At 61.7% G+C, this 101,321-nt stretch carries 101 protein-coding genes and 1 pseudogene; 50 read left to right on the top strand and 52 right to left on the bottom strand.

What is annotated here, in order from left to right; genetic code table 11:
- Window positions 1-812: 812 nt before the first annotated feature.
- The 3 genes from HBR93_RS19390 (at window position 813) to HBR93_RS19380 (ending at window position 4,592) form a co-directional block, all read left to right on the top strand.
- Window positions 813-1,253, top strand: a complete 441-nt coding sequence (locus tag HBR93_RS19390) for a cytochrome c (RefSeq protein ID WP_057439734.1) — start codon at window positions 813-815, stop codon at window positions 1,251-1,253.
- 3 nt (window positions 1,254-1,256) lie between these two features.
- Window positions 1,257-2,678, top strand: coding sequence for a cbb3-type cytochrome c oxidase subunit I (locus HBR93_RS19385; protein ID WP_057959561.1), 1,422 nt, complete (start codon window positions 1,257-1,259; stop codon window positions 2,676-2,678).
- A 72-nt stretch (window positions 2,679-2,750) separates the two neighbouring features.
- On the top strand, window positions 2,751-4,592 hold the full coding sequence (locus HBR93_RS19380; RefSeq protein ID WP_115128082.1) for a VWA domain-containing protein: 1,842 nt from the start codon (window positions 2,751-2,753) through the stop codon (window positions 4,590-4,592).
- Here HBR93_RS19380 and HBR93_RS19375 read toward each other — a convergent pair.
- Entirely contained in the window at window positions 4,586-4,786 is a 201-nt protein-coding gene (locus HBR93_RS19375; RefSeq protein WP_169960874.1) for a protein DnrP, read from the bottom strand. The genes HBR93_RS19380 and HBR93_RS19375 overlap by 7 nt on opposite strands.
- Window positions 4,783-5,502 (bottom strand): Crp/Fnr family transcriptional regulator, encoded by a 720-nt coding sequence (locus tag HBR93_RS19370; protein WP_057444811.1) that lies wholly within the window; start codon window positions 5,500-5,502, stop codon window positions 4,783-4,785. The genes HBR93_RS19375 and HBR93_RS19370 overlap by 4 nt, the downstream gene beginning before the upstream one ends.
- A 514-nt stretch (window positions 5,503-6,016) precedes the next feature.
- Between HBR93_RS19370 and HBR93_RS19365 the strand changes: the two genes are divergently transcribed.
- Entirely contained in the window at window positions 6,017-7,204 is a 1,188-nt protein-coding gene (locus HBR93_RS19365; RefSeq protein ID WP_169960873.1) for an NnrS family protein, read from the top strand.
- A gap of 10 nt (window positions 7,205-7,214) precedes the next feature.
- Window positions 7,215-7,646, top strand: coding sequence for a hypothetical protein (locus HBR93_RS19360; protein WP_169960872.1), 432 nt, complete (start codon window positions 7,215-7,217; stop codon window positions 7,644-7,646).
- Between the two features lie 40 nt (window positions 7,647-7,686).
- Here HBR93_RS19360 and HBR93_RS19355 read toward each other — a convergent pair.
- Window positions 7,687-8,124: pseudogene (locus HBR93_RS19355) on the bottom strand (hemerythrin domain-containing protein); the annotation flags it as partial.
- Between the two features lie 190 nt (window positions 8,125-8,314).
- Between HBR93_RS19355 and norR the strand changes: the two are divergent.
- The 7 genes from norR (at window position 8,315) to HBR93_RS19320 (ending at window position 14,880) form a co-directional block, all read left to right on the top strand.
- Window positions 8,315-9,832 (top strand): nitric oxide reductase transcriptional regulator NorR, encoded by a 1,518-nt coding sequence (gene norR, locus HBR93_RS19350; RefSeq protein ID WP_169960871.1) that lies wholly within the window; start codon window positions 8,315-8,317, stop codon window positions 9,830-9,832.
- A 99-nt stretch (window positions 9,833-9,931) separates the two neighbouring features.
- Window positions 9,932-10,579 carry a pyridoxamine 5'-phosphate oxidase gene (gene pdxH / locus HBR93_RS19345; RefSeq protein WP_057439727.1) on the top strand — a complete coding sequence of 216 codons (648 nt, stop codon included), beginning with the start codon at window positions 9,932-9,934 and terminating at the stop codon, window positions 10,577-10,579.
- A 92-nt stretch (window positions 10,580-10,671) separates the two neighbouring features.
- Window positions 10,672-11,226 (top strand): molybdenum cofactor biosynthesis protein B, encoded by a 555-nt coding sequence (gene moaB / locus HBR93_RS19340; protein WP_169960870.1) that lies wholly within the window; start codon window positions 10,672-10,674, stop codon window positions 11,224-11,226.
- A complete protein-coding gene (gene glp, locus HBR93_RS19335; RefSeq protein ID WP_115128087.1) occupies window positions 11,223-12,458 on the top strand; it encodes a gephyrin-like molybdotransferase Glp in 1,236 nt (411 codons plus the stop codon). Before moaB ends, glp begins: the two co-directional genes overlap by 4 nt.
- Window positions 12,459-12,522: 64 nt before the next feature.
- Entirely contained in the window at window positions 12,523-13,518 is a 996-nt protein-coding gene (locus HBR93_RS19330) for a peptidase U32 family protein (RefSeq protein ID WP_057959567.1), read from the top strand.
- A gap of 10 nt (window positions 13,519-13,528) precedes the next feature.
- Entirely contained in the window at window positions 13,529-14,419 is an 891-nt protein-coding gene (locus HBR93_RS19325) for a U32 family peptidase (protein ID WP_169960869.1), read from the top strand.
- A complete protein-coding gene (locus HBR93_RS19320) occupies window positions 14,413-14,880 on the top strand; it encodes an SCP2 sterol-binding domain-containing protein (protein WP_057439724.1) in 468 nt (155 codons plus the stop codon). The genes HBR93_RS19325 and HBR93_RS19320 overlap by 7 nt, the downstream gene beginning before the upstream one ends.
- Window positions 14,881-15,092: 212 nt before the next feature.
- On the opposite strand, the gene ampC is transcribed toward HBR93_RS19320, so the two are convergent.
- Window positions 15,093-16,235: a class C beta-lactamase gene (gene ampC / locus HBR93_RS19315; RefSeq protein ID WP_169960868.1), complete on the bottom strand. Its 1,143-nt coding sequence runs from the start codon at window positions 16,233-16,235 to the stop codon at window positions 15,093-15,095.
- Between the two features lie 132 nt (window positions 16,236-16,367).
- Here ampC and HBR93_RS19310 point away from each other — a divergent pair, with 132 nt between their 5' ends.
- Window positions 16,368-17,246, top strand: coding sequence for a LysR family transcriptional regulator (locus HBR93_RS19310; protein WP_057439722.1), 879 nt, complete (start codon window positions 16,368-16,370; stop codon window positions 17,244-17,246).
- A gap of 425 nt (window positions 17,247-17,671) precedes the next feature.
- Here HBR93_RS19310 and yghX read toward each other — a convergent pair whose 3' ends face one another.
- Genes yghX through HBR93_RS19295 form a run of 3 tightly spaced genes read right to left on the bottom strand, consistent with a single transcriptional unit; the run spans window position 17,672 to window position 20,042 of the window.
- The gene (gene yghX, locus HBR93_RS19305) at window positions 17,672-18,559 is read right to left on the bottom strand and encodes a YghX family hydrolase (protein WP_057439721.1); all 888 of its coding nucleotides are present in this window, start codon (window positions 18,557-18,559) and stop codon (window positions 17,672-17,674) included.
- Between the two features lie 46 nt (window positions 18,560-18,605).
- Window positions 18,606-19,100 carry a PaaI family thioesterase gene (locus tag HBR93_RS19300; protein ID WP_057439720.1) on the bottom strand — a complete coding sequence of 165 codons (495 nt, stop codon included), beginning with the start codon at window positions 19,098-19,100 and terminating at the stop codon, window positions 18,606-18,608.
- Window positions 19,101-19,151: 51 nt separating this feature from the next.
- Window positions 19,152-20,042 (bottom strand): DMT family transporter, encoded by an 891-nt coding sequence (locus tag HBR93_RS19295; protein ID WP_169960867.1) that lies wholly within the window; start codon window positions 20,040-20,042, stop codon window positions 19,152-19,154.
- Window positions 20,043-20,134: 92 nt separating this feature from the next.
- Between HBR93_RS19295 and HBR93_RS19290 the strand changes: the two genes are divergently transcribed.
- Window positions 20,135-21,457 carry a PLP-dependent aminotransferase family protein gene (locus HBR93_RS19290; protein WP_169960866.1) on the top strand — a complete coding sequence of 441 codons (1,323 nt, stop codon included), beginning with the start codon at window positions 20,135-20,137 and terminating at the stop codon, window positions 21,455-21,457.
- A 19-nt stretch (window positions 21,458-21,476) separates the two neighbouring features.
- On the opposite strand, the gene HBR93_RS19285 is transcribed toward HBR93_RS19290, so the two are convergent.
- Complete coding sequence (locus HBR93_RS19285; RefSeq protein WP_169960865.1) at window positions 21,477-26,453, bottom strand: glycosyltransferase; 4,977 nt, start codon at window positions 26,451-26,453, stop codon at window positions 21,477-21,479.
- Window positions 26,454-27,264: 811 nt separating this feature from the next.
- Between HBR93_RS19285 and HBR93_RS19280 the strand changes: the two genes are divergently transcribed.
- From HBR93_RS19280 to HBR93_RS19270, 3 genes are read left to right on the top strand one after another with little or no spacing between them, the layout of a single operon-like run.
- On the top strand, window positions 27,265-28,674 hold the full coding sequence (locus HBR93_RS19280) for an NAD(P)/FAD-dependent oxidoreductase (RefSeq protein WP_115128092.1): 1,410 nt from the start codon (window positions 27,265-27,267) through the stop codon (window positions 28,672-28,674).
- Window positions 28,661-29,899 (top strand): NAD(P)/FAD-dependent oxidoreductase, encoded by a 1,239-nt coding sequence (locus HBR93_RS19275; RefSeq protein WP_115128093.1) that lies wholly within the window; start codon window positions 28,661-28,663, stop codon window positions 29,897-29,899. Before HBR93_RS19280 ends, HBR93_RS19275 begins: the two co-directional genes overlap by 14 nt.
- A gap of 25 nt (window positions 29,900-29,924) precedes the next feature.
- Window positions 29,925-31,340, top strand: a complete 1,416-nt coding sequence (locus tag HBR93_RS19270; RefSeq protein WP_057440014.1) for a glycerol kinase — start codon at window positions 29,925-29,927, stop codon at window positions 31,338-31,340.
- Window positions 31,341-31,344: 4 nt separating this feature from the next.
- Here HBR93_RS19270 and HBR93_RS19265 read toward each other — a convergent pair whose 3' ends face one another.
- The gene (locus tag HBR93_RS19265; RefSeq protein WP_057959577.1) at window positions 31,345-32,124 is read right to left on the bottom strand and encodes a DeoR/GlpR family DNA-binding transcription regulator; all 780 of its coding nucleotides are present in this window, start codon (window positions 32,122-32,124) and stop codon (window positions 31,345-31,347) included.
- 386 nt (window positions 32,125-32,510) lie between these two features.
- Here HBR93_RS19265 and eutH point away from each other — a divergent pair, with 386 nt between their 5' ends.
- From eutH to HBR93_RS19235, 6 genes are all read left to right on the top strand, one after another.
- Window positions 32,511-33,755, top strand: a complete 1,245-nt coding sequence (eutH, locus tag HBR93_RS19260) for an ethanolamine utilization protein EutH (protein WP_057440016.1) — start codon at window positions 32,511-32,513, stop codon at window positions 33,753-33,755.
- A 56-nt stretch (window positions 33,756-33,811) separates the two neighbouring features.
- Window positions 33,812-34,168, top strand: coding sequence for a DUF1937 family protein (locus HBR93_RS19255; protein ID WP_115128094.1), 357 nt, complete (start codon window positions 33,812-33,814; stop codon window positions 34,166-34,168).
- 192 nt (window positions 34,169-34,360) lie between these two features.
- Window positions 34,361-35,206: a DUF1989 domain-containing protein gene (locus tag HBR93_RS19250; protein WP_169960864.1), complete on the top strand. Its 846-nt coding sequence runs from the start codon at window positions 34,361-34,363 to the stop codon at window positions 35,204-35,206.
- A gap of 286 nt (window positions 35,207-35,492) precedes the next feature.
- Window positions 35,493-35,999, top strand: coding sequence for a sigma-70 family RNA polymerase sigma factor (locus tag HBR93_RS19245; protein WP_057440019.1), 507 nt, complete (start codon window positions 35,493-35,495; stop codon window positions 35,997-35,999).
- Window positions 35,996-36,961 carry a FecR domain-containing protein gene (locus HBR93_RS19240; protein WP_169960863.1) on the top strand — a complete coding sequence of 322 codons (966 nt, stop codon included), beginning with the start codon at window positions 35,996-35,998 and terminating at the stop codon, window positions 36,959-36,961. Before HBR93_RS19245 ends, HBR93_RS19240 begins: the two co-directional genes overlap by 4 nt.
- A 97-nt stretch (window positions 36,962-37,058) precedes the next feature.
- The gene (locus HBR93_RS19235) at window positions 37,059-39,896 is read left to right on the top strand and encodes a TonB-dependent receptor (protein WP_169960862.1); all 2,838 of its coding nucleotides are present in this window, start codon (window positions 37,059-37,061) and stop codon (window positions 39,894-39,896) included.
- 10 nt (window positions 39,897-39,906) lie between these two features.
- Here HBR93_RS19235 and HBR93_RS19230 read toward each other — a convergent pair whose 3' ends face one another.
- Complete coding sequence (locus tag HBR93_RS19230; RefSeq protein WP_169960861.1) at window positions 39,907-40,716, bottom strand: helix-turn-helix domain-containing protein; 810 nt, start codon at window positions 40,714-40,716, stop codon at window positions 39,907-39,909.
- Window positions 40,717-40,828: 112 nt separating this feature from the next.
- On the opposite strand from HBR93_RS19230, the gene HBR93_RS19225 reads away from it, so the two are divergent.
- Entirely contained in the window at window positions 40,829-41,140 is a 312-nt protein-coding gene (locus HBR93_RS19225; RefSeq protein WP_169960860.1) for a DUF2834 domain-containing protein, read from the top strand.
- On the top strand, window positions 41,137-41,568 hold the full coding sequence (locus HBR93_RS19220) for an MAPEG family protein (protein WP_169960859.1): 432 nt from the start codon (window positions 41,137-41,139) through the stop codon (window positions 41,566-41,568). Before HBR93_RS19225 ends, HBR93_RS19220 begins: the two co-directional genes overlap by 4 nt.
- Here HBR93_RS19220 and HBR93_RS19215 read toward each other — a convergent pair.
- Complete coding sequence (locus HBR93_RS19215) at window positions 41,558-42,160, bottom strand: glutathione S-transferase (RefSeq protein WP_169960858.1); 603 nt, start codon at window positions 42,158-42,160, stop codon at window positions 41,558-41,560. The genes HBR93_RS19220 and HBR93_RS19215 overlap by 11 nt on opposite strands.
- A 226-nt stretch (window positions 42,161-42,386) precedes the next feature.
- On the opposite strand from HBR93_RS19215, the gene HBR93_RS19210 reads away from it, so the two are divergent.
- Window positions 42,387-42,569: a hypothetical protein gene (locus HBR93_RS19210; protein ID WP_057440026.1), complete on the top strand. Its 183-nt coding sequence runs from the start codon at window positions 42,387-42,389 to the stop codon at window positions 42,567-42,569.
- A 37-nt stretch (window positions 42,570-42,606) separates the two neighbouring features.
- Here HBR93_RS19210 and HBR93_RS19205 read toward each other — a convergent pair whose 3' ends face one another.
- Window positions 42,607-42,891 carry a hypothetical protein gene (locus HBR93_RS19205; RefSeq protein ID WP_057440027.1) on the bottom strand — a complete coding sequence of 95 codons (285 nt, stop codon included), beginning with the start codon at window positions 42,889-42,891 and terminating at the stop codon, window positions 42,607-42,609.
- A 295-nt stretch (window positions 42,892-43,186) separates the two neighbouring features.
- Between HBR93_RS19205 and HBR93_RS19200 the strand changes: the two genes are divergently transcribed.
- Complete coding sequence (locus HBR93_RS19200; RefSeq protein ID WP_120732868.1) at window positions 43,187-43,918, top strand: tellurite resistance TerB family protein; 732 nt, start codon at window positions 43,187-43,189, stop codon at window positions 43,916-43,918.
- 729 nt (window positions 43,919-44,647) lie between these two features.
- On the opposite strand, the gene HBR93_RS19195 is transcribed toward HBR93_RS19200, so the two are convergent.
- From HBR93_RS19195 to HBR93_RS19155, 9 genes are all read right to left on the bottom strand, one after another.
- The gene (locus tag HBR93_RS19195) at window positions 44,648-45,376 is read right to left on the bottom strand and encodes a hypothetical protein (RefSeq protein WP_169960857.1); all 729 of its coding nucleotides are present in this window, start codon (window positions 45,374-45,376) and stop codon (window positions 44,648-44,650) included.
- A gap of 107 nt (window positions 45,377-45,483) precedes the next feature.
- Entirely contained in the window at window positions 45,484-48,198 is a 2,715-nt protein-coding gene (mgtA, locus tag HBR93_RS19190) for a magnesium-translocating P-type ATPase (RefSeq protein ID WP_169960856.1), read from the bottom strand.
- A 208-nt stretch (window positions 48,199-48,406) separates the two neighbouring features.
- Window positions 48,407-48,691, bottom strand: a complete 285-nt coding sequence (locus HBR93_RS19185) for a hypothetical protein (protein WP_115128101.1) — start codon at window positions 48,689-48,691, stop codon at window positions 48,407-48,409.
- A 305-nt stretch (window positions 48,692-48,996) separates the two neighbouring features.
- Window positions 48,997-49,608, bottom strand: a complete 612-nt coding sequence (locus tag HBR93_RS19180) for a LysE family transporter (protein ID WP_128593754.1) — start codon at window positions 49,606-49,608, stop codon at window positions 48,997-48,999.
- Between the two features lie 45 nt (window positions 49,609-49,653).
- A complete protein-coding gene (locus tag HBR93_RS19175; RefSeq protein WP_115128102.1) occupies window positions 49,654-50,481 on the bottom strand; it encodes an AraC family transcriptional regulator in 828 nt (275 codons plus the stop codon).
- 52 nt (window positions 50,482-50,533) lie between these two features.
- Entirely contained in the window at window positions 50,534-51,220 is a 687-nt protein-coding gene (gene arsH / locus HBR93_RS19170; RefSeq protein ID WP_169960855.1) for an arsenical resistance protein ArsH, read from the bottom strand.
- A 12-nt stretch (window positions 51,221-51,232) separates the two neighbouring features.
- Window positions 51,233-51,703: an arsenate reductase ArsC gene (locus HBR93_RS19165; RefSeq protein ID WP_169960854.1), complete on the bottom strand. Its 471-nt coding sequence runs from the start codon at window positions 51,701-51,703 to the stop codon at window positions 51,233-51,235.
- Window positions 51,704-51,715: 12 nt separating this feature from the next.
- The gene (locus tag HBR93_RS19160) at window positions 51,716-52,999 is read right to left on the bottom strand and encodes an arsenic transporter (RefSeq protein WP_057440035.1); all 1,284 of its coding nucleotides are present in this window, start codon (window positions 52,997-52,999) and stop codon (window positions 51,716-51,718) included.
- 18 nt (window positions 53,000-53,017) lie between these two features.
- Complete coding sequence (locus tag HBR93_RS19155; protein ID WP_057444819.1) at window positions 53,018-53,374, bottom strand: metalloregulator ArsR/SmtB family transcription factor; 357 nt, start codon at window positions 53,372-53,374, stop codon at window positions 53,018-53,020.
- Window positions 53,375-53,549: 175 nt separating this feature from the next.
- Here HBR93_RS19155 and HBR93_RS19150 point away from each other — a divergent pair, with 175 nt between their 5' ends.
- The 4 genes from HBR93_RS19150 to HBR93_RS19135 all read left to right on the top strand — a co-directional run bounded on the left by HBR93_RS19150 (window position 53,550) and on the right by HBR93_RS19135 (window position 55,253).
- Window positions 53,550-53,765 carry a hypothetical protein gene (locus HBR93_RS19150; protein ID WP_003212603.1) on the top strand — a complete coding sequence of 72 codons (216 nt, stop codon included), beginning with the start codon at window positions 53,550-53,552 and terminating at the stop codon, window positions 53,763-53,765.
- Between the two features lie 91 nt (window positions 53,766-53,856).
- A complete protein-coding gene (locus tag HBR93_RS19145) occupies window positions 53,857-54,552 on the top strand; it encodes an AzlC family ABC transporter permease (protein WP_057440118.1) in 696 nt (231 codons plus the stop codon).
- On the top strand, window positions 54,549-54,860 hold the full coding sequence (locus tag HBR93_RS19140; RefSeq protein WP_057440036.1) for an AzlD domain-containing protein: 312 nt from the start codon (window positions 54,549-54,551) through the stop codon (window positions 54,858-54,860). Before HBR93_RS19145 ends, HBR93_RS19140 begins: the two co-directional genes overlap by 4 nt.
- 39 nt (window positions 54,861-54,899) lie before the next feature.
- Window positions 54,900-55,253: a hypothetical protein gene (locus tag HBR93_RS19135; protein WP_057440037.1), complete on the top strand. Its 354-nt coding sequence runs from the start codon at window positions 54,900-54,902 to the stop codon at window positions 55,251-55,253.
- A gap of 136 nt (window positions 55,254-55,389) precedes the next feature.
- Here the strand turns inward: HBR93_RS19135 and HBR93_RS19130 are convergent, their stop codons facing one another.
- The 11 genes from HBR93_RS19130 to HBR93_RS19080 all read right to left on the bottom strand — a co-directional run bounded on the left by HBR93_RS19130 (window position 55,390) and on the right by HBR93_RS19080 (window position 65,198).
- Complete coding sequence (locus tag HBR93_RS19130; RefSeq protein ID WP_057959594.1) at window positions 55,390-56,094, bottom strand: YoaK family protein; 705 nt, start codon at window positions 56,092-56,094, stop codon at window positions 55,390-55,392.
- Window positions 56,095-56,173: 79 nt separating this feature from the next.
- Entirely contained in the window at window positions 56,174-57,808 is a 1,635-nt protein-coding gene (locus HBR93_RS19125) for an ATP-binding cassette domain-containing protein (protein ID WP_169960853.1), read from the bottom strand.
- Between the two features lie 146 nt (window positions 57,809-57,954).
- The gene (locus tag HBR93_RS19120) at window positions 57,955-58,992 is read right to left on the bottom strand and encodes a DNA topoisomerase IB (protein ID WP_115128107.1); all 1,038 of its coding nucleotides are present in this window, start codon (window positions 58,990-58,992) and stop codon (window positions 57,955-57,957) included.
- A gap of 66 nt (window positions 58,993-59,058) precedes the next feature.
- Window positions 59,059-60,138, bottom strand: a complete 1,080-nt coding sequence (modC, locus tag HBR93_RS19115; protein WP_169960876.1) for a molybdenum ABC transporter ATP-binding protein — start codon at window positions 60,136-60,138, stop codon at window positions 59,059-59,061.
- Between the two features lie 5 nt (window positions 60,139-60,143).
- A complete protein-coding gene (modB, locus tag HBR93_RS19110) occupies window positions 60,144-60,824 on the bottom strand; it encodes a molybdate ABC transporter permease subunit (protein ID WP_057440041.1) in 681 nt (226 codons plus the stop codon).
- Complete coding sequence (modA, locus tag HBR93_RS19105; RefSeq protein ID WP_169960852.1) at window positions 60,825-61,577, bottom strand: molybdate ABC transporter substrate-binding protein; 753 nt, start codon at window positions 61,575-61,577, stop codon at window positions 60,825-60,827. It abuts the gene before it with no gap.
- A gap of 110 nt (window positions 61,578-61,687) precedes the next feature.
- Window positions 61,688-62,752 carry a nitronate monooxygenase gene (locus tag HBR93_RS19100; RefSeq protein ID WP_057440043.1) on the bottom strand — a complete coding sequence of 355 codons (1,065 nt, stop codon included), beginning with the start codon at window positions 62,750-62,752 and terminating at the stop codon, window positions 61,688-61,690.
- 83 nt (window positions 62,753-62,835) lie between these two features.
- On the bottom strand, window positions 62,836-63,912 hold the full coding sequence (ada, locus tag HBR93_RS19095) for a bifunctional DNA-binding transcriptional regulator/O6-methylguanine-DNA methyltransferase Ada (RefSeq protein WP_169960851.1): 1,077 nt from the start codon (window positions 63,910-63,912) through the stop codon (window positions 62,836-62,838).
- Between the two features lie 86 nt (window positions 63,913-63,998).
- A complete protein-coding gene (gene alkB, locus HBR93_RS19090; RefSeq protein ID WP_169960850.1) occupies window positions 63,999-64,667 on the bottom strand; it encodes a DNA oxidative demethylase AlkB in 669 nt (222 codons plus the stop codon).
- Window positions 64,668-64,698: 31 nt separating this feature from the next.
- A complete protein-coding gene (locus HBR93_RS19085) occupies window positions 64,699-64,866 on the bottom strand; it encodes a hypothetical protein (protein ID WP_162947682.1) in 168 nt (55 codons plus the stop codon).
- A 29-nt stretch (window positions 64,867-64,895) separates the two neighbouring features.
- The gene (locus tag HBR93_RS19080; RefSeq protein WP_003173824.1) at window positions 64,896-65,198 is read right to left on the bottom strand and encodes a DUF1883 domain-containing protein; all 303 of its coding nucleotides are present in this window, start codon (window positions 65,196-65,198) and stop codon (window positions 64,896-64,898) included.
- Between the two features lie 213 nt (window positions 65,199-65,411).
- On the opposite strand from HBR93_RS19080, the gene HBR93_RS19075 reads away from it, so the two are divergent.
- From HBR93_RS19075 to HBR93_RS19060, 4 genes are all read left to right on the top strand, one after another.
- Entirely contained in the window at window positions 65,412-65,762 is a 351-nt protein-coding gene (locus tag HBR93_RS19075) for a hypothetical protein (RefSeq protein ID WP_057440046.1), read from the top strand.
- A gap of 182 nt (window positions 65,763-65,944) precedes the next feature.
- Complete coding sequence (locus HBR93_RS19070) at window positions 65,945-66,595, top strand: c-type cytochrome (protein ID WP_169960849.1); 651 nt, start codon at window positions 65,945-65,947, stop codon at window positions 66,593-66,595.
- The gene (locus HBR93_RS19065) at window positions 66,592-67,515 is read left to right on the top strand and encodes a c-type cytochrome (protein ID WP_169960848.1); all 924 of its coding nucleotides are present in this window, start codon (window positions 66,592-66,594) and stop codon (window positions 67,513-67,515) included. Before HBR93_RS19070 ends, HBR93_RS19065 begins: the two co-directional genes overlap by 4 nt.
- 73 nt (window positions 67,516-67,588) lie before the next feature.
- Complete coding sequence (locus tag HBR93_RS19060) at window positions 67,589-67,819, top strand: hypothetical protein (RefSeq protein WP_057440048.1); 231 nt, start codon at window positions 67,589-67,591, stop codon at window positions 67,817-67,819.
- A 9-nt stretch (window positions 67,820-67,828) separates the two neighbouring features.
- Here the strand turns inward: HBR93_RS19060 and HBR93_RS19055 are convergent, their stop codons facing one another.
- The 11 genes from HBR93_RS19055 to HBR93_RS19005 form a co-directional block, all read right to left on the bottom strand.
- Window positions 67,829-68,110, bottom strand: a complete 282-nt coding sequence (locus HBR93_RS19055) for a hypothetical protein (RefSeq protein ID WP_057440049.1) — start codon at window positions 68,108-68,110, stop codon at window positions 67,829-67,831.
- Window positions 68,111-68,265: 155 nt separating this feature from the next.
- Window positions 68,266-69,219 (bottom strand): fimbrial protein, encoded by a 954-nt coding sequence (locus HBR93_RS19050; RefSeq protein ID WP_169960847.1) that lies wholly within the window; start codon window positions 69,217-69,219, stop codon window positions 68,266-68,268.
- Between the two features lie 112 nt (window positions 69,220-69,331).
- Window positions 69,332-69,880: a fimbrial protein gene (locus HBR93_RS19045; protein ID WP_057440051.1), complete on the bottom strand. Its 549-nt coding sequence runs from the start codon at window positions 69,878-69,880 to the stop codon at window positions 69,332-69,334.
- Between the two features lie 11 nt (window positions 69,881-69,891).
- Window positions 69,892-70,371, bottom strand: a complete 480-nt coding sequence (locus tag HBR93_RS19040; protein ID WP_169960846.1) for a fimbrial protein — start codon at window positions 70,369-70,371, stop codon at window positions 69,892-69,894.
- Window positions 70,372-70,384: 13 nt separating this feature from the next.
- Window positions 70,385-70,876, bottom strand: a complete 492-nt coding sequence (locus tag HBR93_RS19035; RefSeq protein WP_057444807.1) for a fimbrial protein — start codon at window positions 70,874-70,876, stop codon at window positions 70,385-70,387.
- A 10-nt stretch (window positions 70,877-70,886) separates the two neighbouring features.
- Window positions 70,887-71,468: a fimbrial protein gene (locus tag HBR93_RS19030; RefSeq protein WP_169960845.1), complete on the bottom strand. Its 582-nt coding sequence runs from the start codon at window positions 71,466-71,468 to the stop codon at window positions 70,887-70,889.
- 25 nt (window positions 71,469-71,493) lie between these two features.
- Window positions 71,494-72,252, bottom strand: coding sequence for a fimbria/pilus periplasmic chaperone (locus HBR93_RS19025; protein ID WP_169960844.1), 759 nt, complete (start codon window positions 72,250-72,252; stop codon window positions 71,494-71,496).
- Window positions 72,249-74,858, bottom strand: coding sequence for an outer membrane usher protein (locus tag HBR93_RS19020; protein ID WP_169960875.1), 2,610 nt, complete (start codon window positions 74,856-74,858; stop codon window positions 72,249-72,251). The genes HBR93_RS19025 and HBR93_RS19020 overlap by 4 nt, the downstream gene beginning before the upstream one ends.
- A gap of 21 nt (window positions 74,859-74,879) precedes the next feature.
- On the bottom strand, window positions 74,880-75,440 hold the full coding sequence (locus HBR93_RS19015) for a fimbrial protein (protein WP_057959610.1): 561 nt from the start codon (window positions 75,438-75,440) through the stop codon (window positions 74,880-74,882).
- A gap of 50 nt (window positions 75,441-75,490) precedes the next feature.
- A complete protein-coding gene (locus tag HBR93_RS19010) occupies window positions 75,491-76,012 on the bottom strand; it encodes a fimbrial protein (protein ID WP_169960843.1) in 522 nt (173 codons plus the stop codon).
- A gap of 683 nt (window positions 76,013-76,695) precedes the next feature.
- Window positions 76,696-76,881, bottom strand: a complete 186-nt coding sequence (locus HBR93_RS19005) for a hypothetical protein (RefSeq protein WP_029294643.1) — start codon at window positions 76,879-76,881, stop codon at window positions 76,696-76,698.
- A gap of 309 nt (window positions 76,882-77,190) precedes the next feature.
- Here HBR93_RS19005 and galU point away from each other — a divergent pair, with 309 nt between their 5' ends.
- Together galU and gorA are read left to right on the top strand one after the other, a co-directional pair.
- Window positions 77,191-78,030: a UTP--glucose-1-phosphate uridylyltransferase GalU gene (gene galU / locus HBR93_RS19000; protein WP_057440057.1), complete on the top strand. Its 840-nt coding sequence runs from the start codon at window positions 77,191-77,193 to the stop codon at window positions 78,028-78,030.
- Window positions 78,031-78,130: 100 nt separating this feature from the next.
- Window positions 78,131-79,489 (top strand): glutathione-disulfide reductase, encoded by a 1,359-nt coding sequence (gene gorA / locus HBR93_RS18995; protein ID WP_169960842.1) that lies wholly within the window; start codon window positions 78,131-78,133, stop codon window positions 79,487-79,489.
- On the opposite strand, the gene HBR93_RS18990 is transcribed toward gorA, so the two are convergent.
- Window positions 79,490-80,497 (bottom strand): DNA-binding protein, encoded by a 1,008-nt coding sequence (locus tag HBR93_RS18990; protein WP_169960841.1) that lies wholly within the window; start codon window positions 80,495-80,497, stop codon window positions 79,490-79,492.
- Between the two features lie 181 nt (window positions 80,498-80,678).
- On the opposite strand from HBR93_RS18990, the gene HBR93_RS18985 reads away from it, so the two are divergent.
- The 3 genes from HBR93_RS18985 (at window position 80,679) to ahpF (ending at window position 83,987) form a co-directional block, all read left to right on the top strand.
- Window positions 80,679-81,611, top strand: coding sequence for a site-specific integrase (locus HBR93_RS18985; RefSeq protein ID WP_169960840.1), 933 nt, complete (start codon window positions 80,679-80,681; stop codon window positions 81,609-81,611).
- A 132-nt stretch (window positions 81,612-81,743) separates the two neighbouring features.
- A complete protein-coding gene (gene ahpC, locus HBR93_RS18980; protein WP_010210361.1) occupies window positions 81,744-82,307 on the top strand; it encodes an alkyl hydroperoxide reductase subunit C in 564 nt (187 codons plus the stop codon).
- Between the two features lie 126 nt (window positions 82,308-82,433).
- The gene (gene ahpF / locus HBR93_RS18975) at window positions 82,434-83,987 is read left to right on the top strand and encodes an alkyl hydroperoxide reductase subunit F (protein ID WP_057959615.1); all 1,554 of its coding nucleotides are present in this window, start codon (window positions 82,434-82,436) and stop codon (window positions 83,985-83,987) included.
- Window positions 83,988-84,125: 138 nt separating this feature from the next.
- On the opposite strand, the gene gloA is transcribed toward ahpF, so the two are convergent.
- Window positions 84,126-84,647 (bottom strand): lactoylglutathione lyase, encoded by a 522-nt coding sequence (gene gloA / locus HBR93_RS18970; RefSeq protein ID WP_057440061.1) that lies wholly within the window; start codon window positions 84,645-84,647, stop codon window positions 84,126-84,128.
- Window positions 84,648-84,839: 192 nt separating this feature from the next.
- Here gloA and HBR93_RS18965 point away from each other — a divergent pair, with 192 nt between their 5' ends.
- Complete coding sequence (locus HBR93_RS18965; RefSeq protein WP_169960839.1) at window positions 84,840-85,376, top strand: DUF4946 domain-containing protein; 537 nt, start codon at window positions 84,840-84,842, stop codon at window positions 85,374-85,376.
- 202 nt (window positions 85,377-85,578) lie between these two features.
- Here the strand turns inward: HBR93_RS18965 and HBR93_RS18960 are convergent, their stop codons facing one another.
- Window positions 85,579-85,944 carry a histone-like nucleoid-structuring protein, MvaT/MvaU family gene (locus HBR93_RS18960; RefSeq protein WP_029294664.1) on the bottom strand — a complete coding sequence of 122 codons (366 nt, stop codon included), beginning with the start codon at window positions 85,942-85,944 and terminating at the stop codon, window positions 85,579-85,581.
- 197 nt (window positions 85,945-86,141) lie between these two features.
- A complete protein-coding gene (locus tag HBR93_RS18955; protein WP_120732897.1) occupies window positions 86,142-87,683 on the bottom strand; it encodes an EAL domain-containing protein in 1,542 nt (513 codons plus the stop codon).
- Between the two features lie 353 nt (window positions 87,684-88,036).
- Between HBR93_RS18955 and HBR93_RS18950 the strand changes: the two genes are divergently transcribed.
- From HBR93_RS18950 to hppD, 3 genes are all read left to right on the top strand, one after another.
- Complete coding sequence (locus HBR93_RS18950; protein ID WP_169960838.1) at window positions 88,037-88,600, top strand: fimbrial protein; 564 nt, start codon at window positions 88,037-88,039, stop codon at window positions 88,598-88,600.
- 27 nt (window positions 88,601-88,627) lie between these two features.
- Complete coding sequence (locus HBR93_RS18945; protein WP_169960837.1) at window positions 88,628-89,335, top strand: fimbria/pilus periplasmic chaperone; 708 nt, start codon at window positions 88,628-88,630, stop codon at window positions 89,333-89,335.
- Between the two features lie 295 nt (window positions 89,336-89,630).
- Window positions 89,631-90,707: a 4-hydroxyphenylpyruvate dioxygenase gene (gene hppD, locus HBR93_RS18940; protein ID WP_057440066.1), complete on the top strand. Its 1,077-nt coding sequence runs from the start codon at window positions 89,631-89,633 to the stop codon at window positions 90,705-90,707.
- 49 nt (window positions 90,708-90,756) lie between these two features.
- Here the strand turns inward: hppD and rarD are convergent, their stop codons facing one another.
- Complete coding sequence (gene rarD / locus HBR93_RS18935; protein ID WP_057440120.1) at window positions 90,757-91,638, bottom strand: EamA family transporter RarD; 882 nt, start codon at window positions 91,636-91,638, stop codon at window positions 90,757-90,759.
- A 100-nt stretch (window positions 91,639-91,738) separates the two neighbouring features.
- On the opposite strand from rarD, the gene HBR93_RS18930 reads away from it, so the two are divergent.
- A complete protein-coding gene (locus tag HBR93_RS18930; RefSeq protein WP_169960836.1) occupies window positions 91,739-92,242 on the top strand; it encodes an Lrp/AsnC family transcriptional regulator in 504 nt (167 codons plus the stop codon).
- A gap of 33 nt (window positions 92,243-92,275) precedes the next feature.
- Here the strand turns inward: HBR93_RS18930 and HBR93_RS18925 are convergent, their stop codons facing one another.
- Together HBR93_RS18925 and HBR93_RS18920 are read right to left on the bottom strand one after the other, a co-directional pair.
- Complete coding sequence (locus tag HBR93_RS18925) at window positions 92,276-93,286, bottom strand: aldo/keto reductase (protein ID WP_169960835.1); 1,011 nt, start codon at window positions 93,284-93,286, stop codon at window positions 92,276-92,278.
- A 128-nt stretch (window positions 93,287-93,414) separates the two neighbouring features.
- Entirely contained in the window at window positions 93,415-94,317 is a 903-nt protein-coding gene (locus HBR93_RS18920; protein WP_057959621.1) for a LysR family transcriptional regulator, read from the bottom strand.
- A 101-nt stretch (window positions 94,318-94,418) separates the two neighbouring features.
- Here HBR93_RS18920 and HBR93_RS18915 point away from each other — a divergent pair, with 101 nt between their 5' ends.
- On the top strand, window positions 94,419-95,123 hold the full coding sequence (locus tag HBR93_RS18915) for an SDR family oxidoreductase (protein WP_169960834.1): 705 nt from the start codon (window positions 94,419-94,421) through the stop codon (window positions 95,121-95,123).
- A 114-nt stretch (window positions 95,124-95,237) separates the two neighbouring features.
- On the opposite strand, the gene HBR93_RS18910 is transcribed toward HBR93_RS18915, so the two are convergent.
- Window positions 95,238-96,548: an MFS transporter gene (locus HBR93_RS18910; RefSeq protein WP_032860575.1), complete on the bottom strand. Its 1,311-nt coding sequence runs from the start codon at window positions 96,546-96,548 to the stop codon at window positions 95,238-95,240.
- A gap of 170 nt (window positions 96,549-96,718) precedes the next feature.
- Between HBR93_RS18910 and HBR93_RS18905 the strand changes: the two genes are divergently transcribed.
- The 3 genes from HBR93_RS18905 to HBR93_RS18895 all read left to right on the top strand — a co-directional run bounded on the left by HBR93_RS18905 (window position 96,719) and on the right by HBR93_RS18895 (window position 99,653).
- Window positions 96,719-97,819, top strand: coding sequence for a sugar diacid recognition domain-containing protein (locus HBR93_RS18905; RefSeq protein WP_169960833.1), 1,101 nt, complete (start codon window positions 96,719-96,721; stop codon window positions 97,817-97,819).
- Between the two features lie 112 nt (window positions 97,820-97,931).
- On the top strand, window positions 97,932-99,080 hold the full coding sequence (locus tag HBR93_RS18900; RefSeq protein WP_169960832.1) for a glycerate kinase: 1,149 nt from the start codon (window positions 97,932-97,934) through the stop codon (window positions 99,078-99,080).
- Window positions 99,081-99,140: 60 nt separating this feature from the next.
- The gene (locus HBR93_RS18895) at window positions 99,141-99,653 is read left to right on the top strand and encodes a GNAT family N-acetyltransferase (protein WP_169960831.1); all 513 of its coding nucleotides are present in this window, start codon (window positions 99,141-99,143) and stop codon (window positions 99,651-99,653) included.
- On the opposite strand, the gene HBR93_RS18890 is transcribed toward HBR93_RS18895, so the two are convergent.
- Window positions 99,641-100,342, bottom strand: a complete 702-nt coding sequence (locus HBR93_RS18890) for an aspartate/glutamate racemase family protein (RefSeq protein ID WP_057440073.1) — start codon at window positions 100,340-100,342, stop codon at window positions 99,641-99,643. The two genes, HBR93_RS18895 and HBR93_RS18890, sit on opposite strands and share 13 nt — an antisense overlap.
- 119 nt (window positions 100,343-100,461) lie before the next feature.
- On the opposite strand from HBR93_RS18890, the gene HBR93_RS18885 reads away from it, so the two are divergent.
- Window positions 100,462-100,956, top strand: coding sequence for a hypothetical protein (locus tag HBR93_RS18885; RefSeq protein WP_057440074.1), 495 nt, complete (start codon window positions 100,462-100,464; stop codon window positions 100,954-100,956).
- Window positions 100,957-101,321: the final 365 nt, after the last annotated feature.

Raw genomic sequence — 101,321 nt, 5'->3', positions numbered from 1 at the left:
TTGCCCCACCACTCGGTGCCTCGCCTAGGCTCGGCATGCCCGCAGTCAGGCATTGCTCCGTGGGCCCGCCGCGATCGGCCATCCATGGCCGTGTCGCGGCTACCCCGGCATCCATGCCGGGGTGCCCACTGCGCAATACCTGCCTGCGGCCATCGTGGTTTAACGGGGCGCCTGAGATCAAGATCAAAAGCCAGATCAAAAGCAGAGCAACAGCAATGCCAGAGCGCGAAGCTGCATTCCCCTGTGGGAGCTGTCTCGCCCTGCGAGGCTGCGATAGCGGTGTGTCAGACAACATAAAGGCTAGCAGTGCCGGCGCCATCGCAGCGATGCGGCGATCCGACAAGCCAGCTCCCACAGGTATATGCGCACGCTTCGACGATCAGGTCGGCTGTCAGGCCGCCTCGCTTTGCTTTTGATCTGAGGCGCCCCGTTAAACCACGCTGGCCGTCATCCGATATTGATTTGGGGGGTAACCCGGCAGGACGCCGGGTTAGCCGCGCTGGGCCATGGATGGCCCATCGCGGCGGCCCCCCAAATCAATGTCGGATGACGGGCACACCGAGCCAAGGCGAGGTGCCGAGTGGTGGGGCAAGAGCCCTTTTGGTTACTTTTGGGGTTCTTTTCCAAAAGTGACCCGCTGTAAGAGCGGAACCAATAGCCGCCGTGACCGCAGCAACGGATATGTACCCAACCCCAACCCCAACCAATACCCAATACCCGACCCAAACCATCAGCATTTCTTGATCGCCATCAAGCAGCTTTTACCCCCTCACTTCCTATCATGGTCCCTGCCAAGCAATGAGGAAGCGACCATGTCAGAGACCTTCACCAAGGGCATGGCCAGGAATATCTACTTCGGAGGAAGCGTGTTCTTCTTCCTGATATTCCTGGCCCTGACCTACCACACCGAACAAACCTTTCCCTCTCGCAGTAATCAGGAGCTACTCACCGAATCCGTGGTCCGCGGCAAGGGCGTCTGGGAGCGCAACAACTGCGTCGGCTGCCACACCTTGCTGGGCGAGGGCGCGTACTTTGCGCCGGAACTGGGCAATGTGTTCAACCGCCGTGGCGGCGATGAAGCGTTCAAGCCATTCCTGCACGCCTGGATGAAGATGCAACCCTTGGGCGTTCCGGGCCGGCGCGCGATGCCGCAATTCAACCTCAGCGATCAGGAGGTGGACGATATGGCCGAGTTCCTCAAATGGAGCTCGAAGATCAACACCAATGGCTGGCCGCCAAACAAGGAGGGCTGAGGGATGCGTACCGTCAATCCATATCTGAAATTCCAATCCCAGGCCGTCGCCAAACCCTACTTTGTATTCGCGCTGATCCTGTTCCTGGGCCAGGTGCTGTTCGGTTTGATCATGGGCCTGCAATACGTGATCGGCGACTTCCTGTTCCCGCTGATCCCGTTCAACGTGGCCCGCATGGTCCACACCAACCTGCTGATTGTCTGGCTGCTGTTCGGGTTTATGGGCGCCGCCTACTACCTGGTGCCGGAAGAGGCCGACCGCGAGTTGCACAGTCCCAAGCTGGCGATCCTGTTGTTCTGGGTGTTTGCCGCCGCCGGCGTGTTGACCATTCTCGGTTACTTGCTGGTGCCCTATGCGGCCCTGGCCAAGTTGACCCATAACGAACTGCTGCCGACCATGGGCCGTGAGTTCCTGGAACAGCCGACCATCACCAAAATGGGCATCGTGGTTGTCTGCCTGGGCTTTCTCTACAACATCGGCATGACCCTGCTCAAGGGCCGCAAGACCACCGTGAGCATGGTGATGATGACCGGGCTGATCGGCCTGGCGGTGTTCTTCCTGTTCTCGTTCTACAACCCGGGCAACCTGGCGCGGGACAAGTTCTACTGGTGGTGGGTGGTGCATCTTTGGGTGGAAGGCGTGTGGGAGCTGATCATGGGCTCGATGCTCGCCTTTGTGCTGATCAAGGTCACCGGCGTCGACCGTGAGGTCGTGGAAAAATGGCTGTACGTGATCATCGCCATGGCCCTGATCACCGGGATCATTGGCACCGGTCACCACTTCTTCTGGATCGGCGCGCCTGAGGTGTGGTTGTGGGTCGGCTCGATCTTCTCGGCCCTGGAGCCCCTGCCTTTCCTGGCGATGGTGATGTTTGCCTTCACCATGGTCAAACAGCGTCGCCGCCAGCACCCGAACCGGGCAGCCACGTTGTGGGCCAAGGGCACCACGGTCACGGCGTTCTTCGGTGCCGGGGTCTGGGGGTTCCTGCACACCCTGGCACCGGTCAACTTCTACACCCACGGCACCCAACTGACCGCCGCCCACGGCCACCTGGCGTTCTTCGGTGCCTACGCGATGATCGTCATGACCCTGATCAGCTACGCCATGCCCCGCCTGCGCGGTATTGGTGAAGCACCGGATGCACGCTCGCAGACCCTGGAGATCTGGGGCTTCTGGATGATGGTCCTGTCGATGGTGATGATCACCCTGTTCCTCACCGCTGCCGGTGCCGTGCAGGTCTGGCTGCAACGCTGGCAAGTGGACGGTGTGGCGCTGCCGTTCATGGCCACCATGGACCACCTGACGGTGCTGTTCTGGGCACGCCTGGCCAGTGGCGTGGTGTTCCTGCTCGGCCTGCTCTGCTACCTGTGGAGCTTCCGGCAGCGGGGCAAGGGCTTGAACTCTGCCGCTCCCGTGACGGCTTAACCGGTAAACGTCAATCCCCAAGAGGGCGGCCCGGCAGGTTCTGCGGGCCGTTTTACGTCTGGAGCACTTCACATGGCCTTTACCCTTGAGTTGGAAGAATGGGTCGGCAGTGTCTGGCACCGCTTTATCACCCGCCGCGCCAGTGCCGACTTCCCCGAGGCGCGGGTCGATCTGGTCGACCGCCAGCGCAGCCTGGCCCTGTTGTTCCGCGCCCTGGGCGGCGCCCATGGGATAGCCGTGGAAGCCGCCAGCGAGCGCGATCTGCTGCTGCGGCGCAACCTGTTGATGCGCATCGCCGGCACCTGCCGGCAGGCGCCCCTGGCCTCGTGCGATGGTCATCGCCTGCGCCTGCCGGCAAGCCTGGCGGTGTTTCCCTCGGCCGCCCTGAACCTGGAACTGTACCGCTGGCTGGCGCTGCTGGCCGCGCACGCCGGGCCGATGACCCACTGGGCCCGGGACAACCAGCGCTGGACCTGGCTGCTGTTGCAGCGCTACCCGGCCATGCTCCCCAGTTATCAGCGCCTGGTGGACGCCCACCTGCAATTGCGCCCCGATGCCGCCACCCTCAACCCCGCGGAAGCTGCCGTAGAAAAAGCCTTGCGCAAGGCCCTGCGCGAACCCGGCAGCATCCGCCAGTTACCCCGCAGCGAGCGTGCCGCCTGGCCGTTGCCGCTGTGGCTGTATCCACCCTTGCACCTGCACAGCCCGCAGGCCGCAGATCAGGACGAAGAGGGCGACGACCTGGCAACCCGGCCTGGCGAACAGCAGGGCGCGCCTAAACAGGCCAACCGGGTCGACGACAACAGCCGCGACGGCGGCCTGTTGGTGGTGCGCCTGGAAAACCTGTTCAGTTGGACTGAGCATGTCGATCTGGACCGCTGGGCCGACGATTCCGAGGACGAAGATGCCGCACGAGTCGCCGAAGACCTCGACCAGTTGAGCCTGTCGCGCCAGCGCGTGCGCAAGAGCGGCGGGCTCAAGCTGCACCTGGATCTGCCCCCGGCCGACGTCGACGATATCCCCCTGGGCGAAGGCATCAAACTGCCCGAGTGGGACTACCGCCAACAGTGCCTGCAAGCGAATTTCGTCAACCTGCAACTGATGCAACCCCGGGACAGTGCGCCCCAGCCGTTGCCGGCGCGCCTGTTGCCCCAGGCCGCGCGCTTGCGCCGCCAGTTCCAGCTACTGCGCACCGACCGCCAATGGCTGCGCCAACAGCCCCAGGGCGCAGAGCTGGACCTGCAGGCGTGGTTGGACTTCCATGTCGAACGCCAACACGGAGCGTGCGCCGAACGTGGCCTGTTCAAGGAGCAGCGCCGCACCCGGCGGGACCTGGCCTGTTTGCTGCTGGCCGATTTGTCGATGTCCACCGATGCCCATTTGAACGATACGCAAAAGGTCATCGACGTGATCCGCGACAGCCTGTTGCTGTTTGGCGAAAGCCTGGCGGGCCTGGGCGATGCGTTTGCCTTGTATGGCTTCTCGTCTTTGCGTCGCCAGCAGGTGCGCCTGCAGCAGCTCAAGTCATTCCAGCAACCCTACGACGACCATACCCGTGGCTGCATCCAGGGCCTGAAACCGGGTTATTACACGCGCATGGGCGCAGCCATCCGCCACGCCACCCAAACCCTGGGGGCCTGCAAGCAACGGCGCAAACTGCTGTTGATTGTGACCGATGGCAAGCCCAACGACCTGGACTTGTATGAGGGGCGCTATGGCGTGGAGGATACCCGCCAGGCCGTGATGGAAGCGCGGCGCCAGGGCCTGGTGCCGTTCTGCATCACCATCGACAAACAGGCCGGGGATTACTTGCCGTACATGTTCGGCGCCCACGGCTACACCCTGATCCGTCAGCCGGAGCAACTGCCGTTACGCTTGCCGCAGCTCTACCGGCAGTTGACCGAAGATCAGTAGAAGTCCCGGGGCAGCCAGAAAAACATCACGATGCAGAACACGGCCAGCCCCAGGCAGAACCATTGGAAGCGCTTGAGCCGCCGCGCCTCAAAGTGTGCGGTGGAGGCGGGCAGGGGCATGGCGCAGCGTTCGCAGGCCGTCTGCGTCGGCGGGTTGGCATGTTGGCAATACAGGCAGACCCGAACGGCGTTCATTCGAATTGCTCCAGGCGCAGGCGGTCAAGAATGGCGATCTGGCGACCGTCCTGGGTGATGATTTTTTCGTCGATCAAGCGGCGAATGATCCGCGAAAACGTCTCCGGTTGGATCGACAGGTGCCCGGCGATCAACTGCTTGGCCATGGGCAGTTCGAACGAACTGTCGACGCTGTGCAGGCGCACCAATTGCGTCATCAGGTAGCGCACCACCCGGTGGGTGGCGTTTTTCAGCGACAGGGTCTCGATCTCGTTGACCCGTTGGTGCAGGCGCACACACAACTTGCCCAGCAGGGCGAAAGTCAGGCGGCTGTTGCTGTGGAGCAGGCGCATATAGGTGGCGTTGGACAGGCGATACAACTGCGTGGGGCACACCGCTTCGGCGCAGGCCACGTAGTTGGGGGTGTCCATCAGCATCATCGCCTCGGCGAAGGTCTGTCGCTCGCCGATCACCTCAAAGACTTTTTCCTGGCCGTCCGGGGTCAGGCGGTAGACCTTCACCGCGCCGGCAATCACGAAGTAAAACGCATCGGCCGGTTCGCCCTGGCGGAACAACGGCTCGCCCTTGTCGACACTGAGCAGTTGACTGCTGGCCATCAACTCATCCATCTGCTCTTCGTTGAGCGGCTCGAACAGGTGATGGCTGCGCAGGATCTGATGATGCACGCGGTGCAAAACCCGGGGTGCATCCTTGGAACAGCTCAGGGACGGGATCATACAAGCCACAACGACAGGCCGCTGGCCGCCGCCATCATCGAACCGAGGATCACGAACCAGGCGAGGGGCTGGATGACTTTTTTCATGGTGACTCCGTGGGGGGCAGTAATAAGGGATAACCGGGTAGAGCAAGAGCTGGGCCAAGGCACGGGCCTTGTAAAACCTGGGCTGTAGCGCCTTAAGGGTCAAAATGACCTCGCCTTAAAGGGTTCTTTTAACCCTCTAATGGTTATTTAAACCCTCATAGGCAACGCTAATCTCCTGTGGGAGCTGGCTTGCCTGCGATGGCATCGCTGCGGTGTAACCGCCAGACCGAGGTGTTTGCATCCCAGGCAAGCCAGCTCCCACAGGGGTGGGGCGGCGCACCGGGGAATTCGGCCCGGCCCTTGCAACACTGATTGCGCGACGGCCCCAAGGATAGTGCGCCGCCTCTGGACCCCGCTTGATCTGCGACAAGGGCCAGGGGCGGGCAATCCCGGATGATCGGGCCGGCAATGACTTGAGGAGTGGTGGTATGCAAGTGCTGGATCGACGCAAGGCTATGTCGATTACCCCGTTGTTTCGCCTGGCTTTCCGGCCATTTTTCCTCGGTGGCTGCCTGTTGGCGCTGCTGGCGATTCCCCTGTGGCTGCTGGCCCTGGCCGGCAATGCGGGCTGGCAGCCGGCGGGCGGTTGGCTGGCGTGGCATCGCCATGAGCTGCTGTTCGGTTTCGCCCTGGCAATCATCGGCGGGTTCCTGCTGACGGCGGTGCAGACCTGGACCGGCCGGCCCGGCATCAGCGGCATGCCCCTGGCGGTGCTGGCCGGGGTATGGCTGGCCGCACGCCTGGCCTGGCTGTTCAACCTGCCGTGGCCGCTGCTGGCGGTGCTGGAGCTGAGCTTTCCCCTGGCGGTCGCCGGGCTGATGGGCTGGACCCTGTGGAAAGTGCGGCAACAACGCAACTACCCGATTGTGCTGGTCCTGCTGTTGTTGGCCCTGGCCGATGGCCTGTCCCTGTATGGCCTGCTGCGCGGTGACGAAGGCTGGCAGCGCCAGGCGGTGTTGACCGGGTTGTGGCTGGTGGCGGCGATGATGGGCTTGATCGGCGGGCGGGTGATTCCGTTCTTCACCCAGCGAGGCCTGGGGCGCACTGAAGCAGTGAAGCCCTGGCCGTGGCTGGATTACCTGCTGTTGGCAGGCTCGGCGCTGGTGGCGCTGCTGTATGCCAGCGGCGTGGCGCTGATACCTAGACTTTGGGTCGGCCTGTTGTTTGCCCTGCTGGGGCTCGGTCATCTGCTGCGCCTGGTGCGCTGGCACGACCCAGGCTTGTGGCGCGTGCCGCTGCTGTGGTCGCTGCACCTGGCCTATGCCTGGCTGGCCGTGGCCTGCCTGGGTATGGCGCTGTGGCACGTGGGCGTGCCACTGAGCCCGAGCCTGGCGGTGCATGCGCTGACGGTCGGGGCAATGGGCGGGTTGATCCTGGCGATGATCGCGCGGGTCAGCCTCGGTCATACCGGTCGGCCTCTGACGCCGCCCAAGGGCATGACCCTGGCTTTCGCGCTGTTGAACCTGGCCTGCCTGAGCCGGGTGCTGCTGGTGCTGATCTGGCCGTATGCCGCGCTGTGGCTGGCGGGCCTGTGCTGGACCCTGGGCCTGGGCCTGTATCTATGGCGCTATGCCCCAATGCTGTGGCGTGCGCGGGTTGACGGCCATCCGGGCTAGGAGAACGGCAATGCTCTATTCGTGGTTATTGATTGTGCATCTGCTGGCGGCCATCGCCTTTATCGGCACGCTGTTCTTCGAGGTTTTCATCTGGCACCGGGCCCGCGAAGAGTTGGCCTGGTCGGCGCAGCTCACCAGCGAGCAAGCCATTGCCCGGCGTTCGCGGCAGGTGCTGCATGGGGTGGTGGTGCTGTTGTATGGCGCGGGCATCGGCCTGGCCTGGCATTACCGCGGCGTGCTGGGCGCGCCCTGGGCCAGTCATTTTTCGGCGATGTTGAGCCTGAAGATCGTATTGGCGCTGAGCATCATCGGGCATTACCTGTTGCTCGCGTACTGGCTGACGCAAAAGCGCCTGAGCCCGTTGCGAGCGGTATGGATTCGCCGCAGCATCCTTGGGCATATGGTGCTGATCGTGATCCTGGCCAAGCTGATGCTGCGCTGAGTCCTGTAGGCGCGAGCAAGCTCGCTCCTACGGAGAGGGGTCAGGCTGTTAGCGCACGAACAAACAACACGTCATTTTCCAGATGAATATGCTCCAGCAAGTCTGCATGAAACGCTTCCAGCCCTTGATACAGGGTGCGCCAGGTATTGCACGCGTCAGCGGGCGGCTGGATGCGATGGGTCAGCGCCAGCAACTGCTCCAGGGCCTGGCCGTGTTGTTCATGCTCATAGCGCATGACCTGGATCGGCGGCGCGGCCTGGGGGCCCATGCCCATTTGCAGCATCGGGAACAGCACCTGTTCCTCCTTGAGCATATGGCCCTCCAGTTCCTGCTCGATATCCCGCAACAAGTCGGCCAGGCCATTGGGGCAGGCCAGGTGATGGCCGTGGACCTGCTCGACGCGGCTGGCCAGGCGGATCAGTTCCGGCAGTTGTTCGCGGTGGCGGGCGTGGTAACGCTGCAGCAAATGCTCGATCAATTGCGCCTGGGGCAGGCTGTCCGGGGCGATGGCGTTCATCGGGTTTCCTCATCAAGTGAACAGATAAGCCGGTGATTGCATGCCTTGTGCCACCGGCAAGTCATTGAAAAAACGCGATTAATTTTTTGTAGTGGTCAGGAACACCCTGATGCTGCACGGTAGAACCGACCATACAAGGGTAGTAATGACCATGTTGCGTGAAAGTCTGTCGGCCGATCTGATTGTCGAACTGCCCAATGCTGTGCGCCTGCAACGCCTGGTGCAGACCCTGCGCGAGTATTTCCATAGCGGCGCCGTGGGCCTGTTGCGCCTGGACGGCGACGACAGCCTGCGCCCGGTGGCCACGGTGGGGCTGGTGCATGAGGCCCTTGGCCGACGCTTTGTGATTGCCCAGCACCCGCGGCTGGCGGCGATCATGGCGTCCCGCGAACCGACCTGGTTCGAACCCGACAGCCGCCTGCCGGACCCGTATGACGGGTTACTCGATACCCAGGTCGGCGAACCGCTGCCGGTGCATGACTGCATGGGCGTGAGCCTGTTCGTCGAAGGCCGGCCCTGGGGCGTGATCACCCTGGACGCGCTGCATGCCGGGACCTTCGACGCCAATGCCCGCGAGCAACTCAAACGCTGCACCTTGCAGATCGAGGCCGCGGTGCGGGTCACACGCCTGGAGCAGGAAAACCGCAGCCTGCGCCTGTCGCGCAATGAGCCGCTGGCGGGTTTGCCCAGCGTCGAAGATGGCGAAATCCTCGGCCAGAGCCCGGTGCTGCATCAACTGCTCAACGAGCTGGATGTGCTCGCCGATTCGGACCTGCCGGTGCTGCTGCTCGGCGAAACCGGGGTGGGCAAGGAGTTGTTTGCGCGCCGTCTGCATCGCCTGTCGCGGCGCAGTAAAAAGCCGCTGATCCAGGTCAACTGCGCGGCGCTGCCGGAGTCGTTGGCCGAGAGCGAGTTGTTCGGGCATGTCAAAGGTGCGTTTTCCGGCGCCACCAGCGACCGTGCCGGGCGTTTTGATGCGGCCAACGGCGGCACGCTGTTCCTCGATGAAGTGGGCGAGTTGCCGTTGAGTGTGCAGGCCAAACTGTTGCGCACCTTGCAGAACGGCGAGATCCAGCGCCTGGGTGCCGACAAGCCGTTGCATGTGGATGTACGGATTATCGCCGCGACCAACCGCCACCTGCCCGAGAGCATTCGCCAAGGCTTGTTTCGCGCCGATCTGTACCACCGACTGTCGGTGTACCCGGTACCGATCCCGGCGCTGCGCGAGCGTGGCCACGATGTGCTGTTGCTGGCCGGGCATTTCCTGGAGCTCAACCGGGCGCGCCTGGGCCTGCGCGGTTTGCGTCTGTCTCCGGCGGCCGAGCAGACCCTGCTCGGTTATGCCTGGCCGGGCAATGTCCGCGAGCTGGAACACGTGATCAGCCGCGCCGCCCTGAAGCAGTTGAGCCGGGGTGGCAATCGCAACCAGATCATGACCCTGGAAGCCGAGCTGCTGGATCTCGACAGCACCACCTTGGCCCAGGCCCCTGTGCCTGAAGTGCCGGCGCCGGCGTTCCAGAGCTTGAGCGATGCGGTGGACGACTGCCAGCGCCAGAAGGTGCGCCAGGCGTTGAGCCTGTCCGGCGATAACTGGGCCAGCGCTGCGCGCATGCTCGGCCTGGACTCCAGCAACCTGCACAAACTGGCGCGGCGCCTGGGGCTCAAGTAACGGCCTGCGACGCCATGCCGCGGCGCGCAGTTGATCGCGATCAAGGTGCGCAGGGCGGCGGCTGATCAGACTGTGGCGAATTGACCGGAGGTTCGCCCCATGCCCCTTTCCCTGGCGCAGATGCGCCGCAACTACACCCTGTACGGTTTGCGGGATGACCTGGTACAGGACGATCCCCTCGTATTGTTCGGCCAGTGGCTGGAGCAGGCGCGCAAGACTGAAGTGGCGCCGGTGGAGGCCAACAGCATGGCCCTGGCCACCGTCGATGCCCAGGGCCGTGCCCATTGCCGGATCCTTTTGCTCAAGGGCTTCAGCGCTGAAGGCTTCACCTTTTTCGGCCACTACCAGAGCGCCAAGGGCCAGGAGCTGGCGAGCAATCCCAGCGCGGCCATGACCTTTTTCTGGCCGGGCCTGGAACGCCAGGTGCGCATCGAAGGCACGGTCGTGCGTTTGGCGCCGCAGCTGTCCGATGAGTACTTCAACTCACGGCCCCTGGCCAGCCAGGTCGGCGCCTGGGCGTCGCCGCAAAGCCAGCCCCTGGCCCATCGCGCCGAGCTGGAAGGCCGTCTGCGCGATGCCACCCAACGCTTTGCCGGGCAACCACCGCCGCGCCCGGCGGAGTGGGGCGGTTACTGCCTGCAACCCGAGCGTGTGGAGTTCTGGCAGGGCCGCGCCGATCGCCTGCACGACCGCCTCGATTACCGCCTGCACGACGGCACCTGGCAGCGCAGCCGCCTGGCCCCCTGAATTCGCCTAGAGGTACCTCCTCGGAGGAATAGGCCCGCCGGCCTTTGCGGTGCAGGCTGGCGCCATTGCTCATTTATTCCGGGATTTTCACCATGGCACATCTGACTCAACGCAATTTCGTCTCACTGAATATCGCCGTACTGACCATCAGCGATACGCGCAGTTTTGACAGCGACACCTCGGGGCAAACCCTGTGCGACCGTGTGCAAGCCGCCGGTCACGCGCTGATTGACCGGGCCTTGGTGGTGGACGATATCTACCAGATCCGCGCACAGATTTCGCAATGGATCGCCGACCCTCAGGTGCAAGTGATCCTCACCACCGGCGGCACTGGCTTTACCGCGCGGGACAACACCCCGCAAGCGGTATTGCCGCTGCTGGACAAGCATGTCGAAGGCTTTGGCGAACTGTTCCGCCAGGTGTCCCTGCAAGAGATTGGCATGTCGACCCTGCAATCGCGCGCCCTGGCCGGCATGAGCAATGGCGTGCTGGTGTGCTGCATGCCCGGTTCGCCCGGTGCCTGTCGCACCGGCTGGGACAAGATCCTCCTGGGGCAACTGGACAGCCGCACCGGGCCCTGTAACTTCGCCCCGCACCTCAAGCCCCAGGCCGCGCAAGTGCTGGAACCTTGTGAGGTGCGGTCATGACTACATCGGTGTGTGAAAGCGGCGAACTGATTCCGGTGGATGAGGCCATCGAGCGCCTGTTGGCCCAGGCACCGCCACCGCCGTCCACGCAGCAGGTGAAAACCGCCCAGGCCCTGGGCCGGGTGTTGGCCGGCGACATTTTTTCCCCGGTAAACCTGCCGGCCTGGGACAACAGCGCCATGGACGGCTACGCCTTGCGCGCTGCCGACCTGCCGGCCGAGGGCGGTTACCTGCGCCTGGCCGGGCGGATTGCCGCTGGCGAGGAGGCCGCGACGGCGTTGGGCAGCGGGCAGACCATGCGCATTTTTACCGGCGCACCCTTGCCGGCCGGGGCCGACACCGTGGTGCCCCAGGAGCGTTGCCGGGTCTATGGCCAACGCATCTGGTGCCCGCCGATGCGCACGGGTGAGCATGTGCGCAAGCAAGGCGAAGAGGTGACCCAGGGCGCCTTGCTGCTGCCGGCCGGCAAGCGCCTGCGCGCCCAGGAACTGGGCCTGCTGGCGGCCGCCGGACTGGCCCAGGTCAAAGTCTATCGACCGTTGCGGGTGTGCCTGTTGAGCAGTGGTGATGAACTGCGCGAGCCGGGCGATCACCTGGCTCCAGGGCAGATCTACAACAGCAATCGCCACTGCCTGGCGGCGTTGCTGCAAGGCTGGGGCGTGGAGGTGCATGACTATGGGGTGATGGCTGACGAATTGGCCGTCAGCCGCGATGCATTGAGCCTGGCGTCCTCGGAATGCGACCTGCTGCTGACCTCCGGCGGAGTGTCGGTGGGCGAGGAAGATCACCTCAAGCAAGCCATCAAGGAACTGGGCCACGTTGATTTCTGGCGCCTGGCGATTCAGCCGGGCAAGCCCCTGGCGTTTGGCGATGTAGCCGGCAAGCCATGGATCGGTTTGCCCGGCAACCCATCGGCCGCACTGATTACCGCGTTAGTGGTGGTGCGTCCGTTTCTGTTGCGCGCCCAGGGTGTGACCGAGGTCACGTCAGTGCCGCTGCTGGTGCCGGCCGATTTTATCTGGGCCCAGCGCAACCGCCGTCGCCAATACCTGCGCGCACGCCTGACCCCGGGTCTCGACGGCCAGGCGCGGGTCACGCTGCACCCCCGGCAAAGCTCGGCGATGCTCAGCGCCGCATGCTGGGCCGATGGCCTGGCGATTGTGGAGCGTGATCAGCTAGTGGAGAAGGGCGGGCTGGTGCGGTTCGTGTCTTTTGCCGAACTGATGCAGTAACCCCCTTTGATGGAAATCACTGTGGGGGCGGTGTTGGTGATGAATTTTCTGATGAGGATCAACCATGCAACTGGTCTGCCCGGCAGGCAATCTGCCTGCGCTTAAAGCCGCCGTGCGCCAAGGTGCCGATGCGGTGTACGTGGGGTTTCGCGATGACACCAATGCCCGGCATTTTGCCGGGCTGAATATGGACGACAAGCAGTTCGACGGTGCCGTCGCCCATATCCGCCAGCACCAGCGCAAGCTGTATGTGGCCGTCAATACCTACCCGCAGCCCAAGGGCTGGGAGCGCTGGCAACGGGCGGTGGACCGCGCTGCCGACCATGGCGTGGATGCCCTGATCGCAGGTGATCCGGGGGTGCTGCAGTACGCCAGCAGCCGCCATCCGCAAATGGCCTTGCACCTTTCCGTACAGGGCTCGGCTACCCATGCGGCGGCGTTGCAGTTCTACGCCGAGCGCTACGGTATCCGTCGTGCGGTATTGCCCCGGGTGTTGTCCCTGGCCCAGGTCAAGCATGTGGCCGCCAGCAGCTCGGTGCCGATTGAGGTGTTTGGCTTTGGCAGCCTGTGCATCATGGCCGAGGGCCGTTGCCACCTGTCTTCGTACATCACTGGCGAATCGCCGAACCTGTGTGGCGTGTGCTCACCGGCCAAGGCGGTGCGCTGGAGTGAAGACGCCGACGGCCTGAGTGCGCGCCTGAGCGAAGTGCTGATCGACCGCTACACCCCGGACGAACCGGCAGGCTACCCGACCCTGTGCAAAGGCCGCTTCATGGTCGATGGCAAGCGCTTCCATGCCCTCGAAGAACCCACCAGCCTCGACACCCTGGACCTGATCCCCGAGTTGATCGCCATGGGCGTCGCAGCGGTAAAAATCGAAGGCCGCCAGCGCAGCCCGGCGTATGTCGAGCAAGTCACCGGGGTCTGGCGCGCCGCGCTGGACGCCCACCGCAGCGCGCCGGAACGCTTTGTGGTCAAGGACCAGTGGCGCAGTGTGCTGGCCGGTCTATCCGAAGGCAGCCAGACCACCCTGGGCGCCTACCATCGTTCGTGGCAATGAGGAGCCGTACATGAAACTCAGCCTGGGACCGGTGCTGTTTTACTGGGATAAGCAACAACTGGGGCAGTTCTACTCCGAGATGGCCAGCCTGGCGCTGGATGTGATCTACCTGGGGGAAACCGTGTGTTCCAAACGCCGCGCGTTCAACCTCGATCAATGGTTGGGCCTGGGTCGCGAATTGCGCTCGGCGAGCAACGCGCAAATCGTGCTGTCGAGCCTGACCCTGATCGAGGCCGCGTCGGAGCTGTCGAGCCTGCGTCGCCTGTGTGACAACGGCGAGGTGTTGGTGGAAGCCAATGACATGGGCGCCGTGCAGCTGCTCGCCGAACGCAAGCTGCCCTTTGTCGGCGGCCCGGCGCTGAATCTGTATAACGGCCACGCCCTCGTACAATTGCTGGATGCGGGGATGATGCGCTGGGTGCCGCCGGTGGAATGTTCGGCCGCACTGATTGGCGATGTGCTGGAGCAGGTGCGTGAACTGGGCCGGCCGTTGCCTGAAGTCGAAGTGTTCGCCTATGGGCATCTGCCCCTGGCCTATTCGGCGCGCTGCTTTACGGCACGGGCGGAAAACCGGCCCAAGGATGACTGCCAGTTCTGCTGCCTCAACTACCCGGATGGCATGGCCTTGACCAGCCAGGAAGGGCAGGCGCTGTTTACGTTAAACGGTATCCAGACCATGTCGGCGGATGTCACCAACCTGTTGGCCGACTATCCGGGGCTGGTCAGTTGCGGCGCCGACCTGCTGCGCCTGAGCCCACGGGCCCAGGGCATGGAGGGCATCGTCGAAGCCTTTGACCGGGTCCGCCAGGGGGCCACACCGCCGTTGTTTGTCGAAGGTTGCAATGGCTACTGGTACGGCCAGGCCGGGATGTTGCGGGTCGAGGAGGTGGGGCTGTGCTGAATCGCAAACAATGGCTGCTCAAGGGCGCCGACCGCTTACTGCCGCTGATGCGCAAGGTGCCCTTTGTGGTGCAGCGCCTGGCGTTGCAACAGGCGCTGAATCGCTGCCTGGCCGAACCTTTGCGCGATGGCGGCTTTGAACTGCTGCGTGGGCGCTGGATGTGCCTGCGCATTCCCGACCTGGGCTTGCGCTGGTACCTGACCCTGGGCCGGGACGGACTGCGCATTGCCGAAAAGGCCGAGGCGCAGGTGACCATCAGCGGCAACTGGCGCGAGTTCCTGTTATTGGCCAGCCGTCAGGAAGATCCGGACACCTTGTTCTTTCGTCGGCGGTTGGTGATCGAAGGGGATACGGAGTTGGGGCTGGGCCTGAAGAACCTGATCGACAGCCTCGACCCGGATGTGCTGCCGCCCTGGTTGTGGCGCAATCTGGAGCGGGCCGGTAAAGGCCTGGCGGCGTGAGATAGCGCTGGCGCAGATCCCCTGTGGGAGCGGGCTTGCTCGCGAAAGCGGTGGGTCAGTCAACATCAATGTTGGCTGGGCCGACGTCTTCGCGGGCAAGCCCGCTCCCACATTTGATTTTCACTGCTTTGAGCATTGCGTTCGCTTAACTGACCGGCTTTAGGGCAAGCCCACTCCCACATTGGGAACATGCCGGGTTCAAAAAAGCTGGGCTATTGCTCCATGGCCTGCAGGATCGCATGGGCCGCTTTCACCCGCTCGGCATTGGGGTAGTTCTTGTTCGCCAGGATCACTACGCCGATGCCTCTGCTCGGCACATAAGCAATATAGGCGCCAAAGCCGCCGGTCGAGCCGGTCTTGTTTACCAGGGTGTTGGCGCGCAGCGGCTGGGCGGGTTTCAGCCAGGTGACCGGGTGCGGCTCCATGGCCATGGGCGTCGAATTACCGGCGAGCAGTTCGTCAACACTCAGCGGGTAAGGGTACATCTCCCATCCCAGGCCCTGGGTGGTGTTGCCCACGGTGTAATAGCCGGTATGGGTGGCGGCGATGGCCTGTTGCAGCGGCTGTTCCAACGGCGTCGGGTCCATGTTCAGCGCCATGTAGCGGGCCAGGTCCGCCGGGCTGGTCTTCACCCCGTAGGCTTCGCTGTCCAGCGCCCCCGGGCTGACACGCAACGGCTTGCCGGCCTTGTCGTAGCCCTGGGCATACAGACCCATTTGCGCCTTGGGCACTGTGAGATAGGTGTGCTGGAGGCCGAGCTTGGGCAACAGGGTCTTTTCCATGGCCACATCGAACGGTTGCTGAAGGCTCTGCGCCGCCAGGTAGCCGAACAGGCCCAGGCTGGGGTTGGAGTACTGGCGGTGGGTGCCAGGGGGAAAAGTGGCTTTCCAGTGCTGGAAGTAGCCGATCATTTGCTGTGCATTGTCCGCCTCGCTGGGGAACTGCAACGGCAGCCCGCCAGCGGTGTAGGTGCCCAGGTTGAGCACGCTGATGTGATCGAACAGGCTGCCGCGCAAGGCTGGCAGGTAGTGGCTGGCCGGCTCCGCGAGCTGCAGCTTGCCAGTGGCCTGGGCATAGCCGGCCAGGGTAGCGGTGAAGGTCTTGCTCACCGAGCCGATCTCGAACAGGGTGTTCTCGCTGACGGGTTGCTGGTTGTCTTTGGTGGCAATACCGTAGTTAAAGTATCGGGCCTTGCCATCTTGCACGATGGCGACCGCCAGGCCGGGAATTGCCTGCTGCTGCATCAGCGGCTTGACGGTGGCGTCTACCACCTGACGCAGGTAGGCAGCGGCCATGCAGTTGCCGGCACCGAGCAATAGGCTGAGAATCGTGACGTTGCGCACATGTTGGTACATGATGTGGTCGCTTCCTTGAGGAGGGTCGGGTTAATCACTGCCTGCGCAGGCGCCGCCAAGATAGGCAGTTTGCCGGCCCCGGACAACCGATGATATCTCGCCCCAGTCATTAGAAAAATTTGGCCTTAGACCATGCTGCGTTCCCATTTACCCCTTAATGCATTGCGTGCTTTCGAAGCCTCCGCCCGGCATTTGAGCTTTACCCGGGCGGCCATCGAGCTGTGCGTGACCCAGGCGGCGGTCAGCCATCAGGTCAAGAGCCTGGAGGTACAGCTCAACGTCATCCTGTTCAAGCGCCTGCCCCGTGGCCTGATGCTCACCCGCGAGGGCGAGACGCTGCTGCCGGTGCTGCGCGAGTCCTTTGACCGTATCGCCCAGACCCTCGGCCAGTTCCAGGCCGGGCATTACCGTGAGGTGCTCACGGTGGGGGCGGTGGGCACGTTTGCGGTGGGCTGGCTGCTACCGCGCCTGGCGGATTTCCAGGCGCGCTGCCCGTTTATCGATCTGCGGTTGTCGACCCATAACAACCGCGTGGACGTGGCGGCCGAGGGCCTGGATTACGCGATCCGCTTCGGCGCTGGCGCCTGGCATGGCACCCATGCCTGTGAGTTGCTGGAGGCGCCGCTGACGGTGTTGTGCGTGCCGGCGATTGCCCGCCAGTTGCAAGGCCCGGACGATGTGTTGAAGCACACATTACTGCGCTCTTACCGGGCGGATGAATGGAACCTCTGGTTCCAGGCCGCAGGCTTGCCCGCCGACACCCTGGTACCGCGCAGTATCGTGTTCGATTCGTCCCTGGCGATGATGGAAGCGGCGTTGCAGGGCAGTGGCGTGGCGCTGGCGCCGGCGATGATGTTCTCGCGGCAATTGGCCCAGGACGTGATCCGCCAGCCCTTCGATGTAGGCATCAGCACCGGCAGCTACTGGCTGACGCGCCTGCAGTCACGCGCCGAAACCCCGGCGATGCTGGCATTCAAGCAATGGCTGTTGGAGCAGGTGAAGGGCCTGTAGGCGCCTGGCTTGCTGGTGACGGTGGCTTCTCGGACGCCATCGCAGGCAAGCCAGCTCCCACATTTGATTTGCGATGCGGCGCAAATGTGTGTCCGGCAAAAGTCCCCTGTGGGAGCGGGCTTGCCCGCGATGGCGGTGGTTCAGGCACTATTTTGGCGGCTGGTATACCGCCATCGCAGGCAAGTCAGCTCCCACATTTGATTTGCGATGCGGCGCAAATGTGTGTCCGGCAAAGATCCCTTGTGGGAGCGGGCTTGCCCGCGATGGCGGTGGTTCAAGCGCTATTTTTGGTGGCTGGTATACCGCCATCGCAGGCAAGCCAGCTCCCACATTTGATTTGCGATGCGGCGCAAATGTTTGTCCGGCAAAGATCCCCTGTGGGAGCGGGCTTGCCCGCGATGGCGTCCGAGAAGCCACCGCCGCAATTACACGAGGTATTTACGGAACCAGCCCAAGGTACGCTCCCAGGCCAGATTCGCCGCAGCATCGTCGTAGCGCGGGGTCGAGTCGTTGTGGAAGCCGTGGTTGGCACCTTTGTAGATATACGCTTCATAGGTCGTGCCAGCGGCCTTCAACGCCGCCTCATAGGCCGGCCAGCCTTCGTTGATCCGCGTATCCAACTCGCCGAAATGCAACATGATCGGTGCCTTGATCTTCGGTACATCCTTGGCCTCGGGTTGGCGTCCATAGAACGACACCGCCGCGCCCAGTTCCGGGTAGGCCACGGCCGCCGCATTGGTCACGCCTCCGCCATAGCAGAAGCCGGTGATGCCCACCTTGCCGGTGCTGGCGTCATGGTTCATCAGCCACTCAATGGCGGCAAAGAAGTCATTCATCAGCTTGGTCGGATCGACGGTCTGTTGCAGTGCCACGCCTTTTTCATCATTGCCGGGATAGCCGCCCACCGAGGTCAGGCCATCGGGTGCCAGGGCGATAAACCCGGCCTTGCCCAGGCGCCGCGCGACATCTTCGATATAGGGGTTGAGCCCACGGTTTTCGTGGACCACCACCACCGCCGGGAGCTTGCCGGTGGCCTTTGCCGGACGCACCAGGTAACCACGCACCTGGCCGTTGCCCTTGGGCGAAGGGTAGGTGACGTAGTCGGCAACGATGTCCGGGTCGGTGAACTTCACCTGTTCGGCCAGGGCGTAGTTGGGGCTCAGGGAGGCCAGCAGCGCCGAGGCGGTCAGGCCGCCAAAGGTGAACAGGGCCGCGCGGTCGAGAAACTCGCGACGGTTGATCTTGCCGTGGGCATAGCCGTCGTAGAGTTCCAGCAGTTCGGGGGCAAAGTCTTTGGCGGTCAGGCGCGTCATCGTCAGGTTCCTTTTTTCGGCACGTGGCGTTGAATGTAGACCATTCTCAGGCGGGCCGGCCATGGGCCGACGCCGCCAGTTGCCCGGTATCGACGCGCACGAAGATCGAGTCGCCAATCGCCGTCAGCAGATCGCCTGCGTACACCTCACAGATCACGCGGCTTTTGCGCCCGACCTCGCCCTCGACCCTGGCGCGCAGGGTCAGTGGCACGCCCATGGGGGTGGGCTTGATAAATTTGATGCCCAGGTTGCCGGTCACGCAGTCGATACGCGGCGCCTCCCCAGGTTCGCGCTGCTCGGCACGGTAGTGATAGGCCATGGCGGTCCAGTTGGAGTGGCAATCCACCAGCATCGCAATCAGGCCACCGTAGACCAGGTCGGGCCAGCCGCAATACTGGGCGTCGGGCAGGTGCTCGGCGACGATATGCACGCCGTCTTCATCCCAGCGGCTTTTGATCTGCAGCCCGTGGGCATTGCGTGGGCCGCAGCCGTAACAGACGCCGTCCGGCGCGGTGGTGTCTTGCAGGGAAGGGCTGTGCATCGTGGATCCTTATTGTTTTTGGCCAATCCATGAGCCTAATGGCGCAGCCCCCTAACGCGCAAACTTCTTCGCCCCGGCCACACAGGCAATCACCGCGCCAGTCACCGCCAGCATGCCCAGGCTCACCTGTTCATGCAGCAGGCCGGCCGCCAGCGCCAAGCCGAAAAAAGGTTGCAGCAACTGCAACTGACCGACCGCCGCGATACCGCCCTGGGCCAAGCCGCGATACCAGAACACAAAGCCGATCAACATGCTGAACAGCGCCACATAACCCAGGCTCAGCCACGCCGGCAGGCTGATCCCGGTGAAGGAGGCGGGGGCCAGAAGCAAGGTCAGGGGCGCCACCACCGGCAGCGACACCACCAGCGCCCAGCAGATCACCTGCCAGCCGCCGAGGGTGCGTGACAGCGTGGCCCCTTCGGCATAACCGAGCCCGCACACCAGCACCGCCAACAGCATCAGCAGGTCGCCGGCGGGGGCGGCGCTCAGGCCCTGGGTCAGGGCATAGCCCATCACCAGCAGGCTGCCGAGGATCGAAAACAGCCAGAACACCGGGCGCGGTCGCTCGCCGCCGCGCAGTACGCCAAACACTGCGGTGGCCAGGGGCAGCAGGCCGATGAATACGATGGAATGGGCCGACGTCACGTACTGCAAGGCCAGTGCGGTCAGCAGCGGAAAACCGATCACCACACCGAGGGCAACAATCAGCAACGGCCGCCACTGGTGGCGTGCGGGGCGTTGTTCCCGGAACAGCCACAACAGGCACAGGCCCAGCACGGCGGCGATGCTCGCCCGGGCCACGGTGAGAAATACCGGCTCGAACTCCAGCACCGCCACGCGGGTGGCGGGCAGCGAACCGCTGAAAATCAGCACGCCAATCAAGCCATTGATCCAACCGCTGCGACTGTGCGCGGGGGTGATAATCCGAGAGGTCTGTTCCATGCAGGGTGTGCTCGTAGGGGGCGGGGTTGCGTTTGGCGCATCCTAGGGCGGAAGATTGGGACAATCAAAAAATTGTCATGGATACATCGCCTATGCCCCGTGCCCGTTACAAGTCGTTGGTGGATGCCTTTGCCCGGGATATCCGCGCTGGAACCCTGGTGCCCGGCACCCGCCTGCCCACCCACCGCCAACTGGCGGCCAGCCATGGCCTGGCTCTGGTCACGGCCAGCCGGGTGTATAGCGAGCTGGAGGCCATGGGCCTGGTCAGCGGCGAGACCGGGCGCGGCACCTTTGTGCGGGAAATTGCCCTGGCGCCCGGGCAGGGCATTGGTCAGATGGCGGTGGCGGCGGGCATGCTCGATTTGAACTTCAACTACCCGTCCTTGCCGGGCCAGGCCGACCTGCTGCGCACCGCCTTGCGCCAGTTGGCGTTGTCCGGCGACCTGGAAGCGCTGCTGCGTTACCAGCCCCATGCCGGGCGCCCCCACGAGCGGGCGGCCATGGCGCGGCATCTGCTGCACCGTGGTCTGAGCGTGGCGGCCGAGCAGGTGCTGGTGGTCGGCGGGGCCCAGCATGGCTTGGCGGTGAGCATGATGGCATTGCTCAAGCCGGGCGATGTGGTGGCGGTGGATGCGTTGACCTATTCCGGTTTCAAGGTGCTGGCCGAGGCCCTGCACCTGGAGATCGTCGCCATCGCGGTTACGCCGCACGGGCCGGATCTGGCCGCGCTGCGCCAGGTCTGTCGCCGGCGCCCGGTGCGCGCGGTGTACTGCATGCCGACGCTGCACAACCCCCTGGGCTGGGTACTGGGGCTCGAGCAGCGTGAGGAACTGGTACGCATCGCCCGCGAACATGGGCTGATCCTCATCGAAGACGCCGCCTATGCCTTCCTCGCCGAACACGCGCCGCCACCGCTGGCGCAGCTGGCGCCGGAACGCACCGTGTATGTGGGCGGGCTGTCGAAGAGCGTCGCCACCGGCCTGCGTGTGGGCTTCGTCGCAGCGCCCCTGGAATGGGTGCCGGCGCTGGAGCGCACGCTCATGGCCACGGTGTGGAATGCCCCCGGGGTGATGACGGCCATCGCGGTAGGCTGGATCGAGGACGGCACGGTCGTACAGCTGGAGGCGCAAAAACGCCAGGACGCCCGGGCCCGCCAGGCGCTGGCGACCGAGGTGCTGGCGGGGCTGGCGTACATCAGCCATCCCGCCTCGTACTTTCTCTGGTTGCCTCTGGGGGAGGAGGTGCGCGCGGACCAGGTCACCATGGCCCTGGCGCGGGAGGGGATTTCAGTGTCCACTGCCGAGCCGTTTTCGGTGTCGGGGCAGGTGCCCCATGCGATCCGGCTGGCGCTGGGCTCGGTGGATAAGGGGGCGTTGCGCGCGGCATTGCTCAAGGTGCGGCGGGTGGTCGAATGACCATCCGCCGAGTGAGGGCTCAGCCGTCGATCCAGGAATGCTCAGCACCCACCTTGATGTTGAATTTGTGAAACAGCGGGAGGTAGTGTTCCTTCATTTCCTTGATCCTCACACCCAGCAGGTTGGATGGAACAATGCCCTTGCTCACGTAAAACTCGCGTAGACCGTCTTCGATATTGACGCTCGGTCCGGATGAAACAACTTTGTTGCTGACGACTTTTGATTCTTTGGCAATGCCGTCAAACCCTAGGTCGTACATGTCGGGCCTTTTCGCTTTAAGTATGTCATTGAACAGGTTGGGCCCTACCGTCTCAAAGATCTTGCGCTCATAGGCATTGAACTCGGGGGTGAATTGGACCCGTCCATTGGGGCCCCTGGAAACCGTGGGCCGATTGGCGGCGAAGTACGACTTGTTGGCGGAAAAGCGTTGGTTCATTTCTGTGATCATGTCCGTCAGCACGGGATTGCCCGGCTGCGTAGCAAAGTTACTGGTGTTATAGAACGGGTTGTAGCCGGTCAGGCTATGGGCAACAGGCTTGTTAAGAAGAACGTCATTGGCGCCGGCTTTTAAAACTACATTGCCGATATCGGCTTGAATCACATCATCGGTATCAAGATAGATGCCGCCGTATTTATTCATGATCGGATAGCGTGCGACGTCCGATGCGGCGGCCAGGTTTTTCCCCTGGCCTTGGCGAAAGTAGTCGTACATTTCGCCATTTTTCAACTGTTTGAAAACCTCGTCCTCATTGAGATTCACCACCGTCAGGTCGGGAGCCTTGCTCTGCAGCTTGCTTTTTATCTGTTGGAAAATGGCTGGGTTGTCGGCATCTACGTGGAGAACAGATTGGTAGCCTGGGGCTTTCTTGGCATTGTTGGCCATGTTTTCCACCAGGTTGGTGGGGATGTCCTGGCCTGCCCAGAAATAATGCAGTTGTTTGGGTAATGGCCTCGCATCTCTCGGGATATGTATGGAGATCGGCGGGCTGACATCCACGAACTGGAATCTATGGGCGTCGATTTTCTTGGCTTTGCCGAGTTGTTGTAGGGTTCCCCGCTGCCACTTGCCTTTGCCGGTTCTCCAGAAATACTGGTCAGTAACCCCTTCAACACCGGTAGAGGTATTCGTTGCCTTCCAGGCACCGAGTGAACTATTGAACGTGACGCTATGTTCCACGCCCATGTAATTGAGCGTGTAGGGGGAGGGTGGGCGCCCGGTTGTTTTGACATCGTCTATCGGCACGACATAAGTATGATCGTCGAGCCTCCACGGCGTGGGCGGGCTCCCGGCACCGCCGAGCAGACGGTTACCCCTGGACACGGGTTCCCAGCCAGCAACGCCCAGATCCTTGACGGGGATATCGGGGCTTGCGCCTCCCGCGCGCACGATCACGCGCTGGCCATCTTTCACGCGTGACTCATACAGCGCTCCGTCAACCTTTACATACTCTTTATTACTGCCCCCGACATACACATTGCCCTGTCGGCCCTTGATCTTTAGTTCTGACAGGGCGATATTTTTGACTTCATACCCGGATAAATCGGCATTCAGGGATTTCACCTCTCCATTGGCCGCTACCCGGTGGGGCTTGAACTCCTTTATCGGGGGGCCAAAGGCTCGCTTCTTGAGCGGGTCGTATTGATGCCAGTTGCCTTGAAACATGACGACGTTACCTTCGGTCGTCTCCTGGCCAACCTTGAACGTGCCGGTTGCTGCCAGGCCGTGCTGCTGGCTGGCGATCTGGGTTGTGTCGCCGCCGAGAGCAATCGGGTTGTCGGGGGTAGCCACAAAGTTGTCCAGGGCTTTGCCGTACGCCCGCTGGGTGTGCGGGTCAAAGGCATACCATTTTTGGCTCGCCTCATCGAACTTGGCCAAGGCTTTGTTTTCAAGTGCGCTATTGGCTGCCTTGTAGGTGCCTTCGGCGATATCAGGTTTTTTCGCCAACTCCAGCAGGTTCACGCTGCGGTAGGAGCCACGCAAGGATTTGACCCCCTTGTAGGCGGTACGCCCCAGCTTCGCTACCGAGCGCGCCAGGTCATCAAGCCCCCCCACGGGATTCAGTGCGCCAACCGCCGCGCGCCCGATGATCTTGCCGGCACGCCCCAGTTTTGAAAGGGCCGATGCTCCGGCTGCGAGGGCTTTGGCACCTTTGGCTGCGGTGCCCAGGCCAATTGCAAAACCGAAGATATCAAATGCCAGGTCGGTAATGCCCTCGCCGACGTTGCCGTCTATAAAGTTCTTTATGGCTGAGCGAAATGGAATGAGGTTCAGGGCGATTTCTTCAAGCGCCTTATAGAACGGTAGTTCAGTGTCAAAGGTGGTGGCGCCCTTGGCGTAGCGTTCTACAGCAGGCAGGTCCATGGCCTCGATCACCGCGTCAGCAATGTAGCGGGTCCTGGCACTGTTGAAGCTGTTGGGCGCGCCTTGTGCCCCCTGGTTTTCATCGGTTATGCCAGGCGGGTGCGGGCCCGCCGGTTTTACTGCATCGAATCTCTTGCCGCCTGATGCGTGTAAAAAGCCGCTGGTGGGGGCGTACTCCTGGTAACTCTGGTTCGGTCGCCTGGTCACCGTGCCTTTCAATCGGTCAATGGCGTAGGTCATGACCTTACTGTTGCGCTCGGTCTTGACCAGCAGCACACCCGGTTCAACGAGAATGGGGTGATCGGCCCGGGTGTAGCGAACCTCCTTGCTGATGGATATTTTGCCGAACTCGAGGTTCTCTCGGTCTTGCGGCGGCAGTTTTGAAATAAGCAGCTTGATCTGGGTGGCCGTGGCTTTCTTGACCGTATTGGCGTAGCCCGCAAATGTCTCGTTGAAGGCATCCACCGGGCGCGCCAGGTTTTTAAGCTTTGGCATGACAGCATTGATGTTGATCGCCTCAGATGAGGAAACCCATGCCGCAGGTTTGCCATCAGGCTCGAGGGTGATCGCCCCAAACGTCAGGTCTTTTACAAAAGCACGGCCATGCTCCCCCCAATTGTCGGCCGAGTCGGGAGCCCCGCTGAGCGCGCGACCATCGATATACAGGTCGAGGATCGAGTAGGGGCCCGGGAAATAACGGCTGGAGGGTTGCGAGGTAATGCACTTCTTGTCGAACAGTGCCGGGTCCATGTCCGGCAGGGCTTTCTTCAGTTGCTCCAGGGCAATTGCCTTGGTGGTAGGCATTTGCGCAAGTTGGGTTTCGGAGGCCTCTTTCAGCTCGCGAATCTGCGCACTGAACTCCTCGCGCACGGTATTTATGGCTGTGGGTGTTGCCGGGTAACCCATGCCGTTGGCTGCTCCCCAGTCTTTGATCGCCTCGCTCTGCGCCGTGTACTCAATACGACGTTCTTCGTCAGTGATGGGGGCGGTTGCGGCGTCGAGCATGATTTGCGCGTAGCTCATCGTCGCCGTGCTCCCTGGCGCTTTTGCTTCGAGGCGCGCGGTTGCCGTGACCAGGCTGACCCAGCTATGGGTGCCCGGCGTCACCTGATTCGGAATGCCCTTGACCAGGAACTCCGGTGCCCGGCTGGCCAGCAAAAGATGGGCCTTGACTGCCGCGCTCTCAGGGGACGAAGCGCTGCCTTGGGCGAGCAAGTGCGCGGCGAGTTCCTTGATGATCGCCGAGGCGGGCTTGCCCGTATTGTTCTCCGAGACCAGCCGATAGCCCTCGATCTGTCCGGGTGACGGGTTATGCAGGTGCTTGCCGCTCTCGATGTTCAAGGCCGCCGACAGCCAGTCCGTGGCACTGCCTTTGACGCCGCGCGCCTCGAAAGTGGCCTGGATCGCGCTACCCAGTGCCTTGCCCCGGGGCGAATGGAGCAAGGTATCGATCAACTGCCGTGGGTGTTTTTGTTCCTCGGCCGAGATTTGCCTGCCGTTCAGCAAATAATCCAGCACACGGTTAAACGGACTCAGCGTGGTATCGCCGAACTTGCCGGCGCGTAGGTCCGAGTGCAGTTGTTGCTGGCTGGCCCGGTCAAGGGGTTCGGGCCAGGCCAGCGCTCCACCCAGGTTGCCATTGGCCGGTGCCTTGGGGGCTGGCGTAGCGAGGGCGGTTGCAAGGTTTGCCAACTGCTCATGAGTGGTGGGCACGTCCCAGCCATGGTCTTCGATGAATTGCAGGAGGCTGACCTTGTTCGATTGCTCGGTGTGGTTGGCCTGGTAGGTGCTGTTGGGGGACAGCTCGATCATGCTTTTGTGCAGTTGGTTCCTGATCTGCCCGGCATAGTCGATGTCGTGCTCGACCGACCTTGCCAGGTGACGAAGCTCGGCGATGGCCTGGTGCCGGTGGTCAATGTCGCCCAGATGCGCTTCCTGGTTTTGCAGTTCATCTTCGCTGCGCGACTTGATCAAGGGGGCCGAGGTGGCTGGATCGAGCGGTGTGAAGCCTTGGTTCTCGTCGATTTGCGCAGCACGCTGGCGCATTGAGGGGGCGGTGAGGTCCAGCCGCTCATTGTAAAAGCGCCCGACCAACCAGTGGGGAACGGGCTCGATAAGGTCGCTTGCCGGCGGCGAGAAGGCCGTATCGCTGTCGCCCGCAGCGATGACTTGGCCGGCCTTGAGCACGGGCCCGCTGATGGCGGCCCAGCGGGCGTCGTCTTGCCCGACGGTGTGTCGCTTCTGCTCGGGATCAAGGTGCTGCTGGAGCTTGAAGGAGATTTTGCCGGATTGCGGATGCAGTTCGATCGAGCGGGGATTGATGCCTTTGTCTTGCATCCATTGACGGATGTCGGGCGATTTGAAGGCGTTTGACAGTTGCGTCCACCACTGGCCGAACGTGGACTCGGGAGCAGGGGTGTTGATCGTGACGTTTCTCTGGCCATTGGCGGCCAGCAACAGCGCCGAGTGATACTCCATCGCCAGCTCGCGATCACCTGCGATACGCGGGTTTTCGTTGGGGCCTTCGGGGTTGGGGGCTTCACGTTTTTGCCGGGAGGGCGGCGGTCCGGGGAGGATGTTGGAGGCAAGAGGTGGCTGACGTTGCGGGTTCACGTGCTTGGGAATACTGAGCATAAGGGCGACTGCCTGAAGGTTTGGGAATGGGTCCGGGGTTAAACAGCGACCGTGGCATTAGCCTTGTGTAGCGGTTTAACGCCGGATGATTCCCTTGCGTCTGCAGTTGTTGATTTACCTCTTATTTCCATCAGCTACGGATCAGAAATCCCAGCGGGTAGTCAGCATCACGGTTCTTGCCTTCGGAGGGCTCCAGCAGTTGGTTGTTGCGGTCGCCTTCGGCTGTTGGCGCACCCGGTCAATCGCTTTGAGCACCTGTGCCGCCTGCAGAATCTGCTCGGGCGAGGGGCACCTTGGTCTCAGCGCAGCCCCTTTCAACGTCTTTAATAGAAGGACTCGAAGAATGATGGCTTCACGTCGTTAATGCGCGGATTTCATGTGGTTAATTTTGGGTATCAGTCATTTTTTGTTGGTTTTATTGACTGATCGGCGCTGGTAGAGCGCGATATGGCCGTGGGAAAGCGGTCTGGGTCATGCTTGGTAGGTGTTGAAAGGTAACCATACTTAAAGTTTATGTGTATTTAGGTAGCGCTTTTGCGCGTATTGACCGAATCCACAGTAACGTCTTTTTGACAGAATCCGCTCTGTGCGCACCGATCCGGTCAGCCTTTTCCACGTTGTGTTTAAAGCCCGGATCCCCATAAACATTAGGCGCTGGCATGGCTGTGACTGCTTGTTCTGGCGTAGAGCCCTTGGGCACTGCGAGAAACGCCATGGCCAATCGGTCATTCCAACCCCGGTTCGGTCAGTGGCATATGCCCTGCACCCCTTCAAGGCATTCCATGCGTTCACTTCACCCATAGGCTTGATCATGACGAAACCCTTCCCGAATCAGAGCGGTATCTACGACGTCATCGTTGTGGGCGGTGGCGTGGTGGGATGCGCGATGGTCCGGCGCTTTACCCTGGAGGGGGCGCGGGTGCTGTTGCTGGAAAAGAGCCCGGATATCCTGTCTGGGGCGAGCAAAGGCAATAGCGCGATCTTGCACACCGGCTTCGACGCGCCCACCGGCAGCCTGGAGCTGCAGTGCATGAAGGACGGCTACCAGGAATACCTGGAGATCCACCAGCAGATGTCGCTGCCGCTGCTCAAGAGCGGCGCGATGGTGGTGGCCTGGAACGAGGACGACCTGGGCAAGCTGCAAGGTATCGTCGAGCAGGCACACGCCAATGGCATTGCCGATGTCAGCCTGATCGGCCGCGAGCGGCTGCGCAGCCTGGAACCGAACCTGGCGCACAATGCCCTGGGCGCGGTCGAGGTGCCTGGCGAATTCCTTATCGACCCGTGGTCGGCGCCCTTGGGGTACCTGCTCCAGGCGATGATGCATGGCGCGCAGGTGCGCCTCAACACCGAGGTCAACGGCGGCTATTTTGATGGCGATCTCTGGGCCCTGGAGACCACCAACGGGTTTATCCGCGGCCGTACGATCATCAACTGCGCCGGGTTGTTCGGCGATGTGCTGGAGCAACAGTTGCTGGGCGCATCGAGCTTTTCCATTCACCCGCGCAAAGGCCAGTTCGTGGTGTTCGACAAGGCGGCCGCGCGCTATCTGGGCAATATCATCCTGCCGGTGCCCAATGAGCGCACCAAGGGCATCGTTCTGACGCGCACGGTCTACGGCAACCTGTTGGTGGGGCCTACCGCCGAAGAACAGGAAGACCGCCTGCACGCAGGGCTCGACAGCGAGGTATTGCGCCAACTGGTGGACGCTGCCGTCGAGCGCATTCCCGCGCTCGACGGCATGCCGGTCACTGCCACCTATGCTGCGTTGCGCCCGGCCACGGAAAAGAAAGAGTATCGGGTGCAGCGGGTCGAAGGTAAGAACTGGATCAGCGTCGGCGGCATCCGTTCCACCGGCCTGACGGCGGCGCTGGGCATCGCCCGGCACGTGTTCAGCCTATATCAGCGCGAGCACACGCCAGTCCCCGCGTCCATCCTGCAATGGCCGACGCTGCCTAACCTCGCCGAACATTTGCCACGCGACTACCACCGGCCGGGCTACGGCGAAATCGTCTGCCACTGTGAAATGGTGACCCTGCGGGAAATCCAGAATGCCTTGGCCAGCGCGCTGCCGCCCGGTGACCTGGGCGGGTTGAAGCGGCGCACGCGGGCCTGCATGGGGCGCTGCCAGGGTTTTTATTGTGGGGCGCGGGTGGCCGAGCTGAGCGCTGGCCATCTGGCCATTCCCCTTGCAACAGGTGTTTGTCATGCAGTCCATTGAAGTCGAAAACATTGATGTCGCGATTATCGGTGGCGGGCCGTCGGGACTGTCGGCGGCGATCACCCTGCGCAAGCTGGGCGTGGGCACGGTGGTGGTGCTCGAGCGTGAGCCCGAGGCCGGCGGTATTCCGCGCCATTGCGGGCATCCACCCTTTGGTCTGCGTGAATATGGCCGGGTCTACACGGGGCCGGCGTATGCGCGCAAAAATGTCACGCAGGCGGTGAAGGCGGGCGTGGATATCCGCGTCAAGCACTCGGTGACGCAGATGGGCCAGGGCGGACGCCTGGAGGTGGTCAGCCCGCAGGGCGCCAAGGTGATCCAGGCGCGTCGGGTGCTGATCGCCACCGGGGCCCGGGAAACGCCGCGCTCGGCGCGCCTGGTGGGTGGCGACCGCCCGCTGGGGGTGATCAATACCGGTGCGTTCCAATCCTATCTGTACCTGGAGCACCTCAAGCCCTTTGAACGCCCATTGATCGTCGGTACCGAGCTGGTCAGCCTGTCGGCAGTCATGAGTTGCCGGCGTGCCGGGATCCAGCCGGTGGCCATGATCGAGGTCAACCCACGGGCCACGGCGCGCTGGCCGTTGTCGCTGTTCCCGCGGCTGTGCGGGGTGCCGATGCATTTTGGCGCGCAACTCCTGCAAATCCACGGCACCGGGCGGGTCGAGGGCGCGACGGTGCGCCTGGCCAACGGGCAGACCCAGACGTTTGACTGTGACGGCGTGCTGCTCACCGGCCAGTTCACCCCTGAATCGAGCCTGGTGCGTTTGAGCGAGTTGCGCCTGGACCCCAACAGCGGCGGCCCGCATATTGATCAGTACGGGCGCTGTTCCGACCCGGCGTACTTTGCCGCCGGCAATCTGCTGCGCCCCGTCGAGACGGCAGGTTGGTCGTTTCGCGAAGGCCATAAGATCGCTACGATGATTGCCCGTGACCTGCAGGGGCAATTACCGTCTGCTGCGTCGAGTATCGAAATTGCCTGCAGGGGCGACTTGAAACTCTGCGTACCGCAGCGCCTGAGCCCGTCTGCCGTGGCGGGGCTGCAGCACCTGCAACTGCGGGTTCGTCGTGGGGTGAAAGGGCGCCTGGTGGTTCGCGCCGACGGTAAGGAAATCTGGTCGCGCACCGACAGTTCGCAGCCCGAGCGGCGGATCTTGATACCCATCGCCAGCCTGAACCTGCCCCAGGGCGTACAGCAACTCGAAGTCGACTTTGTCGGCCCATAACAAGACCTGCCGAGGAGTCTTTAACATGCGCATTGCCGCGCTCGATCAAGGTACCACCAGCACCCGCGTGCTGGTGGTGAGTGACAATGGGTCTGCTGATATCCAGCTCTCGTTGCGCCATCAGCAACACCATCCCCATCCTGGTTGGGTGGAGCATGATCCACTGGAATTGCTCAATAACCTGCAACGTTGCCTGGAGGCCACCGGCCAGGTGGACGCCATCGGCCTTGCCAACCAGGGCGAGAGTTGCCTGGCGTGGGATGCCCAGACCGGCGAGCCGTTATCCCCGGTGATCGTCTGGCAGGACAATCGCACCTCGGCCGAGATCGCCCAGTTGCGCGGCGACGGTGGCGAGGCCCTGACCCTGGAGCGCGCCGGTTTGCCGCTCGACCCGTATTTCTCGGCGAGCAAGCTGGCCTGGATCGTGCGCAACCTGCCGGCTGCGCAGAGCGCATTGCGCGCCGGACGGCTGCGCCTGGGCACCACCGATGCGTACTTTCTCGACCGCCTGACCGGGGTCTTTGCCACCGATGTCACCACCGCTTCGCGCACCTCGCTGATGAACCTGGCGACCGGGCAGTGGGACAGCCAGCTCTGCGAGCTGTTTGGCGTGCCGATGGAAACCCTGCCGCAGATCCGCGACACCGTCGGGCACTTTGGCGAGATTGGCGCCACCCCGGTCACCGCGTCGATCGTCGACCAGCAGGCCTCGCTCTATGGCCATGGTTGCCGCAATGAAGGCGACGCCAAGATCACCTACGGTACCGGCGCGTTTGCCCTGACCTTGACCGGCGAGCAGATCATCCGCGCGCCGGAAAAGGGCCTGCTGGCAACCATTGCCTGGCAGATCGACGGCAAGCCCACCTATGCCATGGACGGTGGTGTCTACGATGCCAGCGCGGCGGTGGAGTGGGCCGGGCGGCTCGGCTTGTTCACGGATTTTTCGGAGCTGGCGGCGTTTGACGAGCCTCCGGCCATTGGCCGCCAACTGGCGTTTGTGCCGGCGCTGTCCGGGCTGGCTTGCCCCCATTGGGACCGCAGCGCGGCCGCCCTGTGGGTCGGTATGAACGGCAGCACCACACGCCAGGATATGTGCCAGGCGGTGCTGGAGGGCGTGGCGTTGCGCAGTGTTGAAGTGATCACGGCCATGGACGGGTTTCTCAGCGTCACCGATCACCTGTCGATTGATGGCGGCCTGGCGCGCAGCCCGTATTTTGCGCAGTTCCTCGCCGATGCCTTGCAGCGTTGCATCGTCACCCAGCGTTTCGATGAGTTGACCGCGTTCGGCTGTGCCGCGCTGGCGGCCAAAGGGCTTGGCGTGGCGCTCAAGCCGCCGCGCAATACCAGCACCAGCTTTCACCCGAAAGTCAGTGCCGCCCAGGCCCAGCAGTGGCGTGCCACGTTCAGTGACGCGGTGACGCGGTGCCGCGACTGGCGTTAACCAGTCACCACTCCGGGCGGGTCAGGGCAGGGGCTTGCAGCACTTCAACCTGGGCCTCTGCCAGGGCCTTGGCCAGTTCGCCCAGGGGCGCGCGGTCGATGATCAGGCGGTCGATGCGCTCCAGGGGGAACACCTGGAACAGCGCACGCTTGCCCATCTTCGAAGAGTCGGCAATCACCGTGAGGTAGCGTGTGCGGGCGATCATCGCGCGGGTGATTTCCGCCTCTTCGATGGAGAAATCGAAGGCGCCGTCGGTGTTCAGGGCGCCAATGGTGACCACGGCATGTTCGGCGTTGAAACGGGCGATCTGCTCCATGGCCAGGGCGCCGATATTCTGTTCCGATTCGGGGCGGTATTCGCCGCCGATCATGAACACGCGATTACCGCTGGCGCCAATGGCGGCGGCGATCAACAGGGAGTTGGTGATCACTGTGATGCGGTTGAGTTTCGCCAGTTCACGGGCGAAGAACAGGGTAGTGGTGCCAGTATCAATCAGTAGACTGTCGCCCGGCGCGTAGAGCCCGGCGGCGAAGCGCGCCACCGCACGTTTCTCGTGGGAGAACTCATTCATTCGGGTCTGGAAGGCGTTCTCGTGCTCTCCGCTGGGGGGCAGCGAGGCACCGCCATGGAACTTGGTGACCTGGCCGTCTTCGGCCAGGGCCGTGAGGTCGCGGCGTATGGTTTCTTGCGAAGTGCCGAGGGTGCGCGCCAACTCGTCGACCGAAATGCGTTCACGTTGGCGTAGTAACTCAAGGATATGTTGGCGTCTTTCATTGGGGCGCATGGGTAATCATCCTCTTGATGCTACGTGAATGCGCCACAGGGGCGCGGCGCTGTTACCGAGGCACTCAAATGATGCCGCAGTCGCTAGCGCTGGGGCGTTTGAGCGCCAGCGGCAGGGAGGTGAACGTGGTATTGGCGTTTGTCGTTCACGGCCGTAAAGTCCGCTGCCTTGAAAGGTGTGACCAGAGATTACGCAATACAATTGACCGATTCCAGTGTGTTTAACCCGCAAAACCACATAAAACACACGATTGGCATGGGAAGTGGTTAGTAATAGGGTGTGAAAACACCGCAAATGGAGCTGTAAACGCGTTTGGCCAATGGAGCGACCGAACTGGGGCGTACTCCTACAAAAACAATTGATTCAGTACAGATGGAGCGAAAGCAATGGCGGAATTTGGCAACTACGTTATTTACCTGATCATGATCGGCGCGGTGGTTGGCGCGTTTGCATCCGTGATCAAGCCGGACAGCGGCCTGGGCAAGGAGTTTGTCAACGGCATCCACTCCATCGGCCCGGTGTTCCTGGCGCAGGCGGGCATCATGGTGGCGATCCCGTACTTGTCCAAATTCATCGAGGTCGCCCTGGGGCCGTACTTTGGTGCGATGGGGTCTGACGTGTCGATTGCGGCGCTGTCGATCATTGCCGTGGACATGGGCGGCTACCAGTTGGCCGATGCCCTGGCGGCGAACCGCGACATGTGGATCACCGCCATGATCGTCGGCTACACCTCCGGCGCGACTATTGTCTACCTGATCCCGGTCGGCCTGATGATGCTCGAGCGCAAGGACCACAAGTACCTGGCGCTGGGGGCCATGGCGGGCTTGATCAGCATCCCGTTCGCGGTGCTTGCGTCGCTGATGATGATCACCGCCTTCAACCTGCCGGTGCGGGACATTGTGTCCACCACGTCGCCGGCGTTGCATTACCTGAGCCTGGGTTTTGTCGACTGCGTGCGCTTGCTCGCGCCATTGTTTGTGTTCTGCTTCCTGCTGGCTGCCGGCCTGCGCTACCGGGCGGCGTGGATGGTGGCCGGGTTCCTGGTGTTCGGTAAGTTGATGGACGCCTTTATCAAGATCGTCCTGGCGTTGGCCATCGTTGAGCACTTCACCGGGTTCTTCATGAAGAATTTCGGTGTGTGGGGCTTTGACCCGATGTTCGCCGACGAGAAGGAGTTGTTCCGTGCCATCGAGATTGCTGGCTATATCGGCATCATGCTCGCCGGTACGTTCCCGATCTGCTACCTGTTCAACCGCTACTGCAAGAAACCCATGGAAGTGCTGGGCAAGCACATCGGGCTGTCGGCCGATGGTGCGGCGGCGTTTGTCATGGTGTTTGCCAACATCATCGCGGTTTACCACCTGTTCAAGAAAATGAATGCCCGGGATAAGGTCCTGTGTGTGGCGCTGGGTGTCTGTGCCCAGGCCACCATTGGCGATCACCTGGCCTTTACCGCGAACTTCCAGCCGACGCTGATCATGCCGATCCTGCTCGCCAAGCTGTTTGGCGGCCTGCTCGCCGTGGCGATCGCGATCAAGATCTCGGTGCCCGCCGCCCAGCGTTATGAAGCGCAGGAACGCGAGCGCGAAGAGGCCGATGCTCCCGGTGTGCCCGCTGCCCAGGCGGTCTGACGCCCACTGTTCAACCATCGCAAGGGTGCGAGCCCTTGCATTGCCCTGAGGTAACAATGAGAAAGATCTTTCTGGCCTGCCCCTACAGCCATGCCGATGCGTCCGTCACCCACGAGCGCTTTATCCAGTGCAACAAGGTGGCGGCCACGATTATCGAGGCGGGTCATGGGGTGTTCAGTCAGGTGTCGATGTCGCACCCGATCAACCTGGCGTTCGAAGGCAAGGACAGCGCAACCATCGGCAAGCTGTGGGCGCCGGTGGATGCGTTGTTCATGGACATGATGGAAGAATTGATCATCCTCGATCTGCCAGGCTGGGACTTGAGTTCGGGGATCAAGCGCGAGATTGAATTCTTCAAGAATCGCGGGCAGAAGGTCAGCCTGTGGTCGCAGGTTTCTGGCGAGTTCAACTAACAACGCAGATCCCCTTGTGGGAGCGGGCTTGCCCGCGATAGCAGTGTGTCAGGTTAAAACTACTTGACTGACACACCGCCATCGCGGGCAAGCCCGCTCCCACAAAAGCCCTCCCACTTCGGGTTGTGTGCATGGCGCACGCCACATGCCACGTTGTATGGTCTTGCAAAACCCTGCAACGGAGCACCCCCCATGTACAAGGACTATCCCGCCGCCTACCAAGTCAGCAAAGGTGCTGCCTTGCAGGTCGACCAGGCATTTTATGATCGCGTGCGCGAGGCCGAGCGCACCCTGGTCGAGCAGTTTGAAGTGCCGATCCGCACCGGCCGCGCCTGGAAAGTGCCGGCAGGTCATGTGTTCCGCGTGACCACCCCGGTCGGCCCGCAGGTTGGCGACTTCAATGTGTGGAATGCCAATGATCCGCGCGAGCGCATGTGGGCGGCCCGCACCCGCCAGTTGCAAGGCGCCCACGTCAGCACCTATGACCGCTTGTGGTCGAACCTGCCGTTCCTGCGGCCGATGGTCACCTTCACCGATGACAGCCTGGCCGGCTACGGCATCGACGAGCACGGCGGGCGCCTGCACGACCTGTTGGGCACGCGCTGCGACCCATACGTGAACAAGATGCTCACCGGCGAGGACTTCCACCACCATTGCCACTCCAACCTGACCCGCGCCATCTTGCCCCACGGCCTGACCGAGTTCGATGTGCACGATGTGTTGAACATCTTCCAGTGCACCGGCCTGAACCACGACGACATGTACTTCATGAAGGCATGCCCGGCCAAACAGGGCGATTATCTGGAATTTTTTGCCGAGATCGACTTGCTGTGCGCACTGTCCACTTGCCCGGGCGGCGACCTGTCGCTGCCGATGTGGGGCCCGGATGCCCAGGATCCGCTGACCGTGTGCCGCCCGCTGGGCGTGGAGATCTATCGGCTCGACGCGGCCCTGCTGCACGGCTGGGAATCGCCTGCGCGCGCGGCGTACAACGGCAACCATGGTTTGCTGATTCCCAAGGCAGCGTGGGAAAAATAATGGAGCCGGGAAGGGCGGCGGTAGTGCTTTATGTGGCGGAAATTGCGTGCCCAGCCGCCCCCCCCCTGTGGGAGCGGGCTTGCCCGCGATGGCGGTGGTTCAGGCGCTACTTCTGGTATCTGACACACCGCCATCGCAGGCAAGCCAGCTCCCACAGTTGATGTGTGGTGTGTGTAAGGTTCTGTGCCAGGCAGAGATCCCCTATGGGAGCAGTCGAGGCTGTACAAGCATCAGGTTCGGGCACTAAAATGAGAAGTATTATCATTCGCTGCTCATTGGACCTGACATGTACGACGACAGTCTCGTCTCGCCCGTCGAACAACTCTATACCCGTCATCACCCCTGGTTGCGCAGCTGGTTGCAGCGGCGCCTGGGGCACTGCGCCGATGCCGAAGACTTGGCCCACGACACGTTTATCCGGGTGTTGCGCACGCAGCAGGATGTGCGGGAGTTGCGACAGCCCATGGCGTTTCTGGCGGCGATTGCCAATGGCTTGCTGATCAACCGCTGGCGCCGCCAGGCGATAGAGCGGGCTTACCTGGAAGCACTCGCCGCCCGCCCGGAAGGTGAGGAGCCATCGCCCGAGACCCGCTACCTGATGATCGAAACCCTGCTGCAGCTCGACTCGCTGCTGGTGGGCCTGTCGATGCAGGTGCGCAAGATCTTCTTCCTGTCCCAGCTCGATGGCCTGACGTACCCGCAGATCGCCGCGCAGTTGAGCTTGAGCGTGGCCCAGGTGCAACGGGCGATGGGCAAGGCTTTCAGCGTGTGCTACGCGAGCCGTTTTGAATGACTGGCAAGCCGGTTGCACCGAAAGTCCGCGAGACGGCCATCGACTGGATCGTCCGCGTGCAGTCCGGAATGATGAGCCCGGCCGAGCAGCAGGCGTTGCAGCATTGGCGCCAGGCAAACGCCGAGCACGAATACGCCTGGCAACGCGTCGCCAGTTTGCCGCTGATGCTCCAGCCCGGGGCCAACCTGTTGGCCGATGTCACCGCGCGGCGGGCATTGGAGGCGGCCGGGGCCGATCCGGCACGGCGCCGGCAGGTGCTCAAGTGCTTGTTGGGCCTGGGCCTGCTAGGTGGTTTGTCCTGGCAGGGCGCGGAATCGACCCTGGTGCGCGCAGCCTTTGCCACGTACCGCACGGCCACCGGCGAGCGCCGCCGCTGGACCCTGGCCGATGGCAGCTCTCTGTGGTTGAACACTGCCAGCGCTGTCAGCCTGGACTTTAGCGCGCAGCTGCGTCGCGTGCAGTTGATCGAGGGCGAAGTGGCGCTGGATGCTCGGGTTGAATCGCGCCCGCTGCAACTGCTCACACCGGATGCGCTGCTGCGTGGTCAGGATGCCAATCTGCTGGTGCGCCATGATCAGCAGGGCACGTGGATTACCGTAGTGCGCGGGCTGGTCGAGGTGAGTTCGCCGCGCCATCCGGCACCGGTATCAGTGGCGGCAGGCTGGCAGACCCAGGTCGATCGCCAGGGTGTGGGCACGCCACGGCAAACCGATGGGTTTCTGGCCCAAGCCTGGCTGCGCGGGATTTTGCCCGCCGAGCGTATGCGCCTGGATGTGCTGCTGGCCGAACTGTCCCGTTACCGGCCGGGCGTCTTGCGATGCAGCGAGCAGGTAGCGGCGTTGCGCGTGACCGGCAGCTTCCAGTTGGACGATACCGATGCGGCGTTGGCGTTGGTCGCCCATGCATTGCCCGTGCGTATCGAGCGGCGGACCCGCTATTGGGTGACTGTGGTGCCGGTCTGAATATTTTTTTACGTTCCCCCCGTAGTTTTTCCAGACTCGCTTGGCCTCTAGGAATAACCCACCGAAACAGGTGGGCCTTCACCTCTAGGAGTCCTGCATGATTTCTCCCGCAAGTGTCTTGCGCACCCGCACATTGGGTCTGTTGTTACTCAGCCTGCAACCGCTGTACAGCACGGCGGTTTTCGCCCAGGCCGAGCGCCAGCCCTACAGCATCGAAGCCGGCCCGCTGGACCAGGCACTCTCGCGCTTCGGCGTGCAGGCGGGTATCAGCATGGCGGGCAGTTCGACGCTGACGGCGGGCAAGCGCAGCAACGGCCTGCACGGCGATTTCAGCACCGAAGCCGGCCTGGCAAAGTTATTGGCGGGCACGGGCTTGAGTTTTCAGCGCCAGGCCGATGGCAGCTTTGAACTGCATCCGGCGACCAGTGCCGTGGTGCTGCCGTCGCAGAAAGTCACTGGCGATGACCTTGAGAAAAAAGCGGTGTACACCGAGCCACGTTCGCTGGTGTATATCTCCAACGAAGAAGTGCGCCGCTTTGGCGTGATCTCCGCCGGCGACCTGCTCAAGGGCCAGCCGGGGGTGCAGGTGGGTGACAGCCGTAATGGCGGTGGCCTGGATGTGAATATCCGCGGGATCCAGGGGCAAAGCCGGGTCGCGGTCACGGTCGACGGTTCGCAGCAGGCGCTGGATGTCTATCGCGGCTATGCGGGCACGCAACAGCGCAGCTACATCGACCCCGACCTGATCAGCGACGTGTCCATCGACAAAGGCCCCAGCCTGACCTCCAGCGCCATCGGCGGCACGGTGGCAATCCGCACCCTGGGTGTCGATGACATCCTGCGCGACGGCAAGAACGTGGGCCTGCGCTTGAAGGGCGATCTGTGGAACAACGGCGTCGAGCCGGCCTCGCGCAACAGCCATTCGACCACCGAGGACCTGTACTCCGAACCGCACCAGAACCGTGGCGGCCTGTTCGGTTCCGACTCGGAATCGGGCAGCGCGGCGTTTGCCTATACCCATGACCTGTTTGATGTGGTGGCCGCCTACGCCCATCGCAACCAGGGCAACTACTTCTCCGGCAAGCACGGCCAGGACCGCTACCGCACCTTTGACCGCTATGGCCAGGAAAACATGACGGTGGCCACTACCTACAACGCCGGCGAAGAGGTGCTCAACTCCTCGGCAGAGACCGAGTCGATCCTGCTCAAGACCACCCTGCGCCCGGCCGATGACCACACCTTCGACTTCGGCTACATCCGTTACGATGGGCGCATAGGCGAGATCATGCCCTCGGACATCTTCCGTTTCGGCACCGGCGGTATCTACCAGTACCCGCGCGGCAGCACCAAGATCGACACCTACACCGCCCGCTATCACTACCTGCCCACGGGCAATATGCTGGTGGACCTGACGACCAGCCTGTGGATGACCGATGCCAAGACCAGCCAGTTGACCTCGGTGCTGGCACCAAAATCCCAGGCCTATCGTTCGGACCGCAACTGGACGCGCCAGGATGACCGACGCATCGGCGGTGAACTGGCCAATACCTCGCGTTTTGATACGCGCTATGGCGATTTCAAGCTGGACCTGGGCGGCTCGTTCCAGCTCGAGGAACTGCAGCCGCAAAAGAGCGTGGTCACCACACAGAACGATATCAACGCGAACCGCAGCCTGCGTGACGGTTCGCGCAAGGAATTCAGCCTCAACGGCAAGCTGGAGTACAAACCGGTGGATGAGCTGACGGTGTGGGGCGGCGGGCGCTATACCTACTACCGCACCAAGGACCATATACCGCACGCGACCGCCCAGCGCGAGGAGCGCGAGTTGCGCTACGTGAACGTGATCAAGCCGGGCAGCTACGGCAATATGCTGTGGTTCCCCGACGCCAACGGCCAATACACCGACGCCACCGACCCGCGCCTGAACAACGGGATTGTGTTCAGCGACACCAACAACCCGTTTGATGGCCCGCGCTACAACGACTATGGGGGCGTTGCCACACTCGTCTATCCGTCGCAGGTGGGCGAAGTGGTCACCGGCTACACCTATTCGGGCAAGCAGAGCGACAGCAAGGGCGCCTTTTCGCCGGCCATCGGCATCAACTACGAGATCGCTCCGGATACCTTCATCTATGCCTCGTACACCCAGGGATTGCGCATGCCCTCGTTGTTCGAAACCAGCCAGGGCACCCTGCAGACCATGCCTGGCAAGGGCCTGAAACCGGAGCGTTCGAGCAACTGGGAAATCGGCGCGAGCACCCTGCAAAAAGGCCTGCTGGCGGACAACGACACGGCGGCGATCAAGCTGGCGTACTTCAATAACACCATCAAGGACTACGTGACCCGCTACTACGACCCAAGCCCTGGCCTGATGGGCCTGATGAACTTCAGCAATACCGACAGCTTCAAGACCAGCGGCCTGGAACTGCAATCGAAATACGATGCCGGCTGGGTCTTTGCCGACCTGTCCTCGACCTACTACCTGAAGACCGAAACCTGTGACTCGGCCTTCGCCGCGCGCCTGCGGGCCAGTTCCAACCGTTGGCGGAAGCTTGACGACACCCCCAACTGCACCGCGGGCAGCTTCATGGGCTCGTACACCAACACCCAGAACCCACCACGGGTCGCCGGTAACCTGACCTCGGGCCTGCGCTTCTTTGACCAGACCCTGACCGTGGGCGGGCGCCTGACCTACACCTCGGGCCCGACCGTCACCGCCGACAAATCCTGGCAGACCGGCGCCACCACGGCGCAGCTGGTTTATCGCGAAGTGGCGCTGGTGGACCTGTTCCTCGACTACAAATGGCAAGACCACACCCAGTTCAACGTGTCGCTGGACAACCTGACGAACCGTTACTACCTGGACCCGCTGGCCCAGAGCTTTATGCCGGCGCCGGGGCGCACGTTGCGCATGGGCGTGGTGACCAAGTTCTGATCAGCGGCGCCTAGCGGTCCAGGGAATGTTCGTAGGCTGCGGTCATGACCTGCCAAGTGTGGGGATTGGCCGGGATCAGGTGCTCGATGCGCAATGAGGTGACGGTGATGTCCTGGGGCATGCCGAACGTGGTGAAGGTGGACATGAAATCCAGCTGGCCATGCCGTGAATTCACGCGGGTCAGCACCAGCGGCGGCAGTTGATTGGCCAGGGGTGTCGAGCCGTGCGGCACGGGCAGGCTTTGCAGCAGCGTGGCCAGGGTCGGGTTGCCCAGTGCTTCACGGGCAGCCCGTTGCCAGGCGAGGTTGCGGATCTCGTCAGCATTGAGCAGATGGTCGCCCAGGCCCCCCGGTTGCAGCAGGGTGCTCAGCAGGTTCAGGCCTTGTGCAGCGTCTGGCGCCAAACCCACCAGGTCGAACAAGACCTGGGTGCTGGCATTGGCGGCGAGCACTTCCCAGTGACTGCCCAGCACGATCGCCGGCGCCGGATTGTTGGCCTTCAGTACATGGCTGATGGCATCCCGAATGGCATCCATTGCCGGTGCTGCGAGCGGCGTGGCTTCGTAGCGCGGGGCGTAGCCGGCGGCCAGGAACAGGCTGTTGCACTGCTCCAGGGGCACCTCGAGGGCGCTGAGCAGGTTATGCAAGGTGCCCGGGCTAGCCTTGGCGCGGCCGGTTTCGATACAGCTCAAGTGGCGCTGGGAAATGCCACTGATCAGCGCCAGCTGCAATTGGCTCAACTTCGCCTGACGGCGCAACAGCCTCAGTTGGGTGCCGGCGTCGGTCTCGGGGTTGGCGCGGGGGAAGGGTGGGCGGTTCATGGATGGACTCTGGGAGGGCGGGGCGGGGGGCGTCCATGACCTCGCAGGTCATTGAGATGGCGGCGACGTTATCACTAATCTGCGGCTTGCCCAATCCTGCGTGGTGGACCCTATGCACAGACCCTACATCGCCCTTGCCAGCCTAATGGCGTTCTCCCTGTACACCCTGGGCACCCTGCTCTGGGCCGAGCAGTCGCTGCTGGCGTTCGGCCTTGAGCTGCTATCCCGGCCCGATACCGCCCAGGTGGTGATCGACCTGTACCTGATGGCGGCCCTGGCGTGTGTGTGGATGTACCGCGACGCCCGGGCCAAGGGTCGGTCGCTGGCCAGTGTGTTGCCTTATTGGCTGCTGACGGCGGTCTTTGTCTCAGTCGGCCCGCTGCTGTACATCGTGGTCAACGGCTTTGCCAGGGACCGGCAATGAGCAGCAGCCTGCATGTGTTTGCCCTGTGCGTGCTGGTGTTATTTGCCAAGATGCTGGCGATTTCCTGTTACCAGGGGTTTTTCCGCCTCAGGCACCGGGCGTTCACCAACCCCGAGGATGCCGGTTTTTTCAAGCGCGATGCCCTGGTGCACGAACTGTCCGCCGTCAGCCGGGCAAGCAGGGCCTGGGCCAATGACCTGGAGAATATTCCGCTGTTCTTCGCGCTGGGCGGGTTGTGCGTGGCGTTGGGCACCCATGGGGTGGCGACGGCCTGGCTGTTTGCCCTGTTCACCGTCGCGCGGGTGCTACATACCTTGATGTACCTGGGTTGCCGCCAACCCTGGCGCACCCTGGCCTATGGCGTTGGCCTGGCGTGCCTGCTGGGGTTGGCGGGGTTGATCGGCGCGGCGCTGCTGCCTATTCGATAGGGTATTTGCCGAATGCCGGGTGTTGCTCGGCCAACTGGGCGTGGCGTTGCAGGTTGGGAAAGTCCTCGGCCTTGACCACCGAGGGCACGGCGTACTGGCTAAAGGACCACGCCACCGCGACGCTCAGCGATGCTTGGTTCAACGACTGGCCAGGAGTGTCGGCTAGCAGTTTTTCCAGGCCCGAATAGGCCGCCAGCAGTTGCCCGGTTACCCGATCGAGCCATGGCCCATGCAGCTTCTCTGCGGGCCGCAGGTTGTGCTCGTAGTAAATCTGCACGCTCTTGTCACAGGCGGCCAATGCCAGGCCGATCACTTGCAGGTCCCGTGCACGGGCCGCAGCGGTTTGGGGCAAGAGTTTTTTATCGGCCGGTGCCAAGGTTTCGAAATAATCCAGGATCAGGCTGGAGTCCATCAGCACCGTCCCGTCGTCGAGCACCAGGGTCGGGGCCTTGACCACCTGGTTGATCCTGGCGAATTCGTCGAAGGTGCTGAACACCGAGAGGGATTGCTGCTCAAAGTCCACCCCATACAGATCCAGGGCAATTGCCACGCGGCGTACATAAGGCGAGTCCAGCATGCCAACCAGTTTCATGAAGCCTCCATTGCTATCAAGGGGAAGGGGTTGTGCGTTGACTTGATGCCGCTGTTTTTTACCATAAATGCCTGGTTGAAACTGAGCCCGATCGTCTGTGGACCCTTGGCAGGATCATGGTGAGCGCGAACGGCAGTCAGCGACGTTCGGTAGGCCGCAGGGCCGGGATCGGGAGTATGGTGGAGCGGGCAACCCGTGGATTATCTCTGGAAGAGGAGAGGTGACTATGAGCGTTCCCCTGTTGAACAAGATGCAGCTCAATGGCTATGAAATTGTCCGGGTCAATAGCGGCCCATGGCGCGTCTGCACCAAGGATGATCGACTGGCTTCATTCAGCTCCCGCGAACAGGCGCTGGCCTATGCCGCGACCTTGCCGGGCTACAAGGCCCGGCCACGGCCGACCCCATAACCTTGGAGGGGGCCGGTTTTGCGGCCCCCGCACCGGGTCAGACGAAGGGCTGGCCGCTGAACCCGCGTGGTAGGCGCTGCAGGCCGGGCAGCTCGGTCAGGCGTTGGGTCCAGGCGCTGCGCCAGTCATTGTGGGGGCTACCGGAGCGGGCTCTGCGTGCCGCGCGGCGCGATGCGTTGCGCTGGTTACGGCGGGCTTCCTTGTAGGCATCGGTGTTGCGGCAGGTGCGGCATTTAACCCGGTTCAGTTCCACCGTGGACGTCAGGTTATTGCCGTGATGGCCGCAAGCGAGGTGCCCCGCGACCTTGAAGTGAGTGACCATGTCAGCGTCTCCTTCTGTGAGGGTACGCGGCACCGCTAATCTGTTGATGCTCGCGCTCAAGGCCAGGCCGATTGAGGCCGAGCCCTTATATTTCCGACCCCACGCGCGCGCTGACGTTCACCACCCGTCTTGGTGTGCCGAATCTGAAGAATTCTCACGGTGGCTAAAGGCCTGCGCCGGGTTTGCTGGGGCGCGTTCAGGTCGCCAACTCCGTGCCTGCTGGGCGGCCTTGGCGTTACCGGTTCCAGGGACTATTGTTGATTGTCTGGCGCACAGCCCAAAGGAGGGCGATACCATGAACACCAGTGCTCTACTGGAACAACTGCTCCGTGCAGGCCAAGCTTCGATGGCGCAGCAAGGCGGCTCGGCGGCACCCCAGGGTGGCGCGGGAGGGCTCGGTGGCTTGGGCGGCCTGCTCGGTGGGTTGCTGCGCGGCGGCGGCTCCGCAACGGCGTCGGGCGGTGGCGGCCTCGGCGATCTGCTGGGTGGTCTGGGTGGCATGTTGGGCGGGACCCAGGCGGGCGGATCGACCCGCGCGCGCACTGGCGGTACCAACTACGCGGCCCTGGCGTCACTGGGGATGATGGCGTTCCAGGCGTATCAGGCTTGGCAACGGCAACAGGCCTCGGCGCCGCAACAGACGCTGCAGACGGTTGACCAGTTGTCTGGCGCCGACGTCGAGGCCCATAGCCATGCGGTACTGCGTGCATTGATCGCGGCGGCCAAGGCGGATGGGCGGATTGATGAGAAAGAAAAGGCCTTGATCTCCCAGGAGATCGGGCGCCACACCGACGATCCGGACTTGCAGCAATGGCTCGACGCTCAAGTCGCCAAGCCCCTGGATGCAACCGACTTTGCCGAATATGCCAATGACCCGGCGGTGGCTGCCGAGGTCTACCTGGCCAGCGTCATGTTGGTGGATGACCAACAGGACGCCGAGCGAAACTACCTGGACGAGTTGGCAGGTGCGCTGGGCATCGAGCCGGAGCTGCAACTGCACCTTGAGCAGCAAGCCAAACCGGCCTGATACCGAGGCAACTTGAAGAGTGTGCTTGCTGCAGAGCCCTAGTGCGGCTGCGATAGTGGTGGCTCAGCCAGCATCAAGGCCAGCCATACCGCCGCCATCGCAGCCTCGCCGGGGCTCGACAGCTCCCACATTATTTTGTGCCAGCTGGCAGAACGTGTTCGCTGCAGGGCGCCAGCGGTAAGGTCCGCAGTCCCGGCAAACACCGACGAACCCTGTGGGAGCTGTCGAGCTTCAGCGAGGCTGCGAAAGCGGTGGCTCAGCCAACATCAATGCCAGCAGTACCGCCGCCATCGCAGCCTCGCCGGGGCTCGACAGCTCCCACATTGTTTTGTGCCAGTTGGCATAACGTGTTCGCTGTAGGACGCCTGCGTTAAGGTCCGCAGATCCGGCAAACCCCGATAAACCCTGTGGGAGCTGTCGAGCTTCAGCGAGGCTGCGAAAGCGATGGTTCAGCCAACATCAATGCCAGCAGTACCGCCGCCATCGCAGCCTCGCTGGGGCTCGACAGCTCCCACATTATTTTGTGGCCAGTTGGCATAACGTGTTCGCTGTAGGACGCCCGCGTTAAAGTCCGTAGTCCCGGCAAACACCGACAAACCCTGCGGGAGCTGTCGAGCTTCAGCGAGGCTGCGAAAGCGGTGGCTCAGCCAACATCCATGCCAGCCGTACCGCCGCCATCGCAGCCTCGCCGGGGCTCGACAGCTCCCACATTGATCTCCCTCCAGTGTTTCAGAACCGTAGGGTAGCCCCGGTCGTCAGCCAGCGGTCGCGATCCCCGGTCAGGTTGCGTCCGACCACCAGGTCCACATCGACTTGCTGACCCAGATGCACCCGCGGCCCGGCTTGCCAGGCCTGGTCGCCGCCTTGTTGGCCATAGCGTTCTGCCAATAGCGTCAACGAGTTCGCCAAGCGGTATTCCAGGCCTGTGCCCCAGGTCAGTCGGTGATTTTGTTCGCCATTGTCATAGGTATGGGCCCAGCCGGCATTGAGGTTCAAGCGTAGCGTCTGAGACGCTTGCCAGGTCAGCGGCAGGCCCAGGTCTGCGCCATCGAATGGGTGCCGGCGATCCACCGCGATATGCGCTGCCGCCGCCCAGGCGATCTCCACGCCGGCATCCTGCCAGGCCCACAATGAGCCCTTGAGCTGCGGGCTGAGCTGGGTGTGCTCAGGGTCATCCTCGAGGGCGGCGCCCCATTGCAGGTTGGGCATTGCGCGGGATGTGCAGGCGGCGGAGAGGGTGGTGTGCGATGTCGAGCGGGTGTAGCCGCCGTCGATATTGCATTCGCCGGGGGCGTTGATGGCGCCATCGTCCACCACATAGGAGCCACCGGCGGCGAAGGCCTTGGACAGCAGGCCGAGCACCAGGAGGGCGCCGATAAAAATCAGGTTGCGCCGCAGCGCCCGTTGCCGCGATGCCGGTAGCCAGTCAAAGGCAGCAAGGAAGGTGTGTTTGTGCATGGGGTCATGCTCCAAATGAACAGAATGATCTGTAGCGATGGTGCTGTTGGAGTGGGCTGGGTGTGGCAAACCTGTCTGCCACACCCAGCCCGGTCACAACAGCAAACTCAGTACCACTGCTTGAAGCGGCGGATGTAGATCGTCTTCATCAGCTGTGCCACACAGCAGTAGGCGAGCAAGGTGCCGACCAGCCAAGGGAAGTAGGCCCAAGGCAAGGGTTGCAGGCCCACGATCGTGCCCAGGGGCGAGAAGGGCACATAGATCCCCAGGGCGATGACCAGGCTGGTCATCATCAACACCGGCCAGGCGGCGGTGCTCTGGAAGAACGGGATCTTGCGGGTGCGCAACATATGCACCACCAGGGTCTGGGAGAGCAGCCCTTCGACGAACCAGCCGGACTGGAACAGGGTCTGCATTTCCACACTATTGGCCGCAAACACGTACCACATCAGGGCAAAGGTGGTGATGTCGAAGATCGACGAGGTCGGCCCGATCCAGATCATAAAGCGCCCGATGTTCTGCGCGTCCCACTTGCGGGGCTTGGCCAGGTACTCCTTGTCCATCTTGTCCCACGGCAGGGCCAGTTGGGAGATGTCATACATCAGGTTCTGCAGCAGCAAGTGGATCGCCAGCATCGGCATGAAAGGGATGAACGCACTGGCCACCAGCACCGAGAACACGTTGCCGAAGTTGGAGCTGGCCGTCATGTTCAGGTACTTCATGATATTGCCGAAGGTCTCGCGCCCTTTAAGCACACCTTCTTCGAGCACCATCAGGCTCTTTTCCAGGAGGATGATGTCGGCCGATTCCTTGGCAATATCAGTCGCGCTGTCCACCGAGATGCCGACGTCGGCATCGCGCAGGGCTGGTGCATCGTTGATGCCGTCGCCGAGGAAACCCACGGTGTGACCATTGGCCTGCAAAGCCTTGAGCACCCGGGATTTTTGCAGCGGCGTCAGCTTGGCGAACACCGTGCGTTGCTCAACCTCCTGCTTGAGGGTCGCATCGTCCATGGCTTCGATATCCGCGCCGAGCAGCGGCTCGCCAGGCTCCAGGCCAACCTGGCGGCAGATGGTGCGAGTGACCACGGCGTTATCGCCGGTCAACACTTTGACCGCGACTCCGATCTCTTGCAGCGCAGCAATCGCCGGGCCGGCGGTTTCCTTCGGTGGATCGAGGAAAGTCAGGAACCCGTGGATCACCAGGTTGCGTTCATCGGTGGGGGTGTATTGCTGGCGCGCCAGGGCCTTGGGAATGTTGCGGGTGGCCACCACCAGCACGCGGAAGCCGTCCTCGTTGAACTCGTTGGCGGTGTTCAGCAGTTCCTGGCGACGACGCTCGTCCAGGGCCACGGCGCTCGCGCCTTCCATCACATGGGTGGCGATAGCGAGCATTTCTTCCACAGCACCCTTGCACACCAGCAGGTGATCGCCGTGGCTGTCCTTGACCACAATCGACAGGCGCCGACGGACAAAGTCGAAGGGCAGTTCATCGACCTTGCTGTAGGCAAACGGCACCTGGAACTTGGGGTTGTGCTGGGAAAACGCGAGCACCGCCTGGTCCATCAGGTTCTTCATGCCGCTTTGATGATGGCTGTTGAGCCAGGCCAGGGACAGCACTTGGTCGTCCCGCTGGCCGAAGGCGTTGACGTGGTGCTCGAGGATGATTTTGTCCTGGGTCAGGGTGCCGGTCTTGTCGGTGCACAGCACGTCCATCGAACCGAAGTTCTGGATCGCGTTGAGGCGCTTGACCACCACTTTGCGCTTGGCCATGGCATTCGCGCCCTTGGCCAGGTTGGCGCTGACGATCATCGGCAGCATTTCCGGGGTCAGGCCCACGGCCACCGCCAGGGCAAACAGGAATGCGTCGCCCCAGTCGCCCTTGGAAAAGCCATTGAGGAAAAACACGATGGGCACCATCACCAGCATAAAGCGGATCAGCAGCCAACTGACGCTGTTCACCCCACGGTCAAAGGCGGTCTGCACCCGGGAGCCGACGATGGCCTTGGCCAGCGAGCCGAAATAGGTGCGTGGCCCAGTCGCCACCACCACTGCCTGGGCGCGGCCGCTGACCACGTTGGTGCCCATGAAGCAGATGTTGGGCAGATCCAGCAGGTTGCTCTGGTCGGCAGCGCTGAGGGTGGCGGATTTTTGCGTGACGTCGCCCAGGGTGTCGTATTTTTCCACGGGCAAGGCTTCGCCGGTCAGCACGGCCTGGCTGATAAACAGGTCGCGGGACTCGATCAGGCGGATATCGGCCGGGATCATGTCGCCGGCCGACAACTGCACGATATCGCCGGCCACCAGTTCACGCATCGGTACTTCGCGCAGGATGGGTTGGGCGCCGACCTGCTCGCGGCGCAGCACCGTGGCGGTGGTGCGCACCATGGCCTTCAGCGCCTCGGCGGATTTGGCCGAGCGATGCTCCTGCCAGAAGCGCAGCAGGCTGCTCAGGGCGACCATGGTCATGATGATAATGACCTTGGTCAGGTCGACTTCCTCACCGGCGCGCAGCGGCAGCCAGTAGTCGGTGACAAAACTGATCACCGCCAGGGTCAGCAGCACATAGATGAAAGGGTTGTTCAGGGCCTGGAGGAATTGCACGACAGCGTGGGGCGGCTTGTCGTGGGCCACTTCGTTATAGCCTTCGCGTTGCAGGCGGGCGCTGGCATCCAGTTCGGTCAGGCCGTCCTTGGTCGCCCGGACGTTGGCCAGGGTGGCTGCCAGGCCGTTTTGCGCTTCGCGGGCGGCACGCATCGACAGTTTGCTGTCATGGGTGGCGCGGTGCTTGTTGGGCAGTTGCGTGGTTTTTACGGCGCTCATAGTGTGTACTCCTGTCGACATACTCATTACTTGCCTGGCGGGCAGGCGAGCACGAACATGCCGAGTCGCAATTTTTGCGATCAGTTCTAATAACTTTAAAGAGGTGAGTTAATTAACGGGCGCGCAGAAAACTGCCGCTGGCTTAGTTCGCAAAGAACGCCAGTTAATTAATTGACCAACTATCAGGAAGTTGCTGTTTCCAGTCGGCTTATGCCGCGTGCGCGCTCAACAACAGGCGCACGTGAACAGGCAGGCTGGAAACGTTCCGTCTCTGTGGATCTTGAGGGTCGGCATGGTCCCATTGCTGGACCAGGTGGCCGGTGGTGGGGCACAGGCGCCAGTGAGCACGCAGGTGCACCGGGCTGATACGCGGGGAGGGGCAGGCGAGGGCCGTGCGCGCGGGGGCAACGCCCCGGGAAACACGGCACGGCGTGGCACGCAGGGCTGAAGCCAGCGTGCGTACATCAGGTAGAACAAGGGTCTGGAAATTCATAACACACCTCGGGACCGGACTGGCGCCGGCTCAAGGCAGTTACGTTGGAGCATCAAGCTCTAGCGCAGCTTACCCGGCCTGGAAGGCGAGTCCCGTCTTTACTCTGGGTTTGGCGTCCGCCCCCTGTATTCACGGGGAGCGGACAGCGACTAGATACTGTGTCCATTGGCTTCTTTTGTGAGGTTGAAATAAGGCCCGAGTTGCAGGCACGGGCAATCTACTCAGGCAGGTAGGGGATGTCAATCAATAATGAACTTGTTTGGGCGCTTGTTCAGACTTCATTCAGATTGGCGTTATATATAAGTTCATACACTGTAGGCGGCCAATAACGCCAGATACATCAATACCAGGCCGCAGGCGCCATGGCTGATTCGCTGCCAAGTTGGCGAGGCGTTCTTTCGCAAGACATTCACCAAGCCCGCAATCAGAAAACACGACAGGATCGACGCCAGCATAAAACCGGCGAAAAACATCAGGGTCTGACCGTGACTCGGGGTGGTGCCGACGATGCCTGCCAGGGCACTGCCCAGGGCGCCCCAGTACACAATGTTCTTCGGGTTGGCCAAGGAGAGGGTTGCGCCGACCATCAGCGCGTTGCGCCCGGTGCTGGCCGGGGCGCTGTCGGGTTGTGGCAGGTGCCAGGCATCCAGCAGGCTGCGCAGACCGAGCCAGGCCAGGTACAGCGCGCAAACGGCGGTCAGGGGCACGCGTACCGCGTCGTGCTGGATCAGCAGGGCCATGCCGGTCAGGCCGATCACCGCCCAGGTCGCATCGCCCACCAGCGACCCGACCTGCACCAGTAATGCCGGGGCGAACCCATGCAGCAGGCCGCGGCGCAGGGTCTCTGCCAGCACTGCGCCAGGGGACAGGCAAAATACAAAGCCGAAGACCAGCGCGGAAAAAAAGATTGTCAGCATCACCACCCCAAAATCAATCACGCACCTTCGCCGACACGTCGGCTGCTACAGGTCAGTTTGCTGCAGGGGGCGCTGAGCTGTCTTGGACCGGATTGCGCTCTGATAACGGCCAGGGGTAATGCCATACGCCGCACGGAAGTGCCGGTTGAGGTGGCTCTGGTCGGCAAAACCCACTTCATGGGCGACTTCAGCGGCGCTCAGGCCGCTGCGCAGCAGGCCTTTTGCTCGGCGGGTACGCAACTGCATCGCCCACTGCCGGGGGCTCAGGCCGGTTTCTTTCTGGAAGGTGCGCAGGACGTGGAATTTCGACAGGCCCAACTCGTCGCCCAGGGTATCCAGTGCCACGCCTTGATGTAACTGCGCAGCGAGTAGTTCCTGAGCCTGGGCCACCATCCCCGACCCGGCGCTGGCGCTACTGGGCAAGCGCACACCACTGAGCCTGACCACTTCGCCCAGCAGCAACACCAGGGCGTCTTCACTCAGCCCGCAAACCAGTGGGTCGGCGCTTAATGCGCCCTTGGCGGCCTGGGCCAGTTGCGCCGCCAGTTCCGGGGCAAAACACAGCGCGCGATCGAACTCCAGGTGCGCCAGCCCAAGGTCGGTGGCCAGGCGATCGGCCCCGGCGTACAGGCTGACAAAGTGCCAGGGTGCCCCCTCGGCCGCGCCGCCGCCCTGGATCTGGCCGGGGTTGTACAGGGTGATACTGCCCGGCCCGGCCTCAAAGGTGCGCCGGTCCAGCCACACCTGCTCGGCGCCGACCAGGTTGACGCCAATCACGCACTCGTCGTGACTATGCCGGGCAAAGGTCAGGCCGGTGCAGGTGGTGCTGCTGATTTCGTAAGGGCCCAGCCAGGCGTGGTGCAGGGAACTCATGGGGTGGGCTCAGTGGCATCGGGTGCAGCAAAGCATACGCGTTTACCTGCGTTCAAATCGACCGTTGATTGACCCGGTCAGAGAGCGCTTGAGCATCTTCCTTGCGCTCAGAATAACGCTGCACCAGTTCCGGATGCTCACGCACCAGCAGGGTGAACTTGACCAACTCTTCCATGACATCCACCACGCGATCATAAAGGGCTGAAGGTTTCATCCGGTCCTGATCGTCGAACTCCATGAAGGCCTTGGGCACAGATGACTGGTTGGGGATGGTCAGCATACGCATCCAGCGCCCCAGGACGCGCAGTTGGTTGACAGTGTTGAAAGACTGCGAGCCGCCGCAGACTTGCATCACCGCCAGGGTCTTGCCCTGGGTTGGGCGGATGGCACCCAGTGCCAGGGGTACCCAGTCGATTTGCGCCTTGAACACTGCTGACATCGAGCCGTGCCGTTCCGGTGAGCACCACACCTGGCCTTCGGACCATTGCATCAAGGCCAGTAGTTCCTGGACCTTTGGGTGATCGTTCGGAGCATCGTCCGGCATTGGCAGGCCGGCGGGGTTGAAGATCTGTGTCTCGGCGCCTAGATGCTGAAGCACGCGCGCCGCTTCTTCCACCAGGAGTCGGCTGAAAGAGCGCGTACGGTTGGAACCATAGAGCAGGAGAATCCGTGGCCGTTGTGCGGTGTCAGCGTGGAGTGGGGTGCTCAATGTGAGGTCGAGGTTGGGCAGGGTGGTCATGACATTCTCCGCTTATGACAAGCCAATACGATCCAGCTCAGCCTTGATCTGTGCCGCATCGAGGCGGTTGAACGGGAGGTCGAACAGCGCCCGGCAGCGGGTTTCGATGATCTGCAGGGTGGCCTGGAAGGCGGCGTCAATCTGCGCCTCATTGCCGTGTAGGTCCGACGGGTCCTCAAGCCCCCAATGGGCCTTGATTGCCGGGCCAAAGTACACCGGGCAGGCTTCCTGGGCGGCTTTGTCGCACACGCTGATCACAATGTCGGGTGGGCTGTCTGCAAAGGCCTCATTGCCCTTGCTGTACAAACCGTCGGTGCTGATGCCCGCGGCCTGCAATGTACTCAGGCTGCGTGGCAGGACCTGGCCCTTGGGAAAGCTCCCGGCGCTGATGGCATGGAACCCTGGCGGGGCCAGGTGGTTGAACAGGGCTTCGCTGAGGATACTGCGGCAGCTGTTGGCGGTGCAGATGAACAGGACTTTCATGACAACTCTCCGTTAAACACTCAGGCGCAGGGCCAGCGCCGCCAGGGTAAGCAATAGCACCGGCAAGGTCAGGACGATGCCGACCTTGAAGTAGTACCCCCACGTAATACGGATGCCCTTGCGCGCCAGGATATGCAGCCAGAGCAACGTCGCCAGGCTGCCGATCGGGGTGATCTTCGGGCCCAGGTCGCTGCCGATCACGTTGGCGTAGATCATCGCCTCCTTGACCACGCCCACGGCATGGCTGGCCTCGATGGACAGCGCGCCGATCAGCACCGTCGGCAGGTTGTTCATCACCGAAGACAGCAGCGCCGTCAGCAACCCGGTGCCCAGGGCCGCGCCCCACACGCCGTAATCGGCGAAGGTGTTGAGCCAGGTGGCGAGGTAGGTGGTCAGTCCGGCGTTGCGCAGGCCATACACCACCAGGTACATGCCCAGGGAGAAAATCACGATCTGCCAGGGCGCTTCCTTGAGCACCTTGCGTGTGGAAATCTTGTGGCCTTTGGCGGCGATCACCAGCAGGAGCAGGGCGCAGGCGGCCGAGATGGCGCTGATGGGAATACCCAGGGGTTCGAGGGCAAAGCAGCCGACCAGCAGGATGCCCAGCACCCACCAGGCCGCGTGGAAAGTTGCCGGGTCATGAATGGCACTGGCCGGTTCAGGCAGGTCGGCGGGGTCATAACTGTGCGGGATGTCACGACGGAAGAACCACAGCAGCACGGCCAGGGTGGCGGCGACACTGACCAGGTTGACTGGCACCATCACTGCCGCGTACTGGTTGAAGCCGATGTTGAAGTAGTCCGCCGAGACGATATTCACCAGGTTGGAGACCACCAGCGGCAGGCTGGCGGTGTCGGCGATAAACCCTGCGCCCATCACGAAGGCCAGTGTGGCGGCGGGTGAGAAGCGCAGGGCCAGAAGCATCGACATGACAATCGGCGTCAGGATCAGGGCCGCACCGTCATTGGCGAACAGTGCCGAGACCAGCGCCCCCAGCAGCACCATATAGGCGAACAGCCGGCGGCCACGGCCGCGCCCCCAGCGCGCGACATGCAGCGCGGCCCAGGCGAAGAAGCCGGCCTCGTCGAGGATCAGGCTGATGATGATCAGGGCGACGAAGGTGCCGGTGGCATTCCAGATGATCTGCCACACCACGGGTATATCCGCCAGGCTGATGACGCCGCAAGCCAGGGCCAGGATCGCGCCTATGGATGCGCTCCAGCCAACCCCCAGGCCTTTGGGTTGCCAGATGACCAAGACAATGGTGACGAGAAATATCGCGAAGGCGATCAGCATAAAAGTGTTCTCCAGGGGTCAGCAGCAGGTGCTGGCGCGTTGCGGTCGGTCACCCATTGCCGCCAGGCGCTGTGCGTCGCTTTGCAGCCAGGCTTGATTGGCTTGCAAGGTGGTCTCCAGCACCGTGCTCACCCATTGCGGCAACTGGGGGTTGAGGCGGTAGTAGATCCACTGGCCCTGGCGACGGTCTACCAGCAGTGCGCAACTGCGCAGTTGGGCCAGGTGACGGGAAATTTTTGGCTGGCTGTCATCCAGGGCATGGATCAGCTCGCAGACGCACAGCTCGCCTTCGCGCAGGATCAACAAGATCAGCCTGATGCGTGTCGCATCGGCCAGGCATTTAAAAACGTCTGGGGGGGAGAACGGATCGCTCATGATTGGCGCCACTAAACATATGATGATGCGAATATACGGATATCCATATGTAGTGTGCAACGAATATCCCGTTGATCCAGGTCAAGGGTCTGGGGATTGCCGGCAAGTGACTGAAATTAAAATGAAACACAACTGTCCTAAAGTGCCCGCCATTGATGAAAAAGGAAGTAACCGTGTGACCCGTGCCACTCGCAACCTGCGCAAGACCCTCGATTCCGTCGCGGACAACAACGAAACCGCGGCCTTCGATTTGATGCGCGCTGTCGAAAAACTCAGCGATGAAGTGCTGCGCCAGCGCCTGCTCAACACCATCCACCGGCTCAACCAGGATGCCCACGAACTGCGTGAGGCCAGGGATGCGGTGGAGCGGGTGTCGGTCAAGCTGGCCTGATTCGGCGGCTTAGCCGCGCGCAAGATCATTCAAGACAATCGCTGCGCTGGCAGGCATGCTTACGGGCTGTTTGCCGATGAGCCTGTTGTCCATGCCTACTGCCTTACCGCATTACGCTTTCGCCCGTGGCGCGATTGCGATTATTCCCCTGTCGCTGGCCTGTGCCCCATGGGGCCTGTTGGCCGGTTCCCTGGCGATTGACGCCCAGTTCACCCCGTTGGAAAGCCAGGGCCTGTCGGCCATTGTGTTTGCCGGTGCGGCGCAGTTGGTGGCGATTGGCATGGTCAAGAGCGGCGCGAGCCTGATCGCCATTTTGCTCACCACCTTGCTGCTGACCTCTCAGCATCTGCTGTATGGCATGCATATGCGCAGCACCCTGTCGCCCTTGCCGGCGCGGTGGCGCATGAGCCTGGGCTTTTTGCTGACCGACGAGTTCTTTGCCCTGGTCAGCCAATACGACCGCCAGACCTTCAACCGCTGGTATGCCCTGGGCGTGGGCCTGACGTTCTACGTGGCCTGGAACCTGTTCACCCTGGCCGGCATCGTGCTCGGCAAGAGCATCCCCAACCTCGATCAACTGGGCCTGGAGTTCTCCATCGCCGCGACCTTTATCGCCTTGATCACCCCGGTGGTGCGTGATGTGCCGACGGTGGTGTGCGTGGCGGTGGCCCTGCTGTTTTCGGTGCTGCTCAGCTACTGGCACTGGGAGTCGGCGGTGGTGGTCTCGGGGTTGTTGGGCATGAGTGCAGGCTATGCCTGCAAGCGCTTGGGAGTGGGGCAGCGATGATTTTTGTGATGATTATCGGCATGGGCCTGGCGGTGTTTTTCAACCGTTATCTGTTTCTTGAGCCGCGCTTGCCGGTTCGCCTGAATCGCGGCGCCCGGGAGTTTCTCGGTTTTGCGGTGCCCGGCATGTTGACGGCGATCTGCGGGCCGATCATTTTCCTGGCCGAGCACAAGCTCAACCTGAGCCCCACCAACCCCTACCTGCTGGCCGGTATCTGCGCGGTGGCCTTGATGTTCTGGACGCGCAGCGTCTTGACCACGGTGCTGTCGAGCATGGCGCTGTTCTATCTGTTTCGCTGGTTGTTGTAGGCAGTGGTACAGTCGCGTTTTTTTCAAGGAAGCGATGGCATGCGGAAGGTGGTGATAGGTGCGTTGGTCCTGGCGGCGCTGGCCGGTTGCGCAGGTTCGAAGATGAAAGACGCACGCGCAGGCGCGCCCTATAAAACCCTGGCCTCTGACAAGGCCGCGCTGGTCGTTGCCCAGTGCATCCAGTTCGGTTGGCAGGACGAAGCGGTGTTCGGCGTTGATGCCGGAGGCTTTATGGAGCCGGCGCAAGGCGGTGGTCATACGGTCTACACCACGGGCGGTGACTACTTTGTCGATGTGCGCAGTGCCGGCGCCAGCACCACCGTCAGTTACTACGCAGCCGAAGATAATTTCGCTGCCAAGCGTCGCCTGGCGGCCTTGGCGACCTGTCTGTAGTTTGTTTCCTTAGATTTCTTCAGAAATGCCCGGCGGACACACCGCCGGCTTTGCCTTAATATTCTCGCGCTCGCCCAACATCATGGCTCTTTACCAGTACATGGACGTCGAGGCCTTGTGTTGGGCGGGCACCTTTTCAGCGTGGCATATAACCCAAGTGCCAACGCCGTGGAATCTTCAGCGACAGCAGGCCCAGTAGCGCCGACAGCAGGCCGCTGACCAGCAGGGCGCGAATGCCCATCTGATGCTCCAGCAAGGCGCCGATCACCGCGCCGACAAACATCCCGGCCCAGGGAATCAACTGTACGCGCCAGCCATCGCGACGCTCCCCCAGCATCCAGCGCCCCAGCCCCCGACCGAACCGCGACAGCGCGCCCGTCACGTAAGTCAGCCCCACAGGCAGGCCATTAACCTGTTCCACCGCCGCATTGAGCATGCCCATGGCAATGATCGCGGCCAGCACGGCGGGCAGTTGTTCGGCCAGCGGCCACGCTGCTGCCCCGCACAACAGCGTGGCAATACACAGCAACAGCGGTAACGCGTGGCGCTTGCTGATCCGGCTGATGATCACACCCAGGGCGTTCCCCAGAATAAACGTCGCCACCAGCAGCGTCAGACGTCCGGTCAGCCCAAGGTCGCCTTCACTGATCGCCACCGCCAGCCGCGTGGTGTTGCCGCTCATGAACGAGACAAAATCGCCACTGGCCATAAAGCCAATGGCGTCAGTCATGCCGGCCAGTACCGAGAGGCTGGCCACCAGCGTCAGGCCAATGCGCCCGCGCCATTTGTGCTGGTGCTGCAGGACGGTATTGACCAAGGGTTTCGGGGAGGAGGGCAGCACGGCGAGAGGTTCCTCAATGAGATTATCCGGCCACTACCGTAGGACGCTTTCCTCTGAACTGCAATGACTTGGAACATCTTCAGTTCACCTCCAAGCGCCAGCCCATGGCGTCCCAGGTCAGGACGTGAGTCGGCTTGAGTGCCTGCAGAAATGCCGCGTCATGGGAGACCGCAATCAGCGCGCCGCTAAACCCTTGCAAAGCCTGTTCGAAGGCCATTACCGACTCCAGGTCCAAATGGTTGGTGGGCTCGTCCAGCAGCAGCAATTGCGCCGGGGTCTTGCGCCATAAGGCAATCGCCATGGCGGCCTTCAACCGCTCGCCGCCACTGAGCTGGCCGATGGGTTGGGTTACGCGCAATGCGTCCAGTTGCAACAGGGCCAGGCGGGTGCGCAGCTCGGCTTCGGCCAGGGGCGTGTCCATCAGTTTGAGTTGTTCGACGATCGACTGCCGGTCATCGAGCAGCGTCAACTGTTGATCGAGATAGGCACAGGGTGCGTGCACCGTGCAGGTGCCGCTGACCGGTTGCCATTGGCCGACCAGCAGCTTGAGCAGGGTGGACTTGCCGCAACCATTGGGACCGTGGACTGCGACCCGTATCGGCCCACACAGGCTTGCGTTGATAAAGGTGCTCGGCGCGTGGGGAGCGAGCCAGGGCAGTTGGCAGTCGGTGAGGGTTAGCACCTGGCGGCCAGCAGGCAGGAGGGTGCCGGGCAAGGCGAGGAAGGTCGGTGTTTCGTCCACCACCCGTTCGTGGGCCGAGCGCACGCGTTCGTTCAACACCTGTTTGTGTTGCACGTGGGCGCTGCGCACGTTGCTGACGATTTCGTTGGCGGCGCCTTTCCAGCGGGATTTGGTGAAGGCATCGACGTTGGCGGTCTCGGCATGTTTACGGGCGCTCGCGGCGTGGCGCTGGAAGCTGTCGAGGTCTTTTTTCAGGCGCTGGCGCTCGCGGCGCCGATCCAGCCGGGCATGTTCCAGGGCGGCCTGGGCGGCGTGCTGCTGGGCATCGCGCTGCGCCCGGTAGTCGTCGTAGTTGCCGCCGTAGAGCCGGGCCCCGAGGGGCGACAGCTCGATGATTCGCCCCAGGGTGTTGAGCAGGCGCCGGTCATGACTGACCACCACCAGGGCGCCGCGCCAGGCGTTGAGAGTCGCCAGCAGCCAGTCGCGACCGGCGCTGTCGAGGTGGTTGGTGGGCTCGTCGAGAATCAGCAATTGCGGGGCGCGAAGTAAAGCACCTATCAGCGCGACCCTGGCCAGTTGGCCGCCACTGAGCTGTTCGGCGGGCTGGTCGGGGCTGATCTCGGCCAGGCCAGCGGCGTCCAGTGCCTGGCGCAGGCGTTCGGCCAGGTCCCAACGGTCATCAATCAGTTCCAGGTCGTCCGCCTGCGCTTGACCCCGGGCCAGGCGTTCAAGGGCGGCCAGGGTTTGTGCGCAACCGCTGGCCTGGGCCACGGTCTGCCCCGGTAACAGCTCAATGGTTTGTGGGACATAGGCGATACGGGCCGACGATTTGATCACGCCACAGGACGGAACAAGCACGCCGGCCAGCAGGCGCGCCAATACGCTCTTGCCCATGCCATTACGGCCGACAATCCCGGTAGGGGTGTAATCAATAGACAGGTTGAGGTCTTCCAGCAGAATCTCGCCATTGGCGAACTGAAAACCCACGTGATGCAAGGAAACAAGTACAGGCAGCCGGTTGACGTCAGTCATCAGCACCTCCAGAACAATGTGGCACAAGCCAACAAGCGCGCCAGGCGGCTCGTTGCGTTTACATGTTGGAAGGCTTAGTTGTTCACGTCGGCGGTCGTCCTGCGGTCGGAAAGGACCGGTAGCCTAGCGCAGTTGCGTCACTTTTCCTACATCGGTGATGCCGACGTCTGCAGTTGCTCAAGAAACATCGCCAGCCCCACCTCTTCGGCTTTCAAGCCCTTGCGCACCCTGGGCCTGGGCAGTTTCGCCAGCCCGCCCTGGCTGAAGTGCTCCAGCACCGCCGGGTGGATGTAGCACTTGCGGCACACCGCCGGGGTGTTGCCCAGTTGCCGGGCGACGTTCTTGACCATCTCCACCACGTGCCTTTTGGCATCCGACTCCGGTTGCCACGCCAGCTCCCGCAACACCGCCAGGGCCAGGGCGCTGCCGGCCCAGGTGCGATAGTCCTTGGCGGTAAAGTCGGCGCCGGTGAGGCTGTGCAGGTAGGCGTTGACGTCGGTGGAGCTGACGGTACGCCGCTCGCCGTTTTCGTCCAGGTACTGGAACAGGTTCTGCCCCGGCAACTCCAGGCAGCGCTTGAGCACGGTGGCCAGGCGCCGGTCCTTGATGCTGACCTGATGCTCGACACCGCTCTTGCCACGGAACTGGAACTGGATTTCGCTGCCCTTGATATCCACGTGGCGGGTGCGCAGGGTGGTCAGGCCATAGGAGCGGTTATCGCGGGCGTATTGGCTGTTGCCGACGCGGATCAGCGTGGCATCGAGCAACAACACCACGGTGGCCAGGACTTTCTCCCGATTGAAGCCCGGTGCGTCGACCTGCGCTTGCAGTTGCTTGCGCAATTTGGGCAGCGCATTGCCGAACTGCTGCAGGCGCGAATACTTGTCACTGTCGCGTACTTCGCGCCAGCGTGGGTGATAACGGTATTGCTTGCGGCCGCGCGCATCGCGCCCGGTGGCCTGCAGATGGCCCTTGGGGTCGGCGCAGATCCACACGTCGGTATAGGCCGGCGGGATGGCGAGGGCGTTGATCCGCTGGATTTCGTCGGCGTCGGTCAGGCGTTGGCCGTGGCTGTCGAAATACTGGAACTTGCCCCGCAGTTTGCGGCGGCTCAGGCCCGGTTGGCTGTCATCAACGTAGTGCAGGTCACGGGGCAGGTCGGCAGGCACGGTGGAGTCGGGCATGGGGCAAAGTCCTTGGCAATAAATCAGGCCGGTATGGCTGATTGACCGCAGCGTTGTGCCGTCCGTTCAAGCCAGTACCGCGACCGCCTTGATCTGAGCCCACAGTGCCTGCCCGGGATGCACGTGCAACTGGTCCCGCGAGTAACGGGTGATCCGCGCCAGCAACGGCGTGCCCGCAGCATCCAGCCGCACCAGCACATGGGCACTGTTATCGGCAGGGATCTCCTGGATCACGGTCACGGGCAAGCAGTTGAGAATACTGCTGTGCTCCCCGGGTTGCAGGCTGAGGCTGACATCCCGGGCGCGGACCTTGAACCGCAAGTGTTTGCCCGGCGCCAGCGGTGTATGGGCCACGCGCATTTGCAATGGGCTGTGGGGCAATTGCAGGGTCAGCAACTGGTAGTGGGCGTCGTGGCTGCTGACCGTGCCGTTGATCACCACGCCGGCATCGTCGCCCAGGGCCAGGGGCAGGTCGAGCCGCGCCAGGGTTTCGCCAATCGGGCCGCTGGCCAGGGCCTTGCCCTCGCTGAGCAGGACAATGTGATCGGCCAGGCGCGCCACCTCATCCTGGGCATGGCTGACGTACAGCACCGGGATTTCCAGTTGGTCGTGCAGGCGTTCCAGATAGGGCAGGATCTCTCCTTTGCGCTGGCTGTCGAGGGCAGCCAGGGGTTCGTCCATCAGCAGCAATTGCGGGCTGGTGAGCAGGGCGCGGGCGATGCCGACGCGCTGGCGCTCACCGCCGGACAAATGCTCGGGATGGCGATCCAGCAGGTGGCCAATGCCCAGCAGTTGCGTGGCCTGGGCCATGTCCACGCGGCGCTGGGCCTTGGGGATACGCTTGAGGCCGAACTCCAGGTTGGCCAGCACCGACAGGTGGGGAAACAGGCTGGCCTCCTGGAATACATAACCGAGGGCACGTTTGTGCGGCGGTACAAACACCCCGTTACGGCTGTCTTGCCAGACCTGCTCGTTGATTTGCACAAACCCATCGCCGGCCCGCTCCAACCCGGCAATGCAGCGCAGGCAGGTGGTCTTGCCCGAGCCGGAGTGCCCGTAGAGCGCGGTGACGCCACGCCCCGGCAGCTTCAGGTCCACGTCCAGGGCAAACCCGGAATACCGCAGTTGCAGGCGCACTTCGATCATCGACATCAGCTCCAGCCCGCTTTGGTTTTACGGCTGGAGTAGAGCGCCAGCAACACCAGGAAAGAAAACACCACCATGGCCCCGGCCAGCCAGTGGGCTTGGGCGTATTCCATGGCTTCGACGTGATCGTAGATCTGCACCGAGACCACCCGGGTCTTGTCGGGAATATTGCCGCCGATCATCAGCACCACGCCAAACTCACCCACGGTATGGGCAAAACCGAGGATTGACGCGGTGATAAAACCGGGCCGGGCCAGGGGCAGGATCACCGTGAAAAATGTATCCCAGGGGTTGGCCCGCAAGGTGGCGGCGACTTCCAGGGGGCGACTGCCGATGGCCGAGAACGCGTTCTGCAACGGTTGCACCACAAACGGCATGGAATAGATCACCGAGCCAATCACCAGGCCGGCGAAGCTGAAGGTCAGGGTGCCCAGGCCCAGCCACTGGGTGAACTGCCCGAGGTAGCCATGGGGGCCCATGGTCAGCAGCAGGTAGAAGCCAATCACCGTGGGCGGCAGCACCAGCGGCAGGGCCACGATCGCGCCGATGGGGCCGCGCCACCAGGAGCGTGTGCGCGATAGCCACAGGGCAATCGGAGTGCCGATGACCAGCAGAATCACGGTGGTCAGCGACGCCAGTTTCAGGGTCAACCAGATCGCAGAAAAATCGGCACTCGATAGGGGCATTTACAGTTGATAACCGTAGGATTTGATAATCGCGGCAGCTTTTGGCCCCTTGAGGTAGTCAACCAGCGCCTTGGCGGCCGGGTTGTCCTTGCCTTTATTGAGGATCACCGCGTCCTGTTTGATCGGGTCATGCATCTGGCCAGGAACGATCCACGCCGAGCCGCTGCTGACTTTGCCGTCTTTATAGATCTGCGACAAGGCGACAAAGCCCAACTCGGCATTGCCGGTGGACACAAACTGATAGGCCTGGGTGATGTTCTGGCCTTCGACCAGCTTGCTCTTGACCTGGTCGGTCAGGCCCAGCTTGGCCAGCACCTGGGTGGCTGCGAGGCCGTAGGGGGCGGCTTTCGGGTTGGCGATGGACAGGTGCTGGTATTGGTTTTTCTGCAGCACATCGCCCTTGGCATCCACATAACCTTCCTTGGCCGACCACAGCGCCAGGGTGCCGACGGCATAGGTGAAGCGCGAGCCCTTGACGGTGTCGCCTTCGCTCTCGAGCTTTTGCGGGGTGCTGTCGTCGGCACTGAGGAATACTTCAAACGGCGCGCCGTTCTTGATCTGGGCGTAGAACTGCCCGGTAGCCCCGTAGGCGGCGACCAGGGTGTGCCCGGTGTCTTTTTTGAAGTCGGCGGCGATGGCTTGTATAGGGGCAGTGAAGTTGGCGGCGACGGCTACCTGGACTTCATCGGCGTGGGCCGAGCCCAGGGTGAAGAGGGCAAGCAGGGTGGCCAGGCCTGGGGCGCGAATCATCATGCAGCAGCTCCTTGGGGTGCCGACGTGGCGGCTTGTTATAGGTAATCGCTATGTATGGGAATATATAGCGCTTCGCCATCGTCGGTACAGTGCAAAGTTGTCTCAGGGGCTCAGCGCTTGTTGAGCTGCGCCAGGGCCTGCCGGGCCAGGTTCAGCGTCAGCTCGCGGGTCGACAGGTCCTGCCCCAGGCGCAGCGCCTGGCCGGCCCACAGGCTACTGAAGTCGGCTTCATCCAGGGCGCGCAAAGGCATCAAGGCACCGCCGGCCAATGGAAACGCCGGCGCCGCTGGGTTGATCGGCCCCAGTTCGCGCATCACCCGATTGACGATCCCCCGCGCCGGGCGCCCGGTGAACAGGTTGGTCAGGGCCGTTTCGCTGGCCTGGGCGCTGTGCAATGCCTGATGGTGGGCGGGGGTGATAGTGGCTTCGGGCGTGAACAGATAGGCCGTGCCGATCTGCACCGCCGAAGCGCCGAGGGCGAACGCGGCAACCATGCCCCGTGCATCGCCAATCCCACCGGCAGCGATCACCGGCACACTGACCGCATCGACGATCTGCGGCACCAGGGCCATTGTGCCAATCTGGCTGGTGAGCCGATCGCTGAGAAACATCCCGCGATGCCCACCGGCTTCATAGCCCATGGCAATGATTGCATCGCAGCCGTGCTGCTCCAGCCAGATCGCTTCTTCGACAGTGGTGGCCGATGACAGCACTTTTGCCCCGGTGGCCTTGACCCGGTCCAGCAGGGCTTTTTCCGGCAGGCCGAAGTGGAAACTGACTACCCCGGGGCGGAACTCTTCCACCACTTCGCAACTGGCAGTGTCGAATGGGGCGCGGTTGGAGACCGGGGTCGGTGCGTCAAAATCGGCTCCCAGTTCACGGTAGTAGGGCTCCAGCATCGCCTTCCACTGGCGGTCACGTTCGGGGGCAGGGACTGGTGGCTGATGGCAGAAGAAATTCACGTTCAACGGTCGGGCACTGGCCTGGCGAATGGTGCTCAGCGCCTGGCGCAGTTGCTCGAGACTCAAGGTGGCCGCCGGTATGGAGCCGAGGGCGCCGGCCTGGCTTGCGGCAATCACCATCTGCGGGCTGGTGCTGCCGGCCATGGGGGCCTGGATGATCGGCAGGTCAATGCCCAAGAGGTCAATAATCCGCGTATCTGGCCAGGTGCTCATGGTTCGCTTCTCCAGTGGTGGAAAGCCCGGGGAGGGCTGCCCGGCATTTTTAACAGGGGCGGCCGGGGCAAGGCCAGTCTGTATTATTCACTGGACGCCGGCGCCTGTTCATGCACGGTGCGGCGTTCGCGCTGGAGCAATTGCTGCTTGCGCTCCACCCCCCAGCGGTAGCCCGAAAGATTGCCATCGCTGCGTACCACGCGGTGACAGGGAATCGCCACGGCCAGGCGATTGGCGCCGCACGCCTGGGCCACGGCGCGAAAGGCGCTGGGCGCGCCGATGCGTTGGGCAATCTCGGCATAGCTGGCAGTGCTGCCTAGCGGAATGTCGCGCAGCGCCTGCCAGACACGCTCCTGGAACGCTGTGCCGCGCAGGTCCAGGGGCAGGTTCAGGCCAAGGGCGGGCGCTTCGATAAAACCCACCACCTGGGCGATCAACTGTTCAAAACCGGGGTCGGCGCCGATTAGATTGGCCTGCGGGAACTGGTCCTGCAGGTCGCGCGCCAGTTGGTCCGGGTTGTCGCCCAGGAGGATCGCGCAGACCCCGCGATTGCTTTGCGCCACCAGAATCGCCCCCAGGGAGCACTCGCCGATGGCAAAGTGGATATCGTTATGGATGCCGCCGGCCTTGTAGTCGCTGGGTGTCATGCCGAGCAACTGGTCGGCAGACGCATAGAAGCGGCTGTTGGAGTTGAAGCCTGCGTCGTACAGCGCGTCGGTCACCGACTGGTTGTCCTGCAGGTGAGCCCTGACCTTGCGTGAACGATGGGCCCGCGCATAACCCCGTGGCGTCAGCCCGGTCAGGGTCTTGAATACGCGGTGGAAGTGGAAGGGGCTCAGGCCGGCGCCGTTGGCCAGGTCTTCCAGGGCGGGCAGGGTCTCGGCCTGTTCGATATGGCGGCAGGCGGCGGCGACCAGGTGCGCATGGCGTTGCGCGACCTGGGTCTGATCGGCCGAGGTGCGTTTATTGGGGCGGTACCCGGCGGCTTCGGCTTGCTGCGGGGTGTCGAAGAACTCGACGTTCTTGCGCAGCGGCTGGCGTGCGCTGCTGCTGGGACGGCAATACACCCCGGTGGTCTTGACCCCATAGACGAAGGTCAGGTCGGCCGTAGCGTCACGGGCAACAATGGCCGCCCAGCGCAGATCATCTTCAGTGCTCATGGCAATAGCTCGGCAATGGATCAGTGGCCAGGATAATCACCGGGGAGGGGCCGCACACTCCGTTGCTTGCGGTTGAATTCACCGGGTCAGCCGGCCGTGCGAAACGTCAGGTTGATCCGTTGTGGCCCCATGCGCGGGTGCGCGCCTTCCTTGATCGGCAGCACCCCATGAAAACGCAGGCGGTCAACGCCGCCCCAGACCGCCACGTCGCCATGGAACAGCGAGATCTTTTGCGTCTTGTCACTGCGTTGGTGGCCGCCAAACAGAAACACCGCCGGCAGGCCCAGGGACAGCGAGACCACTGGCGCGTTGTAGTCGCGCTCGTTCTTGTCCTGGTGCAGGGACATCCTCGCACCCGGCACATAGCGGTTGATCAGGCAGGCGTCCGGCGCAAAACCGTCGAAGCCCGCTGCGCTGGCCGCGTTGATCGCCAGTTCGCGCAACACCGCCGGCATGCTCGGCCAGGGCTGCTGGCGCTCGGGGTCGAGGGTGCTATAGCGATAGCCCTGGGGGCTGGTGGTCCAGCCCAGTGCGCCGCAACTGCTCAGGGCCGCCGACATGGTATAGCCACCGGGGGTGACCATATGCCGGAACGGGGACTGGACCAGGACAGCACGCAGCTCGGGCAAGACACGTTCAAGCCAGGGCAGGGCATAGCCCCTGAGGACGTAGGATTGTTCGCCGATTTGCTCGCGACGGGCCGGTTGCTGCAAGGCCTCGTCGCTGAACAGGTCGCCGGTGGAATGAGGGTCCATGTTGCACAATCACTCCGCTGCTGGTGATGGTTTACAGGGCCTTGCTCACGGTGATCTCAGTGATTTCGTCACTGGCATCGTGGATTTTCGCCAAGGCCGCCTGGGCCTCTTCGGTGCTGGCCGACTGCAGTTGGGCAAATTCAAAACGGCGTTCGCCGTTGAGCTTGTACTTGATGACGTATTTGGTGGTCTGGTTCACGGGCATTCCTGTGGTGTAAGGCAGCGCAATCAGCTGAGTTTGGTGCTGGTGCGGCGAACAATGCGGATTTTATGGGACAAGGCCGGCTTGCGGGTAACGCTGATGGCACGGCGTGTCACCACATCCAGGGTGATGTTCCAGAACCCGGTGCTTGGCGCGGTGATTTTGGCCGGGAATTTGTCGAACGCGCCACCGTGATACGTGTGGCGACCACCATTTTTGAAGCTGCGGAAATTCGCATCGCTCATCAGGCGGATATTGCAGGTCTGCGAGCATTCAATGACGACAATGTCCCCTTCGTTCAAGTGTTCGCGCTGGTGGATGAATTTCATGGGGGGTGTCTCCAGAAGGGCTTTTTCTGAAAAATCAGAACGATACGTGGGTTAAGATGGAGTTTATCAGCCCCAGCACGTTTATTATCGGGTCGTCGTCGGCGTCTTCGACAATTTAAAACAGTTATTTACCGATATATCAGGGATAAATCCTACGTTGGCGGGAGAAAAATACCATCTTCGCTGTCGTAGGGTCTTTATCGGAGGTTTTGTATGAAGTGGAGTGTATTGGTTCTGGCCCTGGCAATAGGTGGATGTGCTTCGGTTTCAGACATCAAGCAGACACCGCCAACCCTGGCGGTTATCTCCGGGAAAAAACCGCAGGAATACGCGGCGTGTGTGGTGCAGAAACTGTCGGCGACCCGTCGCCCGTCGCAGATCGAGCCGCTCAAGGAAGGTGTGCGGGTAATTGTGCCGCAGAAATTTTCGGCTGACCCATCGGCCATTTTCGAGATTGAAGACCGCTCCAGCGGTAGCAGCATCAAGCTCTACGAGAGCATGTCCAATGTGCCGATTCGTCCGGGTGATGTGAAGAAAGCTGCGGAAGACTGCATTTCCGGCTGAGTCCACCTCACCGCTCATACGCGATCAACTCCGATCAAGAAGCCTGGCCTGCGCTTGCAGTGCCGGGCTTTTTATTGCCTGAAATTTCTTACCCAGCGGTTGTGACTGTCAGCCCATTACCCTACCATTTGTAGGCTTATGCATTGTAGGTCTAAGCATATAACTATAAAAATGGAGTCGTGATGATGTCTGTGGAGAGAGTGTTGATGGGTGGCGCCCTGCTGCTCATGCTCGGCAGCGCGCAGGCGCTGGAGGGCAAAAAGGTGTTCAATGAAGGTGGCGCGCAGCCTGGCGCGGCGGCTTGCATGGCATGCCATGGCGCCGATGGCCTGGGGCTGGCGGCTGCGGGGTTTCCACGGCTGGCGGGGTTGCCGGCGGCTTACCTGAGCAAACAACTGCATGACTTCCAGAGTGGTGCGCGCAGCAACCCGGTGATGACGTCGCTGGCCAAGGCGCTTACCGATGAAGAAATCGCCGCAGTGACCCAGACGCTGGCGGCGATGCCGGCGCCGGCCGTGCAAACCGGCCATCGCAGCATGGCCCCGACCAATCCCACCGAAAAACTGGCACTGCAGGGTGCCTGGGAGCGGCAGATTCCTGCGTGCGTCAGTTGCCATGGCCCTGCAGGTGTCGGCGTGGGCGAGGCGTTCCCGCCGCTGTCCGGGCAATCTGCCGCCTACCTGGCCGCCCAGCTCAATGCCTGGCGCAGTGGCACCCGGCACAATGATCCCAATGACCTGATGGGCCATGTGGCCAAATCCCTCACGGATGACGAAGTGCAGGGGATTGCCGGTTATTTCGCCTCCTTGCCTGGCCAGGAGGTCAAGCCATGAAGAACCTGTCATTTGCACCCGTGCTGGTCGCGTTGATCAGTGTGCCGGCGTTGGCCGCACCGATAGCCATGGAAGATCAGTCGCAACTGCAGGTGCCGGCTGCGGTGTCTGCCACCACGGCGTTCCAGCCACCTCAGGCAAGCGAGTTGCCCGACAATGCCTACGGCAAGTTGGTGATGCAGGGTTATGCGTTGTTCGTCGATACCAAGCGCCTGGCGCCGCAGTTTGTCGGCAACGGTCTCAATTGCAGCAACTGCCACCTGGATCAGGGGCGCCTGGCCAACTCCTCGCCGCTGTGGGGGGCTTACCCGATGTACCCGGCCTATCGAAAAAAGAATGACAAGGTCAACTCCTTCGCCGAACGCCTGCAGGGTTGCTTCCAGTTCAGCATGGACGGCGGCACGCCACCGGCAGCCGACAGCCCTGAGATTGCCGCGCTGTCGACCTACGCTTACTGGCTGGCGAGCAAGGCGCCGCTGGGCGTGGAGTTGCCTGGGCGTGGTTACCCTGATGTGCCACAACCGGCCAAAGGCTACAACCTGGCGCAAGGGGCCGAGGTGTACAAGGCACAGTGTGCGGTGTGCCATGGCGGCGAGGGGCAGGGGCAGAAGGTCGGTGATAGCTACGTGATGCCACCGTTGTGGGGCAAGGACTCCTATAACTGGGGCGCCGGTATGCACCGGATCAACACGGCGGCCTCCTTTATCAAGCACAACATGCCGCTGGGCAAGGGCGGTAGCTTGAGCGACCAGCAGGCCTGGGACGTGGCGGCCTACGTCAACCGCCATGAGCGCCCCCAGGATCCGCGCCTGGTGGACGGCTCGGTGGAGAAGACCCGCGTCAAGTTCCACGCCAATGATGGCGTGAATCTGTACGGGCAAACGGTTGATGGCGTACTGATTGGCCAAGGCATCCGTTAAACTATCGGCCGACCACAAAAAATGCCGCTCAAACCCCGGGGTTTGAGCGGCATTGTCATTCTGGAAAGCAATTATGAAACGTGAACGCGTCAGAGAGCGGCATGCAGAGGGTCACATCTCTGCGACCCATGTGATTCAAAATCCGGCCAATTCGGGGGAGTGGATTGTATTTTTCAAGAAAAGCGGCGGGCGCAGCTTTTTCCTGGTGGATGACCAGGACGAGGTCGAATCCTTTGCGAAACTGGATGACCTGATCGACACCATTCGTAGCCTGGGCATCAAGTTCGCCGAGATTCACATGTAACCGCCCGGGTTACTTGCAGACCACCACCACACTGCGGCCCTTGAAATTGCCCACGTCCACGCCCAGGGTCTTGTCGCTGTCCTGCAAGGCCGGCGTGCCTTCGGTACCGACGATGCGGTAACCGGTGCCTGCGCAGGATGCATCGGCTTTTTCATAGCAACTGGCCCAAGAGTTGGCCTCGCCCGAGCAGTCGATGGTCAGGCCTTGTTCGCCATTTTTCAGATAGATATCAGATGTGGTGGTGCAGCCGGCAAGCGCCAGTACCGAGATCAGTGCCAGGATTTTGTTCATGAGTTGGGTCGTCGTCGAGGGTGTTGGAGGGGCGCTGACACTGTCGTGGGGCGTTGGCGCGAGAGTATAGCGAACTGCCACTTAATGCGCAGTCTCAGAAACAAAGTCTGTGACTGCGCCCCCGCGATGTGTCCGGCCCTGGCCTTTTGCGTGTGTCATGGCACACCCATCACGAGTACACCGCTGCCGCTGACGGGGCCTGGGGTGGGCAGGGAGCCGGCTCGCCGGACGAGGGTAAACGTCACATCGTCGCCGCCCACGCTATTGGTAATACTGGACAGGAAGGCGCCGCCGACCTGGACGGCCGTTGCGCTCCTTACGAGTGCCGTGCCGACATCCGGGTTGCTCATCAGCAGTAGCCTGGAGTCGAACGATGACGGCGTACCTTTGTAGGTAATGGTGATCGGCGTGGTGATCCCCGGGTCCGGGCACGCGTAGGTGAGTCGGCGGTCACGGCGAACGGTGGTTGTCAGCGGGTCGGTGCCGATTGCCCTTTGGTGTACATCGCCGAAGTCGATCTCGATCGGGTTGTTATTGTTGATCGTGCAGGTTGACGGGGAAATGGTGAAGTCGTTGGCGGCGGTATAAGTGACCGTGAGTTGCGGTCGGGTGCCGTCGAAATTGTTCGAGCTGGTGAGGCGCAACAGGCCGAGGGTGTCTCCTGTGCGCACATCAATCGGATTGGAGGGATCGTTACGCACCAGAATATAGGGGGTGATATTGATCGGGTAGCCGATCCCGTTGTTGGGCATGGTGGCCACGCGGATACCCGCCGGAACCGGCGTATCGAGGAAGCTGCCATTGATGCGCAAACCGCTCCTTTCCCGGGTGAATTTGGGGCCGGACGTCCAGGATGTTCCCGAGGCATTCCCGGTTGCCCAGTAATCCTCCCCCCAAACGGGGCCTGCGCCGGCGGTAAACCGACATTCGAGCCGGGCGCCCTCCATCAGAATCCTCACGCGATCTGTATCGAGCCGTACGTCTACGGGGACGGTCAGGTGGGTCACCCGCGCCCACTCCCCACCATTGATCCGACAATCGACAGCCAGCGCGGCCGAACTAACGCTAATCAGCAGGAGAAGCACCATGGCTTCATATAGTCGTTTCATCTTGATCTCTCGTTGCTTCTCTACGCAGGCGCTGTCCAGCGAACAATCAGTCGCTGTAAACCTGGTTGGCCTGAAAGCCTATGGGTATCAATCGGTTTTTTGAGCCTACGAACTACGGGTAGTCCAGGGTAAAAGTAGAGGTCGCGGTGTAGGCGCCATGGCCAATGCTCTGGTCCCTGATGGCATTCGGCTCACCCTGTACATAGGCTTTGAGCTCAATAACGTTGCTGCCATTACGCAACACCTGTTCGTCGCTGACTGTATTCAGAGGCAATGGCTTTTGGCTCGGTGTCTCGATACCGATGCCAATGCCTGAGGCACCACTCCCTGCGTCCAGCGCGAGCAATCCGGGCAGCGCCGGGTTTTCCCTGCCGCCGAACGTGATGGTGACCGTGTTGCTGATCGTGGTGTTGCAATCTTCCAGGTGCAGCTTGAAACCCCGACCCTGGGAGCGGGTGTTGATGTAGAGATGCTTGCTGGTCAGGTCCCAGAGCTCCAATGTGATGGCCTCGTCGCCTGGACGGATAGTGCAGGCCTCTTCCACCAGGTTGCCCTTCAAGCGCAGGTTGTCCGCCGCTTGCCCCTCGGGGGTCAGGCCGGTGGTCAGCAGTAAGGCCAGCCCTGCACTTGGCCAGCCCTTGTAAATCGTTTCGTGTCCCATGGACGGATCTCCTACTCGTATTCGGCCAGCAACGTAGCCACCGCCGTAAACTGTGCAGGGGACAGCGTGGTGCCTGGCTGTTTGACGGGAACAACCTCCAATGCCGGCGGTGACGACAGGGTGATGTCCAGCGGTGTGTTGAGTGGAAACGGCTGGTCATTCTGGAAAATCCGGATCCCCAGTGCAGGCACATTGGTTTGCAATGCGGCGCCGTCAAACCCTGTCGCCGTGCCCCTGATACTCAACTTAAGCTCCCACGGCAGCGTGGCGGGGGCACAATTGATGGTGTAGCCGAGCCCGCGACGGTACTTCACTCCGTCGACCCGCTTGACCCCGACATCCCCAAAATCGACTTCAATGCTATTGCCTGCGTTGATCGTGCAGGGCGGCGGCTCGTTCAGCGTGCCGCTGAATGTCAGGTTGGCCAGCGCATTGCTGCAAAGGCCGATGGAACACAAGGCGAGCAATGCTCGCTGCTGGCAACGGGTCATTGATCGCTCCTTTTCATTGGTACTCGATGACAAGGGTGGCGGCGGCATCAAACACCCCTCCTGTCAGACTGCTGCCCGCGCGTTTGACAGGCACGGCCTGCACGATCGGAAAGTTTGGATAGGTAAACCTCACAGCCGTATTCAGCGGCCAGTCGGCGTCATTCACGAACAGCTTTACCCCAAGGTCGGCCTTGCGGGTGCCGAGCACGCGACTGTCAAACGCCGCTCCGGTGCCCTTGAGTTCCAGGGTCATCGCGTTGCTGAAGGGCGAGTCGCATGTCACGGTGTAAGGCACGCTTCGACGATAATTGACCCCGTCAACCCGTGATGTCAGGAGGTTATTGCCAAACGGCACATCGAGCGTGCTCCCGCTGTTAATGACGCATGGCGGCGGGGCGATGATTTGTGCCCGGATGATCAGATTGGTATCGGCCGACACTGCTTGGCCTGCCGCCCACACCAGGGCGCCGGTAAGAATGGCCTGCGCGCCGATTGACTTAGCCATTGTTTTGCCCTTAGTCATAATTGAGCCTGAAATCCACTACGGCGCGAAATGCCCCGCTGGTCAGTGGTGCAGAGGTGCGCGTAGGCTGAACATTCCAGGTCCGGGTGCTGCTGCCCAATGCCAGAAACAGTGGTTCGCCCCTGGAGCCCAGCCGTACATCCCGCCCCACGTCATCGGTCAGGCGCAGGCCCATCCCGGTGATGCCTTGTACTTTGACCAGCCGCGGATCATCGTTATCGGCAGGGGCGACAAACGTCACCGACAGCACTGGTTGAAAGGCACTCCACGCCAGGTTCCCCGTACGTTCGCTACGGATGCTGCCGGCGGTGCGCTGGCAATCGGTAAAATGCAGCTGGAATGCCACAGTTGTTGCCTGGTCGCCCGGCCGCTGCAATTGGCTGGTGGACACGGCGCCCAGGTCAATCGTCTGGTGCAGTGACGTCATCTCCAGGCTGCAAGGGGTCTCATGCATGGCCCCGTTAATGTTCAGCAGCCCATTCATGCCCTCGATATCATCCTCGGCGTGTGCGCCCCCCACCAAGGCAAAGGCCAACAACAGGCCGCCCAAGACCTTCCCATTGTGCGATTTCATGATGTTCTCCCGCGGCAGGTGCTACTCATTTGGGCGGTGGGGTTTGCGAGCTGACCTTGCAGGTTTCACCACTGCAGGTGAAAGCCAGCAGTGGGCGACCACCGTAGTCGTTGACGTAGGAGAAGTAGGGCGTAGTACCGAGTGTGTCGGCCGATGGCCCCAGCGTCAGCGCGCCTTTGGGCGGTACCATCACCGGCTCGAAGCCCGGTACGGTTTTGCCGTCCCTGCTGCTGCGCGCATCCACCAGGGTCACGTAGTAAGGCGTTGGGTTATTCACCTGATAACTGGCGCCTATGCGGGTCAGGGTCAGCTTTTCCTGCCAGGGGGTGGATAGGTCTTGCTGGCTCGGCGCAATGGCTTGCGGTCGGTAGAACAGTTTGATTCGGGTCTGCAGGGCGATTTGCAGGGTATTGGATTTATCACTGCGCGGCGGGATCTCCCTCAAATTGAAGTAGTAGACCGTCTCGCGATCCTGCGGCAGCATTTTTGCCGCCGGCAATGCCTGGACTTTCACCTGGCTCTGTTTCCCCGGCTCCAAGCGCTGAACCGGCGGTAACACGATCAGGGGAGTGGTGATTTTCGTGCCCGCTTCATCCTCGATCCAGCCCTGGGCCAAATACGGCAATTGGGTGTTGTTATTGGTGATGTTCACGCTGGTGGCCTGTTTGCCACCATCGAAAATCACTCGGGTGCGGTCCAGGCCGATTGCGGCATTTACACTCGGGCTCAAGCCCATTGCCAGCAGGGCGAAGGCCGGAAGAGGGAGGCGCGTCTTGAGCGTCATGAGGATGTGTTCTCCGTATCGGTAGGCTGCCCGCTCAGTACCGGCGGCACGGGCAAGGATTGATCAGTGGCGGTCTTGCGGCAGCTCAATTGCAGGGCATCGGTCAAGCCATCAGCAGGCAAAACGACAGGGAGCGTGAGGATGCACTGCTCGGCACCTCCCCAACTGACGGCCATCTGCCCGCCGGCCTGTATGCCGCTCAGATAGACATGGCCGTCGTCATTCACAATCCCGGTATCCTGCTGTTTCATGTTCTTGACCTGCGCGCCGAACGGCGGTGAGTTGCCATCTTCCAGGCGAAGAACCGCCATGGCTTTCTCGCCGGCAATCACGTCCAGTGAGCGGTAGCCGATAGCCCCTTCGGTCAGTGTCAGTTGCGTCACCGATTGAGTGGCTTCGACATTGTTCGGCAGGCTCTCCAGGTCGACGCTGGCCGCCGTACGCTGATAGCTGCTGATATCCGAGATAACCGCCTTGCCAAAGGCATTGCTGCGGCTCGGGCTGCCGTAACCCCGCACAGGCACATCCGGTACGCCGCCGGTGTCGACCATCAGGCGGGTTCCGCCCGTGCTGTTGGTCCGGTGCAGCGCAGCGCCGTGAGACGTAAGCGTGCCACCGCCGCGCGCAGACACGCCGAGGCTGCTGTTACCGGATTGTTGGCTGGCGCTGAGGTCGATATCGGCCTGATCGCCCATGTGGGTCAGATAGCCGCTGGCAGAGCTATCGCTTGCACGGAGTTGGTAGCTATTGCGCGCATCAAGGCGATCACTGAAGCGCGACGAAAAACTGTTATCGCCCGCGGCCCGGTAGGCATCCAGCGACAGCGTGCCGGTGCGCCCCAGCGGCAGGCTGACCGTTAGCGCCGCACCGTTATCCTTGTAGCTGTATTCCAGGGTGCGATAGATGTTCAGGGACAGGCTCATGTTTTTCACGGTGCCCACATTGAAATAACGTGACACGGACATGTTCCAGCGCTGCGTGTGTGGCCGGTCCCAATAGGTTTGTTTGTTGTAACTGGCGTAGACCGTGGCCCCAAGGTCGCGAAACTGCTTATTCACCGTGGCCGTATAAAGGGCCTTGCTCCCGTCGATAGGCTTCCAGTCATCAATGCGTTCACCGTCCTCGTTGTACCCCCCGCGCCCGCCGAGTTCGCCGTTCAAACCGTAATGCCGAGCGTTGAGGTATTCACTCATGCTCAGGAAGCCCTTCTCGGAAAACCGGTAGCCGGCGAAGGTTATCTGGCTGTCGTACTGCTCAAAGTGCTTGGAGTATTGGAGGCGGTAGGATTTACCCGCGAGCCGCTCATTCCAGACGGTTGCCTGGGACTGGGTGACATCCAGCGACAGGGCCCCGAACGCGAGCAGGTCACGCCCAGCGCCGACGGACAGCGCATGGTAGTTGTTATCCGTGATCCCGCCGCCAAACAGCGACCAGCCGTTGCTGACCCCCCAGGAGAACTCGCCGGTCCCGAAAAAATCACCGTCACCGTTGTACTGGAGGTTGGACGGTCGTCCCGTTGCCAGCTTGTAGCGAACCTGGCCGGGGCGTGTCAGGTAGGGAACACCCGCCGTATCTAGCTGGAAGCTGTGGACCGAGCCGTCCTGTTCTTCCACCCGCACATCCAGTGAACCGGACACGGCGTCGTTAAGGTCCTGAATGCGAAAGGGGCCTGCCGCGACCAGGGTTTCATACAGCACACGGCCTTGCTGGCTGACGACGACTTTTGCATTGGTTTTCGCCACTCCGACGACTTCCGGAGCGTAGCCACGCAAGTTGGGGGGCAGTTGGTTTTCATCCGAACTGAGTGCAGCGCCGGTAAAGCGGAAACTGTCGAACAGGTCCGAATACAGGTAGTTCTCTCCCACCACGAGGCGCGACTTCAGCGCAGGAATTGCGCGATAGGCGTAGTAGCGCGTCCAGTCCAGTTTCTGGTCCTTGGCTTCGCCCTCACGGCGTCTCTCGAAACGCCCCTGCCAGTCTGCCCTGAAGCGCCAGGCCCCGGCGTTCGCGCCGAGCGTTCCGTTCCCACTCAGGTTGTTGCGGTTGCCGCGATTGTTTTGATAGTTGGACTGCGCTGTGATGCTGTAGTCCGCCAACAGCCCCGGCACACCTTCATCCCAGCGCGAGGGCGGGTCCCAATTGATGTCGCTGTATTCGAGATAAGCCTGGGGGAGGTTGATTGTCAGCGTCGAGGTGGCCAGATCCCCACTCACTTCCATGCCTGGCAGCCCTTGGATCTCCAGGCACTGCCCGTTATTCCACCAGGTGAGTTTTGCCGCGCCGGACGCCTTGAGGCCAAGCTGTTCGACGAGATCGGGGGACAAACAGGCCTGGCTGCCCTTGGGATCATTATCGGGGGGATAGAACACCACCGACTGCTCAGCAATAGGCTGGGCATTGACCTGCACCACCATTGAGTAGGTGCCGGGCAGAATAAACCCGCTGCGCGCAAATCGGGACAAGTCAATATTGGTGCGATCATTCAGATCGAGAACATCCGTATTGAACTCGATATCCCCGCTGGCCATTGCAGTTCCAGCCAGTGACATCAACCCGCTAAATAGGCCTGGACGCAGCGAATATTTGACCTTCGACGTATTCAACATGAAAAAACGACTCATCAATGTTCAAAAATATTCCAGCTTGAACCGCACGGCGGCACCGTGAGCGCCAGGCATCAGCGGCAGCCCGTTGCCGACCAGGCGAAGCGTGTAGTGCAGTGTCATGTCGCCTTCTGCCAACGGCAGCAACGGCATCGGTTCACCCGGAATGCTCTCTTGGCCGGCCGCATCCCAAATGTGCAGGGCGACCCCCTGTGAACCACCAAAGGCAGCAAAGGAGCGACCGTCTCTATCGCGGGCACCGTCAAAGGTCACTTGCAGGTGCTGCCAATCCGGCAGGTTCACATCCGGGCGTGACGGGTCAGGGCGGGTCAAGGAGCAATTGACCAGGCGCAACTGGAAGGGGTGAGGTTCACCTATCGCACTGCGCAGCAGCCGGCCTATGGGCTCGGGAGGCATCTCGATGGTTTGATCGGCACTGACCAGTTCCAGCCCGCAAGCGGAGTCAATGACTTCTCCTCCCAAGGTGACTAACCCCTCACCTTGCGCCGCCGCACTCGCGAAAACGCAGGGGCTGATGAGCACCGTCAATGAAGAGGCAATGGCGAAACTCAGGAATGTTTTCACCTGTATCTCCCGTCAGAATCCCCCGCCACCCGAAGTGGCGGGGGCCGTACTTACTGATAGGCCAGGGTGAAATTGGTCACCGCGCTGAAATCACCAGGCACGATCGTGCCGGTGGCGGCACCTTGTACATAGGCACCAAACTCCAGGGTGTTGTTACCGACGGCAATGGCTTGCGGGGTCGTTGCGACACCCAGCTCAATGGGCTGGCTACCATGGGTCATCATGATGCCGATACCGCCCGCGCTACCCACTGTGCCCAACCCGCCCGGGACAACGCTTGAGGGCGCGCCCGTGAATGTAGTCGTCACCGTATTATCAGTCAGGCCTGCCAGGTCGCAGCCTTCAAGTTCAATCAGAACGCGCCGGGCTTCAGATTTCCCCCCTGTCTGCAATTGATGTTTGGCGATCGCGCCAAGATGAACAGTTTGATCTACGGAGTCAGGCTTAATAGAACAAGCACCCGAGTGGACCGACCCTTCGAACGTAACTGTCCCATCTGCCGCATGAGCGGCAGAGATCGCGCCAGCAAATAGTCCGATAGTTAGCAGTGCAGTTTTAAAATTATTTTTCATTTGCAGGTACCTACAGAGTAAGTGTTGTTGAGAAGTCCGACCGCAACTGTGCGTAGGACCTATTAAAAACGGTTATGGAGTGTGCAGTTAAGTGTCCAGGTTTCAGTGCTTTGGATTTCTCCTCTTCTCTTGAGGTATCGAAAGCTTGCGATTGAGTTCGCCGCTTTATAGGCGTAGTCCAGGGTCGTGCGGCAAGCCGGAACGGTCCGGCCAGTTGGCTCTTTGCCTCAGCGGAGGCTCGCAGAAAACTCAGCCCGGGTGCGGTTGAGTTGGTGTTCAGCGAAGTGCTGGTTTTCCAACTATTTGTATTGCGCTTCGGGAGAACATTCGAGGCGGGGCAATTATTAGGCTACTAGTTTTAGTAAGGAAGTCGTCCGGTTCCCTTGCTTGCGTAGTCTTTTAGTGGTGGGGCATATAGGAAAGTTATGGCCGTTTTTCAATAATCGAGAAATGACCGTAAGACTTGGACTACATTTGGTTTGGTGAGGGAGGCGAGTTGCTATAAAAATAGGTTGGCAAGTGTTTGGAGGCAATAGTGTATGTTGAGGAGAGCGAACTAATTTTCCTTCTCGTGAGTGAGTGCGTGGGCTCTGCCAGGGCGCAGATACAGGCAATGCGATGGGATGGCTGGCAAATAAAAAAAGCCCCGATCATCGGGGCTTTTTATGTGCAATCGTAGGGGCTTATTTCCCCTTTGGCCTTTTGCTCGATGCGTGACCGGCTTCGTCCACAAACACTTCGGCTACTGCAATAGCCTGGCTCTCGGTGGCGAATGCCCCGGCGACGCTGTCTCCGTGAAAATTGATCAGGTGCCAGCCGTCTGCTCGCTTAGTGATCAGGTAGCCGTTTACGCCTTTGGGTTCTGACATCGATTAACAATCTCGTGGTCTGGTTCAAGCGGGCTATGATAACGCCAAACGCGCAGGGCAAGCGCAAGTTGTTGCAGGTCAGTGCTCTGCACCCAAAAGCGTGCTAAAACAACCGAAGGCCTTTTAAGTAGCGGGGCACGGTTGGTTTGAGCTTGCCGTTGGTAGGGCCAATTGCAGGATCGGTGGAACTAACGCCGACATTTTTTCTCTATGTTGACATCGCAACGCCAGCAGCGCCCATTGTAAGGTGGCTGCGGCCTGATTAGACTGCGCCGAATTTCGTACGCACAGCCCTTATTAAGGACTTTTATGATCAAGAAATGCTTGTTCCCAGCAGCCGGTTACGGTACTCGCTTCCTGCCAGCGACCAAGGCCATGCCTAAAGAAATGCTGCCGGTGGTAAACAAGCCACTGATCCAGTACGGCGTCGAAGAGGCACTGGATGCCGGCCTCAACGAAATCTCCATCGTCACCGGCCGTGGCAAGCGCGCACTGGAAGACCACTTCGATATCAGCTACGAGCTGGAAAACCAGATCAAGGGCACTGACAAGGAAAAATACCTGGTCGGTATCCGCAAGCTGCTCGACGAGTGCTCGTTCTCCTACACCCGTCAAACCCAGATGAAAGGCCTTGGCCACGCGATCCTTACCGGTCGCCCACTGATCGGTGACGAACCGTTTGCCGTGGTCCTGGCGGACGACCTGTGCGTCAACCTGGAAGGCGACGGCGTCTTGACCCAGATGGTCAAGCTCTACCAGAAGTACCGCTGCACCATCGTTGCGGTGCAGGAAGTCGACCCTGCGGAAACCAACAAGTACGGGGTGATCGCCGGTGATGACATCGGTGATGGCCTGATCCGCGTTCGCGACATGGTCGAGAAGCCGGCGCCGGAAGATGCTCCGTCGAACCTGGCAATCATTGGTCGCTACATCCTGACCCCGGATATCTTCAAGCTGATCGAAGAAACCGAGCCAGGCAAGGGCGGCGAAATCCAGATTACCGATGCTTTGCTGAAACAGGCCAAAGACGGTTGCGTGATTGCCTACAAGTTCAAGGGTCGTCGTTTTGACTGCGGTGGCGCTGAAGGCTACATCGAGGCGACCAACTTCTGCTACGAGCACTTCTACAAGACAGGCAAGGCTTACTGATTAAGCATTGCCTGTTGAGTCTCAAGAAAGCCACCTTCGGGTGGCTTTCTGGTTTTTTGGGCGCAAGCGGGTATCCTGATGTCCTGCCGAGGAGAGTGAAATGGCCTACGATTTTGATCTTTATGTGATTGGCGCCGGTTCCGGTGGTGTACGGGCGGCGCGGTTCGCCGCAGGTTTTGGCGCGAAGGTGGCCGTGGCGGAAAGCCGCTACCTGGGCGGTACCTGTGTCAACGTTGGCTGCGTGCCGAAAAAACTGTTGGTGTATGGCGCGCACTTTGCCGAAGACTTCGAACAAGCCAGCGGCTTTGGCTGGTCCTTGGGCGAAGCGAACTTTGATTGGGCGACATTGATCGCCAACAAGGATCGCGAGATCAACCGCCTCAACGGTATTTACCGTAACTTGCTGGTCAACAGCGGGGTGACCCTGCACGAAGGCCATGCGCGTCTGACCGGCCCCCACGAGGTCGAGATCAACGGCGAGCGCTTCACGGCCAAGCACATCTTGATCGCCACGGGCGGCTGGCCGCAGATCCCCGAGATTCCGGGGCATGAGCATGCCATTGGTTCCAATGAGGCGTTCTTCCTGAAGCAACTGCCCAAGCGCGTACTGGTGGTGGGTGGTGGTTATATCGCGGTGGAATTTGCCGGGATTTTCCATGGTCTGGGCGCGCAGACGTCGTTGCTGTATCGCGGCGATCTGTTCCTGCGCGGCTTTGATGGCGCGGTGCGCAAGCACTTGCAGGAAGAGCTGACCAAGCGCGGCCTGGACCTGCAATTCAACGCCGATATCGCACGTATCGACAAGCAGGCCGATGGCAGCCTCAAGGCCACCCTGAAAGACGGTCGTGTATTGGAAGCCGATTGCGTGTTCTACGCCACGGGCCGGCGCCCGATGTTGGATAACCTGGGCCTGGAGCACACCGGGGTCAAGCTGGACAAGCGTGGCTTTATCGAGGTTGACGATCTGTACCAGACCGCCGAGTCGTCGATTCTGGCCATTGGCGACGTGATTGGTCGCGTGCAACTGACACCCGTGGCATTGGCTGAAGGCATGGCGGTGGCGCGGCGTCTATTCAAGCCTGAGCAGTACCGCCCGGTGGATTACGCGATGATCCCCACGGCAGTGTTCAGCCTGCCGAATATCGGTACCGTGGGCCTGAGCGAAGAGCAGGCGCGGGCCGATGGGCATAACGTGCAGGTTTTCGAAAGCCGCTTCCGGCCGATGAAACTGACCCTGACGGAGTGCCAGGAGCGCACGCTGATGAAGCTGGTGGTCGATGCCGATACCGACAAGGTGCTGGGTTGCCACATGGTCGGGCCGGATGCGGGCGAGATTGTCCAGGGCCTGGCGATCGCCCTCAAGGCGGGGGCGACCAAGCAGCATTTCGACGAGACCATCGGCGTGCACCCGACGGCGGCGGAAGAGTTTGTCACCATGCGCACGCCTGTCGCTGGCTGATCAGGTATTCCCTGTTGCCTCTGGCGCCGTTGCAACGACGGCGGCCAGGCGCAGCGCCTCAATGGTGGCCTGGGCCTTGATCAGCTCCAGTTCCAGGGTTTTGCGGCTGTGCTGCTGCTCGGCCAGGGCTTCCTGCCGTGCCTGGTTGTCCAGCACGGCAACCCGCAGGCGCTCCTGGAGCAGGGTGCGCTCGCTATCAATCAGGCTTACCTGTTCGCTCAGCTTGAGCTGCTGGGCCTGATCCTTGCGGCTTTGCTCTTGCAGAGTCGCCAACTCCTTCGCCGTGACCCGGTGCTCAATCAATAGCCGCTCATTATCGCGATGCAGCTGGGTGATTTCGTCCTGGCGCACCATGGCGCTCTGCTGGGCCTGACGCAGTTCGGCCTGCAGTTGCTGCAGTTGGCCTTCGTGGCGGCGTTGTTCCTGTTCGCGTTGGTCTTTGATCGCAGTGCGGTAGTGCTCAAGGGCGTCGCGGGCGTGCAGGTGCTTGTCTTCCAGCGAGCGAATCTGTTCGTCCTTGTCCGCGAGTCGTAGCTCGTAGTCGCTGCACGCCTGGCTGAGTCCGGCGTTGCGGGTTTGCTCGGTTTGCAGGCTGGTGCTGGCGGTCTGCAGGGCTGCGCTTTCTTCCGCCAGGGCGGCGGCCTGAATATCAAATTGCTGCTGGAGCTGGTTGTGGGCTGCGGTCAGTGCCTCTGCCTGGGCGAGCAGGGCGGTTTTCTGCTGCTCGAACTGCGCCAGGGCCTGGTCGATGGGTTCCTGGGCCTTCTCTTTCAAGCGCTGGGCCAGGCGTGCGACCAACTCGCCAAGCTCATCGTCGATGGGCGCCTCGGTAATGGCAAGGCGGGTTTCGCTCTCGTCCAGCTCCTTTAAATAGCGGTGGATGGTGGTTTTCGAGCCGGTATTGCCCATTTCGATGCGTACCGCATCAATGCTGGGGTTTTCGCCGCGGGCGAGGATTGCCAAGCGTGCCGTTTGAACTACTGCTTTATTGATGCCGCCGCGAGCCATGGGGTCTCCGTCGATTTAGTACTGTGGTATGTATTATGTATATACATACTTTAACACGAATAAAATTGCCTTTAAATTGATGATTTTACAGATGGGATATTGGCGTATTATCCCGTGTGATGACCCATTTGACGCAGATTCACCCCCTATGCCCGTACACCAACCCCTTGGCGATAGCGCTATGAGTGAACTTGACCGTTACCTGAACGCCGCCACCCGCGATAACACCCGACGCAGCTATCGCGCCGCCATCGAGCACTTTGAAGTGAGTTGGGGTGGCTTCCTGCCCGCCACCAGCGACAGCGTGGCCCGTTATCTGGCGGCTTACGCCGGGGTGTTGTCGGTAAATACCTTGAAATTGCGCTTGTCGGCGCTGGCGCAATGGCATTCCAGCCAGGGTTTCCCGGACCCGACCAAAGCGCCGGTGGTGCGCAAGGTGCTCAAGGGCATCCGCGCCGTGCACCCGGCCCAGGAAAAACGGGCCGAGCCCCTGCAGCTCCAGCACCTGGAGCAGGTGGTCAATTGGCTTGAGCGCGAAGCTGAGCAGGCGCGGGCAGAGGGCGATCGGCCGCGCTGGCTGCGCGCCAAGCGCGACGCGGCCTTGATCCTGCTGGGCTTCTGGCGTGGTTTTCGCAGTGATGAGCTGTGTCGGCTGCAGATCGAGCATGTGCAGGCGGTACCAGGGGCGGGCATCACCTTGTACTTGCCGCGCAGCAAGAGTGACCGCGAGAACCTCGGCCAGACCTATCAAACCCCGGCACTGCTGCGCTTGTGCCCGGTGCAGGCCTATGCCGAATGGCTGAGTGCCTCGGCCCTGGTGCGCGGCCCGGTGTTTCGCGGGATCGATCGCTGGGGCAACCTGGGCGAGGAGGGGGTGCACGCCAATAGCGTGATCCCGCTGCTGCGCCAGGCCCTCGGGCGCGCGGGCATTGCTGCCGAGCAGTACACCAGCCACTCCTTGCGCCGGGGCTTCGCCACCTGGGCCCATCGCAGTGGTTGGGATTTGAAGTCGTTGATGAGTTACGTCGGCTGGAAGGACATGAAGTCCGCCATGCGCTATGTTGAAGCGACGCCCTTTCTTGGCATGACTCAGACCCGCGATCCGCTGCTTTAAGATTTCTTCTATTAATACAGCTGGTTGATAGCCAAAACCAATCGGCGGCATCAGGTTTGGCAATGAGCCATCGGCGATGAGACTGGGTAGGATTCACCCATCAACTTACTAACCCCTGACGGAGAGTCAACGATGCCTATCATCAACAGCCAAGTAAAACCGTTCAAAGCCACCGCTTACAAAAACGGCAACTTCGTAGACGTGTCGGACGCTGACCTGAAAGGCAAGTGGTCTGTCGTGTTCTTCTACCCAGCCGACTTCACCTTCGTCTGCCCAACCGAACTGGAAGACCTGGCTGACAACTACGCCGAATTCCAGAAGCTGGGCGTCGAGATCTATAGCGTGTCCACCGACACCCACTTTGCCCACGCTGCCTGGCACAACACTTCGCCAGCCATCGGCAAAATCCAGTACACCATGATCGGCGACCCAACCCTGACCATCTCCCGCAATTTCGACGTGCTGATCGAAGAAGCTGGCCTGGCAGACCGTGGCACCTTCGTGATCAACCCTGAAGGCCAGATCAAGATCGTTGAACTGAACGACGGCGGTGTTGGCCGTGACGCTTCCGAGCTGCTGCGCAAAATCAAGGCCGCCCAGTACGTCGCTGCCCACCCAGGCGAAGTGTGCCCAGCCAAGTGGAAAGAAGGCGAGGCTACCCTGGCTCCGTCCCTGGACCTGGTCGGCAAGATCTAAGTCTGTGAAGTATCAAGGGCGGATTGCCGCACCTTAAGTAAGCCGCACCGCCCTCAAAAACGCCCGGGCGAGATTCGCTCGGGCGTTTTTTTTTACCGAATTGATTTGAAATAGGAAATCGCCCGTATGTTGGACGCCAATCTTAAAGCTCAGTTGAAGTCATACCTGGAGCGGGTCACCCAGCCGATCGAGATCGTTGCCTCCCTCGACGACGGTGCGAAATCCCAGGAAATGCTTGCTCTTTTGCAGGACGTAACCAGCCTCACCACGCTGATTACCCTGAAAACCGATGGCAATGATGGGCGCAAGCCGTCGTTCTCCATCAACCGCCCGGGTGCCGATATCAGCCTGCGTTTTGCCGGCATCCCCATGGGCCATGAATTCACTTCGTTGGTGCTGGCCCTGCTGCAAGTCGGTGGCCACCCGTCGAAGGCCAGTGTCGAAGTGATTGAACAGATTCGCAGCCTTAAAGGTGAGTTCAACTTCGAGACTTACTTCTCGCTGTCCTGCCAGAACTGCCCGGACGTGGTCCAGGCGCTGAACCTGATGGCCGTGCTCAACCCCAATATCCGCCACGTGGCCATTGATGGCGCACTGTTCCAGGCGGAAGTCGACGAGCGCCAGGTCATGGCGGTGCCCAGCGTCTACCTCAACGGCGTGAACTTCGGCCAGGGCCGCATGGGGCTGGAAGAAATCCTCGCCAAGCTCGACACCAGCGGTATCGAAAAGGCCGCCGAGAAAATCAGCGCCAAGGACGCGTTCGATGTGCTGGTCGTCGGTGGTGGCCCGGCCGGTTCTGCCGCCGCGATCTACGCCGCGCGTAAAGGTATTCGTACCGGTGTGGCCGCCGAACGTTTTGGTGGGCAAGTACTGGACACCATGTCCATCGAGAACTTTATCTCGGTGCAGGAAACCGAAGGCCCGAAACTCGCCAGCGCCCTGGAAGCCCACGTGCGTCAGTACGACGTGGACATCATGAACCTGCAGCGCGCCAGCAGCCTGATCCCGGCGAAAAATCCCGGTGAGTTGCATGAAATTCGCTTTGAAAGCGGTGCGACCCTCAAGTCCAAGACCGTGATCCTGGCCACCGGTGCCCGCTGGCGCGAAATGGGGGTGCCGGGCGAGCAGGAATACAAGGCCAAGGGTGTGTGCTTCTGCCCGCACTGCGATGGTCCGCTGTTCAAGGGCAAGCGCGTGGCGGTGATCGGTGGCGGTAACTCCGGCGTTGAAGCAGCCATCGACCTGGCCGGTATTGTCAGCCACGTGACCTTGCTGGAGTTCGACAGCAAGTTGCGCGCTGACGCCGTATTGCAGCGCAAGCTCTACAGCCTGCCGAACGTTGACGTGATCACCAGTGCGCTGACCAGTGAAGTCAAAGGTGATGGCCAGAAGGTTACTGGCCTGGCGTACAAAGACCGCGATACCGGCGAGTTCAAGACCGTCGACCTGGAAGGTATCTTTGTACAGATCGGCCTGTTGCCTAACACCGATTGGCTCAAGGGCACCGTGGAGCTGTCGCCCCGTGGCGAGATCATTGTCGATGCCCGTGGCGAGACCTCACTGCCCGGCGTGTTTGCCGCCGGTGACGTTACCACCGTGCCCTACAAACAGATCGTGATTGCGGTGGGCGAGGGCGCCAAGGCTTCCCTGAGTGCTTTTGATTACCTGATCCGAGCGTAAGGCCCGATACTAAAAAACCCATGAGTGATCATGGGTTTTTTGTGGGTGTTGCTTTTGTGGGAGCTGGCCTGCGAGGCAGGCGACTCGGCGTGACCGTTACGCCACGGTGATACGCTCCTACAGGGGCAACAAACCGGTTTACAGCGGCGCTGGCTGAATGATCTCAACCCAGTACGCATCCGGATCCTTGATAAACGCCAGGCTTTTCATCCGCCCATCGGTCAGGCGCTTCTGGAAATCACAGCCCAAGGCTTCAAAGCGCTCGCAGGCCGCGACGATATCCGGCACCGAAATGCAGATATGGCCAAACCCGCGCGGGTCGGTGTTGCCATTGTGGTAGGCGAAGTCGGCATCGTTTTCGGTGCCGTGGTTGTGGGTCAGTTCCAGGATGCCCGGGATCGACTTCATCCACTGGGTGCGCGCGGCGGCATCGGCTGGAATCTGCGCCTTGTCGACCAGGGCGAGGAAGTACAGGCTGAATTCGGCTTCCGGGAAGTCGCGTTTTTCAACCAGGGAAAAACCCAGGACGCGGGTATAGAAGTCCAGGGACTTAGTGATGTCCTTGACCCGCAGCATGGTGTGGTTGAACACGAAGTTCGAAGTGGCGGTGTCGGGTTGGGCGGTGACGCCCGGGAAGGTGTTCAATTCGTGCAGGCTCATGGGCCCTCCAGAAAAAATGGGGCAGACGCAGCTCGTGATTTGAGCGGTCCCTTGGCGTGCGGCAGATCCGTGTAGCCGGATCATGATACGCAAGCTGCACCGGCCGCGCCAAATGAAAAACGCACCCGGGCCTTGCGGCCATCCCCTGGGCGGGCTCAAACTTTGCGGCTTGAACTTCGAGTGTTTTTTGCAATGAGCCGATTGAACAAACCATTGTTGGCCGCCTTGTGGCTTGTCTTGGGCAGCACCGTTGCACTGGCGGCAGACCCCGAGATTCATTGGCCCAGCGGCTGGCAGGTGGAGGAGGTGGTGGCGGATGCCGATGCGCCAGCCACGCCGTCACCGGTGTCGCGCCAGCGCGCGATCAAGAACGATGAGAGCGGCGAGACGCTGATGGTCATGGAGTTGACGGGTACGCCGATCGAGCCTGGGCATGTGGTCAATCTGCAAGGGGTGTTGCTGGAGATGCGCAAGTCCATCCAGAAGGACTTTGCCCGCAGTGGTTATCAAAGTGTCTGCAACAAGATTCACTCAAGCACCTTAAGTCATCTTGAGGCGCTGGAAACTACCTGCGTGATTACCGAGAACGGTCGGCATGTGCTCTCGCAAACACTGGTGGGTGCTGTCGATACGAATAAGGCCTATGTTTTTTCATATGCCGGGCAAGCCGCTGCCTATGAGTCGAGCAAGGAAGAAGTCAGCTCGGTACGTGCAAGCCTGAAACTTTGATCGGCGATGGCTAGATGCCTGACATGGCACATTGACAGAAAAACCCATAACTACAGGACTGCGGTGTACAGCGGCTGTTCGGCGAATGTCTTCGAAGTGGAGTGTATTTCAAAGTTCACTTTCGCACGCGGCAGCGTTTGAAATCGAGGCGCAAAAACAAAAAAGCCCCGCATCAGCGGGGCTTTTTATTAGTGCGCCTGTATTAGCCGCGCAGCCAGGAATCTACAGTGGCAGCGCCATACTGTTCTTTCCAGGCCTTCAAGCCGCGGTGGTTGCCGCCCTTGGTTTCAATCAGTTCACCCGTGTGCGGGTTGTGATACACCTTGACCACGCGTGCGCGGCGGGTTTTGGGGGCGGCTGCCACTTGGATCCCCGACTTGCCTGGGTTTGGATCAAGGATGGAGATGATGTCGCGCAGGCTCTTGCCGTAGGTTTTCATCAGCCCTTGAAGCTTTTCTTCAAATTCGATTTCTTTCTTCAGGCCAGCGTCGTTCTTCAGGGATTCCAGCTGGGCAAGCTGTTCTTGAAGGGCTTTTTCTGCGGCACGAAATTCGGCGAGTCTGGACAAAATATTTACTCCAATAGTGTATTTGGCTGATACCCACTGCAAACAAAGCTATAAGCCAAGAGCCTCAGCATGACTCGGTAAAAGTGGTTCTCCTGCCGATTCGGCGCAGGCAGGAAAAATTGTAGTAGTTAATGCGCCACGAGTAAATCACGTCTTTTGTATAAATAACAATTTTTCATCTGATGCTAGATGGATATTCAATCGCGCCGCAAAGATTTAATGAATGCGTCAAAAGGCTCCGGGCGACCAAACAGGTAGCCCTGCAAGAAGTCCACACCTTGCGCGGCCAGATAGTCACATTGCTCTTGGGTTTCCACGCCTTCGGCGACGATGCCCAAATCAAGCTTGCCGGATAACTCAATGATGCTGTCGAGTATATGCCGCGATAACGCATCGGCTCCGATCATGGCCACAAAGCTTTGATCAATCTTCAAGTAGTCAACATTGAAGTTACGCAAATAACCCAAGCTGGAGTGGCCGGTGCCGAAGTCATCAATGGCGATCATCACGCCCAGTTCGTGCAGGGCCTGGAACAGCTGGCGGGTGACCTCGGTGGGTTCGATCAGTTCGCGCTCGGTCAACTCCAGCGTCAACAGTACCTGGCCCGGCTTGAAGGCGGCGAGGAACTCCTGGCAGTCCTGCACCAACACCAGGTCCTGGCAATGCCGGGCGGTGATATTGATCCCCACATGGAAATTGCTGCCCAGGCGATCGGCATGGGGCGCCAGTTGTGTGGCGACCTGGCGCATCAAGGCGCGGGTCATGGGCACGATCAGCCCGGAGTGTTCGGCCAGGGGGATAAACAGGTCGGGGCGCACCAGGCCTTCCTTGGGGTGCTGCCAGCGCATCAGGACTTCACAGCCGGCCCATTGAAGGTTATCGCCACGAACCACCGGTTGGTAATACGGCACGAACTCATTGGCGCCCAACGCCCGCTGCAGTTCGTGGGTGGGGGCGGAGGAGCGTTTTTGCACCCAGTGCGCCAGCACGCCGGCCAGCACGCCGAAAAACACCAGCAGGCTGAACAGCGCCGGGTAGCGCGCTTCCATATACCGCCAGACTTCCCCTTCGGGCATGCCGGCTTCCACGCTGTACGCGTAGCGCTGGGAGGCGAGGTGCTGGTGGGCCACGGGAAACTCCGGCGGCGCACTGTTTTTGACTTTTCCGTCGCTGCCCAACCAATTGGGGCCGACCTGCAACACCAGGTCCGCGTAGCGGCTGATCAGGCGCAGGGCATTGGTCAGGTGGTAACCGTCAATCGAAGCAAACGCAGCCTGGTCGCCCTCCACCAGCCGGTACACCAACAGGGCGGTATCGGGGGTGACCGGGTTGCCATTCATCAGCCACAGGCGACCCTCGACGTAGTCGTCAGGATTGACCGCAGACACGTGGGTGTCACCAAACAGCGAGGTGCAATAAATGGACTTTTTCCACGACAAGGTGGTTGCGCGTACAAAGGGGCGCCGTGTGACTTGCTCGCGCAGCGCCAGTTGCACCGCGTTGTCACAGGCCTTGCCCGCCAGCGGCAGCAGTTCCTGGGCGGCACGGGCGGTGTTGTCGAGCATCAGGTCGAATTGGCGCACGGCCTCGGTCGCCGTCTGCGACGTGCTGTGCTCCAGGGTGCGTTTTGCCTGGAGGTGCAGGATGGCCACTCCCAGCAGAATCGGCAGCAGGCCGCACAGGACCGTGATCAAGGAGCGGGCGGCGCGCTTGCGCGGACCTTTGAGGGTAAGTGGCATTTACGCAGCCTGTAGCAAAGTGAGGGAAGGGCCTGGTAGCGGCTACAGGCAGTACGTCTGAAGTAACAATGATAGTTGGTCTATGGCATTAGCAAAGCGTAGACCTAACGACTTGGCTAGTTGTGCGTGTTTTTTAATCTTGCCAAACTTTGCAACATATTTTGACGAGAAAAAATTGTTTGGTCTATTGCGTTGTTGCTTGGATCAGTGCCTGTCAGAAAAAACTTCAGTCTCGTGAAGAGGCTGCCATTCAAGAACCAACAGTTTTGCTGCATTGAGCTCGAACTCGGCGGGCGGGCTTGTGCCTGCGCGTCGTCTGACCGGGGCTCGCCTTAACCCTTAGGAACACGTGTATGAAAAACCATGTCCTGGCGATTGCCTTGCTGCTTGCTTGCGGGCTTGCCGTACCGTTGGCCACTGCCGCCGATGGCACCATCACCCTGACCGGAGAAATCACCGGCACCACCTGCACGATCAGTGGCGGGACCGGTGGTTTCGCGGGCTCCGGTGCGAACTTTCCGGTGGTCCTGGACAAAGTGCAAGCCAGCGCCCTGTCGACGGAGGGGGCAACCGCCAGCGCCAAGCCATTCTTTATTTATGTGGGCGGCGGCGCCAGTTGTGCGGATGCGACCAAGGTGGCTGTGTTGTATGAAAGCACCAGCCCGGCGATCAATCCGGCCACCGGCAACTTGCGCAACATGGCCCCCAAAACCGCTGCCGCCAAAGTAGAGGTGCAAATTCTCGACGGCGCCACCCAGAAGCCGATGGACTTGCGTACCGGCCATGCTTCGAGCACGGCTACGGTTACCGGCGGCCTGGCAACCTTGCCCTTTGCGGCACGTTACATCGCCACGGGCGGGGCGGCGGGGGTAGGGCTGGTGACTACGGCGGTGCAGTACTCGGTGATCTTTCCCTGATCGCCCGATAGACCGAGGGCCCGGGCCATGGGTTGCGTAGCACGCCTGCACGTAGCGCTCTGCCTGTGCCTGGTCTTCGGGCAGGCACAGGCCGGGGTGATCATCAGTGGCACCCGGCAGATTTACCCTGAGCCGCGCAGGGAAATCACCGTGCAGGTGAGCAACGATGACGCACATGCCGCGCGCCTGGTGCAGGTGTGGCTGGATGGCGGTGATGCACGGCTGACTGCCGAGCACAGTGAGGTGCCGTTCACCCTCAGCCCGCCGGTGTTTCGCCTGGATCCGGGCAAGAGCCAGGCCATACGCCTGGCGTATACCCAGGAACCGCTGCCCAGGGACAGGGAATCGCTATTCTGGCTCAACGTGCTGGAGGTGCCGCCCGCGACCCGCCAGCCGGAAGCATTCGCGGCTGCAGAGCGCCAGAACCAGTTGCGTTTCGCCTTTCGCATTCGCACCAAGGTGTTTTTCCGGCCCCAGGGCTTGTCGGGTAGCCCCCAGGATGCGCCGGGGCAACTGATCTGGACGATGCACACCGGCAAACCGGCGGTCCTGCGTGTCTTCAACCCGTCGCCTTTCCACGTGACGTTCCATGACGTCGCGTTGGTTGTGGGCGGGCAGGTGGTCCCCAGCGATCAGCAGGGCATGGTTGCCCCCCACGCCAGCCTGGATCTTGCCCTGCCACCCCTGATGCAACCCGCGCCCGTTGATCCTGCCGGGCATCTATCTGGGCAATAAACCCCTTGCGCCCGCCTGGGCATAGGGATTTGATAAGGAATACGGACAAAGCTGTTTACGCTGTGTAGAATCGGTTTACGCATACAAGAATAAGCGCCTGTTTCTATGCAGGCCTCGTCCGTCAGAGACGCCCGTAAGAGAATGACTCAACCATGAAGCTACTCGGGTTCCAACTCATCTACGGTGACTTCCTCGCCCGCAGCGTGCGGGGCATTTCCTGTGCGCCACCTGCTCACCTCATCCTTGCTGGCAATTAATTTACTTAATTCTAAAAAAGATGATGAGGCGCCAAATCATGGCAGATCTATACGAAAACCCAATGGGCCTGATGGGCTTTGAATTTATCGAATTCGCATCGCCGACCCCGGGTACCCTGGAGCCGATCTTCGAGATCATGGGCTTCACCAAGGTGGCAACCCACCGCTCGAAAAACGTGCACCTGTACCGTCAGGGCGCGATCAACCTGATCCTCAACAACGAACCCCACAGCATCGCTTCGTACTTTGCCGCCGAGCACGGTCCGTCGGTGTGTGGCATGGCGTTCCGCGTCAAGGATTCGCAACAGGCCTATACCCGTGCCCTGGAGCTGGGTGCCCAGCCGATCCATATCGAAACCGGCCCGATGGAGCTGAACCTGCCGGCCATCAAGGGCATCGGCGGTTCGCCGCTGTACCTGATCGACCGTTTCGGTGAAGGCAACTCGATCTACGATATCGACTTCGTGTTTATCGAAGGCGTGGACCGCAACCCAGTGGGCGCCGGCCTGAAGGTCATCGACCACCTGACCCACAACGTCTATCGCGGGCGCATGGTCTACTGGGCCAACTTCTACGAGAAGCTGTTCAACTTCCGCGAAGCGCGCTACTTCGACATCAAGGGCGAATACACCGGCCTGACCTCCAAGGCCATGAGCGCCCCGGATGGCATGATCCGCATCCCGTTGAACGAAGAGTCGTCCAAAGGCGCCGGCCAGATCGAAGAGTTCCTGATGCAGTTCAACGGCGAGGGCATCCAGCACGTGGCGTTCCTCACCGACGACCTGATCAAGACCTGGGACGCGTTGAAGAAGATCGGCATGCGCTTCATGACCGCGCCGCCGGACACCTACTACGAGATGCTTGAAGGGCGCCTGCCAAACCACGGCGAACCGGTGGAGCAGTTGCAGTCGCGGGGTATCTTGCTGGACGGTTCGTCCGTGGCCGGCGACAAGCGCCTGCTGTTGCAGATCTTCTCGGAAACCCTGATGGGCCCGGTGTTCTTCGAATTCATCCAGCGCAAGGGTGATGACGGTTTCGGCGAAGGCAACTTCAAGGCCCTGTTCGAGTCGATCGAGCGTGACCAGGTTCGTCGTGGTGTGTTGACCACCGACTGATCCTAGCCCCCTGTAGGAGCCGGCTTGCCGGCTCCTACACCTTTCCCGTTCAAGCCCGGCGCTGACGCACCAGATGCTTGAACCCTTCGAACACCAGCACCATCACCGCCAGCCAGATCGGGATATAGGTCAGCCATTCACCCGGCCCGATGCTTTCCCCCAGCAGCAACGCCACCCCCAGCAACAGCACCGGTTCCACATAGCTGAGCAGGCCGAACAGGCTGAACGCCAACAGGCGGCTGGCGATGATGTAGCACACCAGCGCCGAAGCACTGATCAGCCCGAGCATCGGGATCAATCCATACAGCCCTTTGTGTGCATCCAGCACGGCGAAGCCCTGTTCGCCACTTTGGACAAACCACAAGGCCACCGGCAGCATCAGCGCCATATCCAGCCACAGGCCGCCCAACTGATCGGTGCCCAGGCGTTTGCGCAGCACGAAGTAGATCGGGTAACCGATGATCACCAGCAGCGTCGCCCAGGAAAAACCACCCACCTGGTACAACTCGTTAAGCACGCCAATCGCCGCAAACACCACTGCGATCAGCTGCAGCCGCGAGAGTTTTTCGCCATACACCAGGCGCCCGGTCAGGACCATGGTCAGCGGTAGCAGGAAGTAGCCCAGGGACACATCCAGGCTGCGGCCATTGAGCGGCGCCCACATAAACAGCCACAGTTGCACCCCCAGCAGCACCGACGACAGCACAATCCCACCGATCAGCCGTGGCTTGCCCGCAAGCAATCGCAGCAATTGCCACACCTGACGCCACTCGCCGCTGACCACCATAAATACCGTCATGCACGGCACGGTCAGCAGCATGCGCCAGCCGAAAATTTCCAGGCCACTCAAGGGGGCAAGCAGTGATGTGAAGTAATACATCACGGCAAACAACACCGAGGCCGCTACCGATAAAACAACGCCTTTAGACACGCAGTCCTCGCCAAACCGATTCAAACAAAAGAGGGGGGGAATTTCAGGTGGGAATATATTGCTTTTGAGGTGAGACGTTTGCTCTGTTTTACGGCATCTTATGGGAAATTTTCTCACCTCCAAGGTTCGCCAGCATGCCCGTCAGCCCCCCCTGGATGATTTCGACCGCGCGATTCTCAAGCACCTGCAACGCGACAACACCACCGCGCTGCGGGTGATTGGCGAACAGGTCAACCTGTCGACCGCCGCCGTGCAGCGGCGCATCAAGCGCATGGAGCAGAGCGGGGCGATCAGCGCGAATACGGCGGTGGTCAATCAGGATGCAGTAGGCAAGCCGATCACGATCCTGGTGGAGGTGCACGCCGAACGCACCCACATCGAGGACCTCGATGTGCTCAAGGTGCAGATGTCGATCCCCGAGGTGCAGCAGTGCTATTACGTCACCGGCGATGCGGACTTTATGCTGGTGATTGTGGTGGAGACCATGAAGGCCTACGAAACCCTGGCCCGCACGCTGTTCTACGAGAACCGCAATATCAAATGGTTTCGCAGCATTGTGGTAATGGACCGGGTCAAGGTCAGCCTGGATGTGCCGCTGGGCTGATGTGGGAGCAGGCAAGCCAGCTCCCACAGGGGCTCAGGGGCGGTGGATGCGCCCGGAAACAAAATGCCCAACATCATTGAACCCCGGTGTCGACGCATGCCCCGGCGTCACCAGTGAGTCAATAAACGCCTCATCCTCAGCACTGATCTTCACATCGAGCGCCCCGGTGTAGGCATCCCACTGCGCCTCGGTGCGCGGCCCGACAATCGCCGAGCTGACGGCCTGGTTGTTCAAAACCCAGGCAATCGCAAACTCGACAATCCCCACGCCACGGCCTTGGGTGTATTGCTGGATCTGCTGGGCAATGCGCAGCGATTCCACGCGCCATTCGGTTTCCAGGATGCGTTTGTCCTGGCGCGCAGCGCGGCTGCCGGCTTCGGGGCTGATATCCGGCGCGTACTTGCCACTGAGCACCCCGCGGGCCAGCGGGCTGTAGGGCACCACGCCCAGGCCATAGGCGGCTGCGGCGGTGATCTGCTCCACCTCGGCCTGGCGGTTGACGATGTTGTACAGCGGCTGGCTGATGATCGGCCGGTCGACCCCCAGGCGTTCGGCCACGCGCACCACTTCGGCGATGCGCCAGCCGCGGTAGTTGGACAGCCCCCAGTAACGGACCTTGCCCTGGCGGATCAGGTCGCCGATCGCCGAAATCGTGACGTCCAGTGGGGTGTCGTGGTCTTCGCGGTGCAGGTAGTAGATGTCCAGGTAGTCGGTGTCGAGCCGGGTGAGGCTGGCTTCCAGCGCGTTGAAAATGCGCTTGCGGTTCAGGCCGCTGCGGTTGGGCAGGCCATCCGGCGGGCCGAAGCCGACTTTGGAGGCGACGACCCAATCGGCGCGATGGCGGCTGATGGCTTCACCGACGATTTCCTCGGAGCGCCCGCCGGTGTAGACGTCGGCGCTGTCGATAAAGTTGATGCCCTGATCCCAGGCCTTGTCGATGATACGCAGCGAATCTTCGGTGTTGGTCTGTTCGCCAAACATCATGGTGCCCAGGGTCAAGGCGCTGACCTTGAGCCCGGACTGGCCCAGTGTGCGGTAAATCATGGAGGACTCCTCAAAAGCGCAGACAGTTGCTATGCAATACCAGAGAGCAAGGCTCTAGAACAAGCCCGACGTGGGTGGCTCGGTGCCTACCACCGCGTTGGCCACAGCGTTTTTGTGCCGTGTTCCGCTTATTCGGCAAGCAGTTCGCCAGCGCGCGCCTGCAAGAAGCGATGCAGGACTCTGACACGCTCCGACACTTGCAGGCGATGGGGGCACATCAGGTTGAAGGGCGTGGGCTCGCCTTGCCATTCGCCGAACAACGGCACCAGGCGCCCGGCCTTGATATCGCCGGCTACATCCAGGTTGGCCTTGTAGGCAATACCGTGGCCGGCCAGGGCCCAGCGCCGCACGATTTCCCCGTCATCACTGAGGTAGTCGCCGCCCACTTCGACCTCTTCCAGCAACGTGCCCTGGCGAAAATACCAAGTGCTGTTGGCCCGGCCCTGGCGCATGTAGCGCAGGGTGCTGTGCTGCGTCAGCTCGGCCGGCACCTGGGGTGTGCCGTGGCGTGCCAGGTACGCGGGGCTGGCGCAGGCGATACGGCGGTGATCGGCGACCACCGGCAGCGCCACCAGGCTGGAATCCCTTGGCACGCCAAAGCGAAGGGCGATGTCCACGGTTTCGCGGAACAAGTCGGCGTTGCTGTCGTTAAGCAGCAATTGCAGGCGGATATTCGGGTGTTCGCGCTTGAACTGGTCCAGCCAACCGAGCAGTACATTGCGTCCGAAATCCGAGGGCGCGGACAGTTGCAGCAAGCCGCTGAGGCTCTGGCCGTGTTGCTTGATCGCCTGTTCGCCCTCAGCCAGTGCTTCCAGGGCCACCCGCACGCTGTCCAGGTAGCGCCGGCCTTCTTCGGTGAGGCGCATGCTGCGGGTGGAGCGGGCCAGCAAGCGCATGCCCAGGCGGGTTTCCAAGCGTTTGAGGGCAATGCTGGCGGCGGCCGGGGTCAGGCTAAGGCTGCGGGCGGCCGCCGAGAGGCTGCCACTGTCGGCGGTGCGCACAAACACTTCCAGGTCAAGGATTGAGCTCATTTGTAAAAATCCTTTAAAGATCCTGTCGTTTTACCGGGATTTTTCCACGATTGCCAAGCTGGGAAGATGAACGCTCATTTTTTCAGGACGAGGCAGTTCCCATGACATCTCCCCTCAAGGGCCAAACCGTGGTGGTGATTGGCGGTAGCAGCGGCATTGGTGCCGAAGTCGCCCGACAGGCGGCATCCCGTGGCGCGCACGTGGTACTGGCCGGGCGACGCCTGTCGTCGACGGTCGACAATGGCGTGCGCAGCGAGCCGGTGGACGTCACCGACAGCGCCGCCCTGCAGCGCCTGTTCGAAGCGGTGGGGCGTTTTGATCACCTGGTGTTCACCTCGGGCCCGGCGGTCCAGGCCAAACACCTGCAGGACACCGACCTGCAACTGGCCCAGGACAACTTCAATGTGAAGCTCTGGGGCGCCTTGCGCGCAATCCAGCAGGCGCTGCCTTTTCTCGACGAGCGCGGCAGCATCGTCCTCACCTCGGGGCAGCTCGGGCGCAAGCTGGTGCCGGGGCAATTTATCAAGGTCGGCATCAATGCCGCGACCGAAGCGTTGGGCAAGCAGTTAGCCAAGGAACTGGCGCCGCGGCGGGTCAATGTGGTCAGCCCAGGGGTGATCGACACGCCGGCATACGCGGGGATGCCTGAGGAACAGCGTGAGGGCATGTTCGCCAAGGTGGGCGGGGCGTTGCCGGTAGGGCGTGTGGGGCAGGCGGAGGAGGTGGCGGCGGGTTATTTGATGGCCATGGAAAATGGCTTTATGACCGGCAGCGTGATCGATATCGACGGCGGCGGTTTGCTGTAAACACCGAACCCAATGTGGGAGCGGGCTTGCCCGCGATGGCGGCGTGTCAGTCAATATATAGGACTGATCCACCGCTATCGCGGGCAAGCCCGCTCCCACTTTTTTTGTGCCGTGTCAGGCCTTCAGGGTCCGGGTCATGCGCAACGCCAGCACACTACCCGCGACGATCACCGCCGCCAGCAGGTACAGCGCCAGGTCGGTGGACCCGGTGGCGTCTTTCACAAAACCCACCACATACGGGCTCAAGAAGCCCGCCATCTGGCCCATGGAGTTGATCAAAGCCAGGCCGCCCGCGGCCGCGCCGGCGCTGAGCATGGCGGTGGGCACCGGCCAAAACATCGGCAGGCCGGTGAGGGCGCCCATGGTGGCGATGGTCAGGCCAAGGATCGCAATGGCTGGGGTGGTGGCGAAGTTCACCGCGATGATCAGGCCCACAGCGCCCATCAGCATCGGCACCACCAGGTGCCAGCGGCGCTCTTTGCGCAGGTCGGCGGAGCGGCCCACCAGTAACATGAACACCGCCGCCAGTAGATAAGGGATCGCACTCAGCCAGCCGATCACCAGGTTATCGCTAAAGCCCATGTTTTTGATGATCGACGGCAGCCAGAAGTTGATGGCGTACACGCCGCTCTGGATGCAGAAGTAGATCAGGCCGAACGCCCAGATTGCCGGGTTCTTGAATACTTCCAGCAGCGAATCAGTGGTGGTCTTGGGCTTGTTGGCCAGGTCGGTGGCCTGGTCGGCCTCGAGCACTGCGCGCTCATGGGCGGTCAGCCATTTGGCGTTGGCGAAGCTGTCGCTGAGCAGGAAGTAGGCGAGGGCGCCGAGAATGACCGTCGGCACACCTTGCAGCAGGAACATCCACTGCCAGCCCGCGAGGCCACCCTGGCCCGCCGCGAAGTGGTTGAGGATCCAGCCGGAGAACGGGCTGCCGAGCAGGCCGGACACCGGGATTGCCGACATGAACAGGGCCATGATCCGCCCACGGCGGAAGGTCGGGAACCACTGCGAGAGGTACAGCACCACGCCCGGGAAAAAGCCCGCTTCAGCGGCACCGGTAAACAGGCGCAAGGTGTAGAAGTGCGTCGGCGTGGTCACAAACAGCAGGCAGGTGGACAGGGTGCCCCAGGTGATCATCATCAGCGCAATCCAGCGCCGTGGACCGAACTTGGTCAACGCCAGGTTGCTCGGTACGCCGCACAGCACGTAGCCGATAAAGAAGATCCCGGCCCCGAGGCCGTACACGGTCTCGCTGAACTTCAAGGCGTCGAGCATCTGCAACTTGGCGAAGCCGACGTTGACGCGGTCCAGGTAGTTGAACAGGTAGCAGATGAAAATGAAGGGGATCAAGCGCAGGGTGATGCGCTTGTAGACGGCGTTTTTGTCGTCATCGTTGGCCAGGGTAGCGGCGGCGCTCTGTGACATGGCGTTCTCTCTTTATTATGATTTTTCGCGATGCGCGGGTAACGTTGATCGCCCCAAGAGTCTCGGTCACGGGACGGTGCCATGTCTTTGTGCCCCCGCACAGCGATCCATCCATTGCGCTGTGCCTTTGAACAATCGCGTAATGCAGCGCTTTCAAGGAATTTAGCCCCATGTTCGAACTCGATCATGACTTGGCGCAGGATATCGTCAATCGCACGATGGCCATTTTGCCCTATAACGTCAACGTCATGGACAGCCAGGGCCTGATCCTCGGCAGCGGCGAACCGGAGCGCATCAACACCCGCCATGAAGGCGCGCAGTTGGTCCTGGCCAACGGTCGCGTGGTGGAAATCGACAGCCAGACCGCCAAGCACCTCAAGGGTGTGGCGCCGGGGATCAATCTGCCGCTGCTGCATGATCAGCGCCTGATCGGCGTGCTGGGCATCAGTGGTGAACCGCAGTTGCTGCGCACCTATGCCGAACTGGTGCGCATGACCGCCGAGATGCTGGTCAGCCAGCGCCATCAACAGGCGGAGCAGCAATGGCGACGCCAACGTTGTGATGATCTGCTGGCGTTGCTGCTGGCCGACAGCGGCGAATCGCCGCGCCTGGTGGATGAGGCCCAGCAACTGGGGCTCAAGCCGCAGTTGTCGCGCACCCCCTATCTGTTTGAACTGGGCCCGGGGCAGACCGCCGAAGCCCTGGCAGCCTGGCTGGCCTCCCGATACCCGGACAGTTGGTGCGTCAGCTCCGCAGAGTTTTCGTTGCTGTGGTGCCGCCCGGCGGCGGTGCCGATGGACAACCCGCGCCTGCTGGAAAAACTCGAGGCCTCGGGCTGGAACATCCTGCGGGTCGCCGTGGGTGGTCAGGCCGATGGGTTGGCCGGCTTGCGCCGCTGTTATCGGCGGGTGGCGGACTTGCTCGCCTATGGCCGCGACGTACTGCCCCAGTCACGGCTGCTGACCCTCAACCGCTATCGGTTGCCGGTGATGCTCTGGCGCCATCGCAACGACGACGCCCTCGACGAACTGCTCAACCCGTTACGCAAGGTCCTGGCCAAGGACGCCAACGGCCAACTGCAGGCAACGCTGCGCAGCTGGTGCGAACACGACGGGCAAAGCCAAGCGTGCGCCGACGCCCTGGGCATCCACCGCAACAGCTTGCGCTACCGCATGGAGCGCATTGCCGAATTGAGCGGTGTCGATCCCCTGACCTTGGATGGCATGCTCGCGCTGTACCTGGGGGTGCAACTGCTGCCGCAAACCGTGTAGGAGGTGCTTTTGTAGAAATGAACAACAAACCCCTGCCACGCTTGTGCATTGGACAGGCGTCATTGCCGGTGCCAACTGGCAGCATGGGCGTCATAAAAACCGGAGAAAGCCCATGAAAGTCATCATCGCCCCCGACTCGTTCAAGGACAGCCTGAGTGCCGAAGGCGTGGCCCAGGCCATTGCCCAAGGGTTGGCCCAGGTCTGGCCGGATGCCGAACTGATCCAGTGCCCGATGGCGGACGGTGGTGAAGGCACGGTGGAGTCGGTGCTCGCGGCCTGCCACGGGCAATTGCGCAGTTGCACCGTGCAAGGCCCGTTGGGCGGCACCGTTGAGGCGCACTGGGGCTGGTTGGCTGAAAGTGCCACGGCAATCATCGAAATGGCCGAAGCCAGCGGTCTGCAACGGGTCCCGCCGGGGCAGCGTGATGCCTGCTCCAGCAGCACCTTCGGTACGGGTGAGCTGGTCCGCGCCGCCCTGGACGCCGGGGCCCAGCGGATCATCCTGGCGATCGGCGGCAGCGCCACCAATGACGGCGGCGCCGGAGCCATGCAGGCCCTGGGCGTGCAACTGCTCGACGCCCAAGGCACACCCCTTGCGCGCGGCGGCCTGGCCCTGGCGCAGCTGGCGCGGATCAAGCTTGAGCAGTTGGACCCGCGCCTGGCCCAGGTGCGTTTCGACATCGCCGCCGACGTCAACAACCCCCTGTGCGGCCCCCACGGTGCCTCAGCGATTTTCGGCCCGCAAAAAGGCGCCAACCCACACCAAGTCGAGCAACTGGACCAGGCCCTCGGACACTTTGCCGACCACTGCGCCGAGGTGCTGCCCCGAGACGTGCGCGACGAGCCGGGCAGCGGCGCGGCCGGTGGTCTGGGCTTTGCCGCCAAGGCCTTCCTCGGCGCGCAGTTTCGCCCGGGTGTGGAGGTGGTCGCCGAACTGGTGGGCCTGGAACACGCCGTGCGCGGCGCCGACCTGGTGATCACCGGCGAAGGCCGCTTCGACGCCCAGACCCTGCGCGGCAAAACCCCGTTTGGCGTGGCGCGGGTGGCCAAGCTGCACGGTGTTCCGGTGATCGTGATCGCTGGCACGCTGGGCGAGGGCTACGAGCAGATGTACGCCCATGGCGTCGACGCCGCGTTTGCTTTGCCTGGCGGGCCGATGAGCCTGGAGCAGGCCTGTAGCGAAGCACCGCGGTTGCTGCGTGAGCGGGCGGTGGATATTGCGCGGGTGTGGCACTTGGGCGCGCAACGCAGCCGCGGATGACAGCGCTTGCTGTCGCTGCCTACACTGCTCGGCCACTTGTCTTTCAAAGGATGAAACACAATGCCTACACCTGATTCCACGATCGTGATCCAGCGCTTTGCCGAAAGCCATCTCGAAGGCATGCGTGCGCTCTACAACGACCCGGCCGTGTGCCGTCAGGTGCTGCAGATGCCGTTCCAGTCACTGGAGGTGTGGCGCAAGCGCCTGGCCGATACCAATGAGCGACTGCTCAGGCTGGTGGCGGTGCAGGCGGGCAAGGTCATTGGTAACTGCACCCTGGAGCAATATGCGCGCAGTCGGCAAAGCCATGTCGGCAGTATCGGCATGGGGGTGGCCGTGGCCTGGCAGGGCAAGGGCGTGGGCACCCAGTTGCTGGGCGCGGCGCTGGAGGTGGCCGACAACTGGATGAACCTGCACCGGGTGGAACTGACGGTGTATGTCGACAACGAGCCGGCCCAGGCGTTGTACCGCAAGTTCGGTTTCGAGACTGAAGGCCGGCTGCGCGATTACGCCGTGCGTGACGGCGTATTTGTCGACGCCCTGAGCATGGCCCGCCTGCGTCAGACCGCCTGATCCCCCAGGGCAAACGCCACCGCAGCCTGTGCATGCAGCTCGGTGGTGTCGAGCAACGGCAGGTGGCTGTGCTCGGGTTTGATCAGCAGGCCAATTTCGGTACACCCCAGGATAATCGCCTGGGCACCACGGGCTGCAAGGTTGGCAATGGCCTGCTGGTAAACCTGGCGTGAGGCTTCGCTGATCACCCCGACGCACAACTCTTCATAAATGATCCGGTGCACGGCGTGGCGTTCTGCTGCGTCGGGCACCAGCACGTTCAAGCCCTGGGTTGCCAGGCGTGCCTTGAGAAAATCCTGTTCCATGGTAAACGCGGTACCCAGCAGGCCGACGGTCAGGGTATCGGCCTTGACCGCCGCTGCGCCGGCCGCATCGGCAATATGCAGAAACGGCAGCGATACGGCGGCTTCGATCTGTGGCGCCAGCAGATGCATGGTGTTGGTACACAGCACGATGCAGTCGGCGCCACCGGCTTGCAGGCGGCGCGCGGCGTCTTGCAGGATCAGCGCAGCGTCATCCCAGCGCCCGGCGTGCTGGGCCTGTTCCACCGGGCCGAAGTCGACGCTGTACAGCAGGATTTGTGCCGAGCGCAGCGGCCCCAATCGGTCGCGTACCTGCTGGTTGATGATCCGGTAATACTCGGCGCTGGACTCCCAGCTCATGCCGCCGATTAGGCCGATGGTGCGCATGCAAAGCTCCTCAAGCGAATAGGCGAAAGCCACACCTTACCCAACCAGTGAGCGTTAGTCATACGCGGCGCTGCTGCATCTGCCATGATCGTTGTTTGCAGTCCCCGAGGAACACCGCAATGGACGATGTACAGCAATTGGGCGAGATGCTTCGTCACTACGCCGACAGCGAAGCGCACAAGCGCCAGCAGTTCGAGGTGCAGTCAGCCCGCTGGACCCAGAAAATCACTGAGCTGTACGGCGAGATCGAGCAGTGGTTGGCGCCGGTCAAGCGTGATGGTTTGCTGGAGGTGCAGCGTGAGGCTTATGTGGCGTCTGGCCCAAGCGTGCCGGTGGAGACGTCGACCTTCAAGACTGAGAAACTGACTATTCATATCGCGGGCAAGCCGGTGGAGTTTGTGCCGGATGTGATGGGGGCGGGTGGGTTGATTTCGTTGTCGGTCATGGGGCTGACTGCTGCTCGCTACGGCAGTATTTCGCTGGTGTTGTTGCCGGGGAATGATGATTGGCTGTGGAAGAAAACCAATGGCCTGAAAGACCCGGACACGTTCACCTTTGATGCCAATTTTCTGGCCTTGCAGTTGCAGAGCCTGATTCCGCGCGAACGGGGCTGATCCCCGGGCAAATGTGGTAGCGGGCTTTTGTGGGCTTGTGTGGGAGCGGGCTTGCCCGCGATAGCGGTGTGTCAGGCAAGTGTTCCTAACCTGAGATACCGCCATCGCGGCGTGAGTCTCTACACCACTCTTTTCTGGGTTTGTGTACATATCCGTTGCTGCGGTAACGGCGGCTATTGGTTCCGCCCTTACGGCGGGTCACTTTTGGAAAAGAGCCCCAAAAGTAACCAAAAGGGCTCTTGCCCCACCACTCGGCACCTCGCCTTGGCTCTGTGTGCCCGTCATCCGACATTGATTTGGGGGGCCGCCGCGATGGGCCATCCATGGCCCAGCGCGGCTAACCCGGCGTCCTGCCGGGTTACCCC

This window comes from Pseudomonas sp. WS 5411 (assembly GCF_012985595.1).
GTDB classification, from domain to species: Bacteria; Pseudomonadota; Gammaproteobacteria; order Pseudomonadales; family Pseudomonadaceae; genus Aquipseudomonas; species Aquipseudomonas shahriarae.
The sequence above is the reverse complement of the archived record's forward strand: the minus strand, read 5'-3'. Positions and strand labels throughout refer to the sequence as shown.

Coding starts and splice junctions, on each gene's coding strand:
- HBR93_RS19390 (WP_057439734.1), top strand. CDS start 813: ATGTCAGAGACCTTCACCAAGGGCATGGCCAGGAATATCTACTTCGGA.
- HBR93_RS19385 (WP_057959561.1), top strand. CDS start 1,257: ATGCGTACCGTCAATCCATATCTGAAATTCCAATCCCAGGCCGTCGCC.
- HBR93_RS19380 (WP_115128082.1), top strand. CDS start 2,751: ATGGCCTTTACCCTTGAGTTGGAAGAATGGGTCGGCAGTGTCTGGCAC.
- HBR93_RS19375 (WP_169960874.1), bottom strand. CDS start 4,786: ATGAACGCCGTTCGGGTCTGCCTGTATTGCCAACATGCCAACCCGCCG.
- HBR93_RS19370 (WP_057444811.1), bottom strand. CDS start 5,502: ATGATCCCGTCCCTGAGCTGTTCCAAGGATGCACCCCGGGTTTTGCAC.
- HBR93_RS19365 (WP_169960873.1), top strand. CDS start 6,017: ATGCAAGTGCTGGATCGACGCAAGGCTATGTCGATTACCCCGTTGTTT.
- HBR93_RS19360 (WP_169960872.1), top strand. CDS start 7,215: ATGCTCTATTCGTGGTTATTGATTGTGCATCTGCTGGCGGCCATCGCC.
- norR (WP_169960871.1), top strand. CDS start 8,315: ATGTTGCGTGAAAGTCTGTCGGCCGATCTGATTGTCGAACTGCCCAAT.
- pdxH (WP_057439727.1), top strand. CDS start 9,932: ATGCCCCTTTCCCTGGCGCAGATGCGCCGCAACTACACCCTGTACGGT.
- moaB (WP_169960870.1), top strand. CDS start 10,672: ATGGCACATCTGACTCAACGCAATTTCGTCTCACTGAATATCGCCGTA.
- glp (WP_115128087.1), top strand. CDS start 11,223: ATGACTACATCGGTGTGTGAAAGCGGCGAACTGATTCCGGTGGATGAG.
- HBR93_RS19330 (WP_057959567.1), top strand. CDS start 12,523: ATGCAACTGGTCTGCCCGGCAGGCAATCTGCCTGCGCTTAAAGCCGCC.
- HBR93_RS19325 (WP_169960869.1), top strand. CDS start 13,529: ATGAAACTCAGCCTGGGACCGGTGCTGTTTTACTGGGATAAGCAACAA.
- ampC (WP_169960868.1), bottom strand. CDS start 16,235: ATGTACCAACATGTGCGCAACGTCACGATTCTCAGCCTATTGCTCGGT.
- HBR93_RS19310 (WP_057439722.1), top strand. CDS start 16,368: ATGCTGCGTTCCCATTTACCCCTTAATGCATTGCGTGCTTTCGAAGCC.
- yghX (WP_057439721.1), bottom strand. CDS start 18,559: ATGACGCGCCTGACCGCCAAAGACTTTGCCCCCGAACTGCTGGAACTC.
- HBR93_RS19300 (WP_057439720.1), bottom strand. CDS start 19,100: ATGCACAGCCCTTCCCTGCAAGACACCACCGCGCCGGACGGCGTCTGT.
- HBR93_RS19295 (WP_169960867.1), bottom strand. CDS start 20,042: ATGGAACAGACCTCTCGGATTATCACCCCCGCGCACAGTCGCAGCGGT.
- HBR93_RS19290 (WP_169960866.1), top strand. CDS start 20,135: ATGCCCCGTGCCCGTTACAAGTCGTTGGTGGATGCCTTTGCCCGGGAT.
- HBR93_RS19285 (WP_169960865.1), bottom strand. CDS start 26,453: ATGCTCAGTATTCCCAAGCACGTGAACCCGCAACGTCAGCCACCTCTT.
- HBR93_RS19280 (WP_115128092.1), top strand. CDS start 27,265: ATGACGAAACCCTTCCCGAATCAGAGCGGTATCTACGACGTCATCGTT.
- HBR93_RS19275 (WP_115128093.1), top strand. CDS start 28,661: ATGCAGTCCATTGAAGTCGAAAACATTGATGTCGCGATTATCGGTGGC.
- HBR93_RS19270 (WP_057440014.1), top strand. CDS start 29,925: ATGCGCATTGCCGCGCTCGATCAAGGTACCACCAGCACCCGCGTGCTG.
- HBR93_RS19265 (WP_057959577.1), bottom strand. CDS start 32,124: ATGCGCCCCAATGAAAGACGCCAACATATCCTTGAGTTACTACGCCAA.
- eutH (WP_057440016.1), top strand. CDS start 32,511: ATGGCGGAATTTGGCAACTACGTTATTTACCTGATCATGATCGGCGCG.
- HBR93_RS19255 (WP_115128094.1), top strand. CDS start 33,812: ATGAGAAAGATCTTTCTGGCCTGCCCCTACAGCCATGCCGATGCGTCC.
- HBR93_RS19250 (WP_169960864.1), top strand. CDS start 34,361: ATGTACAAGGACTATCCCGCCGCCTACCAAGTCAGCAAAGGTGCTGCC.
- HBR93_RS19245 (WP_057440019.1), top strand. CDS start 35,493: ATGTACGACGACAGTCTCGTCTCGCCCGTCGAACAACTCTATACCCGT.
- HBR93_RS19240 (WP_169960863.1), top strand. CDS start 35,996: ATGACTGGCAAGCCGGTTGCACCGAAAGTCCGCGAGACGGCCATCGAC.
- HBR93_RS19235 (WP_169960862.1), top strand. CDS start 37,059: ATGATTTCTCCCGCAAGTGTCTTGCGCACCCGCACATTGGGTCTGTTG.
- HBR93_RS19230 (WP_169960861.1), bottom strand. CDS start 40,716: ATGAACCGCCCACCCTTCCCCCGCGCCAACCCCGAGACCGACGCCGGC.
- HBR93_RS19225 (WP_169960860.1), top strand. CDS start 40,829: ATGCACAGACCCTACATCGCCCTTGCCAGCCTAATGGCGTTCTCCCTG.
- HBR93_RS19220 (WP_169960859.1), top strand. CDS start 41,137: ATGAGCAGCAGCCTGCATGTGTTTGCCCTGTGCGTGCTGGTGTTATTT.
- HBR93_RS19215 (WP_169960858.1), bottom strand. CDS start 42,160: ATGAAACTGGTTGGCATGCTGGACTCGCCTTATGTACGCCGCGTGGCA.
- HBR93_RS19210 (WP_057440026.1), top strand. CDS start 42,387: ATGAGCGTTCCCCTGTTGAACAAGATGCAGCTCAATGGCTATGAAATT.
- HBR93_RS19205 (WP_057440027.1), bottom strand. CDS start 42,891: ATGGTCACTCACTTCAAGGTCGCGGGGCACCTCGCTTGCGGCCATCAC.
- HBR93_RS19200 (WP_120732868.1), top strand. CDS start 43,187: ATGAACACCAGTGCTCTACTGGAACAACTGCTCCGTGCAGGCCAAGCT.
- HBR93_RS19195 (WP_169960857.1), bottom strand. CDS start 45,376: ATGCACAAACACACCTTCCTTGCTGCCTTTGACTGGCTACCGGCATCG.
- mgtA (WP_169960856.1), bottom strand. CDS start 48,198: ATGAGCGCCGTAAAAACCACGCAACTGCCCAACAAGCACCGCGCCACC.
- HBR93_RS19185 (WP_115128101.1), bottom strand. CDS start 48,691: ATGAATTTCCAGACCCTTGTTCTACCTGATGTACGCACGCTGGCTTCA.
- HBR93_RS19180 (WP_128593754.1), bottom strand. CDS start 49,608: ATGCTGACAATCTTTTTTTCCGCGCTGGTCTTCGGCTTTGTATTTTGC.
- HBR93_RS19175 (WP_115128102.1), bottom strand. CDS start 50,481: ATGAGTTCCCTGCACCACGCCTGGCTGGGCCCTTACGAAATCAGCAGC.
- arsH (WP_169960855.1), bottom strand. CDS start 51,220: ATGACCACCCTGCCCAACCTCGACCTCACATTGAGCACCCCACTCCAC.
- HBR93_RS19165 (WP_169960854.1), bottom strand. CDS start 51,703: ATGAAAGTCCTGTTCATCTGCACCGCCAACAGCTGCCGCAGTATCCTC.
- HBR93_RS19160 (WP_057440035.1), bottom strand. CDS start 52,999: ATGCTGATCGCCTTCGCGATATTTCTCGTCACCATTGTCTTGGTCATC.
- HBR93_RS19155 (WP_057444819.1), bottom strand. CDS start 53,374: ATGAGCGATCCGTTCTCCCCCCCAGACGTTTTTAAATGCCTGGCCGAT.
- HBR93_RS19145 (WP_057440118.1), top strand. CDS start 53,857: ATGCCTACTGCCTTACCGCATTACGCTTTCGCCCGTGGCGCGATTGCG.
- HBR93_RS19140 (WP_057440036.1), top strand. CDS start 54,549: ATGATTTTTGTGATGATTATCGGCATGGGCCTGGCGGTGTTTTTCAAC.
- HBR93_RS19135 (WP_057440037.1), top strand. CDS start 54,900: ATGCGGAAGGTGGTGATAGGTGCGTTGGTCCTGGCGGCGCTGGCCGGT.
- HBR93_RS19125 (WP_169960853.1), bottom strand. CDS start 57,808: ATGACTGACGTCAACCGGCTGCCTGTACTTGTTTCCTTGCATCACGTG.
- HBR93_RS19120 (WP_115128107.1), bottom strand. CDS start 58,992: ATGCCCGACTCCACCGTGCCTGCCGACCTGCCCCGTGACCTGCACTAC.
- modC (WP_169960876.1), bottom strand. CDS start 60,138: ATGATCGAAGTGCGCCTGCAACTGCGGTATTCCGGGTTTGCCCTGGAC.
- modB (WP_057440041.1), bottom strand. CDS start 60,824: ATGCCCCTATCGAGTGCCGATTTTTCTGCGATCTGGTTGACCCTGAAA.
- modA (WP_169960852.1), bottom strand. CDS start 61,577: ATGATGATTCGCGCCCCAGGCCTGGCCACCCTGCTTGCCCTCTTCACC.
- HBR93_RS19100 (WP_057440043.1), bottom strand. CDS start 62,752: ATGAGCACCTGGCCAGATACGCGGATTATTGACCTCTTGGGCATTGAC.
- ada (WP_169960851.1), bottom strand. CDS start 63,912: ATGAGCACTGAAGATGATCTGCGCTGGGCGGCCATTGTTGCCCGTGAC.
- alkB (WP_169960850.1), bottom strand. CDS start 64,667: ATGGACCCTCATTCCACCGGCGACCTGTTCAGCGACGAGGCCTTGCAG.
- HBR93_RS19080 (WP_003173824.1), bottom strand. CDS start 65,198: ATGAAATTCATCCACCAGCGCGAACACTTGAACGAAGGGGACATTGTC.
- HBR93_RS19075 (WP_057440046.1), top strand. CDS start 65,412: ATGAAGTGGAGTGTATTGGTTCTGGCCCTGGCAATAGGTGGATGTGCT.
- HBR93_RS19070 (WP_169960849.1), top strand. CDS start 65,945: ATGATGTCTGTGGAGAGAGTGTTGATGGGTGGCGCCCTGCTGCTCATG.
- HBR93_RS19065 (WP_169960848.1), top strand. CDS start 66,592: ATGAAGAACCTGTCATTTGCACCCGTGCTGGTCGCGTTGATCAGTGTG.
- HBR93_RS19060 (WP_057440048.1), top strand. CDS start 67,589: ATGAAACGTGAACGCGTCAGAGAGCGGCATGCAGAGGGTCACATCTCT.
- HBR93_RS19055 (WP_057440049.1), bottom strand. CDS start 68,110: ATGAACAAAATCCTGGCACTGATCTCGGTACTGGCGCTTGCCGGCTGC.
- HBR93_RS19050 (WP_169960847.1), bottom strand. CDS start 69,219: ATGAAACGACTATATGAAGCCATGGTGCTTCTCCTGCTGATTAGCGTT.
- HBR93_RS19045 (WP_057440051.1), bottom strand. CDS start 69,880: ATGGGACACGAAACGATTTACAAGGGCTGGCCAAGTGCAGGGCTGGCC.
- HBR93_RS19040 (WP_169960846.1), bottom strand. CDS start 70,371: ATGACCCGTTGCCAGCAGCGAGCATTGCTCGCCTTGTGTTCCATCGGC.
- HBR93_RS19035 (WP_057444807.1), bottom strand. CDS start 70,876: ATGGCTAAGTCAATCGGCGCGCAGGCCATTCTTACCGGCGCCCTGGTG.
- HBR93_RS19030 (WP_169960845.1), bottom strand. CDS start 71,468: ATGAAATCGCACAATGGGAAGGTCTTGGGCGGCCTGTTGTTGGCCTTT.
- HBR93_RS19025 (WP_169960844.1), bottom strand. CDS start 72,252: ATGACGCTCAAGACGCGCCTCCCTCTTCCGGCCTTCGCCCTGCTGGCA.
- HBR93_RS19020 (WP_169960875.1), bottom strand. CDS start 74,858: ATGTTGAATACGTCGAAGGTCAAATATTCGCTGCGTCCAGGCCTATTT.
- HBR93_RS19010 (WP_169960843.1), bottom strand. CDS start 76,012: ATGAAAAATAATTTTAAAACTGCACTGCTAACTATCGGACTATTTGCT.
- HBR93_RS19005 (WP_029294643.1), bottom strand. CDS start 76,881: ATGTCAGAACCCAAAGGCGTAAACGGCTACCTGATCACTAAGCGAGCA.
- galU (WP_057440057.1), top strand. CDS start 77,191: ATGATCAAGAAATGCTTGTTCCCAGCAGCCGGTTACGGTACTCGCTTC.
- gorA (WP_169960842.1), top strand. CDS start 78,131: ATGGCCTACGATTTTGATCTTTATGTGATTGGCGCCGGTTCCGGTGGT.
- HBR93_RS18990 (WP_169960841.1), bottom strand. CDS start 80,497: ATGGCTCGCGGCGGCATCAATAAAGCAGTAGTTCAAACGGCACGCTTG.
- HBR93_RS18985 (WP_169960840.1), top strand. CDS start 80,679: ATGAGTGAACTTGACCGTTACCTGAACGCCGCCACCCGCGATAACACC.
- ahpC (WP_010210361.1), top strand. CDS start 81,744: ATGCCTATCATCAACAGCCAAGTAAAACCGTTCAAAGCCACCGCTTAC.
- ahpF (WP_057959615.1), top strand. CDS start 82,434: ATGTTGGACGCCAATCTTAAAGCTCAGTTGAAGTCATACCTGGAGCGG.
- gloA (WP_057440061.1), bottom strand. CDS start 84,647: ATGAGCCTGCACGAATTGAACACCTTCCCGGGCGTCACCGCCCAACCC.
- HBR93_RS18965 (WP_169960839.1), top strand. CDS start 84,840: ATGAGCCGATTGAACAAACCATTGTTGGCCGCCTTGTGGCTTGTCTTG.
- HBR93_RS18955 (WP_120732897.1), bottom strand. CDS start 87,683: ATGCCACTTACCCTCAAAGGTCCGCGCAAGCGCGCCGCCCGCTCCTTG.
- HBR93_RS18950 (WP_169960838.1), top strand. CDS start 88,037: ATGAAAAACCATGTCCTGGCGATTGCCTTGCTGCTTGCTTGCGGGCTT.
- HBR93_RS18945 (WP_169960837.1), top strand. CDS start 88,628: ATGGGTTGCGTAGCACGCCTGCACGTAGCGCTCTGCCTGTGCCTGGTC.
- hppD (WP_057440066.1), top strand. CDS start 89,631: ATGGCAGATCTATACGAAAACCCAATGGGCCTGATGGGCTTTGAATTT.
- HBR93_RS18930 (WP_169960836.1), top strand. CDS start 91,739: ATGGGAAATTTTCTCACCTCCAAGGTTCGCCAGCATGCCCGTCAGCCC.
- HBR93_RS18925 (WP_169960835.1), bottom strand. CDS start 93,286: ATGATTTACCGCACACTGGGCCAGTCCGGGCTCAAGGTCAGCGCCTTG.
- HBR93_RS18920 (WP_057959621.1), bottom strand. CDS start 94,317: ATGAGCTCAATCCTTGACCTGGAAGTGTTTGTGCGCACCGCCGACAGT.
- HBR93_RS18915 (WP_169960834.1), top strand. CDS start 94,419: ATGACATCTCCCCTCAAGGGCCAAACCGTGGTGGTGATTGGCGGTAGC.
- HBR93_RS18910 (WP_032860575.1), bottom strand. CDS start 96,548: ATGTCACAGAGCGCCGCCGCTACCCTGGCCAACGATGACGACAAAAAC.
- HBR93_RS18905 (WP_169960833.1), top strand. CDS start 96,719: ATGTTCGAACTCGATCATGACTTGGCGCAGGATATCGTCAATCGCACG.
- HBR93_RS18900 (WP_169960832.1), top strand. CDS start 97,932: ATGAAAGTCATCATCGCCCCCGACTCGTTCAAGGACAGCCTGAGTGCC.
- HBR93_RS18895 (WP_169960831.1), top strand. CDS start 99,141: ATGCCTACACCTGATTCCACGATCGTGATCCAGCGCTTTGCCGAAAGC.
- HBR93_RS18890 (WP_057440073.1), bottom strand. CDS start 100,342: ATGCGCACCATCGGCCTAATCGGCGGCATGAGCTGGGAGTCCAGCGCC.
- HBR93_RS18885 (WP_057440074.1), top strand. CDS start 100,462: ATGGACGATGTACAGCAATTGGGCGAGATGCTTCGTCACTACGCCGAC.